A 113,999-nucleotide genomic window follows, 5' to 3' on the forward strand; every position below is an offset into this window, starting at 1 on the left:
CCGTGGGCGCGGGCGACTCGGGCAGGGTCCGCCCGAGGGCGCCGTGCAGCTCGTCGATCCCGGCGAGCTCCCGCCCCCGGGAGGCCGCGAGCTGCTTGCCCCAGCGGCGCAGCTGCCGGTCCAGGAACCCCTCGGGCCGCCCGAAGTCGCCCAGACCCACCGCCTCCGGGTCCACCGCGTGCAGGTCGACCAGGGTGTCCACCAGGCCCAGCACCGCGCGCCGGGTCCGCTCGGGGCCCAGCGCGGCGAGCTGCCCGGCCGTGCGGAACGGCACCCCGTCCACGTACTCCATCACGTAGAACGGCGCCCCCAGCACGGCCTCGTCCTCGCACAGCAGCAGCGGCTCGGGCACCGGCACCGCGGTGCCGTGCAGCGCCGCGATGACCCGGTGCTCGCGCCGCATGTCGTGCGCGGTGGCCAGTACGTGCCCCAGCGGCGGCCTGCGCACCACCCACCGGGAGCTCCCGTCGCCCACCTCGTACGTGAGGTTCGAGCGGCCGCCCTCGATCAGCCGGCCGGTCAGCGGCCCGGCCGCCAGGCCCGGCAGCGCCCGGTCGAGATGGCCGCGCAGCCGCTCCAGATCGAGCCCCCGCGGGCCGGGAGGGGCGCCGGAAGGGTCAGGGGAGGGAGCTGAGGTCATGGTGCGCGCCTCCGTGGAGTTGACGACGACGGAACGGACGCGCACCATCATGCCGACCAGTCGGTATGCCGTCCAGTGGGTGGAGGCGGCGAAGTGCGCGTCTTCGGTCGCTCCGCCCGTTCAGGCGTGGCAGAGGATCGGCGTCCCGCCGTTCATCACGGTCATGTCCCGCAGCACCGCCAGGATGTCCAGCGGTACCCCCTCGGGCTCCCCGGCCAGCTCCGCGTACGCCCGGTGCAGGTTGGCCACCAGCCGCTCGCTCTCCCGCCAGGCGGCGAACTCGCCGAGATCGGCCTGCCGGGCCGCCTCCAGCGGGGTCAGCCCCTTCGCGCGCCCCTCCCGGGCCAGCTCGGCCACGTACCGCAGGTAGCGCTCGGTGGCCTCGTACGCGCCGGGGTCCGTCAGCGGGCCGTGTCCCGGTACGACCGTCTCCGCGTCGAGCGAGCGCAGCAGCTCCAGCGCCCGCAGCGAACCGGCCAGCGAGCCCATCGCCAGGAACGGCGTGCCCTCCGCGAAGACCAGGTCGCCGGTGAAGACGATCCGCTGCCCGGGCAGCCACACGATGGAGTCGCCCGTGGTGTGCGCCACGCCCGGGTGGAGGACCCGTACCTCGGTCTCCCCGACGTGCAGCGTCATCCGGTCGGTGTACGTCAGATCGGGCGCGGTGATGTCCAGCGCGCCGAAGTCGGTCGCCGGCCAGATCAGTTCCAGCTGGCGCCCGGCGGCGAGCTGCTCCGAGCGCGCGTTCTCGTGCGCCAGGACCAGTGCCTCCGGGGCGAACACGCCGTTCCCGTAGGTGTGGTCGCCGTGGTGGTGGGTGTTGACCACCGTGCGGGGGAGCGGCGCCCCGGCGGCCAGTACCGCCGCGCGCAGGGCCAGCGCCCGCCGCTCGGTGGCCGCCGTGTCCACGAGCAGCGTCCGGCCGCCGCCGGTCACGAAGCCCGCGTTGTTCAGGCACCAGCCGCCGTCCGGCTGCACGTAGGCGTGGACCCCGGGCGCGGGCTGGACGAGGTACGGCTCTTCGGCGGGCATCCGGTCTCTCCCCGGGTCACGGTGACGGGCTTCCGGCATCCTGCCAGTCACCGGGCCGCGGGGGGAGGGCTCGGGAGCGCCGGTGGTCGCCGGCGCCCGTCAGTGGGGGGCGGCCGGGTCAGTGCTCGTCGACGTGGCCGTCGTGCTGGGCGTGCCGGTGCCCGTCGTGCAGGTAGTCGACGTGGTCGCCGTGCTGGACGGACTCGTGCCCGCAGTCCGGGCCGTGCGCGTGCGCGGCGTGCTCGGCGTGGCCGGCGGGCTCGCACTCGTCCCAGTGGCCGGAGTGCTCGCGGTGCAGATGGCCGTCGTGCGCGTAGTCGACGTGGTCGCCGTGCTGGACCGGGGTGTGACCGCAGTCGGCGCCGTGGGAGTGCTCGTGCGTGGGGTGTTCCTGGTGCATGGTCGTCATGACGGCCGAGGATAGTGGAGACGCGCCCCGAATCCACCGATGTGTCCGCCATTGGGGGCATATGGCGGGAGGGGCCGGTCCCACGGCCGGCGGCCGGGAGCCGGACGACCGCGGAGCGCGGGACCGCGGAGCGCGGGACCGCGGAGCGCGGGACCGCGGCCCCGGGAGCCGGGCCCCGGGGCCTTACACGATGAGCGCCATCGCGAACACCGCCAGGCCCACCGTGCACGCCGTCGCCGCCAGCGCGGCGCCCACCGACAGACCGGCCGGCCGCGCCGCCGCCAGCTCCCGCACCCGCCGGTGCGCCACCCCCATGAAGGCCAGCCAGAGCAGCGCGATCACCGCCACCCCGGTGACGGCCACCAGGGAGCCGGACCCGTGCAGGGCCTGGCGCAGCGCCAGTACGGCCACCACCGCGCAGGACAGGGTCGTACGCCGCCACGCGAGCCGGGTCCGCTCGGGCTGCAGGCCTGCGTCACGGCCGCCGGGGCCCTCGCGGTCGGCGGCGTCGGCCGAGGCGCTCATCACCCCTTCACCGGCCCTTCACCGCCCTTTCGTCCAGCCCAGGAGGACGACCACCACCATCGCCACCGCGACCAGCCCCACCCCCAGGCTCAGCACCACCGGGAACCGGGACATCGGCAGGTCCTCGCCGCGCCGCATGGCCCGCTCGCACCGCACCCAGTGGTTCACCGCGCGCAGCGAACAGGCCGCGCCCACCGCGAGCAGCGCGAAGGCCATCGCCACGCGCACCGCCCACCGCAGGTCGGGCAGGAACTGGTCCACGGCGAACCCGCCGCCGATCAGGGCCAGGGCGGTCCTGATCCAGGCCAGGAAGGTCCGCTCGTTGGCCAGGGAGAAGCGGTAGTCGGGGGTCTCGCCCTCGTCCCTCACCCGAGCCGGCGCGAACCACAGCCGCACGTCCTTGACGAAGTCGATCACCCGCCCAATCTACTGGCGCCCCGCCCGCCCGGCGCCCGGAGCCGATCCGCGGAACTCCAGCAGCCTCCGGTACGCCTCCAGCCCGTCCGGCACCCACGGCCACGAGCCGTCCGCGACCCGCCGCGCCACCTCCTCCTCCGGGAGCCACGCGTGCCAGGCCACCTCCGAGGCCTGCGGCCGGACCGGCAGCTCGCAGCGGACCTCGTGCACGTAGCTCCACCAGGCCCCGCCGGGCCCCTCGTAGAGGAATGTGAAGAGCGGCTCGGGCCGCTCCAGCCCCGTCACCCCCAGCTCCTCCTCCGCCTCCCGCAGGGCCGCCTGCGCGTAGCTCTCGCCCGCGCCGACCACCCCGCCCACGAACATGTCGTAGTGCGAGGGGAAGACCAGCTTCGAATCCGTCCGCCGGTGCGTGAAGATCCGTCCCTCCCCGTCCCGGGCCAGGACGAAAACGCAGCGGTGGATCAGCCCCCGCGCGTACACCTCGCCCCGCGGGGCGCGCCCCGTCACCCGGTCCTCCCGGTCCACCACGTCCAGTACCTCGTCGGCCGCGCTCATGCCGTGATCCTCCGCTCCCATTGACTGGTTACCGCTCCGTAGCAAAGGATCGCCCCACCACCGACGGAGGACGGGTTCCACATGACGTACGACGCAGACGTGATCGTGATCGGGGCCGGGCTCGCGGGCCTCGTGGCCACCGCCGAGCTCGTCGACGCCGGCCGCAAGGTCATCCTGCTCGACCAGGAGCCGGAGCGGTCCATGGGCGGCCAGGCCCACTGGTCCTTCGGCGGCCTGTTCTTCGTCGACTCGCCGGAACAGCGCCGCATGCGGATCAAGGACACCCGCGAGCTGGCCCTCCAGGACTGGGCCGGCACCGCCGGCTTCGACCGCGAGGAGGACGCCTGGCCGCGCCGCTGGGCCGAGGCCTACGTGGACTTCGCGGCCGGCGAGAAGCGCCCCTGGCTGCACGCCCAGGGCGTCCGCTTCTTCCCCATCGTCGGCTGGGCGGAGCGCGGCGGCTACGACGCGAACGGCCACGGCAACTCCGTACCCCGCTTCCACATCACCTGGGGCACCGGTCCCGGCCTCGTGGAGCCCTTCGCACGGCGCGTACGGGCCGGGGTGGCCCGCGGGCTGGTCCAGCTGAAGTTCCGCCACCGGGTCACCGGGCTCTCCCGTACCGCGGGCACCCTCGACACGGTGACCGGCCAGGTCCTGGCCCCCTCCGACGCCGTCCGCGGCACCGCGAGCGGCCGCGAGGCCACCGGGGAGTTCTCCCTGCGCGCCCAGGCCGTGATCGTGACCAGCGGCGGCATCGGCGGCAACCACGACCTCGTACGGGCCCAGTGGCCGGCCCGCCTCGGCACGCCGCCCGCGCGGCTGCTCTCCGGGGTCCCGGCCCACGTGGACGGCCTGATGCTCGGCATCGCGGAGGAGGCGGGCGCCAGCCACATCAACAAGGACCGGATGTGGCACTACACCGAGGGCATCGAGAACTGGAACCCGATCTGGTCCAAGCACGGCATCCGCATCCTGCCCGGCCCGTCCTCGCTCTGGCTGGACGCCACCGGCAAGCGGCTGCCCGTACCGCTCTTCCCGGGCTTCGACACCCTCGGCACGCTCGACCACATCATGAAGACCGGCCACGACCACACCTGGTTCGTCCTCAACCAGCGCATCATCGGCAAGGAATTCGGGCTCTCCGGCTCCGAGCAGAACCCGGACCTGACGGGCAAGTCGGTCCGCGGGGTCATCGAGCGGGCCCGCCAGGCGGTCCCCGGGCCGGTGCGAGCCTTCATGGACAACGGCGCCGACTTCGTCGTCGAGAAGGACCTCTCCGCGCTGGTGCGCGGCATGAACGCGATCACCAAGGACGGACTGCTCGACGAGGAGACCGTCCGCCGCGAGATCGTCGCCCGCGACCGGGAGATCGCCAACCCCTTCACCAAGGACCTCCAGGTCACGGCGATCCACGGCGCCCGCAAGTACCTCGGCGACAAACTGATCCGCACCGCCGCCCCGCACCGGATCCTGGACCCGGCGGCGGGCCCGCTGATCGCCGTCCGGCTCTCGATCCTGACCCGCAAGTCCCTGGGCGGTCTGGAGACCGACCTCTCCTCCCGCGTCCTGACCGCCGCGGGAGAACCCCTCCCCGGCCTCTACGCGGCGGGCGAGGCGGCGGGCTTCGGCGGCGGCGGCGTCCACGGCTACCGGGCCCTGGAGGGCACCTTCCTCGGCGGCTGCATCTTCTCGGGCCGCGCGGCCGGCCGCGCGGCGGCCGCGGCCGTCTCCTGACCGGCGCCGGGCCCGCCCCCCTCCGGCCGCTGCCGGCGCGGCCGCTGCCGGGGCGGCACAAGGGGTGGTCCGCGGGGCCGACGGGACGGGGTACCGTCTTTGTCATGACCGTCAGCAAGAACATCAACAACCCCGTGGGCCAGGGCGGCGGCCAGCGCAAGCGTCAGTCCCGCGCCGAACGCCAGAACAACGGCCCGCACCGCAACCTCGACCGCAGCGGCGCGGCCGACCGGAAGGCTGAGCTGCTGCGCAAGATGCGCGAGAAGGCGGGCGCGGCCGAGGGCGACGCCCAGAGCGACGCCCAGGCGGGCGACGCCACCGCACAGAGCTGAAGCACCGCCGCCGCCGGGCGGCGCAGCACCGGCCAGGGCCCGGACCGCGACGCGCGGTCCGGGCCCTGCCGTCGTCGTACCCGCCCCGCGCCCGGGCAGCGGCCCGCGCCCAGGGGCAGCGGGCCCGCGCTCAGGGCAGCCGGGTCACCAGGCGGAACCGCTCCGCCACGACCGGGGTGTCGTCGTCGACCGTGAAGTGCGGGTCGCCGAGGGCCTCCCGCATCTGCGGACCGTGCCAGAAATCCTCGTGCCCGGAGCGCCATTCGGCCACTGACGCGAATCCCTCGCCCTCGTCCAGCGCGTGCCGCAGGTCCACGTCCGCCAGCCGCAGGACCCGTACGTCCGTCACCTCCAGGACACCCACCGGACGCCCGGCGGAGTCCACGATCACCATCCGCTCGCCCGCCACGGGCAGCGGGTCCCCCGCCGCCTCGTAATCGGCCAGGACGGCCGTGGTCGTGGTCTTGGCGCCGCTCAGCACGGCCGCCACCAGCGCGTCCCGCAGCGGACCCGGGAAGGCGAACTCGATGGGCGGGAGATCCTCGTAGGCCGTCATGGCGGTCAGCCTACGACCCTGCGCGCGATCCGGCCCGAGGGCGCCCCCGGCCTGGCGACAACCCGCCGCGAACCGGAACAACCCCATCAACTCATCCGTGCGAAAGACCAGTTGAAACGAGCCACGCAGTGGACTGGACCTTGACTCGGAGCTGTGCGTACCGCTTTGCTGTGCGTGATCTTCCGGCCACACCGTCCAACCGCCCGCGTCCTGGAGGGAAACCCGCGGATGTCGCCCCCTCCGCCGCCCCTCGGCCGCGCCCGCAAGCGGGACGCCCAGCTCTTCGACCCCGCCCTCTGCGACCTGGAACTCGTCGACGTCCGCGCCCAGTTCACGCAGGGCCGCTGGGCCAAGGCCCGCTCCCTCCTCGTCGCCACGGGAGACGACTGGGACCGTCGAGGGCACCGCCTCGTGGTCCTCGCCGAAACCCCGGCCGCGACCGCGTGGGCGCGCGAGTGGCTCCTCGCCGAACCGGAGAGCGCCGACGCCGTCACCCTCCTCGCCTGTGCGTCCGTCTTCGGCGCCCTGCGCCGCAAGGGCACCCCCGAGGCCGCCGAGGAGGCCTGCCGCCGCGCCGCGGCCCTGTTCCCGGCCGACCCCACCCCCTGGCTCGGCCTGCTGCTCCTCACCCGCGCCTTCGGCACCGAAGAGGAGTTCAGCCGCCATTTCGACCAGGTCAGGGCCCGCCACCGCGAACACCACCACGCCCACCACCTGATGGTCTCCCGGCTGGCCGAGCGGGCCCCGGCCGCCGGCCGCGACCCGCTCCACGAGGTCTACGACTTCGCCGCCTGGGCCGCCGAGGAGTCCCCGGCCGACTCCCCGCTCGCCGTCCTCCCCGTCATCGCCCACGCCGAGCGCTACCGCGTCCTCGCCGCCGGGCAGGGCCACGGCCCGGACGCCGGAGCCGAGCACTGGTCCGGGCGCCGCGCCCGCCAGGTGCTGCGCTCCGCCTTCGACTGGTGGCTGGAGTGGGAGCGCGAGGACCACCCCCGCAACCGGGTGGACCTCAACTTCCTCGCCCACGCCAAGCTCTGCGAGGGCCGCCCCGCGGAGGCGGCCGCCCTCTTCCAGCGCATCGGCAGCCACGCCACCCAGGCCCCGTGGTCCTACCCGGACCGCGACCCGCACAAGGCCTTCCTCGCCGCACGCAGCGCCGCGCTCGGCACCGCCTGACCCACCCCGGCCCGGTCGGCACCGCGCACGTCCGGCTCAGCAGGTCCCGCTCGTCAGTACCGCTCAGCACACCCCGCTCCGCCAGTACCGCTCAGCAAGTGCCGCTCAGTCCCCGCCCCGAAAGGACACCCGCCATGCCGACGGGCAGATCCACCACGCTCACCGACCCGGCCGGCCAGGCCGAGATCCGTACGTACAAGGGCCAGGACCGCGCCCTGCGCGCCGACCGCCTCGGCACCGCGGGCCTGCTGCTCTCCGTGCTCGCCGCGAGTGCGCCCCTGATGGTCGTCGCGGGCGTCATGCCCACGACCTTCGGGGTCATGGGCATCGTCGGACAGCCCCTGCTGTTCGTGATCCTCGGCGCCGTCCTCGCCCTCTTCAGCGTCGGCTACGCCGAGATGAGCCGGCACGTCCACAACGCCGGCGCCTTCTACGCCTACATCGCGCGCGGCCTCGGCCCCACCGCGGGCGCCGGTGCCTCATTCGTCGCCCTCATCGCCTACAGCGCCATGCAGGTCGGCGTCTACGGCATCCTCGGCTTCGAGATCTCCGGCCTCTTCGCCACCTACCTCGACACCGAACTCGCCTGGTGGATACCGGCCCTGGCCGCCGTCGTCCTCACCGGCGCCCTCGGCTGGCTCAAGATCGACCTCAACGCCAAGGTCCTCGGCGTCCTCCTGCTCATCGAGGTCCTCCTCGTCGTCGTCTTCGACGTCGCCGCCATCGGCAAGCCCGGCCCCGAAGGCCTCTCCCTGCACGCCTTCAACCCCGAGACCCTCACCGGCGCGGGCCTCGGCACCGCCCTGTGCTTCTGCATCGCCGCCTTCGTCGGCTTCGAGCAGTCCCCGGTGTACGCGGAGGAGACCAGCAAGCCGCACATCGTCGTCTCCCGGGTGATGTTCCTCGCCGTCGGCTTCGTCGCGCTCTTCTTCGCCCTCAGCGCCTGGGCCCTGTCCGTCGCCACCGGCCCCGGCGAGGTGGTCAAGGCCTCCGCCGAGGCCGGCCCCGGCCTGCTCTTCCAGCTCGCCGAGAGCCGCCTGGGCACCACCTTCACGGACGTCCTGCACGTCCTCTTCGTGACCGGCATGTTCGCGGCGATGCTCAGCTTCCACAACGTCGTCGCCCGCTACGCCTTCGCCATGGGCCGCGAGGGCCTGCTCCCGGCCGCCTTCGGCCGCACCAACGCGGGCACCGGCGCCCCCGCCACCGGCTCGCTCCTGCAGACCGTGATCTCCGTCGTGGTCGTGCTGGCCTTCGCGTTCACCGACGACACACAGGCCGGGGACCCGACCGTGCCCGTCCTGCACCTGTTCACCTGGATGGGCAACGTCGGCGCCCTCGGCATCACCCTCCTCATGGCCACCGCCTCCTTCGCGGTCATCGCCTTCTTCGTCCGCCGCGGCACCGCCGGCGCCCAGGTCTGGCGGCTCGGCGCGGCGGGCCTCGCCGGCCTCGCCCTGCTCGCCATCGCCGTCTACACGGTCAAGGACTTCCGCGTCCTGGTCGGCGCCGCGGAGGGCTCCGCGCTGAACTGGGCCCTGCCCGGCATCATCGCCGCCGCCGCCCTGGTGGGCCTGGCGTACGGCCTCTTCCTGCGCTCCCGCCGCCCCGCGGCGCACGCCCGCATCGGCCTGGGCAACGAGGCCTTCCGCCTCGACCAGGCGGCGGAGTCCGCCGAGGCCGCCGTCCCGGCCCCGCGCGACTGACCCGTACCGCCGCGACGTACGCAGAGGGGCCCCGCCACGGCGGGGCCCCTCTGCGTACGTCGCGGCGGTACGGGTCAGGCCTTCTTGACCACGCTGGACTTCAGCTGCATGGCTCCGAAGCCGTCGATCTTGCAGTCGATGTCGTGCCCGTCGACCCCGTCGATGAGCCGGATGTTGCGCACCTTGGTGCCGGCCTTGATCCCGGAGGGGCTGCCCTTGACCTTGAGCGCCTTGACGACGGTCACGGTGTCGCCGTCGCTCAGCACGTTCCCGACGGCGTCCTTCACGACCTGCTCACCGCTGTCCCCGCCGCCCTCGGCGGCACTCTCGGCGGGCACCCACTCGTGCCCGCACTCGGGGCACACCACGAGCGCGTTCATCTCGTAGGTGTACGCGCAGGAACATTTCGGACAAGGGGGAAGGTTCTCGTTCACCAGGACAGAATATCCCGAACCACCCACCGGGACGCTCCGCGCCGAAGCTACCGTCAAACGCAAAAAACCCCACGTGAAGTGGGGTTTTCGCTTGGTGTCCGAGGGGGGACTTGAACCCCCACGCCCGATAAAGGGCACTAGCACCTCAAGCTAGCGCGTCTGCCATTCCGCCACCCGGACAAGGTGTCTGTCTCGCGTCCCTCGCGGGCCGTTCCGACGTGGAAAACATTACCAAACATTCCGGGGTCCTCGATCACACCCCCCTGCGGCCGGGGATCGCCCTTGGGGGAAGCGGCCCGGGGGGCGAGGATGGAGGCAGTTCGGAACTGATCAGTGGGAGGAAGCAGCGTGAGCGAATCGGGCGCGGGCAGGACCGTCTCCGGCGAGGACGAGGTCGTCGACCTCTGCCGGGACCTCATCCGGATCGACACCAGCAACTACGGGGACCACTCGGGACCCGGCGAGCGCAAGGCGGCCGAGTGGGTCGCCGAGCAGCTCGCCGAGGTCGGGCTGGAGCCGCAGATCTTCGAATCGCACAAGGGGCGCGCCTCGACCGTGGCGCGGATCGAGGGCGAGGACCCCTCGCGGCCGGCGCTGCTGATCCACGGGCACACCGACGTGGTCCCGGCCAACGCCGCCGACTGGACCTACGACCCCTTCGCGGGCGAGATCGCCGACGGCTGCGTCTGGGGCCGCGGCGCGGTCGACATGAAGGACATGGACGCGATGACGCTGGCCGTCGTGCGCGACCGCATGCGCAGCGGCCGCAAGCCCCCGCGCGACATCGTGCTGGCCTTCCTCGCCGACGAGGAGGCGGGCGGCACCTACGGAGCCCGGTACCTCGTCGACAAGCACCCCGGGCTCTTCGAGGGGGTGACGGAGGCGATCGGCGAGGTCGGCGGCTTCTCCTTCACCGTGAACGAGAACCTGCGGCTGTACCTGGTGGAGACCGCCCAGAAGGGCATGCACTGGATGCGCCTGACGGTGGAGGGCACCGCCGGCCACGGGTCGATGACCAACAACGACAACGCCATCACCGAGCTCTGCGAGGCCGTCGGGCGGCTGGGCCGCCACACCTGGCCGGTACGGGTCACCAAGACCGTCCGGCACTTCCTGGACGAGCTCTCGGACGCCCTGGGCACCCCGCTCGACCCGGACGACATGGACGCCACGCTCGTCAAGCTCGGCGGCATCGCCAAGATGGTCGGCGCGACCCTGCGCAACTCCGCCGCCCCGACGATGCTCGGCGCCGGTTACAAGGTCAACGTCATCCCCGGCCAGGCCACCGCCCACGTGGACGGCCGTTTCCTGCCGGGCTACGAGGAGGAGTTCTTCGCCGACCTCGACCGGATCCTCGGGCCGCGCGTGAAGCGCGAGGACGTCCACGCGGACAAGGCGCTGGAGACGGGCTTCGACGGCAAGCTCGTGGACGCCATGCAGACCGCCCTGAAGGCGCACGACCCGATCGCCCGCGCGGTCCCGTACATGCTCTCCGGCGGTACGGACGCCAAGTCCTTCGACGACCTCGGCATCCGCTGCTTCGGCTTCGCTCCGCTCCAGCTCCCGCCGGAGCTGGACTTCGCCGGGATGTTCCACGGCGTGGACGAGCGGGTGCCGGTGGAGGGTCTGAAGTTCGGCGTGCGGGTGCTCGACCGGTTCATCGACGAGTCCTGAGGCGGGCGCCGGACGGGTGCCGGCCGGGTGTCGGCCGGGGTTGGGCGTAGCTAACGCCCGGGAATCGGGAAGGTGTGCGGAAACCACTGAGAAGAGTGAATGCGCTCATACGCTCGTAGCCCCGGTGATCCCTCCTCGTTACAGGTGGTGCGGTCCGCGGCTGGGACCGCGCTTGCCTACTAGGAGGAACAATGTTCAAGAAGGTTGCCGCCGCTGCGGCTGTCACCGGTGGTCTGGTTCTCGCGGGTGCGGGTCTGGCTGTCGCCGACGCTGGTGCCCAGGGTGCGGCCATCGGTTCGCCCGGTGTCCTGTCCGGCAACGTCGTCCAGGTTCCGGTCCACGTTCCCGTGAACGTCTGCGGTAACACGATCTCCGTGATCGGCCTGCTGAACCCGGCTTTCGGCAACACCTGCGTCAACGCCTGACGCATCTGAAGTACGCGGCCCCGGAGTGCGTTCCAGCGCTCCGGGGCCGTCGGGTTTTCCGGCCCTTGTCACCAGGTCGCGCGGACCTGACGGATGATCCGGCGGCGCAGTCGCACGCGGCGACTGCCGTCCCGGAGCAGGGTCAGCCGGTCGAGCTCCCAGTGCCCGTACTCGGCGTGTTCGGTCAGCAGGCGGGTCGTTTCCTGACGTGGAACCCCACGGGGCACGTACAAGTCGACAAATTCGTATTCCGGCATCGCATCTATTGTGCCGTGAGAGCCCCTCTACGGATAGCGTCTGCACTATGTCTGATGCCGCTCTGCCCACTGTTGCCGAGGTACGCGCCGCCGCCGAGGCGGTCAAGGCCGCGCTCGACCGTCACCTCGCCGCGGTCGAGAGCAGGATCGGGGACGATGATCCGGACGTCTACGCCGCGTTCAACGAACTCGCCGCCGCCTCCGAGGAGTACGACGAACTCCTCTATGACCGCTACGACGAGGTCACGCCGTTCGAGATCCCCACTCCGGAGGACGGGCTCCCGTACACCGGCCCCGCCGAACCCGCCGCCTTCAGTGTGCTCATCCGCCGTGACTACGCCGTCGTCGAACCGGCGCGCCTGATCGCCCAGGCCGAACGCGTCGTCGCGCACGACCGCGAGGCCGAACTCGACCACGACGGCGGCACCGCCGACGCGCTGGGCGTCCTCTTCGGCGAGTACGAGCCCGACGAAATCGCCTCCCGCGCGAAGGACTTCGGACTGGAGGAGGGCGATTCCACCCTGTGGATCGCCGCTTCTGAGGAGGTCGCCGAACCGGGGGAGTGGCTCGGTTCGCCCTTCGGGCACATCGATCCGCAGGACGTCATGCACCGGTTCGACGTCAGCTCGGTCTTCGACGAGGAGGACGAGGGTGAGGGCGACGAGGAGGCCGGGGACGGCTCGCCGGCCGAGCGGGGTCTGACCCCGGCCTGATCCCGGTCCGGCCGCGGTCCGAATCCTCCCCGCGCTATGCCCCGTACGCAACGCACCGCGGCCCCCGTCCCACCCGGGACGGGGGCCGCGGTGCGTCCGTCACTCGGACCGCGCCGACTCCGGTGCCGCCTCCGAGGCCGAGGCGACGAGGCCCCGCAGCAGAGCCGTCAGCCGGGTCGTACGGGGCTTCGCCGGGACCTCCGCGACCGCGCGCGGCAGGGCCTGGTCCACCCCGTGCACCACCGAGAGGTGCCGCTCGGCCCGCCCGAAGGCCGTGTACACCCAGTCCCGGGACAGGGCCTGAGCCGCGTCCCCGGGCAGGACCACGACCGCCGCCGGCCAGCGCGAGCCGACGGCCTGGTGCGCCGTCACGGCCCAGCCGTGCCGCACCTGCGACTCCACCCGCTCCTTCGGTACGACGATCCGCGCGCCCGCGGCTTCGGCCAGGTGCAGCCCCTGCGCGTCGGCCGACACCACCCGGGCCGGCAAGGCCCGCCCGGCGGAGGGCACATGGACCACCCGGTCGCCGGGGTCGAAGCCGAGGAACCGGCCGGGGCCCGGGTTCAGCCGCTCCTTGAGGGCCGCGTTGAGCGCGCGGGTGCCCGCCGGGCCGCCGTGGCCCGGGGTGATCACCTGGACGGCCTCCGCCGGGATGCCGAAGGCGCGGGGAACCGACTCGGCGACCAGCTGCACGGTGCGGTGCACCGCCTCCCCGGCGTCGCGGACCGGGACGATGACGACCTCCTTGCCGGGCGCGTTGACCTGGTACAGCTCCCCGACGCCGATCCCCGAGACCAGCTCGCCGATCGGGCCCGGGTCCGGGATCCGGGAGACGAGCTGCGGGCAGGCACGGGCCGCGAGCACATCGGCGAAGACCCGGCCGGGGCCCGCGGAGCCGAGCACGGCCGGATCGCCGGACAGGACCAGGCGGGCCCCGTCGGGGACGGACTCCACCAGCGCGGCGGCCGTCTCCACGTCCAGCTGCGGGGCGTCCAGCACGATCAGCAGGTCCAGCGCGAACTGCCCGTCCGCGTCCCGGCCAGGGCCCTCGGCCCCGGCCAGCAGGCCCGCCACGGTGACGGCCCCCTCGGCGGGTGCGTGCGCGGCCAGGCAGACCCGCAGGCCGAACTCCCGGGCGGCCGCCAGCAGGGCGCGGGGCTCGGCGCGGGCGGCCTCGCCGCCGGTGTGGGTGACCAGGCCGTGCCCGGCGGCGGCGCGGACCAGTTCGGCGCCGGGGCCGGTGGCGGCCTTGTCCCAGTCGGCGGGGTCCGTGAAGGCGTTGGCGATCCGGGCCAGGCCCTCGGCGAGGCTCTCCTCGGCCATGGCGGAGCCCTCCAGGCCCACCAGAATGCGTACGGGCTGCTCTTCGTCCTCACCCACGGGCGGACCCACCGGCTCTTCGAAGGCCAGCGCGGCGCCTTCGCCGACGGCCGCCTCCAGGGCTTCCGCGGGGTCGGGTACGCCGTACTGGGCGAGGGCCGACTCCAGGGTGGGGGCCTCCAGCACCGTGTGGCCCTTGGCGGCGGCCTGCGCCAGCAGCCAGCCCACCAGGGCGGCGGCGCGCCGCTCGTCACCGGGGCCGGTCGCCTCGGCGCCGAGCAGGGCGCGGGCGAACCCGTCGGCCTGCGTCGGCCGGACCCCGGCGACGGCCAGCAGCCGCCAGGGCGACTCGGCGAGCTGCGCGGCGGCGTCCTCGCCGAGGGCGGCGGTGGTCTGCGGGGCCAGGGCCTCGGGGGCTCCGCCCCGGACCAGAACCTCGCGGACGGCCCGGAGGGCGTCGGGCGAGGCGGGTGCGGGCGCGGCGGCCGGGGTGGGCGGCGCGGCCGGCGTGGGCGAGGGGGCGGATGCCGGCGCCGGGGCCGTGGCCGGGGTGCGCTCCGGCGCGGGCGCCGGGACGGTCCGCTGCGGCGCCGGCGCGTCGAACCGGGCGGGGGGCTTGGCGCCGCTCTCCACGGCCCGTACGGCGGCCAGCAGGTCGGCGGCCGTGCCGCTGAGCTTGGCGCCGGCCTCCACGGGGGCCTCGCGCTCCGCCTTGCGACGGGCGATGCGCTCCCGCTCGATCTTCTGGGCGGCCAGTTCCGCGGCGGCTTCGCTGAGCTGGGGCTTGGCCTCGGCGGCCTCACCCGCAGGGCCGTCCCCGCCGGCCGCGCCGGCCGCGTCCGCCTCGGCGCCCGCTTCCGTCTCCGGCTCGGCGTCCGTCTCTGCTTCCGCGCCCGCCTCCGGCTCGGCGTCCGCGTCTGCTTCCGCGCCCGCCGCCGCGTCACCCGTGCCGGGCTCTGCGGGGCTTTCCCCCACCTCGGCCCTTCCCGCAGCGCCGATATGCGGTTCCGCCGTGTGGCGGGGCTCTGCCCCCGGCCCCCCGTCCGGAACCCCGGCTCCGCCGGAGCCGTCCGCCACGGCGGCATCCTCGGCGGAGCCGGCGGCGCCCCCGTCGCTCCCGGCTCCGCCGGCGCCGCCCTCCGGGGCCGCGGGCTCCGCCCCGGGCTCCCCGGGACCGGCTCCGTCGGGGTCGTCCGCCGTCGGATCGGGGGCGGCTTCGGCCCCGCGAGTCGCGCCCCCTTCGGCAGCCTCGGCCGCATCCCCGTCGGCGGTGGCAAGTGGAGCGTCGGCCGTACCACTGTCCTCGGCGGCAGCCGGCACGGCGGGCTCCCGGGGTGCGGGTTCCGCTTCCGGTTCGGCGGCGGCCGCCGGGGTGGCCGGTTCTTCCGCGGCAGCGGGGTGGCTCACAAGGTGCTCCAGTCCTGATCGGGGTAGCGGTGGACGGGCGCCGAGACGTCGTCCAGCGCTTGGCGGATCTCCTCCGGAAGACTAAGGGCCTCCACCGACAGGGCCGCCCCGAGCTGCGCCGACGTGCGCGCCCCGACGATCGGCGCGGCCACCCCGGGGCGGTCCCGTACCCACGCCAGGGACACCTGGAGCGGGGTCACCGCGAGGCCGTGCGCGGCCGTCGCCACCGCGTCCACGATCCGGCTCGCCGCCTCGTCCAGGTAGGGGTCCACGAACGCCGCCAGGGTCTCCGAGGCGCCCCGGGAGTCCGCCGGGGTGCCCGCCCGGTACTTGCCCGTCAGGACGCCCCGGCCGAGGGGGGAGGAGGGGAGCAGGGACAGGCCCAGGTCCAGCGCGGCCGGGACCACCTCCCGTTCCACGCCGCGCTGGAGCAGGGAGTACTCCATCTGCGTCGATGCCAGCCGGGTCCGTACGCCCGGCGCCGCGAGCTGCCAGGTCGCGGCCTTCGCGAGCTGCCAGCCGCTGAAGTTCGACACGCCCGCGTACCGGGCCCGGCCGCTGCTCACGGCGATGTCCAGCGCTTGGAGGGTCTCCTCCAGCGGGGTCCAGGGGTCGAAGGCGTGGACCTGCCAGAGGTCGACGTAGTCCGTGTCCAGACGGGCCAGGGAATCGTCCAGCGCGGCGAGCAGGTGGCCGCGCGAGGCGTCGAAGCGGCGGTCCGGATCCGCCACCCCGCCGGCCTTCGTCGCGATCACCAGATCCCGCCGCGGGACGACGGAACCGATCAACTGCCCGAGGAGGTACTCCGCCTCACCGCCCCCGTACACGTCCGCGGTGTCCACGAGCGTGCCGCCCGCGTTCCAGAACGTCTTCAACTGCGCGGCCGCTTCCGCCTCGTCCGGTCCGTCCGCCGACCGGCCCCAGGTCAGTGTGCCGAGACCGATCCGGGAGACGCGCAGTCCGGTGCGGCCGAGATGCCTCTGCTCCATGAGGGCTGAGACTACTGCCGCACTGACGCGGGACGGCCGGGCGCGCTACAGTCCCCGCAGACCTACGTTACTGATCGGTAAACCGGTAAGGGGACGACTTATGCGGCTCGGCATCAATCTCGGCTACTGGGGCGCTGGCATGGACGCCGACAACCTGGCCGTCGCGCAGGAGGCCGACCGCCTCGGCTACGACGTCTGCTGGGCCGCGGAGGCCTACGGCTCCGACGCTCCCACCGTGCTGGCCTGGGTCGCCGCCCAGACCGAGCGCATCGACGTCGGCTCGGCCATCCTGCAGATCCCGGCCCGCCAGCCCGCCATGACGGCCATGACGGCCGCCACCCTCGACTCCCTCACCAAGGGCCGCTTCCGCCTCGGCCTCGGCGTCTCCGGACCGCAGGTCTCCGAGGGCTGGTACGGGGTGAAGTTCGACAAGCCGCTCGCGCGGACCCGCGAGTACGTGGAGATCGTCCGCAAGGCGATGACGCGGGAGCGGCTGTCCTACGAGGGCGAGCACTGGACCCTGCCGCTGCCCGGCGGGCCCGGCAAGCCGCTCAAGCTGACCGTGCACCCCGAGCGCGAGCACATCCCGCTCTACATCGCCGCGATCGGCCCGAAGAACCTGGAGCAGACCGGCGAGATCGCCGACGGCGCCCTGCTGATCTTCCCGGCCGCCGAGCACCTGGAGGCCACGGCCCTCACCCACATCCGGGCGGGCCGCGAGAAGGCCGGGCTGACGATGGACGGCTTCGACGTCTGCCCGACCGTGCCGCTGGCGCTCGGTGACGACGTGGCCGGGCTCGCGGACATGTTCCGCCCGTACACCGCCCTGTACGTGGGCGGCATGGGCAGCCGCAAGCAGAACTTCTACAACCAGCTGGCCCAGCGCATGGGCTACGAGAAGGAAGCCGCCGAGATCCAGGACAAGTACCTGGCCGGCGACAAGCAGGGCGCGGCCGCCGCGATCCCGCACTCGCTGATCGACTCCACCACCCTGCTGGGCCCGGTCGAGCGGATCGCCGACGGGATGCGGGCCTACGCGGAGGCCGGGGTCACCACCCTGACGCTCGCCCCGGCCGGCTTCACCCTGGAGGAGCGGACCGCGGCGCTGCGGGCCGGCGTCGAGGCCATGGAACGTGCGGGACTCGCCTGATCCGGCCGCCAAGGCTTGACCGGCCGCCGGACGGAGTCCGGGGGATCGTGCGAGGGCGGCGTGAAGAAGGAGAAGGAAAGGTCTGCGGCCGTGGTGGGGGCTCGGGGGGTCTTCCCCGCCACGGCCGACACAGCCAACAACGCGCGGGGCGGCCGCGGGGTTACGCCCCCGGAGCCGCCGGTCGCAGTCGTTCATTCGGCCGAGCCGTACGCCGCACCCGGTTGCCCGGCCCGCGAATCGGCCCTTGACTCGACTCATGCTCTCTGCGCGCAGCCTGTTCCGGGAGATCGTCGACCACGACGACTCCTTCCAGCTGTTCTGCTCCATCGCCGCCGGCGGCGAGTCCCAGGGCGGCTGGGAGAACGCCCGGATCGCGGCCCTGGTGCCCGACTCCATGCGCGACCTCGCACCCAAGATCACCCGGCACGGCGCCGACGAGGACAAACACGGCCGGATCTTCAACGCGCTGCTGCGCAAGCGCGGCCTGCCCCCGGTGCCCGTCCCGCCGGAGACCGACTACACGATGCTGCTGGAGCGGCGCGGCATCGGTCTGAGCCACGAGAAGCTGCGCGGCGAGCGGGACCTGAGCGAGGAGGACATCGTCGTCTACCTCGCGCACAGCCGGGTCACCGAACAGCGCGCCGCCGACCAGATGATCATGCTCGTCCGGTACTTCGGGGACGATCCCGAACTCGGCAAGGCCATCCGCATGATCGGCGCGGACGAGGACAACCACCTGGCCTACTGCCACGAGGAACTGCTCCGCCTCGCCCGCGCCGGCCACGGCCGCACCATCCACCGGGTGCTGCGCGAGTGCGCGCTCGCCGAGATCACCGTCTACCGCGACGTGAGCCTCGCGGTCATGGGTCACATGGGGCGGCTGCTGGCCTGGCCCGCGCCGAAGGCGGCCGCGCTGGCCGCCGGGATCCGCGGGACGTACGCGTACGAGCGCTTCAGCGGCTGGCACCGGATGGTCGACCTGAGCCCGCCGGAGCGGACCGACCCCCTGGGCGGGAAGCCGACCTCGGCGCCCGAGTTCGCCTAGTAGTGCTTCGTTAGGTTCTGGATCTGCTGGCGGTCAGGGGGCGGCCGCAGGTGGTGCAGGTGCCGGTCCAGCACCTCAGCAGGTTCTGGAGCACGTCCAGGACCTGGTAGAGGGTCAGGCCGGCGTGGGTGCTTTTGGGTCGAGCCGCCTGAGGGTGAGGAAGGCCTGTGCGGCGGTGACGAGGGTGACGTGGTGGTGCCAACGGCGCCAGGTCCGGCCTTCGAAGTGGTCCAGGCCCAGGCCGTGCTTGAGTTCGCGGTAGTCGTGTTCGATCCGCCAGCGCATCTTCGCCCACCGCACCAGGTCGGCGATCGGGGTAGTGGCGGGCAGGTTGGTCATCCAGTAGCCGGTCGGCTCGTCCGCTCCTGCGGGCTGTTCGACCAGCAGGGTTCGCAGCGGCAGGACCCCGTTCCACTGGCTGCGTCCACCGGCCTGTTCCTGGGCGGTCCGGCAGGCTTCCTTGCCCGACGGACGCACTTCCAGGACAGCGAAACGCGAGGTCATCGCACTCTTGCTGCCCTGGCGCCAGGTGATGTCCTGGAAACAGGTGCCGGGATCGATGAAACTCTGCAGGGACTGGGCCGCATCGCGGTAGCGGGGCAGCGTGGGCGGCCCCAGCCCGCCGTAAGCCGGCCGGAACGGCTCGGCTGCGGCGGGCCGTGCGACCTCTTTGGGATCGACCGCCATCACGTAGGACCAGCCGCGTTCTTCCAGCGCGAGCCGGAATGTGACGCTGCGGCCGTAGCCGGCATCGGCCACGATCACCGGCACCCGCGGCAACCAGGTGGCGAGGCGGTCGAGCAGGCCCAGAGCCAGACGGGTCTTCGACACGTGCCCGATCTCGTCGGGCACCCCGGCCCTGCGCCGCCGGCCCTCGTCCGCCGCCCAGTCCTCCGGCAGGAACAACTCCCACTCCAACGGGCAGGACGCGAGGTCGGTTGCCGCGTGGACGCTGACCGCGACCTGGCAGTTGGCCGTCTTGCCCAACGCGCCGCAGTATGTCGGGCCACCCCCACGGATGCCGTCCCGCACTTGGGGAAGGACACGTCGTCGACCACCCACACCTCAGGCCGGACAGCCTCCGTCAGCCGTTCGGCGATCCGCTGCCGCACCGGCAGCGGATCCCACGGCGACTGATTCACGAACTGTTGCAGGGCCTGCATGTTCCCGTCCGGCAATCGCTCGGCCATCGGCTGGATCGACTTACGCCGCCCGTCCAGCATCAAACCCCGCAGATAACACCCGCCCCACCTGCGCTGATCCCGCCGCGGAAGCGAAGCGAACACATCGGCAACGAACTCCGCCAACTCACCTCGGAGTCGTTCCACCTCCCCAAGCCTCATAACCGGAAGATGCCCACCACCAGGCGAGATCACCCGACGTAACGAAGCACTACTAGGCCGTCTCTTTCGGATCTTGCCGGGCCCGCGACGCCTGGCACCGCGCCTGGCCGCACTGCCGAGGCGACCACGTACACCCAGCACGCGAGCGCCCCGACAGCACGCCCAGGCACGGCACCACACGCCACGAGCTCGGCCGACAAGATCCGAAAGAGACGGCCTAGGACAGCACCGGCCCGCGGCCCGCCTACAGCCAGCCGCGGCGCTTGAACATCCGGTGCAGGCCCAGACACATGGCCACCATCACCAGGACCACCAGCGGATAGCCCCAGCGGTGCTTGAGCTCCGGCATGTGCTCGAAGTTCATCCCGTAGATCCCCGCCACCATCGTCGGGACCGCCGCCATGGCCGCCCAGGCCGAGATCTTGCGCATGTCGTCGTTCTGCCGGACGCCCATCTGCGCCAGGTGCGCGGCCAGCGCGTCCGAGAGCAGCCGGTCCAGGCCCTCGACGTACTCGTTCGCCTTCGTCAGGTGGTCCGCGACGTCCCGGAAGAAGGGCTGGGCGTGCTCGTGCACGAAGGGCACGTCCCCGAAGGCGAGCCGGTCCATCGGCGCCAGCAGCGGGCTCGTGGCCCGGCGGAACTCCAGGACCTGCCGCTTGAACCCGTAGATCCGGGCGGCGGTGTTCTTGCTGTCCGCGGGATTCGGCGAGAAGACCTCCGCCTCCAGCTCCTCCAGATCAGCCTGGAGCTCGGCCGCGACCTCGATGTAGTGGTCGACCACCGCGTCCGAGACCGCGTACAGCACCGCCGTCGGCCCGTGCCCCAGCACCTCGGGATCCTGCTCCAGCCGACGCCGTACGGCGGCCAGCGCGGCCCCCTCGCCGTGCCGGACCGTGACCACGAAGGAGTCGCCGATGAACACCATCAGCTCGCCCGTGCTCACCGTGTCCGACGTGTCGTCGTACATCACCGGCTTCAGGACCACGAAGAGCGAATCGTCGTAGACCTCCATCTTCGGCCGCTGGTGCGCGGTCAGCGCGTCCTCCACCGCCAGCGGGTGCAGCCCGAACTCCTGGCTGACGTGCTCGAACTCCTTCTCCGTCGGCTCGTACATGCCCACCCAGAGGAAGGCGTCGCCGGTGGCCCGCGCCTCGTCGAGGGCGTCGGAGAAGTCGTCGGGCGCCTCGGAGCGGCGGCCCTCTCGGTACATGGCGCAGTCCACAATCACTCGCGCATTGTTCCCCGCCCGGGCCCCGACCGCACACCGGCGCCACCGCTTACCCTTCTGCCATGGCCACGCTGATCCTCGTACGACACGGGCGGTCCACCGCCAACACCGCAGGGCTGCTCGCCGGATGGACTCCGGGGGTGACCCTCGACGAGCACGGAGCCGCACAGGCCGCCGCGCTGCCCGGGCGGCTCGCCGCCGTGCCCCTCGCCGCCGCCGTCACCAGCCCGCTGGAGCGGTGCGCCGAGACCCTGGCCCCGCTGCTGGCGGCCCGGCCCGGTCTCCCGCTGCACACCGACGAGCGGATCGGCGAGTGCCACTACGGCGACTGGTCGGGCCGCAAACTCTCCGAACTGTCCGAAGAACCGCTGATGCGCATCGTCCAGCAGCACCCCTCGGCCGCCGCCTTCCCCGGCGGCGAGTCGATGCGCGCCATGCAGGCCCGCGCCGTGGACGCGGTCCGCGACTGGAACGCGCGGATCGAGGAGGAGCACGGCTCCGACGCCGTGTTCCTGATGTGCTCGCACGGCGACATCATCAAGTCCCTTGTCGCGGACGCCCTCGGCATGCACCTGGACCTCTTCCAGCGGATCCACGTCGACCCCTGCTCGGTCACCGCGATCCGCTACACGCCGACCCGGCCCTTCCTGCTCCGGCTCGGCGACACCGGCGACTTCGCCTCCTTCGCACCCCGCGAGACCCCCTCGCCGGACGCCGCGGCGGCCCCGGCCGACACGGAAGCGGGCGGCGAGGCGGTCGTAGGGGGTGGTGCGGGCGCGGTGTGATCGAACGGCGCAGTAGGGTGGACGGGCCAACCCATGGGCGCAGCCCTGCCCCTGCTTCCCCCGGACTCCGTCTGGGGGAACCCCCGGATGCTTGGAGACTGGACGTGCCCCGTCAGGTGTTCCTCTACGACCCACCGGACCGTTTCGTGGCCGGCACGGTCGGCCTGCCTGGACGCCGTACGTTCTTCCTGCAGGCCTCCACCGGCCCCCGCGTCACCTCCGTCTCCCTGGAGAAGACCCAGGTGGCGGCGCTCGCGGAGCGGATGGAAGAACTGCTGGACGAGGTCGTACGGCGCACCGGGGGCAACGCCCCCGTCCCCGCCGTGGCCCCCGCCGAGGCGACCGACACCGCGCCCCTCGACGTCCCCGTCGAGGAGGAGTTCCGCGTCGGCACCATGGCCCTGGCCTGGGACGGCGAGGACCAGCGCATGATCGTCGAGGCGCAGGCCCTGGTGGAACTCGACGCCGACTCGGAGGAGGATCTCGCCGAGGCGGAGGAGCGGCTCCTACAGGACGAGGAGAACGGGCCGCCGATGCTGCGCGTGCGCCTCACCGGCGCCCAGGCCCGGGCCTTCACCAAGCGGGCCCTGGACGTGGTCAACGCGGGCCGGCCGCCGTGCCCGCTGTGCAGCCTCCCGCTGGACCCCGAAGGGCACGTCTGCCCGCGCCAGAACGGCTACCGGCGCCAGGCGTGAACGCCACGGGGGAGGTGGAGGAGCTGCTGGCCCACGGGGAACTCACCGTCGTCGGCCAGATCCGGGAGGCGTCCAACGCCGTCCTGCTGTGCACCGTCACCCACGGGGGCGCGAGCACCGACTGCGTGTACAAACCGGTCAAGGGCGAGCGTCCGCTGTGGGACTTCCCCGACGGCAACCTCGCCCAGCGCGAGGTCGCCGCGTACCTGGTCTCCGAGGCCACCGGCTGGGGGCTGGTGCCCCCGACCGTGCTGCGCGACGGACCGTACGGCGAGGGCATGGTCCAGCAGTGGATCGAGACGGGGGAGTCCCCGGAGGCCGAGCTCCTCGCGCTCGTGGACGGCGAGGAGGCGGGGGAGGGCTGGAAGCCCGTCGCCTTCGCCGAGGTGGGCGAGGGCCGCACCGCGCTCCTCGTGCACGCCGACGACGAGCGGCTGCGCCGGATGTCCGTCCTCGACGCCGTGATCAACAACGGCGACCGCAAGGGCGGCCACCTGCTGCCCGCTCCCGACGGACGGCTCTACGGCATCGACCACGGAGTGACCTTCCACACCGAGGACAAACTGCGCACCCTGCTCTGGGGCTGGGCGGGGGACCCGCTGACGGAGGAAGCGGCATCCGTCCTGACCGACCTGGCGGCCGCACTGGCCGCCGGAGAGCCCCTCGCCACCCGACTGGCCGAACTGGTCACCGCCGCCGAGCTGGCCGCCGTACGGGCCCGCGTGGCCCTGCTGCTGCGCACCGGGAAGCATCCGCAGCCCTCGGGGCAGTGGCCCGCAATCCCCTGGCCGCCCGTCTGAGCGGCCCGCTGCCCGCTCTGAGCGGGCAGCGGCCCGTACGGGCCCGCACGCATAGAACCGGCCATGGCGCAAGAGCGCCGATCAAGACAACAGTGCAGGTCCGGTTAGTTTTCGGAACACCCGTCCGGTTAGTCTCGAGTCATGCATGCCTGGCCCGCTTCTGAGGTCCCCGCCCTTCCTGGCAAGGGCCGCGACCTCCAGATCCACGACACCGCGACCCAAGGGACGATCACCCTCGCCCCCGGTCCCGTCGCCCGTATCTACGTCTGCGGAATCACCCCGTACGACGCGACGCACATCGGTCACGCGGCGACCTACAACGCGTTCGACCTCGTGCAGCGCGTGTGGCTCGACACCAAGCGGCAGGTCGTCTACGTCCAGAACGTGACGGACGTCGACGATCCACTGCTGGAGCGGGCCCTGCGCGACAACCAGGACTGGACCGAGCTCGCCGAACGCGAGACCGCTCTCTTCCGCGAGGACATGACCGCCCTGCGGATGCTGCCCCCGCAGCACTACATCGGCGCCGTCGAGGCCATACCCGGCATCGTGCCGCTGGTCGAGCGGCTGCGGGACGCGGGCGCCGCCTACGAGCTGGACGGCGACGTCTACTTCTCGGTGGAGTCCGACCCGAACTTCGGCAAGGTGTCCAACCTGGACGCCGAGGCGATGCGGCTGCTCTCGGCCGAGCGCGGCGGCGACCCGGACCGGGCGGGCAAGAAGAACCCGCTCGACCCGATGCTGTGGATGGCGGCCCGCCCGGGCGAGCCGAGCTGGGACGGCGGCTCGCTGGGCCGCGGCCGGCCCGGCTGGCACATCGAGTGCGTGGCCATCGCCCTGGACCACCTGGGCATGACCTTCGACATCCAGGGCGGCGGCTCCGACCTCGCCTTCCCGCACCACGAGATGGGCGCCTCGCACGCCCAGGTGCTGACGGGCGAGTTCCCGATGGCCAAGGCGTACGTACACGCCGGGATGGTCGCGCTGCACGGCGAGAAGATGTCGAAGTCCAAGGGCAACCTGGTCTTCGTATCGGCCCTGCGCCGCGCCGGAGTGGACCCGGCGGCGATCCGCCTGGCCCTGCTCTCGCACCACTACCGCGCGGACTGGGAGTGGACCGACGAGGTCCTCGCCGAGGCGGTGGCCCGCCTGGAGCGCTGGCGCGCGGCCGTCTCCCGCCCCGACGGCATCCCGGCGGACGACCTGGTCGAGGAGGTCCGGGGCGCCCTCTCCGACGACCTGAACGCCCCTGCCGCCCTCGCGGTGGTGGACCGCTGGGTCGAGCGCCAGATCGCCACCGACGGCGACGACGAGTCGGCCCCCGGGCTGGTCTCGCGCACGGTCGACGCCCTGCTGGGCGTGGCCCTGTAAGCACCCTCTGGAGGGGCTGGAATTGCCGTCAGGCAATTCCAGCCCCTCCGGCGTTTGAGGAGCGGGGGCCGGGGCGGAGCCCCGGCTGGGGGTCCCCCCGGACGGAGTCTGGGGGATGGCGAAAGGGCGGGGCGGGGAGAAGAACCCCCTGCCCCGCCCTTTCGCACGGGCTACGCCTCCGGAGGCGCCTCGTCCTCGTCCGGCGCGACCGCCGGGGGGGCCGGGGGCTCGTCCCCGGACCCGGACGGCTCCGGCTTCCGCTTCGGCGGCCGCGGCAGACCACCCGAGGTGTCCCGCAGATACGACCCGTCACCCGACTCCGCACCCGCGGAAGGATCCCGCCGCCGCAGGTACCGCTCGAACTCCCGGGCAATGGCATCGCCCGAAGCCTCCGGCAGATCCGCGGTGTCCCGCGCCTCCTCCAGCGTCTGGACGTACTCCGCCACCTCGGAGTCCTCCGCCGCCAGTTGGTCCACGCCCAGCTGCCACGCCCGCGCGTCCTCGGGGAGTTCGCCCAGCGGGATCCGGATGTCGATCAGATCCTCCAGCCGGTTGAGCAGCGCGAGGGTCGCCTTCGGGTTCGGCGGCTGCGACACGTAGTGCGGCACCGCCGCCCACAGGGACACCGCCGGCACCCCGGCATGGGTGCAGGCCTCCTGGAGGATGCCCACGATCCCGGTCGGGCCCTCGTACTTGGTCTCCTCCAGGTCCATCGTCCGCGCCAGATCCGCGTCCGAGGTCACCCCGCTGACCGGCACCGGCCGGGTGTGCGGGGTGTCGCCCAGCAGCGCCCCCAGGATGACGACCATCTCCACGCCCAGCTCGTGGGCGAAGCCCAGGATCTCGTTGCAGAACGAACGCCACCGCATGGACGGCTCGATGCCCCGCACCAGCACGAGGTCGCGCGGCTTGGTCCCGCCGATGCGGACCACCGACAGCCGGGTCGTCGGCCAGGTGATCTTCCGCACCCCGTTGTCCAGCCACACCGTCGGCCGGTTGACCTGGAAGTCGTAGTAGTCCTCGGCGTCCAGAGCCGCGAAGACCTCGCCCTTCCACTCCCGGTCCAGGTGTGCGACCGCGCCGGAAGCCGCGTCACCCGCGTCGTTCCAGCCCTCGAACGCGGCCACCATGACCGGGTCGATCAGCTCGGGCACGCCCTCAAGCTCGATCACCCAGGTCTCCTTCCGAAGTTCCCTTGTGTACGTGGGTCAGCCTAAGCCTTGATGAGGCACCGGCCACAGCCCACGACAGAGGGGCGGTTCCCCCTGGAACCGCCCCTCTGCCCATTCACGCCACCGGCTATGCCTTGCGGGCCAGCATCTCCTCGACCCGGCCGCGCACTTCCGCGCTGTCCAGACCGCGGATCGTCACCGTCGTACGGCGGCGCAGCACGTCGTCCGCCGTCTCGGCCCACTCGTTGTCCCGGGCGTAGGCGACCTGCGCCCAGATCTCCGGCCCGTCCGGGTGGATCCGCTCGGCCAGCGCCGGGTCCTCGTTCGCGAGGCGCGCGATGTCGAAGGCGAGCGAGCCGTAGTGCGAGGCCAGGTGGCGTGCGGTCAGCGGGTCCATCCGGGAGCCCGGCTCGCGGTCCACGAGCAGCCGGTGCGCCACCGCGTTCGGGTTGGCGACACCGGGCAGCGCGATCCGTCGTACGAGGGACTTCACCGGCTCCATGTCCTCGGTCAGCGGGCTGCCCGGGAGCTTGGCCAGCTTGTCCATGACCACGCGGCCGATGTGCCGGTACGTGGTCCACTTGCCGCCGGCCACCGACAGCATGCCGCCCGCGCCCTCGGAGACGACCGTCTCGCGCTTGGCCTTCTCCACCCCGCCCGGGCCGCCGGGCAGCACGCGCAGGCCCGCGAAGGCGTACGTCATCAGCGAGCGGTCCAGATCGGCGTCCTTCACCGAGAAGGCCGCCTCGTCCAGGATCTGCTGGATGTCGCCCTCGGTGGCGCGCACGTCCGCCGGGTCGCCCTCGTACGCCTCGTCCGTGGTGCCCAGCAGCAGCTGGTCCTCCCACGGCAGGGCGAAGGTGATGCGGTACTTGTCGATCGGGGTGGCCATGGCGGCCTTCCACGGCGACTTGCGCTTCATCACGATGTGCGCGCCCTTGGAGAGGCGGATGGACGGCATGGAGTGCTTGTCCTCCATGCGCCGCAGGTGGTCCACCCACGGGCCGGTGGCGTTCAGCACGACGCGGGCGTCCACCCCGAACTCGGTGCCGTCCAGGCGGTCCTTGAGCTCGGCGCCCGAGACCCGGCCGCGCGTCATGCGCAGCCCGGTGACCTCGGCGTGGTTCAGGACCACCGCGCCCGACTCCACGGCCGCGCGGACCGTCATCACGGCGACGCGCGAGTCGTTCATCTGGTGGTCGTAGTAGACCGCGACGGCCTTGAGGTCGTCCGTCTTGAGACCGGGGTTGTCGGCGGCGGCACGGGCCGGAGAAATGATCTTGCCCATGCCGTCGCCGAACGCGGAGAGCGCCGAGTACGCGAACACGCCCGCGCCCAGCTTCGCCGCGCCCACCGGACCGCCCTTGTACACCGGGAGGTAGAAGGTGAGCGGGTTGACCAGGTGCGGGGCCACGTCCTTCGCCAGCACCCGGCGCTCGTGGTGGTTCTCCGCGACCAGCTTGACCGAACCGGTCTGCAGGTAGCGCAGGCCGCCGTGGACGAGCTTGGAAGAGGCCGAGGAGGTGGCGCCGGCGAAGTCGCCGGCGTCCACCATCGCGACCCGCAGACCCGACTGCGCGGCGTGCCAGGCCACCGAGGTGCCCAGGATCCCACCGCCGATGACCAGCAGGTCGTACGTGGCCTTCGCCAGCTGCTCACGGGTCTCGGCGCGGCTCGCGTTCGAACCGGCGGTCGGGTGCGTCCCCAGGGTGGGAACGCTCTGCAGGCTGCTCATATCCCTTGACTCCTACTTGCTCGTCGAATTGCGCCGGAGCTGTCTGCGGTCAGCTGGCGTCTTCGTCGTCGACCCAGCCCATGGACCGCTCCACGGCCTTGAGCCAGCTCTTGTACTCGCGCTCCCGCTGCTCGGCGGGCATCCGCGGGGTCCACTCCGCCGCGCGGCGCCAGTTGGCGCGCAGGGCGTCGGTGTCCGGCCAGAAGCCGACGGCCAGGCCGGCGGCGTAGGCGGCGCCGAGGCAGGTGGTCTCGGCGACCATCGGGCGCACCACGGGGGCGTCCACGAAGTCGGAGAGCGTCTGCATCAGCAGGTTGTTGGAGGTCATGCCGCCGTCGACCTTGAGGGCGGCGAGCTCGACGCCCGAGTCCTTGGTCATGGCGTCGGTGATCTCGCGGGTCTGCCAGGCGGTGGCCTCCAGGACGGCACGGGCGATGTGCGCCTTGGTGACGTACCGGGTGAGGCCGGCGATCACACCGCGGGCGTCGGAGCGCCAGTACGGGGCGAACAGGCCGGAGAAGGCGGGCACGAAGTACGCGCCGCCGTTGTCCTCGACGGAGGAGGCCAGGGTCTCGATCTCGGCCGCGGTCTTGATCATGCCCATCTGGTCGCGCATCCACTGGACGAGCGAGCCGGTGACGGCGATGGAGCCCTCCAGCGCGTAGACCGGCTTCTGGTCGCCGATCTGGTAGCCGACCGTGGTCAGCAGGCCGCTGTAGGAGTTGATGATCTTGTCGCCGGTGTTCATCAGCATGAACGTTCCGGTGCCGTACGTGGACTTCGCCTCGCCCTCGGCGAAACAGGTCTGGCCGAACAGCGCGGCCTGCTGGTCACCGAGCGCCGAGGCGACCGGGACGCCCGCGAGGACGCCCTCCTTGACGTGGCCGTAGACCTCGGCGGAGGACTTGATCTCCGGGAGGACGTTGAGCGGCACCTCCATGGACTCGGCGATGCGCTCGTCCCAGGCCATGGTGTGCAGGTTGAACAGCATGGTGCGCGAGGCGTTGGTGACGTCGGTGACGTGCACGCCGCCCTCGGTGCCGCCGGTCAGGTTCCAGATGACCCAGGAGTCCATGGTGCCGAAGAGGATGTCCCCGGCCTCGGCGCGCTCGCGCAGGCCCTCGACGTTGTCGAGCAGCCAGCGGATCTTCGGGCCGGCGAAGTAGCTCGCCAGCGGCAGGCCCGTCTCGCGGCGGAAGCGGTCCTGGCCGACGTTGCGGCCGAGCTCCTTGCACAGGGAGTCGGTGCGGGTGTCCTGCCAGACCAGCGCGTTGTGGACCGGCTCGCCGGTGTGGCGGTCCCACAGGACGGTGGTCTCGCGCTGGTTGGTGATGCCCACGGCCTTGACCTCGGCCGGGTCGATGTCGCCCTTGGACAGGGCTCCGGCGACGACCTCCTGGACGTTGGTCCAGATCTCGGCGGAGTCGTGCTCGACCCAGCCCGGCTGCGGGAGGATCTGCGCGTGCTCCTTCTGGTCGACCGAGACGATCCGTCCGTCACGGTCGAAGACGATGCAGCGGGAAGAGGTGGTGCCCTGGTCGATCGCGGCGATGAAGGGGCCGGTGCTGCTGGTCATGGTGGCTGCTCCTGGCAGGTGTCGAAGTAGGCGGAATCAGAATGGCGGTGCGGATGGTGCCGTGGTGCCGATTGCTGATCAGGCGAACGCGATGTTGTACAGACCGCCGGCGAGCGCGGCGCCCGCCAGGGGGCCGAGGACCGGGATCCAGGAGTAGCTCCAGTCCGAGCCGCCCTTGTGGGGCAGCGGCAGCAGGGAGTGGACGATGCGCGGACCGAGGTCGCGGACCGGGTTGATGGCGTAGCCGGTCGGGCCGCCGAGCGAGAGGCCGATGCCGACGACGACGAACGAGGTGATCAGGACGCCGATGACGCCGAGGCCCTTGCCGTCGTCCTGCAGGCCCTGGGTCAGGATGGCCAGGACCAGGACGGCGGTGCCGATGATCTCGGTCGTCAGGTTCTGCACGACGTTGCGGATCTCGGGGCCCGTGGCGAAGATCCCGAGCACCGGGCCGGCCACGTCGTGCGGGTGCGGGTCCTCGGGGCCGAGCTTGGCGTCACGGATGTGCTCCGGGTCGGCCAGGTGTGCGCGGAACTGGCCGTAGTAGGCGAGCCACATCAGCACCGCGCCGATCATGGCGCCGAGCAGCTGGCCGGCGAAGTAGACCGGAACGTCGCCCCAGGCGCCGTCCTTGATCGCGATGCCGACCGTGACCGCCGGGTTGAGGTGCGCACCGGAGAGCGGCGCGGAGACGTAGGCGGCGATCAGGACGGCGAAACCCCAGCCGAAGGTGATCGCGAGCCAGCCGGCGCCCCGGGCCTTGGAGCTCTTGAGCGTCAGTGCGGCGCACACGCCGCCACCGAGCAGGGTGAGCAGGGCGGTACCGATGGTCTCGCCGATGAAGATGTCGGAGCTGGACACCCGCGACTCCTTTGTCGTTCAGGGGTGGTGGCCGCCGGGTCCCTCCGGCGGTCCACGCACTCGGTGAGTGCTGCACCGGTCCTTGGCCTTGCCACACCCTAACGCTTATTGCCGGTAGGTGTTCGGCATTGCCGACCGATGAACGGCAGTTTTCCGCCCAGATGAAGCGGGCGTCAAGGGTTGACCAGGCCAATGAGCCGGATCGTTACCGGCCGGTGTGATCGAACAAAACGCGCCAATAAGTGATCATCAAACGCCAAAAACCACCCAAATGCCACTTTGGCGTGGCTCTTGGGTGGTCAAGGCGGGGCGATGGGGTCACGCCAAGGTCAGAACCGGCCCGCTCCGAGATCGCGCGAAACCGACCGTGCGCAGTCCCGTACGGACGCCACCAGGGACGCCCGCGGCTCCCCGGACTCCCCGCACACCCGCTCCACCGCGCCCGCGACGGCCACCGCGCCGACCGGCATCTTGCGGCGGTCGTGGATGGGGGCCGCCACCGAGGCGATCCCGTCCCAGGTCTCCTCGACGTCGCTGGCCCAGCCCCGGGCCCGGATCAGACCCAGCACCTCCTCGAAGCCGGCGCCGTCGGTGACCGTGCGGGGCGTGAACGCCTCCCGCTCCACCTCCGTGACCTGCGTGTGCGCCACCGGGTCGTACGCGGACAGCACCTTGCCCAGGGCCGTGGAGTGCAGCGGCTGCATGGCGCCCACCTCCAGCACCTGACGGCTGTCGTCGGGCCGGAACACGTGGTGCATGATCAGCACCCCGCTCTTGTGGAGCACCCCCACGTACACGCTCTCCCCGCTCGCACGGGCCAGATCGTCCGTCCAGACCAGGGCGCGCGCCCGCAGTTCGTGGACGTCCAGATAGCTGTTGCCCAGGCGCAGCAGCTCCGCGCCGAGCTGGTAGCGGCCCGAGGCCGGGTCCTGCTCCACGAAGCCCTCGGCCTGCAGCGTGCGCAGGATCCCGTGTGCCGTCCCCTTGGCCAGGCCGAGGGAAGAGGCAACGTCCGAGAGGCCCAGCCGGCGCTCGCCGCCCGCCAGGAGCCGCAGCATCGCAGCGGCTCGTTCGAGCGACTGGATGTTCCGTGCCATCGCGCAGCCTCCTGCTGACGTAGTTCGACAATGCTGAACACTATCGGTCGATGCCGACTTTGTGCATGATGAGGGCAGAGTCCACCGATACGAGTGGCCCAGGACACCCCGGCCGGAAGTCGCCATCCCCCGGGCACAGAATGCAGTCCGCCACGTGGGACGGCCTCACCGGGGCCGGGTCTCCCCCGTTACCCTGGCCGCGTGCACCCTTGACACAGAGGGGGTGCAAAGCCGACAGCCGTCGCATCCCAGGGAGCTCAACCATGGCCTCGTTGCCGAACCCGCCCGCTGACACCCAGACCCGGGCCGATGCCCTCCGCCAGGCACTGGCGACCCGCGTGGTCGTCGCCGACGGAGCCATGGGAACCATGCTCCAGGCCCAGGACCCCACCCTGGAAGACTTCGAACAGCTCGAAGGCTGCAACGAGGTCCTCAACGTCACCCGCCCCGACATCGTGGCCAACGTGCACCGCGAGTACTTCGAGGCCGGCGTCGACTGCGTCGAGACCAACACCTTCGGCACCAACTACGCCGCCCTCGCCGAATACGACATCGCCGACCGCAACCACGAGCTGTCGCTCGCCGGTGCCCGGATCGCCCGCGAGATCGCCGACGAGTTCACCGCCTCCACCGGACAGCAGCGCTGGGTCCTCGGCTCGATGGGCCCCGGCACCAAGCTGCCCACCCTCGGTCACATCGACTACGGCACCATCCGCGACGCCTACCAGATCAACGCCGAAGGCCTGATCACCGGCGGCGCCGACGCGCTCCTCGTGGAAACCACCCAGGACCTCCTGCAGACCAAGTCCTCCATCGTCGGCGCCCGCCGCGCCATGGAGACCCTCGGCGTCTCCGTCCCGCTGATCTGCTCCGTGACCGTGGAAACCACCGGCACGATGCTCCTCGGCTCGGAGATCGGCGCCGCGCTGACCGCGCTGGAGCCCCTGGGCATCGACATGATCGGCCTGAACTGCGCCACCGGCCCCGCCGAGATGAGCGAGCACCTGCGCTACCTCGCGCGCAACTCCCGCATCCCGCTCTCCTGCATGCCCAACGCGGGCCTGCCGGTCCTCGGCAAGAACGGCGCCCACTACCCGCTGTCCGCGAGCGAGCTCGCCGACGCCCAGGAGACCTTCGTCCGCGAGTACGGCCTCTCCCTGGTCGGCGGCTGCTGCGGCACCACCCCCGAACACCTGCGCCAGGTCGTCGAGCGGGTCCGCGGCCTGAACCCGGCCGTCCGCGACCCCCGCCCCGAGCCCGGCGCCTCCTCGCTCTACCAGACCGTCCCCTTCCGCCAGGACATCTCGTACATGGCGATCGGCGAGCGCACGAACGCCAACGGATCCAAGAAGTTCCGCGAGGCCATGCTCGAAGCCCGCTGGGACGACTGCGTGGAGATGGTCCGCGACCAGATCCGCGAAGGCGCGCACATGCTCGACCTGTGCGTGGACTACGTCGGCCGCGACGGCGTAGCCGACATGAAGGAGCTCGCCGGCCGCTTCGCGACCGCCTCCACCCTGCCCATCGTCCTGGACTCCACCGAGGTCCCCGTCCTGCGGGCCGGCCTGGAGAAGCTCGGCGGCCGCGCCGTCATCAACTCCGTCAACTACGAGGACGGCGACGGCCCCGAATCCCGCTTCGCGAAGGTCACCCGCCTCGCCCAGGAGCACGGCGCCGCACTGATCGCGCTGACCATCGACGAGGAGGGCCAGGCCCGCACCGTCGAACACAAGGTCGCCATCGCCCAGCGCCTCATCGAGGACCTCACCGGGAACTGGGGAATCCTCGAGTCGGACATCCTCATCGACACCCTGACCTTCACCATCTGCACCGGCCAGGAAGAGTCCCGCAAGGACGGCATCGCCACGATCGAGTCGATCCGCGAACTCAAGCGCCGCCACCCCGACGTCCAGACCACGCTCGGCCTCTCCAACATCTCCTTCGGCCTCAACCCGGCCGCCCGCGTCCTGCTGAACTCCGTCTTCCTCGACGAGTGCGTCAAGGCCGGCCTGGACTCCGCGATCGTGCACGCCTCCAAGATCCTGCCGATCGCCCGGTTCACCGAGGAGCAGGTCACCACCGCCCTCGACCTGATCTACGACCGGCGCGCGGAGGGCTACGACCCGCTGCAGAAGCTGATGGCCCTCTTCGAAGGCGTCAACACCAAGTCGATGAAGGCCGGCCGCGCCGAGGAACTCCTCGCCCTGCCGCTGGACGAGCGCCTGCAGCGCCGCATCATCGACGGCGAGAAGAACGGCCTGGGCGCCGACCTCGACGAGGCCCTCCAGACCCGCCCCGCCCTCGACATCGTCAACGACACCCTCCTGGAGGGCATGAAGGTCGTCGGCGAGCTGTTCGGCTCCGGCCAGATGCAGCTCCCCTTCGTCCTGCAGTCCGCCGAGGTCATGAAGACCGCGGTGGCCCACCTGGAACCGCACATGGAGAAGAGCGACGACGAGGGCAAGGGCACCATCGTCCTGGCCACCGTCCGCGGCGACGTCCACGACATCGGCAAGAACCTCGTCGACATCATCCTGACCAACAACGGCTACAACGTCGTCAACATCGGCATCAAGCAGCCGGTCTCCGCGATCCTGGAAGCCGCCGCCGAGCACAAGGCCGACGTCATCGGCATGTCCGGCCTGCTGGTCAAGTCCACGGTGATCATGAAGGAGAACCTGGAGGAGCTCAACCAGCGCAAGCTGGCGGCCGACTACCCGGTCATCCTCGGCGGCGCCGCCCTCACCCGCGCCTACGTCGAACAGGACCTCCACGAGATCTACGAGGGCGAAGTCCGCTACGCCCGCGACGCCTTCGAGGGCCTGCGCCTGATGGACGCCCTCATCGCCGTCAAGCGCGGAGTCCCGGGGGCCAGCCTCCCCGAGCTCAAGCAGCGCCGCGTCGCCAAGCGCGACACCCCCCAGGCGGTGGAGGAGACCGAAGAGCCCGGCGGCCGCTCCGACACCTCCACCGACAACCCCGTCCCCACCCCGCCGTTCTGGGGCACCCGCGTCGTCAAGGGCATCCCGCTCAAGGACTACGCCTCCTGGCTCGACGAAGGCGCCCTCTTCAAGGGCCAGTGGGGCCTCAAGCAGGCCCGCGCCGGCGGCGCCACCTACGAGGAACTCGTCGAGAGCGAGGGCCGCCCGCGCCTGCGCGGCCTCCTCGACAAGCTGCACACCGAGAACCTCCTCGAAGCCGCGGTCGTCTACGGCTACTTCCCCTGCGTCTCCAAGGGCGAGGACCTGATCATCCTCGACGACGCCGGCAACGAGCGGACCCGCTTCACCTTCCCCCGCCAGCGCCGCGGCCGCCGCCTGTGCCTCGCCGACTTCTTCCGCCCCGAGGAATCCGGCGAGATCGACGTCGTCGGCCTCCAGGTCGTCACCGTCGGCTCCAAGATCGGCGAAGCCACGGCCAAGCTGTTCGAGTCCGACTCCTACCGCGACTACCTGGAGCTCCACGGCCTCTCCGTCCAGCTCGCCGAGGCCATGGCCGAGTACTGGCACGCCCGCGTCCGCGCCGAGCTCGGCTTCGGCGGCGAGGACCCCTCCAAGGTCGAGGACATGTTCGACCTGAAGTACCGCGGCGCCCGCTTCTCCCTCGGCTACGGCGCCTGCCCCGACCTGGAGGACCGCGCCAAGATCGCCGACCTCCTCCAGCCGGAGCGCATCGGCGTCCACCTCTCCGAGGAGTTCCAGCTCCACCCCGAGCAGTCCACCGACGCCATCGTCATCCACCACCCCGAAGCGAAGTACTTCAACGCCCGCTGAGACGCACCCCGGCGCCCGCGGAAAGCGCCCCCGCGCAGGCGGCGGCGTAATACAACGCACATCGAGACGGACCGGCGTACACTAGTCGGTCCCATACAGGCCGGTCACCTGTTCCCCCGGGCACACCCCCGGAGGCGAGGTGACCGGCCTTCTCGTCCCCAACGGACCCCCGGAAAGGTGCGCGCATGACGAGCACAGTCCCCGCCCCCGTCGCCCGTACGGCCGACGGACACGCCCTGCAGGCGGTGCTGCTCGACATGGACGGCACCCTCGTCGACACCGAGGGATTCTGGTGGGAGATCGAAGTCGGCGTCTTCGGCGAACTCGGCCACCGCCTCGACGAATCCTGGCGCGACATCGTCGTCGGCGGCCCCATGACCCGCAGCGGCGCCTTCCTCATCGAAGCCACCGGCGCCGACATCGGCCTCGCCGAACTCAGCGTCCTGCTCAACGAGCGCTTCGAAGCCCGCATCGCCGACCGCGTCCCCCTCATGCCCGGCGCCGAACGCCTCCTGAGCGAACTCGCCCGGCACAACGTCCCCACCGCCCTGGTCTCCGCCTCCCACCGGCGCGTCATCGACCAGGTCCTGCTCACCCTCGGCCGCGACCGCTTCACCATGACCGTCGCCGGAGACGAGGTCGCGCGCACCAAGCCGCACCCCGACCCCTACCTCCTCGCCGCCGGCGCCCTCGGCGCCCACCCCTCCCGCTGCGCCGTCATCGAGGACACCGCCACCGGCGTCGCCGCCGCCGAAGCCGCCGGATGCAGGGTCGTCGCCATCCCCTCCGTGGGCCTCATCGCACCCGCCCCCGGCCGCACCATCGTCCGCTCCCTCGAAGACGTCGACCTGCCCTTCCTGCGCTCCCTCATCACTCCGCTGAACTGACCGCGCACGCTCCGTACCGGACGATCCGCCCCAGGACCAAGGTCCCGCGGGCGGATCTCCCGCGCACTTCCCCGGAGGCCGAAATTCCATCCCTACCGGGGGAGTTGTCCCGGGTGACCTTTGTCACCCGCAAAGACCCCTTCGCACCACTGCGCGCCCTCCCGCACCACCCCTTGTGTCCCCATTGATCAGCACCTGACCGAATCTGCGCACGCCCCCGCGCACACCCCCCGTCAGCTCCCGCGACAGAGCGACAACACCCCCGCGCCACACGGTTCAAGCCACCCCTCCGCAGGCCACTAATGTCGATCCGGGCACTGCGCCGCACCTCAGCCGTCCCGGACACACACCCCTGTATCCGGAACCGCGTGGACCGATCGTCACACCACCGGCCCGATCGTTCCGCCCAGAACGGGCGACCGTCGCGATGCCCTCCACGCCAGCTTTGAACAAGTGCCGGGTCGAGGGAGTACTACCAGCATGAACCGCAAGACCATGGCGCTGACGGCAGCCGCCGGACTGCTCACCCCCGCGCTGACCGCCTGCGGCAGCACCAGCGGCGCAGGAGCGGGATCCGGAACGATCGTCGTCGGCACCACCGACCGGTTCGAGGCAGCCGAATACGCCCCCGCCCCGCTCGACCCCGCCTACGCCTACGACGCCGGCGCCTGGAACATCCTCCGCCAGACCGTCCAGACGCTGATGCACACCCCGCGCGGCGGCGGCAGCCCCGTCCCCGAAGCGGCCAACGACTGCCGCTTCACCGACACCGGCAACGAGAGCTACCGCTGCGTCCTGCGCACCGGCCTCACCTTCGCCGACGGCAGCCCCCTCACCGCCAAGGACGTCAAGTTCTCCATCGAACGCGTCCTCGCGATCAAGGACGAGAACGGCCCCTCCTCGCTGCTCTCCACCATCGACACCGTCGAGACCAAGGGCACCGACACCGTCGTCTTCCACCTCAAGACCGCCGACGCCACCTTCCCGCAGAAGCTCTCCACCCCCGCCGCGGGCATCGTCAGCGCCAAGAAGTACGACGCCAAAAAGCTCCGCACCGGCTTCAACGTCGACGGCTCCGGCCCCTACACGATGAAGGCCGAAGTCAAGGACAACCGCCTCGTCCGCGCCGTCTTCACCAAGAACCCGCACTACCGGGGCGACCTCAAACTCCAGAACGACAAGGCCGAACTGCGCACCTTCGAGGACTCCGAAGCCGTCGGCAAGGCACTCGAGGACGGGACCATCCACATGGTCTCCCGCACCCTGTCGCCCGCGCAGATCACCGAACTCTCCGCCAAGCCCCCCAAGGGCATCAAGCTCGTCCCCATGCCCGGCCTGGAGATCCGCTACCTCGGCTTCAACACCGACGCCCCCACCGTCAAGGACAAGGCCGTACGCCAGGCCCTCGCCGCGGCCGTCGACCGGAACGCCCTCATCACCAAGGTCTACGGCAAGTCCGCGCAGCCCCTGTACTCACTGGTCCCCACCACCGTGACCGGCCACGTCAACTCCTTCTTCAACAAGTACGGCGAAGCCAACACCGCCAAGGCCGCCGACCTGCTGAAGGCCGCCGGGATCAAAACCCCGGTCAAGCTCACCCTCCACTACACCAACGACCACTACGGCGACGGCACCGCGGCCGAGTTCGAAGCCCTCAAGGCCCAGCTGAACTCCACCCGGCTCTTCGACATCACCGTCCAGGGCACCGACTGGGCCGACTTCCGGCCCGCCCAGAAGAAGGGCGAATACGCCGCCTACGGGCTCGGCTGGTTCCCCGACTACCCCGACGCCGACAACTTCCTCGCCCCCTTCCTGGAGCAGGACAACTTCCTGGGCACGCCGTACGCCAACACCACGGTGCGCACCAAGCTCATCCCCGAATCGCGCCGCGCCGTCGACCGGGGCGTCGCCGGCCCCGCGATCGCGGAGATGCAGGACATCGTCGCCGAGGACGTACCCGTCCTGCCCCTGTGGCAGGGCAAGCAGTACGTCGCCGCACGCGACGGGATCACCGGAGTGGAATGGTCGGTCAACGCCATCTCCGACCTCCAGCTGTGGGAACTCGGCCGCGGCGTCAGCGGCTGACGCCCCGGCACCAAGCCCTCGGCACCAGGTCCTGGTGCCGGCCCTCCCCGGCACCAGAACCAGACGAGCCAGTAAGACTGAGAAGGATGTTCGCGTGAAGACACGGAACCAGTGGTTGGTCGCCCCCCTCGGAGCGGCCACCGCCGCCGCGCTGCTGACCGGATGCGGTGCGACCGACGGCTCCAACGCCGCCGGCGGCGGCAAGGGCGTCGTCATGGGCATATCCGACAAGGTGAAGGCCACCGACCCCGCCTCGGGCTACGACCCCGGCTCCTGGCTGCTCTTCAACAACGTCTTCCAGTCACTGCTCGGCTTCCCCAAGGGCGGCACCAACCCCGAACCCGACGCGGCGCAGTCCTGCGGCTTCGAGGGCAACGAGAGCAAGACCTACGTCTGCACCCTGCGCGGCGGCCTGAAGTTCAGCAACGGCAACAGCCTCACCGCCAAGGACGTCAAGTACTCCTTCGAGCGCACCCTCAAGATCAACGACGAGAACGGCCCCGCCGTCATGCTCGCGTCGATCGGCACCATCGACACCCCCGACGACAAGACCATCGTCTTCCACCTCAAGGCCCCCGACGCGACCTTCCCCAGCAAGATCGCGTCCGGCGCCGGCTCCATCGTCGACCACACCGAGTACCCGGCCGACAAACTCCGCACCGACGGCAAGGCCATCGGCTCCGGCGTCTACAAGCTGGACTCCATCGACGACAAGAGCGCCTCCTTCTCCGTCAACGACAGCTACACCGGCAAGGCCAAGCCGAAGAACAGCGGCGTCACCATGAAGTTCTTCAACGAGGACCAGGCCGCCCTCAAGAAGGTCCTCGAAAGCGGAGACGTCGACTTCGCCTTCCGCGGCCTCGCCGCCAAGGACATCGCCGGCCTCGCCTCCCAGACCGGCGACCAGAAGGTCGAAGTCGTCCAGGGCGCCGGCGCCGAAGTCGAACACCTCGTCTTCAACACGGCCGACCCCGTCGCCGGGAAGCTCCCCGTCCGCAAGGCCATCGCCTACCTCGTCGACCGCGAAGCGCTCGTCCGCGAGGTCTACGACGGCACCGCCACCCCGCTCTACTCCATCGTCCCGGCCGGCATCGCCTCCCACACCACCGCCTTCTTCGACCGCTACGGCGGCGCCCCCCAGCCCGAGAAGGCCAAGGCCACCCTCCGCGCGGCCGGCATCAAGGACAAGGTCAAGATCACCCTGTACTCGACGCCCAGCCGCTACGGCCCCTCGACGGACCAGGAATTCCAGCTCATCGCCAAGCAGCTCAACGCCAGCGGCCTCTTCCAGGCCGACGTCAAGTCCGTCGAGTTCGAGCAGTACGAGAAGGACATCCAGGCGGGCAAGTACGGCGTCTACGTCAAGGGCTGGGTCCCCGACTACCCCGACGCCGACAACTTCACGCAGCCCTTCTTCGGCCCCGACAACGTGCTGCACAACAACTACGACAACAAGGAGATCACCGGGAGCATCATCCCGTCGACCTCCGCCAAGGCCGACCGCTCCTCCGCCAGCGGCGACTACGCCCGCCTCCAGGACATCGTCGCCGACGAGATCCCCCTGCTCCCGCTCTGGCAGAGCAAGCAGTACGCCGTCACCCGCCAGAACGTGACCGGCCTGCAGTGGTCCCTGGACGCCTCCACCGTCTTCCGCTTCTGGGAGATCAGCAAGGGCTGAGCCACCCGCCCGGGGCAAACGCGACGGGTACGGGCCCGCCTCCGCACGAAGCGGAAGCGGGCCCGTACCCGTACCTGCGAAACGGCGAACAGAGCCGCCGGCCGAGCGGTCCGGTGGCCTGCCTACTGGCCGGCCCCCGGACGCACCAGACCGCTCTCGTACGCGTACACCGCCGCCTGCACCCGGTCACGCAGACCCAGCTTCGTCAGCACATGACCCACATGCGTCTTCACCGTCGTCTCGCTCACGAACAGATCCGCCGCGATCTCCGCGTTCGACAATCCCCGGGCCACCAGCTTCAGCACCTCGACCTCACGCTCCGTCAACGAAGCGATCATGTCCGGGACGGTGTCCTCACCCGACGGCAGATGCCCCGCGTACTTGTCCAGCAGCCGCCGCGTGATGCTCGGCGCCAGCATCGCCTCGCCACCCGCCACCACCCGGATCGCCTGCACCAGCTCCGTCGCCGGCGCGTCCTTCAGCAAGAACCCGCTGGCCCCGGCCCGCAGCGCCTCCACCACGTACTCGTCCAGATCGAACGTCGTCAGCACCAGCACCTTCGCCGGACCGTCCCGGCCCGGACCCGTGATCTGCCGCGTCGCCTCCACCCCGTCCATCCGCGGCATCCGGATGTCCATCAGCACCACATCGGGCTGCAACGCCCGCACCTGGTCCAGCGCCTGCAGACCGTCCCCGGCCTCCCCGACCACCGCCAAGTCCTGCTCGGCCTCCAGGATCATCCGGAAACCGGTACGCAGCAGGGGCTGATCGTCGACCAGCAGTACGCGGATCGCCACGGGGTCCACCTCGTATTCGTAGGGCTCATCGGATCATCGGGCCATCGGGTCTTCGGGTTCATCCGGACACCACCAGGTAACCCGGCCCATTCTGCCCTGACGCCGAGATCAGGATTCGCCCCGCCCGGCGGACGGCAGCGCCAGCGGATAGACCGGGGGAGTACCACCGAACTCCGGACACACCGCCTGATGATCACACCAGCCACACAGCTTCGACTGCCGCGGCCGCCAGTCACCCGTCACCGTCGCCTCCCGGATCGCCTCCCACAGCGCCAGCAGCTTGCGCTCCATCCGCTCCAGGTCCTCGATCACCGGGTCGTACGTGATCACGTCCCCACTGCCCAGATACACCAGCTGCAGCCGCCGCGGCACCACCCGCTTCAGCCGCCACACCACCAGCGCGTAGAACTTCATCTGGAACAGCGCACCCTCGGCGTACTCCGGCCGCGGCGCCTTCCCCGTCTTGTAATCGACGATCCGCACCTCACCCGTCGGCGCCACGTCCACCCGGTCGATGATCCCGCGCAGCCGCAGCCCCGACTCCAGCTCCGTCTCCACGAAGAACTCCCGCTCCACCGGCTCCAGCCGCGTCGGGTCCTCCAACGTGAACCACCGGTCCACCAACGCCTCGGCCTCCGTCAGCCAGCGCGCCAGCCCCGCCCCCTCGTCGCCCCCCGGGAACAGCTCCGACAACTCCGGCTTCGACTCCAGCAGCCGGTCCCACTGCCCCGGAATCAACGCCTTCGCCCGCGGCGCCGTCCGCTCCGGCGCCGGATGATCGAAGAGCCGCTCCAGCACCGCGTGCACCAGCGTCCCGCGCGTCGCCGCCGCACTCGGCTTCTCCGGCAACTTGTCGATCACCCGGAACCGGTACAGCAGCGGACACCGCATGAAATCGCTGGCCCGCGAAGGCGACAGCGAAGAAGGCGCCACGGCCACCGCCTGCGCGGGCACCGCACCGGAACCGGGCGCCACACCGGGCTCGGAACCGGGCACCTGTCCGGGCACGGAACCACTCACTGCATCGTCCGGACCGCTGCCGGGGCTCGTCGTCATGGACAAAACCCTACGACCCGCCACCGACAGCACGCGCATACCATCGACGCCGACCCCCCTCGCACTGCATGATCGGAGCATCACACCGCGCGACGCCGCACCCCGACACCACGGGAAAAAGACACCCGAACCACCGGCGCACCACCGCACCGGACAGCAGCGAACGAAGGACAACCGTGGCAGACACCGACGAAACCGGCGAGCGCGCGGGCCGGCGCTCAGGACCGGGCGGCGGACTCCTCATGGGCCGCCCCTTCGGCGTGCCCGTCTACGTCTCGCCCAGCTGGTTCCTCGTCGCCGCCCTCATCACCTGGGTCTTCGGCGACCAGCTCGACCGGATCCTGCCCGACCTCGGCACCCTGCGCTACCTCGTGGCCCTCTTCTTCGCCGTCGCCTTCTACGCCTCGGTCCTCGTCCACGAACTCGCCCACACCATCGCCGCCCTCCGCTTCAAACTCCCCGTCCGCCGCATCCAGCTCCAGTTCTTCGGCGGCGTCTCCGAAATCGAGAAGGAATCCGAAACCCCCGGCCGCGAATTCGTCCTCGCCTTCGTCGGCCCCCTCCTCTCCCTCCTCCTCGCCGGCGCCTTCTACCTCGGCATGAAAACCGTCGAACCCGCCAGCGTCCCCGGCGTCCTCCTCGCCGGCCTCATGATCTCCAACCTCCTCGTCGCCGCCTTCAACCTCCTCCCCGGCCTCCCCCTCGACGGCGGCCGCATGCTCCGCGCCGTCATCTGGGGCATCACCGGCAAACCCATGACCGGCACCATCGCCGCCGCCTGGGCCGGCCGCGCCCTCGCCGTCGCCGTCCTCCTCGGCCTGCCCCTCCTGAACAACACCGGGACCCTCGGCAACCCCACCGACGACATCGGCGGCATGGACACCGTCATGGACGCCCTCCTCGCCGCGATCCTCGCCGGCATCATCTGGACCGGAGCCGGCAACAGCCTCCGCGTCGCCCGCCTGCGCGAACACCTCCCGGAACTCCACGCCCGCAAACTCACCCGCCGCGCCATCCCCGTCGAGAACGCCACCCCCCTCTCCGAAGCCCTCCGCCGCGCCAACGAAGCCGGCGCCCGCGCCCTCGTCATCGTCGACGGACTCGGAGACCCCACCGGCATCGTCCGCGAAAGCGCCATCGCCTCCGTCCCCGAACACCGCCGCCCCTGGGTCGCCGCCGGCACCCTCGCCCAAGACCTCACCGACGGCATGAAGGTTTCAGCGGACCTCGGCGGCGAAGAACTCCTCGACCACCTGCGCGCCACCCCCGCCACCGAATACCTCGTCCTGCAACCCGACGGCGCCATCTACGGCGTCCTGTCCACCCTCGACGTGGAAAAGGCCTTCGTGAAGGCCATGGCGCGGCCCCAGTCCTGAAGCCAATACACTGGTCACATGTCCGAACCGACCGGTGCCGCCCGCCGACGCGGGCCCTTCGAGGTCGGGGACCAGGTACAGCTCACCGACCCCAAGGGCCGCCACTACACGTTCACGCTCGAAGCCGGGAAGAATTTCCACACCCACAAGGGTTCCTTCCCGCACGACGAGCTGATCGGCTCCCCCGAGGGAAGCGTTGTCCGTACCACGGGCAACGTCGCCTACCTCGCGCTGCGACCCCTGCTCCCCGACTATGTCCTGTCCATGCCCCGCGGTGCCGCCGTGGTCTACCCCAAGGACGCAGGCCAGATCCTGGCCTTCGCCGACATCTTCCCCGGCGCCCGCGTCGTCGAAGCGGGCGTCGGCTCCGGCTCCCTGAGCAGCTTCCTGCTGCGCGCCATCGGCGACCAGGGCATGCTCCACAGCTACGAGCGCCGCCCCGACTTCGCCGAGATCGCCACGGCCAACGTCGAGCGCTACTTCGGCGGCCCGCACCCCGCGTGGCAGCTCACCGTGGGCGACCTCCAGGACAACCTGTCCGACACGGACGTCGACCGCGTGATCCTCGACATGCTCGCCCCCTGGGAGTGCCTGGAGGCCGTCTCCAAGGCGCTGGTCCCCGGCGGCATCCTCTGCTGCTACGTGGCCACCACCACCCAGCTCTCCCGGACCGTCGAATCCATCCGCGAGTTCGGCTGCTACGCCGAACCGCAGCCCTGGGAATCGATGATCCGCAACTGGCACGTCGAAGGCCTGGCCGTCCGCCCGGACCACCGCATGATCGGCCACACCGGCTTCCTCGTCACCGCCCGCCGCCTCGCGGACGGCGTCGAGCCGCCCATGCGCCGCCGCCGCCCCTCCAAGGGCGCCTACGGCGAGGACTACGACGGTCCTGGCAGCCAGTCCGCCGCCAAGACCGCGGAGACCGCCGCCACGGCCGCAGCCGAGATCACCGCCGACACCGGCGACGGCGCCTGAGCGGCCGACGCCCCCAGGAGCGCCCCGCCACCCGGCGGGGCGCCCCGCGCCACCAACACGAAGACGCTGTGCCGCAGTTCCCCCGAAACATCCGGGAACTGCGGCACAGCGTCTTTTCGTTGCCCTACGGGCCGGCCCCGCGCCGGCGGCCCGACCGGTCCGGACCCACCCGTTCCACCCCGATGTGAGGTGTGGCACGATGCTGGCTCCCCGTCACCCTTCGCACAGGAGACACCCCGCGTGCCGCACAGCCCCGCCGAGCCGGCGCCGAGCAACCACGCCCCGGCGCACCACCGGACCCGGCCCGTCCACTGGCTGGCCACCGCCTCGGCCCTGGCCGCCGTCATAGCCGGCGCCGGACTCCTACAGCCCGACCGGGCCACCGGAGCCTCCGCGGACCCGGTGCACACCACCGGTGGAACCACACCCAAGAGCCCCGCGAACGGCCCCCAGACGGCCGCTCCCGACGCGCACGCGGTCACGTACCCCCTGGACTGCAAAGGCCTCCCACAAGCCGTCACGGCCACCGCCGAAGGCGACCTCGACGGCGACGGCCGCCCCGAAACCGTCGCGGCCGTCCGCTGCGACGCCGGCTCGGGCACCCCGCCGCACGCCATCTACGTCCTCGCCCAAGACCGCGCGAAGACCGCGACCCCCCGCGTCGTCGCCACACTCCTCGAAGCCGGCCGCAAGCAGACCGCCACCGACCTCACCATCCGCGACGGCCTCGTCACCGCGAGCCTCCTCGGGTACTCCTCGCCCGAAGTGCCCCGCTACAGCCCCGACACCAAGCAGCTCGCCAAGTGGCGCTGGACCGGCGGAAAATTCCGCCAGGAGCTTACGGACTCGACCCCCTCAGGTGTTTGAACCCTCACCGGGACCTTTACTGGGCGTCCGGACCGAAGACTTCCACCCTGTCCGAAACCCGCCTTACATGGATGCAATCCCCGGGACATTCCTTCGCGGAATCCACCACGTCCTGGAGCAGCACCAGCGGAACCGGAGTGGTCGCCCCCGCCTCCACGAGCAACTCGTCGGCAGGGCTCTTCACGTACGCCAGACCATCGATGTCCAGCTCGAACACCTCCGGTGCGTACTGCACGCAGATGCCGTCGCCCGTACAGAGGTCCTGGTCGATCCAGACCTCCAGCGGCTCTCCGGCCACGCCCGCGGCGCCCGTGTTCTCCTCGGTCGCCGCCTCCTGCTGCACGGTCATATCCCCTGCCGTTCCCTGCTCTGAGTGATCCATCCCGGTCACAACGCGAGGCAAGTCGCACGAGCTCTGACGGGTGTTGAACAGTTCGACCTTACAACCGGCTGCTTTCCGATGTTGATGGGTGGGTATTTCCTTGACGGGAGGGAGTACGCAAGGGTGAAGATCGGACACACCCCTACCGTCTTTGTGATCTAGGGGTTTCAATCACCACCAGCCCAGGTAGGGTCAGAAAGCGTCCAGCTCCCCTTGGAGGAGGTGAGGACCGTGGCAGCCCACGACGACGACATCAACCGCGGCATCCGGCCCGGGCGAGGGTCTGAGGACCCCGCCGGCCAGGTTGCCTATCTCGAGCAGGAAATCGCCGTCCTGCGACGTAAGCTCGCCGACTCTCCGCGACACACGAGGATTCTCGAAGAGCGGATCGTCGAGCTCCAGACAAACCTGGCAGGCGTCTCCGCACAGAACGAGCGGCTGGCGAACACCCTGCGCGAGGCCCGCGACCAGATCGTGGCCCTCAAAGAAGAAGTCGACCGGCTCGCACAGCCGCCGGCCGGCTTCGGAGTCTTCCTGCAGTCGAACGAAGACGGAACCGTCGACATCTTCACCGGCGGCCGAAAGCTCCGCGTGAACGTGAGCCCCAGCGTCGAACCGGAAGACCTCCGGCGAGGCCAGGAGGTCATGCTCAACGAGGCCCTCAACGTGGTCGAGGCCATGGAGTTCGAACGGGCCGGGGACATCGTCACCCTCAAGGAAATCCTGGAGGACGGCGAGCGCGCCCTGGTGGTCGGGCACACCGACGAGGAAAGGGTGGTGAGGCTCGCCGAGCCGCTCCTGGACGTCACCATCCGCCCCGGCGACTCCCTGCTGCTCGAACCCCGCTCCGGCTACGTCTACGAGATCGTCCCCAAGAGCGAGGTCGAAGACCTCGTCCTCGAAGAGGTCCCGGACATCGACTACGACAAGATCGGCGGCCTGGGCGACCAGATCGAACTGATCCGCGACGCCGTCGAGCTCCCCTACCTCTACCCCGACCTCTTCAAGGAACACGAACTGCGGCCCCCGAAGGGCATCCTGCTCTACGGCCCTCCCGGCTGTGGCAAGACGCTCATCGCCAAGGCCGTGGCCAACTCCCTTGCCAAGAAGGTCGCCGAAGTCACCGGCCAGCCCACCGGGAAGTCCTACTTCCTGAACATCAAGGGCCCCGAACTCCTCAACAAGTACGTCGGCGAGACCGAGCGGCACATCCGCCTCGTCTTCCAGCGTGCGAGGGAGAAGGCGAGCGAAGGCACCCCCGTCATCGTCTTCTTCGACGAGATGGAATCCCTCTTCCGCACCCGTGGATCCGGAGTCAGCTCGGACGTGGAGAACACCATCGTCCCCCAGCTGCTCGCCGAGATCGACGGCGTGGAAGGCCTGGAGAACGTCATCGTCATCGGCGCCTCCAACCGCGAGGACATGATCGACCCGGCCATCCTGCGCCCCGGCCGGCTCGACGTGAAGATCAAGATCGAGCGCCCCGGCGCCGAGGCCGCCAAGGACATCTTCGCGAAGTACCTCAAGGCCACCCTGCCCCTGCACACCGACGACCTCGGCGAGCACCAGGGCTCCACGGCGGAAACCGTCCACAGCATGATCCAGACCGTCGTCGAGCAGATGTACGCCGAAACCGAGGAGAACCGCTTCCTCGAGGTCACGTACGCCAACGGCGACAAGGAAGTCCTCTACTTCAAGGACTTCAACTCGGGCGCGATGATCCAGAACATCGTGGACCGTGCGAAGAAGATGGCCATCAAGGCCTTCCTCGAGCACAACCAGAAGGGCCTTCGCGTCGCCCACCTCCTCCAGGCTTGCGTGGACGAGTTCAAGGAGAACGAAGACCTGCCCAACACCACCAACCCCGACGACTGGGCCCGAATCTCCGGAAAGAAGGGAGAGCGGATCGTATTCATCCGCACCCTCGTCACCGGAAAGCAAGGCGCGGACACCGGACGCTCCATCGACACGGTGGCCAATACCGGTCAGTACCTCTGACCAAGCGGGCCGGCTGCGGGCGCCCGGCAAGGGCACCCGCAGCCGACTGCTTTACCAAACGCTCTTTTCAGCCGGTGACAGGGCAAAGTCAATGACTGAAATGATCTCCCCACCAGCGCGGAGTGGTTCTAGGCTCTTCCATACCGCAGGTCGCGCAGTGCGGGGACGGGCACCGCACACGACGCACCGGAGCACCAGCGGTACTTGAGCGCCGCTCCCGAACGGGAGCGCCGCCGGGCAAGGAGGGCCGCATGACCGTACGGCGAGTAATGGGGATCGAGACGGAGTACGGGATCTCCGTTCCGGGACACCCGAACGCCAATGCCATGCTCACCTCGTCCCAGATCGTCAACGCCTACGCGGCGGCGATGCACCGGGCGCGACGCGCCCGCTGGGACTTCGAGGAAGAGAACCCGCTGCGGGACGCCCGCGGCTTCGACCTCGCCCGCGAGGCCGCCGACCACAGCCAGCTCACCGACGAGGACATCGGCCTCGCCAACGTGATCCTCACCAACGGCGCACGCCTCTACGTGGACCACGCACACCCCGAATACAGCTCCCCGGAGATCACCAACCCGCTCGACGCCGTCCTCTGGGACAAGGCCGGCGAGCGGATCATGGCCGAGGCGGCCGTCAGGGCCGCCCAGCTCCCCGGGGCCCAGCCCATCCACCTCTACAAGAACAACACCGACAACAAGGGCGCCTCCTACGGCACGCACGAGAACTACCTGATGAAGCGGGAAACCCCCTTCTCGGACATCGTGCGCCACCTCACCCCCTTCTTCGTCTCCCGCCTCGTCTTCACCGGCGCCGGCCGCGTCGGCATCGGCCAGGACGGCCGCGAACACGGCTTCCAGATCAGCCAGCGCGCCGACTACTTCGAAGTCGAGGTCGGCCTGGAGACCACCCTCAAGCGCCCCATCATCAACACCCGGGACGAACCGCACTCGGACGCGGAGAAGTACCGCCGCCTCCACGTGATCATCGGCGACGCCAACCTCTCCGAGATCTCCACCTACCTCAAGCTCGGCACCACCGCACTGGTCCTGTCCATGATCGAAGACGGCTACATCAACGTCGACCTCGCCGTGGACCAGCCCGTACGCACCCTCCACCAGGTCTCCCACGACCCCGACCTCCAGCACCTGATCACGCTGCGCAGCGGGCGGACGCTGACCGCCGTACAGCTCCAGATGGAGTACTACGAGCTGGCCAGGAAGTACGTGGAGGAGCGTTTCGGCTCCGACGCGGACGAGCAGACCAAGGATGTGCTGGCCCGCTGGGAGGACGTACTGGGCCGGCTGGAAACCGACCCGATGAGCCTGTCGGGGGAGCTCGACTGGATCGCGAAGCGGGAGATCCTGGAGGGCTACCGGCGCCGGGACGGCCTCGAATGGGACGCGGCCCGCCTGCACCTGGTGGACCTCCAGTACGCGGACGTACGGCCCGAGAAGGGGCTGTACAACCGCCTGGTGGCCCGCGGCAAGATGAAGCGGCTGCTGGACGAGACGGCGGTGGAACGGGCGCAGAGCAAGCCGCCGGAGGACACCCGGGCGTACTTCCGGGGGCGGTGCCTCGAGCAGTACGCGGACGATGTGGCGGCGGCCTCGTGGGACTCGGTGATCTTCGATCTGCCGGGCCACGACTCCCTCCAGCGGGTCCCGACCCTGGAACCCCTGCGGGGCACCCGTGCCCACGTGAAGGAGCTCCTGGACCGCTGCCGCACGGCGGAGGACCTGGTGCGGGTGCTGTCGGGCCGCTGAGGCCTTTCCGGTACCCGGCGCGGGGGCTGAAAGGCCCCCGGCCCGGGAATCATGAACACATCCGGACGTTATGAAAGTACCGGGACGGATGTCGGGCCCTCCTTGTAGGGTCCGACGTAGAGTCTGATCTTGAGGGATCCCGAATTCGCGGGGTCTTTCACGTGAGCGTGCGAACCGAGCGGGGTGAGCTAGACATGGCGACCAAGGACACCGGCGGCGGACAGCAGAAGGCGCAGCGCTCGACCGAGGAGGTCGAGGAGGCCGCGGTCGAAGAATCGACCGACCTCAAGGAGCGACAGGAAAAGCTCTCCGACGACGTCGACTCGGTACTTGACGAGATTGACGATGTCTTGGAGGAGAATGCCGAGGACTTCGTGCGCTCCTTCGTTCAAAAAGGTGGGCAGTAGGGCCGTTTTATCTTCGAATCGAAGGTGAAGGGTGGGGTGGGTGCTCGAAGGGTCAGATGCGAAGCGTTGTACGCGGTGCGGCGAGGAACGGCCGCGTACAGCCTTCGCGATCAAGCGGTCGAACCTGGATGGCCTGCAACGTGAATGCCGCGATTGCATGGCCGACTATCACCGTGACCGCCAGATTTCCCAAGGCCGGAAGGTTCGGCCCCGGGTAGAAGTGCCGGAAGGGCATAAGGTTTGCCTTCGCTGCGGCGAGGTCAAGCCCCATTCGGAATGGCATCGGAATGCGACTGCTCCGGACGGCCTGTCGACGCGATGCAAGGTGTGTCGCGCGGCTGAGGGTCGAGCGGGTCATCTGAAGCGCGCGTACGGCATGACTGAAGCCGATCGAGACGAGATGATCGCGGCGCAAGGTGGCGTCTGCTGTATCTGCCTAAAGGCCCCGGCCGTACATGTGGATCACTGCCACGCGACGGGTAGGGTCCGAGGCGTACTGTGCTTCAACTGCAATACGGCCATCGGCAAGTTGGGTGACGATCCCGACGCTGCTCGTCGGGTCGTCTCATACTTGGAGGGACACGCGTGGAAGCCAACAACTTTGGCACAGGGCGTCTGCCGGCAGCCTTCCTGACGCCGGGGTCGTCGTCCTTCATGGACTTCTTGGGCGCGCACCAGCCCGAGATGCTCCCGGGCAACCGGAAGCTGCCCGACGGGGTCATCGAGGCGCCGCACGGGACGACCATCGTGGCCGCCACCTTCCCCGGCGGGGTCGTCCTCGCCGGTGACCGGCGGGCGACCATGGGGAACATGATCGCCCAGCGGGACATCGAGAAGGTGTTCCCGGCGGACGAGTTCTCCGCCGTCGGCATCGCCGGCACCGCCGGTCTGGCCGTGGAGATGGTGAAGCTGTTCCAGCTGGAGCTGGAGCACTTCGAGAAGGTCGAAGGGGCGACCCTGAGCCTTGAAGGCAAGGCGAACCGGCTGTCGACCATGATCCGGAGCAATCTGGGGATGGCGATGCAGGGTCTGGCCGTCGTACCGCTCTTCGCGGGGTACGACGAGGCCAAGGAGCGGGGCCGGATCTTCTCGTACGACGTGACCGGCGGCCGCTCCGAGGAGCACGGCTACGCCGCGACCGGTTCGGGCTCGATCTTCGCCCGCGGCTCGATGAAGAAGCTGTACCACTCCAAGCTGACGGAGGAGGAGGCCACGACGCTCGTCGTGCAGGCGCTGTACGACGCCGCCGACGACGACTCGGCGACCGGTGGCCCGGACCTCTACCGCCACATCTACCCCATCGTCACCGTCATGACGGACGAGGGATTCCGCAGGCTGACCGACGAGGAGTCCTCGGAGCTGGCCCGCAAGATCACGAACCGCCGGCTGGAGCAGCCCGACGGTCCGCGCGCCGCTCTGCTCTGACCCTCTGACCTCCTCGTCGTCCAGAAGAAAGGGACGGAAAGCCGGTGTCGACTCCGTTCTATGTGTCACCCCAGCAGGCCATGGCCGACCGGGCGGAATACGCCCGCAAGGGCATCGCCCGCGGTCGGAGCCTCGTTGTCATCCAGTACGCCGACGGCATCGTGTTCGTCGGTGAGAACCCGTCCCGCGCGCTGCACAAGTTCAGCGAGATCTACGACCGGATCGGCTTCGCGGCCGCCGGCAAGTACAACGAGTACGAGAACCTGCGGATCGGCGGTGTGCGGTACGCGGATCTGCGCGGATACACCTACGACCGCGACGATGTGACGGCCCGTGGGCTGGCGAACGTCTACGCGCAGACGCTCGGCACGATCTTCTCGAGTGCGGGGGAGAAGCCGTACGAGGTGGAGCTGGTCGTCGCCGAGGTCGGCGCGACGGCTGCCGGGGACCAGATCTACCGGCTGCCGCACGACGGGTCGATCGTCGACGAGCACGGGTCCGTCGCGGTCGGTGGTAATGCCGAGCAGATCAGTACCTACCTCGATCAGCGGCACCAGGACGGGATGACCCTGTCCGAGGCGCTGAAGCTGGCGGTGCAGGCGCTGTCGAGCCAGGCGAACGGTACGGACAAGTCGATTCCGGCGGAGCGGCTGGAGGTGGCGGTGCTGGACCGTACGCGGGCCCAGCAGCGCAAGTTCAAGCGGATCCGCGGCCGGCAGCTGTCGCGGCTGCTGGAGGCGGACGTTCCGGCGGCCGCCCAGGCGGATGCCGTGTCGAACGACGAGGCTCCCGAAGAGGAAGCCGAGTAGTCGCAAAAGAGTGCTGAGTGAGCGCCCCTGGCCTTCGGGTCGGGGGCGCTTTCGCGTTCCCGGGGGTTGGTCAGAGGGTCGGCGCGGGCCCCGTGGAGTCGCGGACGACGAGGTGGACCGGGATGTCGACCGGGGGACGGAGGCTGCCCGGGCTGCCTTCGAGGACGGCGAGGAGGGCGGTCATGCCCTGTTCGCCGACGCGTTCGGCGGGGAGGTGGACGGTGGTGAGTTCGGGTTCGACGGCGGTGGCGAGGGCGAGGTCGTCGAAGCCGGTGACGGAGAGGTCCTCGGGGATGCGCAGGCCGAGGCGGCGGGCGGCTTTGCAGGCGCCGGCGGCCAGGATGTCGTCGTCGCAGACGACGGCGGTGGGGCGGCGGTCCGCGGGGGTGTCCAGGGCGCTCTCCATGGCCGTACGGGCGGCTTCCACGCTGAGGTGGGCCCGTACGGTGCGCAGCTCGGCGGGGGGCGGCAGGAGGGCGGCGAGGGCGTCGGCGCGGACGGTGAAGGTCCAGGAGTCGATGGCGGAGGCGAGGTGGAGGAAGCGGTGGTGGCCGTGGGTGAGGAGGTGTTCGGCGGTTTGGCGCATGCCGTCGGCGATGGCGAGGTTGACGTGGGCGTGGGCGGTGTCGGCGGTGGGGTCGCTGTCGAGCATGACGAGGGGGAGTCCGTCGCCGCCGAGGGCGTGGAGGGCGTCGGCGGCCATGGAGGAGGCGATGACTCCGTCGAGGGCGGCGCGGGCGGAGGCGAAGGGGTCGCGGGCGGGGCCGGTGCCGTCGGGGGAGGGGTAGAGGACGACGCCGAAGCCGTGTTCGGCGGCGATGCGGGCGGCGCCGGTGTAGACGCGGGCGAAGAACTCGTTGGTGAGGGCGGGGACGACGAGGAGGGCGGTGCGGGTGGAGCCGAGGCGGAGGTTGCGGGCGGCGAGGTTGGGGCGGTAGCCGAGGGTCGTGGCGGTTTCGCGGACCAGGTCGGCGGTGCGTTCGGAGACGCGGCCGCGCCATTTGTCGCCGAGGACGAGGGAGACGGTGGCCTGGGAGACCCCGGCGGCGGTGGCCACGTCGCGGCTGGTGGGTCTCGTCACACGGTGCTCCTGTAGTGCGAGGTCACGGGGGGTGTGGGGGTCGGGTGGGTGGACCGTCCGACTGTGGTCATGGTACGTATGACCGGTCACGTTATACGTATTACTTGGGTGGTTCCCGGCTGGGTCCGGGCGGAAGAGGGGGCGGACATGGCCGCGGGTTACGCGGAGCTGCTCAGGACCCGGCATGCCGCGAGGCTGCTGGTGGGCACGCTCATAGGCCGGCTGCCGAACGGGGTGGGGCCGATCGCGATCGTGCTGTTCATCCGGGCGGAGGGTGGCAGCTACAGCCTGGCGGGGGCGCTCGCGGCCGCGTACGGGGTGTCGAACGCGGTGGGGCAGCCGTTGCTGGGGCGGGCGGTGGACCTGTTCGGGCAGCCGCGGGTGCAGTTGCCGGCCGCGGTGGTGTCGGCGCTGGGCATGGTGTGGCTGGCGCTGTCCGGTACGGGGTCGGTGGTGGTGGCGTACGCGGCGGTGGTGGTGGCGGGGCTGTTCACGCCGCCGCTGGAGGGCGGGCTGCGGGCGCTGTGGCCGAGCGTGCTGGGCGGCAAGGAGGAGCGGGTGCACGCGGCGTACGCGATGGACGCGGTGGCCCAGGAGGTCATGTTCACCGTGGGGCCGCTGCTGGTGACGCTGTGCGTGGCGCTGTGGGATCCGGCGGTGGCGCTGCTGGTGCTGAACGGGATCGGGGTGCTGGGGGCGCTGTCGGTGGTGGTGTCGGAGCCTTCGCGCACGTGGCGTTCGGAGCCGCGTGAGGCGCACTGGCTGGGGGCGCTCCGTTCGAAGGGGCTGCTGGCGTTGCTGGGGGCGTTCTTCTTCGTGGGGACGGCGCTGGGGTCGATCACGGTGGCGGGTGTGGCGTACGCGGACGAGCACGGTGGTCAGGCGGTGTACGGCTGGCTGATGGCGGCGCTGGGTCTGGGCGCGCTGTTCGGTGGTGTGCTGTACGGGGCGCGGCAGTGGGCGGGGGCGCCGGAGCGGCGGCTTCGGTTGCTGGTGGCGTTGCTGGCGGTGTGTTACCTGCCGTTGATGCTGGTGCCGGGTGTGGTGGCGATGACGGGGTTCGCGGCGCTGGCGGGGGTGTTCCTGGCTCCGGCTCTGGCGTGCGCGTTCATCGTGGTGGACCGGCATGCTCCGGTGGGCACGGTGACGGAGGCGTTCTCGTGGCTGGTGACGTTCTTCGGGGTGGGTGCGGCGATGGGTACGGCGGCTGCGGGTCCTTCGGTGGAGTGGGGCGGTACGGCGGCGGGGTTCGCGGTGGCGAGCGTGGCGGGGGCGGCGGCGCTGTTGGTGCTGACGCTGACTCAGCGGGTGCTGGCGCGTCCGGGTGCGAGCCGTGCGGTGGCGGGTTCCGTGTCGGGGCGGCCGGCGGGGGAGTCGGGGGCCGGGTCGGCGGGGCCGTTGGAGGGTTCCGCTGAGGCTTCGGTGACGGGGTCTTAGGCGGGCCGGCGGGCGTGTGGCGGGCGCGCGGGGGGCGCGTTTCGGGTGGGTGTCGGGCGGTCGCCGGGGTGGCCTGTCGGGAAAATGATCGAAACGGCGGCTGCGAACTCGGTTTCAGAACAGAGCAGAAGGCGTAATGTTCAGTCATGGACCGCCGCATTTTCGGGCTGGAGAACGAGTACGGCGTCACGTGCACGTTCAGGGGACAGCGCCGACTGTCTCCTGACGAAGTGGCGCGCTACCTCTTCCGCCGTGTTGTGTCATGGGGCCGCAGCAGCAATGTCTTCCTGCGGAACGGCGCCCGCCTCTACCTCGACGTGGGTTCGCATCCGGAGTACGCAACTCCCGAATGCGACAACCTGATCGAACTGGTCACCCACGACAAGGCCGGCGAGCGCATTCTCGAAGGCCTTCTCGTCGACGCCGAACGCCGCTTGCACGAGGAGGGAATCGCGGGCGACGTCTATCTGTTCAAGAACAACACCGACTCGGCGGGAAACTCGTACGGCTGCCATGAGAACTACCTGGTGGCCCGGCACGGGGAATTCTCCCGGCTCGCGGACATTCTGATCCCGTTCCTCGTCACGCGGCAGCTGATCTGTGGTGCGGGCAAGGTGCTGCAGACGCCCCGGGGCGCGGTCTACTGCGTGAGCCAGCGGGCCGAGCACATCTGGGAGGGTGTCAGTTCGGCCACGACGCGTTCGCGGCCGATCATCAACACGCGGGACGAGCCGCACGCGGACGCGGAGCGTTACCGGCGTCTGCACGTGATCGTGGGCGACTCGAACATGTCCGAGACGACCATGCTGCTGAAGGTCGGGGCGACCGATCTGGTGCTGCGCATGATCGAGGCGGGCACGGTGATGCGGGACCTGACGCTGGAGAACCCGATCCGGGCGATCCGGGAGGTCAGCCACGACATCACGGGTCAGCGCAAGGTGCGTCTGGCGAGCGGCCGGGAGGCCTCGGCGCTGGAGATCCAGCGGGAGTACTACGACAAGGCGGTGGACTTCGCGGAGCGCCGGGGCATCCGTACGGGTGTCGTGGACCAGGTGCTGGAGCTGTGGGGCCGGACGCTGGACGCGATCGACGCGGAGGACCTGGACCGGATCGGTACCGAGATCGACTGGGTGATGAAGTACCAGCTGATCGAGCGGTACCGGGCGAAGCACAACATGACGATGTCGAATCCGCGGGTGGCTCAGATAGACCTCGCGTATCACGACATCCATCGCAGGCGCGGGCTGTACTACCTGCTGGAGCGCAAGGGGCAGGCGGCGCGGATCTGCAACGACCTCAAGATCTTCGAGGGCAAGTCGGTGCCTCCGCAGACGACGCGCGCGAGGTTGCGCGGTGACTTCATCCGTCGGGCGCAGGAGCAGCGGCGGGACTTCACGGTCGACTGGGTGCATCTGAAGCTGAACGACCAGGCGCAGCGCACGGTGCTGTGCAAGGACCCGTTCCGGTCGGTGGACGACCGGGTGGAGAAGCTGATCGCGGGAATGTAGGGGGATGTGAGGAGTCGCAGGGCGCCGGTTGGGCCGCGCGCATCGCACTGATCTTGGCCAGGGCCTCGTACGGATCTCGTACGGGGCCCTGTCCACGCCTTAGAGTGGCGACGACCTATGTGCCGTCTGAGATCTGAGGAACACGTGCGCCGACTTGCCGGCCTGCTTGTCGTACCCCTTCTGCTGCTGTCGACAGCGGCTTGTGGCGACAGCGGCTCCGACTCCGCCCAGATGAAGAACGGGGCGCCCGCGATCACGAAGGGTGCCAAGTTCGGGGAGACTCCCACCCTGTCGAAGGGGGAGGGGAAGCCGCCGAAGGAACTGAAGGTGGTGACCATCAGCGAGGGTGACGGCCCGGCGCTGAAGAAGGGCGACATCGCCCAGGTCAACTACCTCGGCCAGGTCTGGGACGGCACGGAGCCGTTCGACCAGAGCTTCGGCAAGGGCAAGCCGTTCGACGTGACCGTCGGCGAGGGCCAGGTCATCAAGGGCTGGGACCAGGGCCTGCTGGGCAAGAAGGTCGGCAGCCGGCTGGAGCTCGTGATCCCGCCGGACCTCGGTTACGGCGAGCAGGGCTCGGGCGACAAGATCAAGCCGAACGCCACGCTGGTCTTCGTCGTGGACATCGTCAAGGGCACCTCGATCCCGGTTTCGGCCACGGGCAAGGCGGTCCCGCAGACGGACGCCGCCCTGCCGAAGGTCGGTACGAACACGGACGGCAAGGAAGTCTCCGTGGCCGTTCCGAAGGACGTCGCGGCGCCGACGAAGCTCGTGTCGAACTACGTCCTGGAGGGCGACGGCGCGGTCGTGAAGGACACCGACAGCGTGGTGGTCAAGTTCCACGGCAAGACGTGGAAGGACGACAAGACCTTCGAGAGCACGTACGCCACCGGGGCGTCCGTGACGTGGCCGCTGGCGGAGCTCCAGGTCAAGGGCCTGAAGGACGGGATCGTCGGCAAGAAGACCGGCAGCCGCATCCTGCTGGTCATCCCGCCGGACCAGGGTTTCGCCGACAAGGAGCAGGGCACCATCCCGGCCAATTCGACGCTGGTCTTCAGCCTCGACATCCTGGCCGTGGTGTAAGACTGTCCAGGTTGTCCCCCTGTTCGTAAGTTTTTGAGGAGCAGTTCCGTGAGCGACAAGCTCGAGAAGCCCGAGATCGACTTCCCTGATTTCCCGATCCCGGCGGACCTCGTGATCGAGGAGATCTGGGAGGGCGAGGGCGCCGAGGCCAAGGCCGGTTCCCGGGTCTCCGTCCACTACGTGGGCGTGGCCTACTCGACCGGCGAGGAGTTCGACGCCTCCTGGGGCCGCGGCGCGCCGCTGCAGTTCCAGCTCGGTATCGGCCAGGTCATCTCCGGCTGGGACCAGGGCATCCAGGGCATGAAGGTCGGCGGCCGCCGCAAGCTGGTCATCCCGGCCCACCTCGCCTACGGCGACCGTGGCGCCGGCGCTGCCATCAAGCCGGGCGAGACGCTGATCTTCGTGTGCGACCTGATGGGCGCCTGATCGATCCGCTGTGAAAGCGTGTGGGGCCCCTGCCTTCAAGGCAGGGGCCCTCGCTTTTGCCCTGGACCGCCGGGGCGGTACGGTCAGCGGTCACGAGGGTGTACCGGGGACACGACTCGAAGGTCTGGAAGGGCGGATGGGCGTCGATGGCGATTGCCAAGGCCGAGCGGCTGATGAATCTGGCGCTGTGTCTGCTGGGGACGCGCCGGCCGCTCAGCAAGCGGGAACTGCGCGGCTCCATCGAGGCCTACATGGAAGCCGGGAACGACGAGTCCTTCAACCGCATGTTCGAGCGGGACAAGGACGATCTGCGGGAACTCGGGCTGGTCATCGAGACCGTGGAGAACCTGGAGGGCGACACGGGCTACCTGGCCCGTCGTGACTCCAACCGGCTGCCGCCCGTGGCGCTGGACGCCGAGGAGGCCGCGGCCCTGGGGCTCGCCGCCAAGGTGTGGCAGCAGGCCCGGCTCGCCGGTGCGGCCAGTGGCGCGCTGCAGAAGCTGCGGGCCGGCGGCATGCCGGAGGCCTCGGACCCGTACGAGGGCCAGCACAGTGCGATCGAACCGCGGATCCCGGTGCACGAGGCGGCCTTCGAGCCGCTGATGCTGGCCTGCCGCGACCGCCGGCCGGTGGTCTTCGACTACCGCAAGTCCACGGCGGCGCGTCCCGAGACGCGGCAGGTGGAGCCGTGGGCGCTGGAGTGCTGGCGCGGCCACTGGTACCTGGCGGGCTTCGACCGGGACCGCGGGGCGGAGCGCGTGTTCCGGCTCTCCCGGATCACGGGCAAGGTCCGTTCGCGGGCCGCCAAGTACACCGCCGAGGTCCCGGACGTGGTGACCGTGCGGGAGACCGTGGCGAGCTGGGCCGGGGAGAGCGCGGAGCGCTCCGCGCTGATCCGGCTGCGGGCGGGGGCGGGTTATCCGCTGCGGTCCAGGGCCACGGCGGTGCGCGAGGGGGCCGGTGGCGAGGGCTGGGACGAGCTGGAGATCCCGTACGGGCACGGGCTGGACGCCTGGCTGGTGGAGTTCGGCCCCGATGTCGTGGTGCTGGAGCCGGCGGACCTGCGGGCGGGTGTCGTGGACCGGCTGCGGGCCGTGGCCAAGGGCTAGGGCCGGCCTGGCGGACGGCGCGGACGGCGCGGACGGCGCGGACGGCGTGGACGGCGCGATGGCGCGGACCGCGCGGAGCCGTGCGGGAGCGGGTAGACCGGGTGGACCGGGTGGACCGGGTGGACCCGGGCAAGATCAGTGAGCAACGCCCTGAGGGGGAGACGTACCAGCATGGCTGCCAACGCCATCGACCAGACGCGCCGGATGCTGTCCCTGGTGACGTACCTGCGCGAGCGCCCGGGTGCGCACGTCGCGGACGTGGCCCGGGCCTTCGGGATCACCGAGGACGAGCTGATCTCGGACCTCGACGTGCTGCCCATGTGCGGGACCAGCTTCCGGGGCGGTGACCTGCTCGACATCGACACCGACGGGGAGCGCATCTGGTGGCGCAACCCCGACGCCTCGGGGGAGTCCACCGCGGAGCCGCTGCGGCTGGCCGCCGACGAGGCGACGGCGCTGCTGGTGGCCGCCCGGGCCGTGGCCACGCTGCCGGGGCTGCGCGAGGGGGACCGCCAGGCACTGCTGCGGGCCACCGCGAAGCTGGAGGCGGCCGCGGGCGAGGTCGCCGGGGCCAGTTCCCGGCTGTCGGTGACCTTCGAGTCCGAGGGCGGGGTCTTCGCCGACGTGGACCGGGCCATCGCCGAGCGGCGCCGCCTGTGGCTGCGCTACTACTCGCCGGCGCGCGACGAGCTCACCGAGCGCAAGGTCGACCCGATCAGGCTGTTCGCCGTCGGGCACACCTACATGGAGGGGTGGTGCCACCTCTCCGAGGCGCGGCGGACCTTCCGGCTGGACCGGGTGGCGGAGATCCGGCTGCTCGACGAGCGGGCCGAGCCGCCGGCCATCGAGCCCCGCGATCTGTCCGAGGGGCTGGTGCAGCCGGCCGCCGAGGATCCGGAGGTCGTGGTCGAGGTGGGTCCCGGCGGGCGCTGGGTGGCGGAGTACTACCCGCACGACAGTGCGGAGGAGCTGCCCGAGGGGGGTCTGCGGATCACCTTGCGCACCCCCGATCCGGGTTCGCTGCGGCGCCTGGCGCTGCGGCTGGGCCGGGAGGGGCGGATCGTGGCCCCCGTGGAGCTGGCGGACAGCGCCCGCCGGGCGGCCCGGGAGGCACTCGCCGCCTATGAGGGCGGGGCCGTGGAGAGCGACGACGGGGACCGGGGCTGAGGGGCCGAGGGGGGATCCGCGCGATGTCGGTCGCGTTCAAGGCCTCCTGTCCCGACTGCCGGGCCCGCTTCGAGCTGGACGCGGGCGCCCTGCGCCTCGCCATCGGCGGCAGCCGGCGTACGACCTTCTACTCCTTCACCTGTCCCGAGTGCGCGGCCGCGGTCCGCAAGCCCGCCGGGGAGCGGATCGTGGAACTTCTGACGGGCGGCGGCGTGAGCACCCTGCGCAGCGTGTGAGGCGCGCGGTGGCCTAGGCTCGTCGCATGCTGTGGCCGATGTTCGCAATCGCTCTGGGCTTCCTCGGGCTCGCCGTGCTCGCCGTGCTCGCCGTGCGGGTCTTCGTGGAGGTGCGCAGGCTCTCCGTCCAGGTCGCGGACGCCGGGCGCCGGATCGCGGAGGCCTCCGCGGAGCTGGAGCAGGCCGCTACGGGCCTGGCCAGGGCCGGGCGCTCCGTGCGGCCATAGCCATCGCCGGGTAACCGTCGTACTGTCTGACCACGTAGGCGGTGATACCCCAGGGCATTGCCAGGCGTTAACCCCCGGGGGTTACGATCCATGTCAGAACGGCTCACCGATCTCGGTCAGAGCCGTCTCGACTACCACAACCAGCCGTTTCGGTGAGAAGGAAGACACACATGATCGGCAACCTGAAGCCCCTCGAGATCCTCCTGATCGTCGCCGTGATCTTCCTGCTGTTCGGTGCCAAGAAGCTTCCCGACATGGCCCGCTCGCTCGGCAAGTCCGCCCGCATCCTCAAGAGCGAGGCGAAGGCGATGAAGAAGGAGGGGGAGGCGGAGGACGCCGCCACCGCCGCTTCCGTCGCCGACCCGGCGCCCCAGCAGCAGGCCACGGCCCCGCGCACGATCCAGGCCTCGCCCGGTGACGTGACCAGCGCCCGCCCCGTGAACGAGCCCAACCACACCACGCAGGGCTGACGGCGGCCGGTCTTCCGGTCGCGCCCGCATCAGTCAACTGCAACGAGACAAGGGACGTGGGTTGCTCAAGTCTGCCCGCAAGCAGGAGAAGCTGGACAAGAAGGCGAAGGACGCCGAAGGGCGGATGCCCCTTGTCGAGCACCTGCGTGAGCTGAGAAACCGGCTGATGAAGGCGGTTCTTGGGATCCTCGTGATCACGATCGTGGCCGCGTTCTTCTACAAGGACCTCATCGACTTCATGATGAAGCCGATCCTGGACTCCGTCGGCTGCGCCAACGGCGTGGTCGCGCAGCGCAACGGGAAGCCCTGCGCCGCCATGACGGTCAACGGCCTCATCGCGCCGTTCTCCATCGCCCTGAAGGTCTCCCTGACCGCCGGTGTTGTGCTCTCCGCGCCGGTGTGGCTGTACCAGCTGTGGGCCTTCGTGGCCCCGGGGCTGCACAACCACGAGCGCAAGTACGCCGTGGGCTTCGTGGCGGTCGGTGCTCCGCTGTTCGGCGCGGGCGCGGTCCTCGCGTACAAGGTGCTGCCGCAGACCGCGGTGATCCTGCTGGAGTTCACCCCCGAGAACGCGAGCAACCTGCTGCCGGTCGACGACTACCTCGACCTGATCACGCGCATGATCGTGGTCTTCGGCCTGGCCTTCGAGCTGCCGCTGCTGCTGATCCTGCTCAACGTCACCGGGGTGCTGACCGCCAAGCGGCTGGCGAGCTGGTGGCGGGCGATGGTGCTGGGCATCACGATCTTCGCGGCGTTCGCGACGCCCACCGGTGACCCGCTGACGATGCTTGCGCTGGCCGCGCCGATCGTCGCCCTGTACTTCATCGCGCTGCTGGTCTGTTACCTCAACGACCGCAGGCGGGCCCGCAACAACCCCGACGCCGGCCTGGACGACGACGAGGCCTCCGAGGTGGACCTGACCCCCGCGACCGTGGGCGCGGTCGAGCCCGTGGCGGCCCCGGGCGCCCTGCCCGAGCAGGCCGACGGCGGACGCCAGCGGATCAACGGCTACGACGACGCCACCTGATCGACGAGGGTCCGCCCCGACGGGTACATTCCCGCGGGTGAGTGCTGAGATCACCCTCTTCGTCAATCCGACCGCCGGAAGCGGCCGGGCCGCGCACGCCGCGCAGCCGGCCGCTTCCGCGCTTCGTGAGGCCGGTTTCTCGGTGCGCAGCGTCGTCGGCGGCGATGCCCCCGACGCCCTGGCCCGGCTGCGGACCGCCGTGCGCGAGGGCACCGGGGCGGTGATCGCGGTCGGCGGCGACGGGATGGTCTCCCTCGCCCTGCAGGCGCTCGCGGGCACGGAGGTGCCGCTCGGGGTGGTGGCGGTGGGCACCGGGAACGATTTCGCGCGCGCGATGGGACTGCCCGTACGGGAACCCGCGCGGGCGGGCCGGCTGGCCGCCGAGGCGCTCAAGGAGGGCCGGGTCCGCGAGATCGACCTCGGCCGGGTGGGCGGGGTAGCTGCGGGGGACGGGGTTCGGGGCGGTTCCGGCGGTACCTGGTACGGGACCGTGCTGTGCTCCGGCTTCGACTCGCGGGTCAACGACCGGGGCAACCGGATGCGGCTGCCGGCCGGCCGGTTCAGGTACGACCTGGCGATGGCGCTGGAACTGGCCGCCTTCCGGCCCTTCCCGTACCGGATCACCCTGGACGGCGGCCCGGTCCTGGAGACCGAGGCCACGCTGGTGGCCGTCGGCAACGGCTCCTCCTACGGCGGCGGCATGCGGATATGCGCGGACGCCGTGCCCGACGACGGGCTCTTCGACGTCACCGTCGTCGGCGACTGCAGCCGCACCACCCTGCTGAAGGTGTTCCCCCGGGTCTACAAGGGCACCCACCTCGACCATCCGAAGGTGACCGTGCACCGGGCTTCGAAGGTGACGCTGGAGGCGGCCGGCATCACGGCCTACGCGGACGGCGAGCCGCTGGGTCCGCTCCCGGTGAGCGCCGAGTGCGTCCCGGCGGCCCTGCGGCTCCTGGCGTAGGCGGTCCGGGCCCGCGCAAAAGATCGCGACTGTTGTCAGGGGCGGCGGGTAGGCTCGAAGACAAGATGACCGAAGAACTTTCTCCCGCCGAGCGGTACGCCGCTGCCCGGATCCGCGCCGCCGAAGAGGCCTCCGCCCTGGCGCCCTTCCGTGAGATGTACGAATTCGACCTGGATCCCTACCAGATCGAGGCCTGCAAGGCACTGGAGGCCGGCAAGGGCGTCCTGGTCGCCGCGCCGACCGGCTCGGGCAAGACCATCGTCGGCGAGTTCGCCGTGCACCTGGCGCTCCAACAGGGCCGCAAGTGCTTCTACACCACGCCCATCAAGGCCCTGTCGAACCAGAAGTACGCCGACCTCGCCAAGCGCTACGGCGCCGACAAGGTCGGCCTGCTCACCGGTGACAACAGCGTCAACGCCAATGCCCCGGTGGTCGTCATGACCACCGAGGTGCTCCGCAACATGCTGTACGCGGGCTCGCAGGCGCTGAACGGTCTGGGCTACGTGGTGATGGACGAGGTGCACTACCTCTCCGACCGGTTCCGCGGAGCCGTCTGGGAGGAAGTGATCATCCACCTCCCCGAGTCGGTGACCCTGGTCTCGCTCTCCGCCACCGTCTCCAACGCCGAGGAGTTCGGCGACTGGCTCGACACCGTGCGCGGCGACACCCAGGTGATCGTCTCCGAGGAGCGGCCCGTACCGCTGTGGCAGCACGTCATGGCCGGCCGACGGATCTACGACCTGTTCGAGGAGGGGTCCGACCACGGCGGCCGCGGTTCCGCGCGCCGCGAGGTCAACCCCGACCTGCTGCGGATGGCGCGGGAGGAGAACAGCAGCCGGTACAGCCCGAAGGACCGGCGGCGCGGAAAGATGGTCCGCGAGGCCGACCGCGAGCGCGAGCGGCGCTCCCGGGGCCGGATCTGGACCCCTTCGCGTCCCGAGGTCATCGCCCGGCTTGACGGCGACGGGCTGCTGCCCGCCATCAACTTCATCTTCAGCCGGGCCGGCTGCGAGGCCGCCGTCCAGCAGTGCCTGTACGCGGGGCTGCGGCTCAACGACGACACCGCGCGCCTGAAGGTGCGCGAGGTCGTGGAGGAGCGGACCGCGTCCATCCCCACCGAGGACCTGCACGTCCTGGGCTACTACGAATGGCTCGAAGGCCTGGAGCGGGGCATCGCCGCGCACCACGCGGGCATGCTGCCCACCTTCAAGGAGGTCGTCGAGGAGCTGTTCGTACGGGGTCTGGTGAAGGCCGTCTTCGCGACCGAGACCCTGGCGCTGGGCATCAACATGCCGGCGCGCACGGTCATCCTGGAGAAGCTCGTCAAGTGGAACGGCGAGCAGCACGCCGACATCACCCCCGGTGAGTACACGCAGCTGACGGGGCGGGCCGGGCGGCGCGGCATCGATGTCGAGGGCCACGCGGTGGTGTTGTGGCAGCGGGGCATGGACCCGGCGGGCCTGGCCGGGCTCGCGGGTACCCGTACGTATCCGCTGCGCTCCAGCTTCAAGCCCTCGTACAACATGGCCGTCAACCTGGTCCAGCAGTTCGGGCGGCACCGTTCGCGCGAGCTGCTGGAGACCTCCTTCGCGCAGTTCCAGGCCGACCGCTCGGTCGTCGGGATCTCCCGGCAGGTGCAGCGCAACGAGGAGGGCCTGGACGGCTACCGGGAGGGCATGACCTGCCACCTGGGGGACTTCGAGGAGTACGCGCGGCTGCGCCGCGACCTCAAGGACCGTGAGAACGACCTGGCCAAGCAGGGCGCCGCCCAGCGGCGGGCGCAGGCGGCGACCTCGCTGGAGAAGCTGAAGCCGGGCGACATCATCCACGTGCCGACGGGCAAGTTCGCCGGGCTGGCCCTGGTGCTGGACCCGGGCGTGCCGGCCGGGCGGTCCAACGGGCACCGCGGGTACGAGTACACCGAGGGCCCGCGCCCGCTGGTGCTCACCGTGGAGCGGCAGGTCAAGCGGCTCGCCGGGATCGACTTCCCGGTGCCGGTCGAGGCCATCGAGCGGATGCGGATCCCCAAGACGTTCAACGCCCGTTCCCCGCAGTCCCGTCGGGACCTGGCGTCCCAGTTGCGGAGCAAGGCCGGGCACATCACGGTGGAGCGGCACCGGGGCGGCCGGGCGGCCGCGGCCGACGACCGGGAGATCACGCGGCTGCGCACCGCCCTGCGGGCGCACCCGTGCCACGGCTGCGACGAGCGCGAGGACCACGCGCGCTGGGCGGAGCGCTACCACCGGCTGCAGCGGGACACGCGGCAGCTGGAGCAGCGCATCGAGGGTCGGACGAACACCATCGCCCGCACCTTCGACCGGATCCACGCGCTGCTGACGGATCTGGACTACCTGCGCGAGGACGAGGTGACCCCGCACGGGCGGCGCCTCGCGCGGCTCTACGGAGAGCTCGACCTGCTGGCGTCGGAGTGCCTGCGGGCCGGTGTCTGGGAGGGGCTGAGCCCGGCCGAACTGGCGGCCTGCATCTCGGCGCTGGTCTTCGAGGCCCGGCAGTCCGACGACGCGGTCGCGCCGAAGGTGCCGGGCGGCGCGGCGAAGGCCGCGCTCGGCGAGATGGTCCACATCTGGGGCCGGCTCGACGCGCTGGAGGAGGAGCACGGCATCAACCAGGCGGAGGGCGTGGGCCAGCGCGAGCCGGACCTCGGCTTCGCGTGGGCGGTGTACCAGTGGGCCTCCGACAAGAGCCTGGACGAGGTGCTGCGCGAGGCGGAGATGCCGGCCGGTGACTTCGTGCGCTGGTGCAAGCAGGTCATCGACGTGCTGGGGCAGGTGGCCGCCGCGGCGCCTTCCTCTTCGGCGCCGCCGTCTTCGGAGGGCGGGAGCACCGTGGCCCGCAACGCCCGCAAGGCCGTGGACGCGCTGCTGCGCGGTGTGGTGGCCTACAGCTCGGTAGGGTAGCCGGACTTGTAGGTTCCTCTAGAGGCGGTCATGGCCGGATCTCATCTCTTGCCATGATCGCTTCGGCGTGTCCCGTGGGAAAATCGGGCCATGACTGGTGGAACGGATGACGGGCCGAGACGGGTCGGTCGGCCGCGCGCCGATCAGCTGAGACCGGCGAGCGGGCGGCCGCCGCGCGAGGAACTCCTCTACGCGGCGGCCGAGTTGTTCACGGTGAAGGGGTACGCGGCGACGACCACGCGGGCCGTGGCCGAACGGGCCGGAATGCGCCAGGCCACGATGTACCACTACTTCGCCGGCAAGGAGGAACTCCTCGCCGAACTCCTGGAGTCCACGGTCGCGCCCTCCCTGGAACTGGCCCGCCGGCTGGCCGGGGAAGCGGACCGGCCCGCCGGCCGCCGGCTCTGGGAGCTGTGCCGCTCGGACGTGATGCTGCTGTGCGGCGGTCCGTACAACCTGGGCGCGCTCTACCTGTTGCCCGAGGTCGCCGGTGCGCGCTTCGCCCGCTTTCGCCGGATGCGACAGGAACTCAAGGACATCTACCGGGAGTTGCTCGACGGGACCCGCGTCGGAGTCGAACTCGCCGGTGACAAGGCTGGATTGGTGCTCCGCAACGACCTGGTCTTCGGGCTCATCGAAGGCGTGATGCTGATCCACCGCTCCGATCCGGGGCGCCCGGTGGCCGCCTTCGCGGAGGCCACCGCCGACGCGGCGCTGCGGATCGCGGACGTCCCCCGCTAGGGAGTCCTCGGTTCCTCGCATCCCTCTTCCCATCCGGGCCGGTCGTCCCAGGCCCGCAGGGTGCGGCCGCTCTCGATGCGGTGTGCGATCCCGGTGACGGGGTCGGTGAACTCCAGGGTGCGGGCCAGGAGCTGGAGCGGGCGCCGGTAGTCGTCGGGCGCCGGGTCGCGGACCACCGGATAGACCGGGTCGCCCAGGATCGGCAGGCCCAGGCTGTTCATGTGGACCCGCAGCTGGTGGGTGCGCCCGGTGTGCGGGGTCAGCCGGTAGCGCCCGGTGTCCCCCTTGACCGCGATGAGTTCGGCCAGGGTCTCGGCATTGGGCTCGGCGCCCGCGACCTCCGTGGCCGCCATCACCCCGCGGACCTTCTCGATGTGGCTGCGCAGGGTCCGGGGGAACTCCACCGCCGGGTCGTGGGGCGCGAGCGCCTCGTACTCCTTGCGGATCCGCCGCTCCTGGAACATCAGCTGGTAGGCGCCCCGGTCCTCGGGGCGGATGCTGAACAGCACCAGTCCGGCGGTCATCCGGTCCAGCCGGTGCGCGGGGCTCAGCGCGGGCAGGCCGAGCTCCACCCGGAGCCGGGCCAGGGCCGTCTGGAAGACGTGGCTGCCGCGCGGGGTGGTGGCCAGGAAGTGCGGCTTGTCGGCCACCAGCAGGTGCTCGTCGCGGTAGACGACCCCGATGGGGAAGGGCACCACGGGCTCGGGCGGCATGTCCCGGTGGAACCACAGGAAGGCGCCGGGCTCGTACGGGTCCTGCGGCCGCAGCACCCGGCCGCCGGGGCCCAGCACCCGGCCGTCCTGGAGCAGGCGGGCCATGGACTGGGCGCCGCGCGTGCCCTCGTAGCGTGCCGTGAGGTAGGAGCCGAGGTCCGGCCAGGTCCCGTCCGGGTCGGGGGGCAGCCGCATGCGGACCGGGTCGATGCCGGAGACCTGGGGCAGGGGCGCGTCGGGGATGTGGGATCTGCGCTTCACCGGGTACAGGCTATGCGGCTGGGTCGGCACCGGCGGCCCGGGTCGTCACCCGCGGCCCGGGTCGTCACCCGCGGCCTAGCCCCGGGTGAAGGTGCCGAGGTGGTCGGCGTCCAGGTGCTCGATGCGGACCGTGCGGTCGGCGGGGGAGAAGAACACCCCGGTGCGGCCGACCGCGTTCTCGCCGGTGGTCTCGTAGCTGAAGGTGTCCCCGTCGTAGTGGGTGAGGGGGAAGACCATCGGCTCCGGGCCGAGGGACAGGGTCAGCTTGCCCTCGCTCGTGGCCGCCACGGTCGCCTTGCCGTAGTAGGGGTTGTCGTAGGTGCCGGCGTAGGTGGAGTCCTTCCCGGCCGGCTTCGCCCCGGTGGGCGGGTGGGCGTAGTCGGTGGGGGAGCGGCCCTCCGCGTTGATCCGCGCGTAGAGGGCGCCCGTCAGGGCCAGCCAGTCGGTGGTGGCCCTGCCGTGTTCGGCGGTGTCGAAGAAGTCGGCGGCGATGGCGTCGGGGAGGCCGACGGGGGCGCCGTTGGTGAGGACGACGATGCCGAGCTCCTCCAGCGGGAGCATGCCGACGCTGGTGTTGGCGCCGAGTTCGAAGGCGCCGGAGTGGCTCAGGCGCAGGCGGCCCGCGTCGTCGTAGTTGACGTTCCAGCCCAGCCCGTAGAACCCGGTGCGGCCGGTGGGGGAGGCGGGCGGCTGCGACACGATCTCGGGGAGGTGGGTGCGGGCGAGGGTGTCGGCGGGGATGATCCGCTTGCCGTCGAGGGTGCCGCCGGAGAGCTGGAGCCGCAGCCAGCGGGACATGTCGCGGGCGGTGCTGCTCACTCCGCCGGCGGGGGCCTGGGCGTCGGGGTCGCGGACGTAGCGGGGGCTCCAGGTGCCGTCCGCGTTCCTGACGTGGGTGGCGGCATGGTCGGGGGCGTCGACGAAGGCCTGGAACCCGGTGCTGGTGTGCGTCATGCCGGCGGGCTTGAAGAGGGTGTCGGCGCTGAGCTTCTGCCAGGTGGTGCCGCGGGAGCGGGCGAGCGCCTCGGCGGCGGCCGTGAACCCGAAGTTGGTGTAGGCGTAGCCCGCGCGGAAGGGGCTCAGGGGCGCCAGGCGCAGGTGGTCGAGGATGTACGCCTGGTCGTAGCCGAGGTCTTCGAGGAGGTCGCCGGCGTGGTCGGGCAGGCCGCTGCGGTGGGAGAGCAGGTCGGCGGTGGTGACGTGGGAGGTCACCCACGGGTCCTTGAGGGCGAAGCCGGGCAGCTCCGCGTGCCGGTCGAAGTCGGCCGGGTCCTTGAGGACCCCGGCGGCGACGGTGGAGGAGACCGGCTTGGAGAGCGAGGCGATCTGGAAGACGGTGTCGGGGCCCACCGCGGCCGGGTCCCCTACGCGGCGCAGGCCGAAGCCCTTGAGGTAGACCACCTCGTCGTCGTGGACGACGGCGACGGAGACGCCGGGAACCCCGGTGCGGCGCATCATCTCGGCGACGGTGGCGTCGAGGCTCCGCACGGCCGTGTCGACCTGGGCGTCCGTGAGCTGGGCGGTGGGCGCGGGCGGCGGGCTCGGGGCGGCGGTCGCGGTCCCGGCCGAGGCCAGGAGGGCGGCTGCTCCGGCTGCCGTGAATGCGCGGAGCGTACGCATGGGCCCATTGTGCCGCCGAACGGGTGATCCCGCGCTGCGGCTCGTCCCTCGCCGCCGGATACGGGGGCCGGCCCGGGCCCATGCAGTTGCCTTAGAGCTGCGGGGATCGTTGCCTGCGTGTGACGGGGTGGGGCGCGGCCGGCGGGTGCGGATCGGGATTCTGACGAAGGTGTTCACGGCCGAGCTGGTCGACGCGGCGATAGCCAAGCACGACCGTGCCGAGCGGCGCCGCCGACTCCTGCCGGCGAGGCTGGTCGTGTACTTCGTCCTGGCCCTGTGTCTGTTCGCCCGGGAGTCGTACGAGGAGGTGCTGCGGGTACTGACCAGCGGCATCCCGGGCAGCCACGCTCTCGCACGGGTGAACCGGTCATCGTTGTGCCGGGCCCGCGCCCGCCTCGGCGAGGACGTGTTGGAGACCGTGTTCCGCCAGGTGGCCGGCCCGCTCGCCGCCCCGGCCGCGCCCGGCGCATGGTGGCGAGGACTGCGGCTCCTCGCCCTGGACGGCACCCAGTTCGATCTTCCGGATTCGACGAGTAACGGCGACACCTTCGACGGCCCCTCCACCACCGGCGGCGTCCCCTTCGGCTTCCCCCAGGTCAGGGCGGTGGTCCTCGCCGAGATCGGGACGCACGGAGTCCTCGACGCTCGCCTCGGCGGCTACCGCGACGGAGAACGCAGCCTCGCCTACCCGCTGGCGGGCTCCACCGGCCCCGGCGACCTGGTCATCGCCGACCGCGGCTTCTGGTCGGTCGAGTTCGCGCACGTCTTCACCGTGGCGGGCGCGGATCTGCTGGTCAGGCTCCAGTCCAACCATCTCGGCACCGCTCAGGAAGAACTACCGGACAGCTCGTATCTGTCGATGGCGCGACCAGGCAAGGAGGTCCGACTCCGAGCCGCGCGAGAGGGCCGGACTCTGCCCCGGCACGTGATCTACCGCGTCATCACCTTCACCAAGGACGGCAAGGTCGCCTATCTGGGCACGACACCCGCTCGTTCACCGAGGCCAGGCGGGAGGCCCGCGCACGCCTCCTTCCGGCCCGGCGTAATCGCGACTGCCCACGCGCAATCAAGAAGCCGAACCGCTGGCCCGTGCTGAGGACACGCGCTAGACGCGGCGCTGTGCAACCAGGCCGCCGGTCCCACAACCCGACCTCGAAGCCGAAGAGCACCCGCCGGACCGGAAGACCGGTACTCAGGGGAACCCGAGCCTCGTCACCGCCTACGGATTAGGTGACGAGGGACCGGCTGCGGGCTCAGGTCAGCCAATCCAGTCTCGGAATCGGGCGTGTGATGGTCCGCACGCGCCGGCGGCCAAGGCATCCTCGTAAGCCTGCCCGGCTACGGCTTCCATCTCCTCCGCCGAGGTGACAGCGGACACGAGGCCCCCCGAGCCGACCGCTGAGTGGATCGTGCATCGCGGATAGACCGGCTGAACGGCGTACCACCCGAAGGCGACAACGGCAGCCAGCATGGCCAGGGTGATGAAGCGGCGTCTGGGTGTGTGGAAGAACGGGTTGATCACCTATGGATGGTACGGAGCGTGCCTGACCCGCTGGCCCGCGCCCCACTCCGTCACAGACGGGGCAACGATCCGCGCCGCCGGGTCAGGACGTGGCGGCTGCCAGGGGGCGTTCCTGTTCGGCTTCGACTTCCGCGTTCCAGTCGCGCTTGATCGCGCGCCAGCCCTCGTCCGTCTCGCCCAGGCGCCAGTAGCCGGAGATGGACAGGCGCTCGCGGGGGATGCCGCGCTCGACGCGCAGGTGGTGGCGCAGCGATCTGACGAAGCCGGCCTCGCCGTGCACGAACGCGTGTACGTCGGAGGAGGGGAAGGCCAGGGCCTGGACGGCCTCGGCCAGCGCCTCCCCGATCGGGCGGGAGCCGCGGTGGATCCAGACCGGGGCGATGCCGTCGGGGGTGGTGATCTCGAGCTCGTCGAGCGGGCCCTCGACCTCCACGAGCGCGTGCACCCGCGCCCCGGCGGGCATCCGCTCCATCGCCGCGCCGATCGCCGGCAGCGCGCTCTCGTCGCCGACCAGCAGGTGCCAGCCGGCCACCGGGTCCGGGGCGTAGGCCCCGCCCGGGCCGAGGAAGCGTACGAGTTCACCCGGCTGGACGCGGGCGGCCCAGGGGCCGGCCAGGCCCTCGTCGCCGTGGACCACGAAGTCGAGGGTCAGTTCCAGGAGGATCGGGTCCCAGGCGCGCACCGTGTACGCGCGCTGGCGCGGCCATTCCTCGCGGGGGTGGACGGCCTTGATCCGGTCCAGGTCCCAGGGGGTGGTGTAGGTGACTCCCTCCGGTGCGAAGAGCAGTTTCACGTAGTGGTCGGTGAACCTGCCCGCGCCGAATCCGGCCAGACCCGCACCGCCCAGCACGATCCGCACCATGTGCGGACTCAACCGCTCGGTCCGCACGACCACCGCGGTGCCGACCTTGCGGGCTCGTCCTTCTGCCACGACGTCTCCCTGACTCTCCGACCCTGACTCCGTGAAGCTTAGGATTACCTAAGTTAGCACCTCAAAGGCGAAGTGCGCTGCCCAGACGTTCCACTGCCCCACTCAGGCCCCACCTGTGCGCGAGCGCCGCGACCAGATCCGGCTGTGCCGGAGCGGCCGGGAGCGCCGGGTCGAACGGCGGAAGCGGAACGTCCGAGGCGACCTGGACCACCTTCGGGGCAACCGCCAGATACGGCCTCGATTCGTCCAGCCGCTTGCGCTGGGTGGGGGTCAGCTTCGACTTGGGGTCCTCGATCGCCGCGATGATTCCGGCCAGATCCCCGTAGGCGTCCAGCAGCTTCGCCGCCGTCTTCTCGCCGATGCCGGGGACGCCCGGCAGGCCGTCGCTCGGGTCCCCGCGCAGCAGCGCCAGATCGGCGTAGCCGGGGCCGTCCACCCCGTACTTCTCGCGGAGCCAGGCCTCGTCGGTCACCTGGAGGGTGCCCACGCCCTTCAGCGGGTACAGGACCCGGCGCCGCTTCGCGTCGTCGACCAGCTGGTACAGGTCGCGGTCGCCCGTGACGATGTCCACCGGGCCGGTGGCGCGGCCGGTCAGGGTGCCGATCACGTCGTCGGCCTCGTACCCGGCGACACCCACCCGGGCGATGCCGAAGGCGTCCAGGGCCGCCTCGATGATCGGGACCTGCGGGGCCAGGGTGTCCGGGGTCTCCTCGACGTCGGGGCCGCTCTCCGTCTCCTGCGCGACCCGGTGGGCCTTGTAGGAGGGGATCAGTTCCACCCGCCAGTGGGGACGCCAGTCGGCGTCCATGCAGGCCACCAGGTCGTCGGGGCGGTGGTCCTGCACGAGGCGGCCGATGAAGTCGAGCAGGCCGCGGACGGCGTTGACCGGAGTGCCGTCGGGGGCCTTCACGGAATCGGGCACGCCGAAGTACGCGCGGTAGTAGAGGGAAGCGGTGTCCAGGAGCATCAGGCGTCGTGTCGTCGTCACGGTCACGATGATGCACCGAGGGCAAACGGAAAGTGGCGCGGGTGCGGCCTGCTCTGCTCGTGAACGCGAAACCGGGGCCGGTTGCTGCGTAAGGTGCTTACAGCACACCGATGTGCGATGTGCGACGCGCGATGTGCGACGGACCGACCGGGACAAGGGGAGGGCAGCCCCGCCATGGACGACAGGGACGGCACCGACGGCAAGAACGGACGCGGAGCGACGATCGGCGCGGACGACAAGGAGCGGGATCGGGACAAGGAGTCCAAGGAACCGCTGCGGGTGGGCGTGGCCGTGCGCAAGAGACGCCGGGCCCTGCAGCTGACCCTCGCGGCGGTGTCCGCGCGCAGCGGGCTGTCGGTCCCCTTCCTGAGCCAGATAGAGAACGAGCGGGCCCGGCCCAGCATGCGGTCCCTGGAGCGGGTCGCCGACGCCCTGGAGACCACGGCCGTCGATCTGCTGGCCGCTTCCGACACCGCCCGTACGGTGGACCTCGTACGGGCCGGCGACGAGTCCGCGCTGACCCCCGTTCCCGGCGTACGGCCCCTCGTGCGCGGGCACCACCAGCTGCACGCGCTGGAGTTCACCGGGGACCAGGACGCGGGCCGCGAGTACCAGCACCGCAACGACGAGCTGATGTACGTGGTCTCGGGCGCCTGCCAGGTGGAGGCCGAGGGGCGGGCGTACCGGCTGGAGAACGGCGACGCGCTGTTCCTGTCCGGCGGGGTGCGCCACCGCTGGCGGGCCGTCACCGAGGACACCCGGATCCTGATCGTCGCGGTCGGCGAGCACATCCACGCGACCTCCGAGCCGCCCTCGCCCGGACAGTGACCGGGACGGTGACCGGGGCGGTGACCGTGCGCGTCGTTTCGCTGGTGCCGTCCCTGACCGAGGCGGTGGCCGTGAGCGCGCCCGGGGCGCTGGTCGGGGTGACCGACTGGTGCACGCATCCGGCCGCCGCTCTGGAGGGCGTGGCGCGCGTCGGGGGGACGAAGAACCCCGACGTACGGGCGATAGCGGAGCTGCGCCCGGATCTGGTCCTCGCCAACGAGGAGGAGAACCGGGCTCCGGACCTGGCCGCGCTGCGGGAGGCGGGGCTGGAGGTGCTGGTCACCGAGGTACGGGACCTCCCGCAGGCCCTCACCGAACTGGACCGGGTGCTCGTGGGCGCCATGGGGCTGAAGCGGCCCGGGTGGCTGGCGGACGCGGAGGCTGCGTGGGCCCGCGTGGAGCCCGCCGGACCGCCGCGGACGGCCTTCGTGCCCATCTGGCGCCGGCCCTGGATGGTGCTGGGGCGCGACACCTTCGCCGGGGACCTGCTGGCCCGCCTCGGCGTGCGCAACGCCTATGCCGGGCACGCGGAGCGCTACCCCGGGATCCCGGCGGCCGAGCTGGCCGCCGCCGGCTGCGAACTGGTGGTGTTCCCGGACGAGCCGTACCGCTTCACGCCCGGGGACGGGCCCGAGGCCTTCCCCGGTATCCCCGCCGCCTTCGTCGACGGCCGCCACCTGACCTGGTATGGCCCGTCCCTGGTGGAGGCGCCGACGGCTTTGGCCGCTGCCCTGCGGGCCCCGGTCTAGGCCGTAGCTTTCGGATCTTGCCGGCGCCGCCGGCCCGGCAAGATCCGACAGCGACGGCCTAGCGGGGCGCTGCCAGCAGGCGGCCGGTCGCGAGGCCGCGCAGGGTGTTCGCGGCGGCCAGGAGCCAGGCGGTCAGCAGGGCCAGGAAGAGGGCCGCGGCCAGCCAGGAGAAGGCGGCGAGACCGGTGTGCCGGGCCAGTCCGGCGGCTCCGGTGACGCAGGTGCCGACGGGGAAGGTCAGCGCCCACCAGGTCATGGCGAACCCCATGCCGCCCCGGGCGGCCCGCAGCAGCATCGCCGCGGCCAGCGCCAGCCACAGCAGCGCGAATCCCATCACGGGGACCCCGTAGACGACCGCGAAGGCGGAGAGGGCGCCCGAGTACTGGCCCGCCATCGACCGGGGCGCCATGTCCGCGAGGGAGTTGACCGCGGTGGTGGACTGGCCGAGGGGGCCCAGGACCAGGAACAGGGTCGGGGTGAGGAGCAGGGGGAGGGGGCCGTGGAAGATCAGCCGGCCGAAGATCAGGGGGAGCAGCAGCAGGGTGGCGAGCAGGCTGAGGCCGAACATCGCGTAGCAGCCGAGCAGCATGGCCTCGCGGGCCTGGCCGGCGGGGAGGTGGGGGATGAGCAGGGGGCCGAGCGCCGCGGAGACCATGGGGGCGACCACCGGGAGCAGCCAGACGGGGGTGGCCTGGTGGGCCTCGACCTTGTGGCGGACCACCATCAGGTAGGGGACGGCGACGGCCGCGAGGAGGCCTATCGCGGTGCCGGCGGTGAACAGGAACGTGTCCACGGCCACGGCGGCGGGGACCCCGATGAGGTCCTTGCCGACGATGAGCGCGCCTCCGCCGACGGCCAGCAGGGCCATCGAGAGGCAGCCGTAGAAGGGGGCCACGGCGGGGTCCAGCAGGTGGGCGCGGGCCTGGTCGCGGTGGTGGAGCCAGTGGCCGGCGCGGGCGGTCAGCAGGACCGCGAGGGCGGTGGCGGCCAGCACCCAGAAGATCTGGCAGACCACGCGCTGGCCGGGCAGCTGGTACGGGAGGGTCGCGCCGGCATTGGCGATGATCGCCGTGCCCATGACGGAGGCGTACCAGTTCGGGCCGAGGTGCCGCAGGGAGGGAGCCTTGTGGGCTGTGGTCTGGAGGGCTCCGCTGGTCCCGGAGGTGGTGGGAGCGGGGCGTACGAGGGTGGTGGCCATGGATCCAGCGTCCCGCCGGGCGGGGCCGGACGGCAGAGGGTGTCTTCCTATGAGGGCATAAACTGAAGTTATGGGTAATGGGCGCGGTCATGAGGAGTGGGTCGAGGGGCAGCTTCCGCTGGCGCACCGGGTCCCGGACCTGGGAGCCATGGAACTGCTGCTCGCGGTCGCGCGCATGGGCAGCCTGAGCGCCGCCGCGCGGCGGCTCGGGATCACCCAGCCCGCCGCCAGCAGCCGGATCCGGGCGATGGAGACCCGGCTCGGGGTCGCGCTGGTGGACCGCTCCCCGCGCGGGTCGACGCTGACCGCGGAGGGCGCGCTGGTCACGGACTGGGCCCGGCGGGTGGTGGAGGCGGCCGAGGCCTTCGACGCGGGCGCGCAGGCGCTACGGGGCCGCCGCGACTCCCGGCTGCGGGTCGCCGCCAGCATGACCATCGCGGAGTACCTGTTGCCCGGCTGGCTGATCGCGCTGCGCGGGCAGCGGCCCGACACGGCGGTGTCGCTGCACGCGGGGAACTCGGCGGTGGTGGCGGAACGGGTGCTCGCGCACGAGGCGGACCTCGGCTTCGTGGAGGGGCTGAGCGTGCCGGAGGGACTGGACTCGGTGGTCATCGCGCAGGACCGCCTCGTGGTGGCGGTGGCCCCCGGGCACCCCTGGGCCCGGCGCACGCGCGGGGTGGAGCCGGCGGAGCTGGCGGCGACCCCGCTGATCCTGCGGGAGCGGGGGTCGGGGACCCGGCAGGTCCTGGACGCGGCGCTGGCCGGGTGCGGGGGGCTGGCGGAGCCGCTGCTGGAACTGGCCTCCACCACCGCGGTGAAGGCGGCGGCGGTGAGCGGGGCCGGGCCGTGCGTGCTGTCGGAACTGGCGGTCGGGGACGAGATGGCGGGGCGGCGGCTGGTGTCCGTGCCGGTGCTCGGAGCGGGGCTGGAGCGGGAGCTCCGCGCGGTGTGGCCCGCGGGGGCCCGGCCGGCGGGGCCCGCGCGGGATCTGCTGGCGCTGACCCGGCGCTGACCCCGGCGCGGGGCAACCCTGCGGCGCCCCTTGCCGCTGCGCGGGCGGAGTTCCCCTACCCGCTCTTCGCCCGTTCCCCGGGCTCTGCCCGGACCCCGGTCCTCAAGCGCCGGACGGGCTGGAGGGGTGCCGGGCTGCGCCCGGACCTCCTGGGGCTCCGCCCCGGACCCCGGTCCTCAAGCGCCGGACGGGCTGGCCTCCTGGGGCTCCGCCCCGGACCCCGGTCCTCAAACGCCGGACGGCTGAAGTGCCGCTGTGATCAGGGCTGACATGACGCGGGTGTCCTTGTCGAGTTCCGGGTGCCATTGGACGCCCAGGGTCCAGGGGGCGCCGGGGAGTTCGATGGATTCCACCGTGCCGTCCGCGGCGTGGGAGGAGGCGATCAGGCCGCGGCCCAGGCGGTCCACGGCCTGGTGGTGGTAGGTGGGGACCTCTGACACCTCCGGGACCAGGGCCGCGTACAGGGTCCCGGGGACCGGGGTGACCGGGTGCCAGGAGACCACCCCGGGGCTCCGTACGTGGCCGTCGATGTGCTGGATCAGGGTGCCGCCCAGGGCCACGTTCAGCGCCTGCATGCCCCGGCAGATGCCGAGCAGCGGCGTGCCCGAGGCCAGGGCCGCGGAGATCAGGGAGAGTTCCCACGTGTCGCGCTGGGTCGCGGCCGGTCCGGTGCGGGGATCGCGCGCGGCCCCGTACCGGACCGGGTCCACGTCGGGGCCGCCCGCGATGACCAGGCCGTCCAGTCGGCTCAGCACCTCCGCCGCCGCCTCCGGTTCGTCCGGCGGGAGCAGGACGGCGGTGCCGCCCGAGGCCTGGATGAGCTCGTAGTACCCGGTGGGGATGAGGGCGGTCGGGACGTCCCACACCCCGTAGCGGGTGGATTGCTCGACGTAGGTGGTGATGCCGATGAGCGGCCTGGGCACGGGAGTACCTCCGGGAGGGGAAGGGTGGATCAGTCGCGGGAGAGCTCGGCCTCGGCTTCCGCCAGTGCCGCGAACTCCTCCTCCGGAGCGGAGGCCACCAGGTGGTGGCGACTGTAGAACGCGAAGTAGGCGAGGGCGACGGCGTACACGGCCAGGGCGATGAATGCCGCGTCCTTGTCCACCAGGAAGGTGGCGACCAGGGCCGAGAGGGCCAGGACGAAGGCCACGGTGGAGGTCACGATGCCGCCCGGCGTGCGGTACGGGCGCTCCAGGCCGGGCTCGCGGCGCCGCAGCACGATGTGGGAGAGGGCCATCAGGGCGTACGAGATGGTCGCGCCGAACACCGCCATGTTCAGCATGCGCGGGCCGTTGCCGGTGGCGGCGGCCAGGGCGAAGCCGATGGCGCCGGGGATGAGCAGGCCCAGGTACGGGGCCTTGCGCTTCGAGGTCAGGGACAGGAAGCGCGGGAGGTAGCCCGCCCGGGACAGGGCGAACAGCTGGCGGGAGCCGGCGTAGATGAGGGAGAAGAAGGAGGCCACCAGCCCGGCCAGGCCCGCGTAGTTGACGAAGGTCTTCAGCCAGGACAGGCCCGGGTCGCCCTCCAGGGCGACGACCAGCGGGTTGCCCGCGTCCTTGATGGCGTCGGCTCCGCGGGCGCCGGTCGAGGCGAGGAAGGTGACCAGGGCCAGGAGGACCAGGATGCCCATCGAGATCGACAGGGCGCGCGGTACCGAGCGGACCGGGTCCTTGGCCTCCTCGGCGGCCAGCGGCACGCCCTCGACGCCGAGGAAGAACCACATGCCGAAGGGGAAGGCGGCCCAGATGCCGAGGATGCCCAGCGGGAGCCAGGAGCTCGCGCCGGCGGCGGTGGTGTCGACGGCGATGTCGTCGAGGTTGGCGGGGTCGAACTGGGTGAAGGCGCCGACGGCGAAGACGACCAGCGCGATCACGGCGATGGCGGTGACGATCAGGGAGAAGCTGAGGGCTTCGCCCACGCCCCACAGGTGGATGCCTATGAAGACGACGAAGCAGGCGAGGTAGACGGGCCAGCCCGAGGTGAGGCCGAAGAGGTTGAGGGACTCCACGTAGTCGCCGATGAAGATGGCGATGGCGGCCGGGGCGAGGATGTACTCGATGAGGATCGCGGTGCCGGTGAGGAAGCCGCCCCAGGTGCCGAGCGCCCGGCGGGCGAATCCGTAGCCGCCGCCCGCGGTGGGCAGGATCGCCGACAGCTCGGCGAGGGAGTAGACCAGGCACGCGTACATCGCGCCCATCAGGACGGTGGCGATGGCGAGGCCGCCGAAACCGCCCTGCGCGAGGCCGATGTTCCAGCCGGAGAAGTCGCCGGAGACCACGTACGCGACGCCGAGACCGGTCAGCAGCAGCCAGCCGGCGCTGCCGCGGCGCAGGGTGCGGCGCTCCAGGTAGCCGTCGGTGCCGTTCTCGGGGGACGGGGTCTGTTCGGGCACGGCTGCCAGCCGTGCGCCGGTGTCGTCGGCCATGTGCGCTCCTGCCTAGGGCAATGGTTGTGGGGCGTACCTTTGCCGCTCGGGCGTGGCGGGCGCAAGACCCCTGCGTTAAACGGGGGTTACGAATGCCTCTCGGCCGGGGTGGACGGGTGGGTTCGGTGGGTTCGGCGGGTCCGGTGGGTCCGGCGGGTCCGATGGGTTCGATGGGTTCGGTGGGGCCGGATCAGGTCAGGAACCCCCGCAGCAGCGCCGCCGTGCCGCAGCAGTGCTCGCGCATCACCTCGCGGGCCGCCGCCGGGTCGCGGTCCAGGACCGCCTCCACCAGGGTGCTGTGCTGCTGCTGCGAGTGCTCCAGGTTGCGCACCAGCAGCGGAATGCAGTCCAGCAGGTCGTTCACGGTGGCCCGGACGGCCGCGTACTGGGCCGTCAGGGTGGCGGATCCGGCGAGTTCGCACAGGGTGAGGTGGAAGAGCGTGTCCTGGCGGCGGTAGTCGGGCAGCGGGGCGTCGTGGGTGGCGGTCAGGGCGGCGAGCAGCCGGTCGGTGTCCCGCTCGGACAGCCCCTGGGAGGCGCACAGGCCGGCCGCGCCCACCTCCAGGACCTCGCGGAAGCGCAGGACGTCCTCGATGTCCACGCCCGCGACCCGGCGCCGCAGCTCCTCCTCGGTGCCCCCGGCCGGCGTGTCGGGGCGCGGCAGGACAAACGTTCCGCCGTACCGTCCGCGTCGGGCCTCCACCAGGCCCTGGTCCTGGAGCACCTTCAGCACCTCGCGGAGCGTCACCCGGCTGATCCCCATCCGCTCGGCCAACTCGCGCTCCGGCGGGAGCCGTTCCCCGCCCGGTACCAGCCCGAGCCGGACCACCTGGAGGATCTGCTCCAGCGCCTCCTCGAATCCGTTGCCCGCCCGCACCTGTCGCAGTACCGGATTGAGCCGTCGCGCGGCCTCGTCCTCGCTCGCCGTATCGGTCATCTCGCCTCCTCCCCTTCCCAAGCAATGGTTCTATTCAATACCTTAGGCCTCCTCGGCTCACCGAAGGAGAGAATCCCGTGGTAGACCGCAAGCCGCCGCTTTCGACCGAGGAACTCCGCGTCCTCGTCGCCAGCGGTGAAATCGACACAGTGGTCCTGGCCTTCCCCGACATGCAGGGGCGCCTCCAGGGCAAGCGGTTCGCCGCACAGTTCTTCCTCGACGAGGTCCTCCAGCACGGCACCGAGGGCTGCAACTACCTCCTCGCCGTCGACACGGACATGAACACCGTCGACGGATACGAGATGTCCTCCTGGGACCGGGGCTACGGCGACTTCGCCATGCACCCCGACCTCGCCACCCTGCGCCGGATCCCCTGGAACCCGGGCAGCGCCTTCCTCCTCGCCGACCTCGCCTGGAACGACGGCTCGCCCGTGGTCGCCGCGCCCCGGCAGATCCTGCGCCGCCAGATGGAGCGTCTCGGCGAACTCGGGTACACCGCGATGGTGGGCACCGAGCTGGAGTTCATGGTCTTCCAGGACACCTACGAGCAGGCCTGGAACTCCAACTATCGCGGCCTGACCCCCGCCAACCAGTACAACATCGACTACTCCGTCCTCGGGACCGGCAGGATCGAGCCCCTGCTGCGCCGCATCCGCAACGAGATGCAGGCCGCCGGCCTGGTCGTGGAGTCGGCCAAGGGCGAGTGCAACCTCGGCCAGCACGAGATCGCCTTCCGCTACGACGAGGCGCTGACCACCTGTGACCAGCACTCCGTCTACAAGACGGGGGCCAAGGAGATCGCCGCCCAGGAGGGCGTCTCGCTCACGTTCATGGCCAAGTACGACGAGCGCGAGGGGAACTCCTGTCACATCCACCTCTCCCTCTCCGACGCCGACGGACGCAACGCGATGGCCGGTGAGGGGCCGGACGCGCACGACCACGGCGGTATGTCACCCGTGATGCGCCACTTCCTGGCCGGCCAGCTCGCCGCGCTGCGCGACTTCTCCCTTCTCTACGCCCCCAACATCAACTCCTACAAGCGTTTCCGGCCGGGATCCTTCGCGCCGACCGCCGTCGCCTGGGGCGTGGACAACCGGACCTGCGCGCTCCGAGTGGTCGGCCACGGCCGCTCCATGCGCTTCGAGAACCGCCTGCCCGGCGGCGACGTCAACCCCTACCTCGCCGTCTCCGGCCTGATCGCGGCCGGGCTCTACGGCATCGAGAACCGCCTGGAGCTGCCCGAGGCCTGCGCCGGAAACGCCTACACGGCCGACTTCGCGCACGTCCCGACCACCTTGCGCGAGGCCGCCGAGCTCTGGGAGAACAGCGAGATCGCCAAGGCCGCCTTCGGCCCGGAGGTCGTCGCCCACTACCGGAACATGGCCCGCGTCGAGCTGGACGCCTACGACTCCGCCGTGACCGACTGGGAACTGCGCCGCTCCTTCGAACGCCTCTAAGGCGTGTCGGCAAAGTCCCGCCTGCTCGCGACGCCCGGCACGCCCTAGGACCGCGGCCGTCCCCGGTCCCCGCACACCGCATTACCGGATCCACCGCACGCCCCGCACCCGAACGTCTGAAAGGCCACCACGTGTCCGATGCGCTGGAAGTCTTGAATCCGGCCACCGAGGAACTCGTCGCCGTCGTCCCGGCCGCCACACGGGACGACGTCGACGCCGCCGTCGTACGGGCCACCGCGGCCCAGCGGGCCTGGGCGGCGGCCGCGCCCGCCGACCGGGCCAGGCTGCTGCGCCGCTTCGCCGCGGTCGTCGACGGGCACGTCGAGGAACTGGCGCTGCTGGAGGTCCGGGAGGCGGGCCACACCATCGGAAACGCCCGCTGGGAAGCCGGCAACGTCCGCGACGTGCTCGACTTCGCCGCCGGGGGAGTGGAACGGCTCTCCGGCCGCCAGATCCCCGTCGCCGGCGGCATCGACGTCACCTTCCTCGAACCCCTCGGCGTCATCGGCGTGATCGCGCCGTGGAACTTCCCCATGCCGATCGCCGCCTGGGGCCTGGCCCCGGCGCTGGCCGCGGGCAACGCGGTCATCCTCAAGCCCGCCGAGACCACCCCGCTCACCGCGCTGCGCCTCGCCGAACTCGCCCTGGAGGCCGGACTCCCCGAGCACCTGTTCCAGGTGCTGCCCGGCCGGGGCGAGGTGGCGGGCGACGCCCTCGTCGAGCATCCGGGGGTGGCCAAGATCGTGTTCACCGGCTCCACCCGGATCGGCAAGCGGATCATGGCCAAGTGCGCCGACCGGGTGAAGCGCCTCACCCTCGAACTCGGCGGCAAGAACCCCAACATCGTCTTCGCCGACGCCGACCTGGAAGCGGCGGCGGCCTCGGCCCCGATGTCCTTCCTGGACAACACCGGGCAGGACTGCTGCGCCCGCACGCGGATCCTCGTACAGCGCTCCGCGTACGACCGGTTCATGGAGCTGCTCGCCCCCGCCGTCGAGAAAGTCGTCGTCGGGGACCCGTACGACGAGAACACGCAGATCGGGCCGCTGATCTCGCGGGTGCAGCTGGAGCGCGTACGGTCCTACGTCACCGATGACCTCACCGCCGTCCGCGGCACCGCCCCCGAGGGCCCGGGCTTCTGGTACCCCCCGACCCTCGTCACCGGCGTCGACCCCACCGCCGCCATCGCCACCGAGGAGGTCTTCGGACCGGTCGCCGTCGTCCTGCCCTTCGAGGACGAGGAGGACGCCGTACGGCTGGCCAACGCCACCGACTACGGCCTCGCCGGCTCCCTGTGGACCCGCGACGTGGGCCGCGCGCTGCGCGTCTCGCGCGCCGTCGCCGCGGGCAACCTGTCGGTCAACTCCCACAGCAGCGTCCGCTACTGGACCCCCTTCGGCGGCTACAAGCAGTCGGGACTCGGGCGCGAGCTCGGACCCGACTCCCTCACCGCTTTCACCGAGACCAAGAACGTCTTCATCAGCACGGAGGCCTGAACAGCATGAGCACTGAGTCCACCGAAGAGATCGTCTGCCGCCGACTGGTCGGGCGCACCGCCGTCATCACCGGAGCCGGCAGCGGCATCGGCCTCGCCACCGCCCGCCGGCTGGCCTCCGAAGGCGCCAACGTGGTCTGCGGGGACATCGACGAGACCGCGGGCAAGGCCGCCGCCGAGGAGGTCGGCGGCACCTTCGTCAAGGTTGACGTCACCAGCCCGGAGGAGGTCGAGGCCCTGTTCAAGACCGCCTTCGACACCTACGGCTCCGTGGACATCGCCTTCAACAACGCCGGCATCTCGCCCCCGGACGACGACTCGATCCTCACCACCGGCCTGGAGGCCTGGAAGCGGGTCCAGGACGTCAACCTCACCTCCGTCTACCTCTGCTGCAAGGCGGCCCTGCCCTACATGCGGCGCCAGGGCCGGGGCTCCATCATCAACACCGCCTCCTTCGTGGCCCGGATGGGCGCCGCCACCTCGCAGATCTCCTACACCGCCTCCAAGGGCGGCGTGCTGGCGATGTCCCGCGAGCTCGGCGTGCAGTTCGCCCGCGAGGGCATCCGCGTCAACGCGCTCTGCCCGGGTCCCGTCAACACCCCGCTCCTGCAGGAGCTGTTCGCCAAGGACCCGGAGCGCGCGGCCCGCCGGATCGTGCACATTCCGCTGGGCCGGTTCGCCGAGCCCACCGAGATCGCCGCCGCCGTCGCCTTCCTCGCGAGCGACGACTCCTCCTTCATCAACGCCACCGACTTCCTGGTCGACGGCGGGATCTCCGGCGCGTACGTCACCCCCCTTTAACCGACTTCGCCGGCGGGCCCTCCAAACGGTCGCCTCCCCACCACCCACCCGACAGCCGGGCGTCGCACGACGCCCGGCTGTCGTGCTCCACCGTCCGCGACGATCTTTCTGTGAACCAGGAGAACCCACCTCAGTGACCCGACCCAGTTCCGTGCGACGGCTCCCGGCCGTCGGCGCCGCCGTCGCGATAGCCGCCGGCACCCTGGTGGCCGCCGCACCCGCCGCCCAGGCGGACCGCCCCGGCGCCCTCCACTGCACCGCTCCTCAGCTCAAGGCCGAGTGGTATGCGGGCAACCAGGCCCGGCTGCAGCAGCTCATCGACGACTACGGCACCTGCAACCCGTACCGGCCCAGCCGGAACAAGCCCGTCGCGGTCTTCGACTGGGACAACACCGTCGTCAAGAACGACGTGGGCGACGCGCAGATGTTCTGGCTGCTGCGCAACGGCAAGATCCGCCAGCCCGCCGGGGGCGACTGGACGAGCACCAGCCGCTTCCTGACCCCGGCCGCCGCCCAGGCCCTGGCCGATGCCTGCGGCGCCCTGGCGAAGCCCGGAGCCCCGCTGCCCACCGGCACCCCCGAGGGCGTCGGCTGCGCCGACGAGATCAACGCCGTCTACGGCACCGCCGCCACCCGCGCGGCCGCCCCCGCCTTCGCCGGCTGGGACCGCCGTACGACCGAGCCCGCCTACGCCTGGCTGCCGCAGCTCATGCGGGGCTGGACCGCGCGCGAGATCCGCGGGTTCACGGCCGCCGCGCGGGCCGAGAACCTGGCGGCCCCGGTCGACGCCAAGCAGCAGGTCGGCTCCACCACCGCCACCGGCTGGGTGCGCTACTACGACCAGCAGAAGGAACTCATCGGCGCCCTGCGGAAGGCCGGCTTCGACGTCTGGATCAGCTCGGCCTCGCCGCAGCCGGTCGTCGAGGTGTGGGCCGAGGGCGTGGGCATCGACGCCCGGCACGTCATCGGCATCCGCAACACCACCACGTACGGCGGGAAGTTCACCTCCCACCTGCAGGGCTGCGGGTCCGTCGCGGACGGCGCCGACACGATGATCACGTACATCGACGGCAAGCGCTGCTGGATCAACAAGGAGATCTTCGGGGTCCGCGGCGCCGCGGCCGAGGAGGTCCAGCCGGCCTCCCGCCGCCAGGTGTTCGCGGCGGGCGACTCCGACACCGACATCTCGTTCCTGCGGGACGCGACCGCGCTGCGCCTGGTCGTGAACCGCAACAAGAACGAGCTGATGTGCCGCGCCTACGACAACAGTGACGGCAAGTGGATCGTGAACCCGATGTTCATCCAGCCCAAGAAGCAGAAGGCCACGCCGTACCCGTGCGCGACCACCGGCTTCACCGGCCGCGACGGCACCCCGGGGCCCGTGCTCCGGGGTGACACCAGCGTCATCCCGGACCAGACGGACTCCGTCTTCTAGAGGAAGGCGCGACTAAAGGCGCGGCTAGAGGAAGGTGCGGCCCTCGCCCCGGTAGGTCGGGGCGGTGGCCGTCACCCGGTCGCCCTCGACCAGGTGCAGGGTGTCGAAGCGCTCGCACAGCTCACCGGCCTTCGCGTGCCGGAACCAGACCCGGTCGCCGATCAGGAGATCGTCGGCCGGGCTGCCGAGCAGCGGGCTCTGCACCTCGCCGGCCCCCTCCTGCGGGTCGTAGCGCAGCCCTTCGGGGAGGTACGGGACCGGCAGCCGGTCCGGGCCGGGCGCGCCGGAGGCCGGGTACCCGCCGCCGAGCACCGTGACCACCCCGACCCCGGGCCGCCGGACCACGGGCTGGGCGAAGAGCGCCGCCGGGCGGCCGCTGAACGAGGTGTAGTTGTCGAAGAGCCGCGGTACGTAGAGCCCCGACCCGGCGGCGATCTCCGTGACGGCGTCCTCGGCGGCGGTCTGCTGCACGCTGCCGGTCCCGCCGCCGTTGACGAACTCCAGGTCGGGCACCACCGCGCGCACGGCCCGTACGGCCTCGGCCCGGCGGGCGGCCAGCTCCTTGCGGGCGGCGCCCTGCATCAGCCGGATGGCGCGCGACCTCAGCGGGCGCCCCGCGAGCGCGTCGCCGACCCCGGCCACATGGCCCTCGTAGCCCATCACCCCGACCACCCGGAAGCCGGGCCGGGCGCTCACCGCGCGGGCCAGCTCCGCGAGCTGGGCGGGCTCGCGCAGCGGGGAGCGGCGGGCGCCGACGCGGACCCTGCCGCCGAAGAGCTGCAGGGCGGTGTCCAGTTCCAGGCAGACCCGGATCTCCTGGGTGCCCCCGTCGCGGGCCCGGTCCACGAGCTCCAGCTGCGCGAGGTCGTCGACCATCACGGTGACCGCGCCGGCCAGCTTCGGATCGGCGGCGAGCTCGGCGAAGCCGGCCCGGTCGGCGGACGGGTAGGCGAGCAGGACGTCCTCGAAGCCCGAACGCGCCAGCCAGATCGATTCGGCGAGGGTGTAGGACATGATTCCGGCGAATCCGGGCCGCGCGAGGACCCGTTCGAGCAGCGCACGGCACCGTACGGACTTGCTCGCCACCCGGACCGGCTTCCCGCCCGCGCGACGCACGAGGTCGTCGGCGTTCGCGTCGAACGCCTCCAGATCCACGAGGGCGAGCGGAGCGTCGAGATGGGCGGTGGCCCGGTCGTAACGGGCCCGGTCGGCGGCGGGGGAGTTCATGGGCGGCAGCCTGCCAGACGGTTGTACCCGTGGGTAGGGGGTTCGGGGAGACCGCGGGACGCCGGGGCAGGTCAGGAGCCCGGGAAGGCCCTGCGGTCACATCTCGGTCTCGACATCCGGACGCCCCTTCCGGATCTGCAGGCGGTTGTTCGCATTTGCGTACCACCGCTCCTCCCCGGTCGGCGTTCCGGCACTCGCGGACGCGTAAAGTGAGGGCAGGCAGCCGACGGAATCGGGGGGCTGAGCCGCCGGATGAGCACGTCCACACCGCACGGCGGGGTCCAGACCGCGCCCGACCACGCCTCGGTGCCGCCACGGCGGCGCCCCGGGAAGGTCTTCGCCGCCGCCCTGTGCGGCCTCCTCGGCCTCGGTCTCACCGGTGCGGCCGGCTACAAGGCCGTTTCCGATTACCGGGACGCGCACCGGCCGGTCGACCCCGCGGCCGCGTACCGCAAAGCCGCGTCCCTCTGGCACAGCGCACCCGCCGACAGCCTGTTCCCGCCCCTCCTCGACGGCCAGGACGCCGGGCCGGGCGGCGCCGACCGCACGTGGACCCGTATCACCGCCCCCGCCGACGCGGGCTGTTCCGACGCGCTCGCCGCCGACTGGCAGGCCCTGTTCGCCGGGACCGGGTGCACCCGCGTGCTCCGCGCCACCTACACCGACGCCACCCGCAGCTCCCTCGTCACCGTCGGCATGGTCTTCACCCCCGCCGACGCCACCGCCATGGACGCCCTGCGCGACCGCCTGACCGTCGCCCCGGCCGGCTACGGATTCCCCGACAACCGCCGCGCGGCCTGGGCGGCCTCCGTCGTCCCCGGGGCCCCGGTCGTCGTCTACTCCGTCTCCGCCTTCGCCGACGGCCGCCGCCTCGGCGCCCCGAGCCCGGCCGAGGACAAGATGGCCGAGGACGCCAAGGGCCGGGTGGCCGAGGCCGGACTCGGCCACGAGGCCCAGGCCCTCGCCGACCTGATGGAAGGCACCGTGCGCACCCTCGCGGCCTCCGCGTCGGGCCTGCCGGCCCCGCGGACCTCGCCGGAGCCGGGGACGCCGCGGACACAGCAAACGCCGCAGACGCCGTCGGCGGCCCCGGAGGCCTCCCGATGACCCCTCGCACCCCGCTCCCGGCCGCCCTCGCCCTCGGGGCCCTGTTCGCCGTCACCGCGGCGCCGCCGGCCGCCGCGGACTCCGTCCGCGACAGCCAGTGGCCGCTGTTGGCCCTGCGCACCGAGGAGGCCTGGGGCACGACCAAGGGCGAGGGGGTCACCGTGGCCGTCCTCGACACCGGGGTCGACCCGAGCCACCCCGACCTGGCGGGCCAGGTCCTGGACGGCATAGACCTCGTCGGCATGGGGGCGGTGCGCGGGGACCAGACCTGGGCCAGGCACGGCACCGCGATGGCGGGGATCATCGCCGGGAAGGGCCACGGCTCCCAGTGGCGCGGCGGCGTCATCGGCATCGCCCCGCAGGCCAAGATCCTTCCGGTTCGGGTGATCCTGGAGGAGACGGACCCGGGCCGGGAGAAGGCCCGCGCGAGCAAGGGCGGCGCCCTCGCCGAGGGCATCCGCTGGGCCGCCGACCACGGCGCGGACGTGATCAACCTCTCGCTCGGCGACGACAGCAGGGACGCCCACCACGACGCCACCGAGGACGAGGCCGTCCAGTACGCCCTCGCCAAGGGCGTGGTGGTGGTCGCCTCGGCCGGCAACGGCGGCAACAAGGGGGACCGCATCTCCTACCCGGCCGCCTACCCCGGGGTCATCGCCGTCACGGCCGTCAACCGCGAGAACAAGAAGGCGAAGTTCTCCACCCGCAACTGGTACGCCACCGTCAGCGCCCCGGGCATCAAAGTGGCCGTCGCCGACCCGGTCCTCGGATACGGCGAGGCCTGGGGTACCAGTGCCGCCGCGGCCTTCGTCTCCGGCTCCGTCGCCCTCGTCAAGGCGGCCCACCCCGACCTGTCCCCGGCACAGATCAAGAACCTGCTGGAGGACACCGCCTCCGACCCCCCGCCCGGCGGCCGCGACGACTCCCGCGGCTTCGGCCTGGTGGACCCGGCCGCCGCGCTCCAGGCCGCCGACGGGATCGCCGCCGAACCGGTGCTCCCCGCACCCGTCGCGGCAGTGAAGCCCTACTTCGGCGCCGGCCCCGATCCGGTGCCCGATCCCGGGCCCTGGGCCCGCTTCGGAGTCCCGGTGGGCGGGGTCGCGGGACTGGCCCTGCTCGTGGCGGCCGGCGTACTGGCCCGGCGGCCCGGGGCCGGACGGCGGGACCCGGACGCGGGATAGGCGCGGGGAGAGGCGGGATAGGCTCGGGGAACTGTGGCGAACAAAAACATCCCTGACCCCGGTTTCTCCGACGACGACGGCTCGGCCGACCCCCGGCTGGGCGCGGCCCTGGCCGCCTGGGCCGAGGACAGAGCCAAGGAGCCGGAGGTGCTGGCGGCCCTGAAGGACGCCCGCCTGCTGGTTCCCGTCGTCGCGGTCCTCGGTGAGGTCGAGACCGACCCCGAGACCGGGCTCAAGCGCGAGAAGACCAGCGACATGGCCGTCCCGACCCTGCGCGCGGGGGACCGGCGGGCCCTGCCCGCCTTCACCTCCATCGCCTCGCTGGCGCTGTGGGACCCGGCCGCCCGCCCGGTGGCGGTGCCGCTGCACCAGGCGCTGGCCGCCGCCGCGCACGAGAAGGCCGACACCATCGTGCTGGACCTCTCCGGACCCGTCCCGTACCAGCTCGCGGGCCCCGCGCTGCTCGCGCTCGCCGAGGGCCGCACGGACGCCGGCCCGCTCGCCGACCCCGCCGTGCGCGAGGCCGTACGGGCCGTCGTGACCGCCGAGCCGGCCGTGCTCGGCGCCCACCTGGGCCCGGGCGGCGCGGACGCCGACGGAACCCTGGCGATCGTGCTGGCGGCCGGTCCGCAGGCAGCGGCGGCGGCCCGCCGGGTGGCCGAGGCCCTGGCGGCCGACGAGACCCTGCGCGCACGCCTCGTAGGCGGACTGGATCTCGCACTGCTCCCGGAAGGGGCCCCGGTCCCGCCGGGCGAGCCGCTCTTCACGCGCTGAGAAGTCCGGAAGTCCGGAAGTCCGGAAGCCGGAAAGGGGCCCCGGCAGCTTGCGGCTGCCGGGGCCCCTTTCCTTCGGAACTCCGTGACTACGCGTACACGGGACCCGTGAACTTCTCGCCCGGGCCCTGACCCGGCTCGTCCTGCACCAGCGAGGCCTCGCGGAAGGCCAGTTGGAGGGACTTCAGTCCGTCGCGCAGCGGGGCCGCGTGGAAGGAGCTGATCTCGGTGGCACTCGCGGTGACCAGGCCGGCGAGGGCGGTGATCAGCTTGCGGGCCTCGTCGAGGTCCTTGTACTCGGAGTCCGGCTTGTCCAGGCCCAGGTTGACCGCCGCCGCGCTGAGCAGGTGGACGGCCACCGTGGTGATGACCTCGACGGCCGGCACGTCCGCGATGTCGCGGGTGAGGTCGTCGTAGTCGGGAGCGGCCGGGGATTCGGGGGATCCGGAGGGGGAACCGGAGGGCGTCGCGTCAGTCATGTGCCCCACGATATGCCGTGCGGCGGGCTTGCAACGCGGGTGCTAGTATGTACTTCGACCGGCCGGACACTTATGTGCCCGGCCCACAAGTGGAGGCTCCGATTCTCCCACCCAGCCGCCCTCACGGGAGGCGGGTCACCGGTCAGGTGGTATCCATCGTTCCGTACGGACGATGGAAAGCTGCCCGATTTTGCGCCCCGCGGTTCGCACGCGACGGTGCTCCGGTTGTATTGGAGCCCTCGTCTGTGCCCGGCGGGGCTTTTTGCTTTGTCCCGCCGCGGTCGGTCTGACGGAAAAACGTCAGCGGCTGTCCTCCAGGCAGCCGTGTGGTGCTACCGAGGAGGATCCATCAGCACCGAGCCCCGCATCAACGACCGGATTCGCGTTCCCGAGGTACGACTCGTCGGCCCGAGTGGCGAGCAGGTCGGCATCGTGCCGCTTGCCAAGGCGCTCGAGCTCGCGCAGGAGTACGACCTCGACCTGGTCGAGGTCGCGGCGTCCGCACGCCCGCCGGTCTGCAAGCTCATGGACTACGGCAAGTTCAAGTACGAGTCGGCCATGAAGGCCCGTGAGGCGCGCAAGAATCAGGCGCACACGGTCATCAAGGAAATGAAGCTCCGGCCGAAGATCGACCCGCACGACTATGACACCAAGAAGGGTCACGTCGTTCGGTTCCTCAAGCAGGGCGACAAGGTCAAGATCACGATCATGTTCCGTGGTCGCGAGCAGTCCAGGCCGGAACTCGGCTACCGACTGCTGCAGCGTCTGGCTTCGGACGTCGAGGACCTCGGGTTCATCGAGTCGAACCCGAAGCAGGACGGCCGAAACATGATCATGGTTCTCGGTCCGCACAAGAAGAAGACCGAGGCGATGGCCGAAGCCCGCGAGGCGCAGGCCGCCCGCAAGGCAGAGCGCCAGGGTGTCGCGCACGGCGACGAGAGTGGTGACGAGGCCCTGGCCGCCGACGCCGCGCTCGAGGCCGAGAACGCCGCACTCGAAGCCGAGGACGTGGACGCCGAGGACGCTTCCGACGAAGCGGCCGAGGCTGACGACGCGGCCGAGGCCGGCACCGACGAGGCAGCCGCCTCGGACGAGGCCTCTGCCCAGGCCTGATTCCGAGGCAGCCCGTCTCGGATCACCGATACAACATGACGCTCCCGTGAGCCGGCCCCCACCAGGGCCGGTGGGGGCGCCACCGACGAGGAGATAACGGCGCCATGCCGAAGAACAAGACGCACTCCGGGACCAAGAAGCGCTTCAAGATCACCGGCTCCGGCAAGGTGCTCCGCGAGCGCGCCGGCAAGCGCCACCTGCTCGAGCACAAGTCGTCCCGTGTCACCCGCCGCCTGACCGGCACCGCGGAGATGGCCCCCGGCGACGCCAAGAAGATCAAGAAGCTTCTCGGCAAGTGACGTCCTCCGCTCCCCTTCCGGGAGCGGGAGCACGTCAAGACCGGGACCCCATCGAATTCGGGCCGTGTGAACACTTCCACGGCCCCGCTACAAGGAGTACACAGTGGCACGCGTCAAGCGGGCAGTAAACGCGCACAAGAAGCGTCGGGCAATCCTCGAGGCGGCGAAGGGTTACCGCGGTCAGCGTTCGCGCCTGTACCGCAAGGCCAAGGAGCAGGTCACCCACTCCCTGGTCTACAACTTCAACGACCGCAAGAAGCGCAAGGGCGACTTCCGTCGCCTCTGGATCCAGCGCATCAACGCGGCTGCCCGCCAGAACGGCATGACGTACAACCGCCTCATCCAGGGTCTGAACGCCGCCAACATCGAGGTGGACCGCAAGATCCTCGCCGAGCTGGCCGTCAACGACGCCAACGCGTTCGCCGCGCTGGTCGAGGTCGCGCAGAAGGCCCTCCCGGCCGACGTCAACGCCCCGAAGGTCGCTGCCTAAGCAGCACGCCCTCAAGGCCGCAGTAACTTGCCCGGACCCGCAGGCCTCGCGCCTGCGGGTCCGGTGCGTTGACCCACCCTTTCCGTTGACCCACCAGTTGCGTCGACCCACCAGTGCCACCCGCTGTACGTACGGAAGCGAGCCGACCGCCATGGGCACCCCCGCCGAGCTGATCTCCCCCCGGTCCACCCGGGTGGCCGCCGCCAGGCGACTGGCGCGACGCAATTTCCGTACCAAGGAGCGCCGCTTCATCGCCGAGGGCCCGCAGGCCGTGCGCGAGGCCGTGGAACACCGCGGCGCCGGGGGCGAGTCCACGCTGATCGAGCTGTTCGCGACCGTGGAGGCCGCCGAGCGCTACGCCGACATCGTCGACGCCGCGTACGCCGCCGGGGCCCGCGTGCACTACGCCTCCGACGAGGTGCTCGCGGAGGTCTCGCAGACCGTCACCCCGCAGGGCCTGGTCGGCGTCTGCCACTTCCTCGACTCCCCGTTCGAGGAGATCCTGAAGGCCCGGCCCAAGCTCGTCGCCGTCCTCGCGCACGTCCGCGACCCCGGCAACGCCGGTACGGTGCTGCGCTGCGCGGACGCCGCCGGAGCCGACGCGGTCGTGCTGACCGACGCCTCCGTGGACCTGTACAACCCCAAGTCGGTGCGCGCCTCCGTGGGCTCCCTCTTCCACCTCCCGGTGGCCGTCGGCGTGCCCGTGGAGCAGGCCGTGGCGGGGCTGCGCGCGGCCGGCGTACGGATCCTCGCCGCCGACGGGGCGGGCACGGACGACCTCGACGCCGAGCTCGACGCGGGCACCATGGGCACCCCGTCGGCCTGGATCTTCGGCAACGAGGCCTGGGGCCTGCCCGAGGAGACCAGGGCGCTCGCCGACGCCGTCGTGCGGGTCCCGATCCACGGAAAGGCCGAGAGCCTGAACCTCGCGACGGCCGCCGCGGTGTGCCTGTACGCCTCCGCGCGTGCACAGCGGGCGCCCGGAGGGTGCCGCTCCGTGACCCCCAGCTAGTAATGTGGCGGCCCGGGGGGCCCACTGTGGTACTCGGAGATGTGGGGTACGGGGACATGACCGTCGGTACGAACAGCTCGCCAGGCGCCGCCAAGGCGGCCGGCGCACCGGTCCTGGCGACCGTGTCCCAGCTGGCCGCGCCCGCCGCCCGGGTGCCCGTACAGCAGCCCCAGGGAGCCCCCGCCGCGCCCCCGCGGGCCGCCCGGCCGGCGCCCGCGCCGTCGAGCCAGGGCGGGGACACGGACGGGCTCGGTGAGTACGCCGCGCTCGGGATCGATCCCGACGACCTGCCCGACGGGCTCGTGATCGCCGACGCCACCGGCCGGGTCATCTGCTTCAACTCCGCCGCCGCCCGGATCACCGCCCTCGTGGCGGACGAGGCCCTGGGACACGGGATCGAGCGCGCCCTCCCGCTGGAGGACCTCGAAGGCCGCCGCTGGTGGGCGCTGACCGACCCCTACGGAGGCCTCGTCACCCGGCGCGGACAGCCCGAGCGGAACCTGCTGCTGCCCGGCGGCCGTGAGGTCCTCGTCTCCGCCCGGTACGTGCGCACCCACCCCAAGGGCCCGGTGCGCCGGCTGGTGGTCACCCTGCGCGGCACCGAGGCCCGGCGGCGCACCGAGCGCAGCCACGCCGAGCTGATCGCCACCGTCGCGCACGAGCTGCGCTCCCCGCTCACCTCCGTGAAGGGGTTCACGGCGACGCTGCTCGCCAAGTGGGAGCGGTTCACCGACGACCAGAAGCGCTTGATGCTGGAGACCGTGGACGCCGACGCGAACCGCGTCACCCGGCTCATCACCGAGCTCCTGGACATCTCCCGCATCGACTCGGGCCGCCTCGAGGTGCGCCGCCAGCCGGTGGACATCTCCACCGCCGTGGGACGCCACGTCCAGGCGCTCACCGCGAACGGACAGGCCCCGGAGCGGTTCCTCGTCAGTGTGAGCCGACCGCTGCCCGACCTGTGGGCGGACCCGGACAAGATCGACCAGATCCTCGGCAACCTGCTCGAAAATGCGGTGCGCCACGGCGAGGGAACCGTCACCATCGACGTGACGCCGACCAGCTTCGCGAACGCCGCGGGGAAGACCGAGAAGGGAACCGCCGTCACCGTGACCGACGAGGGCCCCGGAATCCCCGAAGAGTCGATGAAACGCGTCTTCACCCGTTTCTGGCGGGGCAGCAAGCGCGGCGGCACCGGCCTGGGCCTGTACATCGTCAAGGGCATCGTGGAAGCCCACGGCGGCACCATCACGGTCGGCCGCGGACCCGGCGGCGGCGCCGAGTTCCGATTTATCCTGCCCGTCGGCGCCCCGGCATACCTCACGCAGTAGCCCTGCGGAGCGTCTCGCCGGGCGGCCCACGGGCCCCTTCACCCCCAGCGACCTTTAGACTCGACCTTTGGCACCTTTGTGTCCTAGTGCCGAGCGCGTCCTGCGCGTCGCGCGGGGGACCACCAGCCAGCCATCGGAAGTACGGGAAGAGATGTCGGCACCGAACAAGTCGTACGACCCTGTTGAGGTCGAGGCACTGAAACCGGATGAGATCGAGCGCATGCGGGACGAGGCGCTCGCCGCCTTCGCCGCCGCCGGCGACCTCGACGAGCTTCGCGAGGCGAAGACCGCGCACATGGGCGACCGCTCGCCCCTGGCGCTCGCCAACCGCGAGATCGGCGCGCTGCCCCCGCAGGCCAAGGCCACCGCGGGCAAGCTCGTGGGCCAGGCCCGCGGCGCCGTGAACAAGGCGTTCGGGGCCCGCACCGTCGCGCTCGAAGCCGAGCGCGACGAGCGGGTGCTGGTCGAGGAGGCGGTGGACGTCACGCTGCCCTACGACCGTGTGCCCGCCGGCGCCCGGCACCCCCTGACCACGCTGATGGACCGCATCGCGGACATCTTCGTGGCCATGGGGTACGAGGTCGCGGAGGGCCCCGAGGTCGAGGCGGAGTGGTTCAACTTCGACGCCCTCAACTTCACGCCCGACCACCCCGCGCGCCAGATGCAGGACACCTTCTTCGTCCGGGGGCCGGAAGGCACCGAGGGCGACGAGTCCGGCGTCGTGCTGCGCACCCACACCTCCCCGGTGCAGGCGCGCTCGCTGCTGGAGCGCAAGCCCCCCGTCTACATCGTGTGCCCGGGGCGGGTGTACCGCACCGACGAGCTCGACGCGACGCACACCCCGGTCTTCCACCAGGTCGAGCTGCTCGCCGTGGACGAGGGCCTGACCATGGCGGACCTCAAGGGCACCATGGACCACATGGTCCAGGAGCTGTTCGGCGAGGGCACCACCACGCGCCTGCGCCCGCACTTCTTCCCCTTCACCGAGCCGTCCGCCGAGATGGACATGCAGTGCTACGTGTGCCGCGGCGAATCGGTGGGCAACCCCGACCGCCCGTGCCGCACCTGCTCCAGCGAGGGCTGGATCGAGCTCGGCGGCTGCGGCATGGTCAACCCGAAGGTGCTCACCGCCTGCGGCGTGGACCCGGAGAAGTACAGCGGGTTCGCCTTCGGCTTCGGCATCGAGCGGATGCTGATGTTCCGCCACAACGTAGAAGACATGCGAGACATGGTCGAGGGTGACGTTCGTTTCACCCGGCCGTTCGGGAGTGAGATCTGATGCGCGTCCCGCTTTCTTGGCTGCGGGAGTACGTCGACCTCCCCGCGGGTGAAACCGGTCGCGACGTGGCCCACAAGCTCGTCGACGCCGGCCTCGAGGTCGAAACCGTCGAGCAGCTCGGCGGCGGGCTCAAGGGCCCGCTCGTCGTCGGCCAGGTCCTGACCATCGAGGAGCTCGAAGGCTTCCGCAAGCCGATCCGCTTCTGCACGGTCGACGTCGGCGCCGCAAACGGCACCGGCCTGCCGCAGGAGATCGTCTGCGGCGCCCGGAACTTCTCCGTCGGCGACAAGGTCGTCGTGGTGCTGCCCGGCGCGGTGCTGCCCGGCGACTTCGCGATCGCCGCGCGCGAGACGTACGGCCGCACCTCGCACGGCATGATCTGCTCCGGCGACGAGCTGGGCATGGGCGACGACGGCACGCACGGCATCATCGTGCTGCCGCACGAGCACGAGGTCGGCTCCGACGCGATCAAGCTCCTGGAGCTGGTCGACGAGGTCCTCGACATCGACATCACCCCGGACCGCGGCTACTGCATGTCGATGCGCGGTGTGGCCCGCGAGGCCGCCACCGCGTACGGTCTGCCGCTGCGCGACCCGGCGCTGCTCGACGTGCCCCAGCCGAACTCGTACGGCTACGCCGTCAAGATCGACGACCCGCAGGGCTGCGACCGCTTCACCGCGCGCACGGTGACCGGCCTCGACCCCGAGGCGCGCTCCCCGATCTGGCTCACGCGCCGCCTCCAGAAGGCGGGCATGCGCCCGATCTCGCTCGCCGTGGACATCACCAACTACGTGATGCTCGAGCTCGGCCAGCCGCTGCACGCCTACGACCGCTCGCGGATCGACGGCGCCATCGGCGTCCGCCGGGCCGAGCAGGGCGAGAAGTTCACCACCCTGGACGGGGTCAAGCGCACGCTCGACTCCGAGGACCTGGTGATCACCGACAACAGCGGCCCGATCGGGCTCGCCGGTGTCATGGGCGGAGCCAACACCGAGATCGCCGACTCCGTGACCGACCCCGAGACCGGCCAGGTCACGGGCACCACGGACGTCGTCGTCGAGGCCGCGCACTTCGACTCCGTGTCGATCTCGCGCACCGCCCGCCGGCTCAAGCTGTCCTCCGAGGCGTCCAAGCGCTTCGAGCGCGGCGTGGACCCGCAGGCCGCCGCCGCCGCCGCGCAGCGCACCGTCGACCTGCTCGTGCTGCTCGCGGGCGGCACCGCCGAGGCCGGCGTCACCGAACTCACCGCCCCGGGCGCCCCGCGCACCATCGCAATGAGCGCGGACCACCCCGACAAGGTCGCGGGCATGGACTACGGACGGGAGACCGTCGTACGCCGCCTGCAGGAGGTCGGCTGCGACGTCTACGGCCAGGACGAGCTCGTCGTCACCACGCCCTCGTGGCGGCCCGACCTCGCCGAGCCCAACGACCTCGCCGAGGAGGTCATCCGGCTGGAGGGCTACGGGAACCTTCCCTCCACCCTCCCGCAGGTGCCCTCCGGCCGCGGTCTGACCGCCCGGCAGCAGCTGCACCGCCGGGTCGGCCGCGCGCTGGCCGGCGCGGGCTACGTCGAGGCGCTCAGCTACCCCTTCATCGGGGAGGGCGTCTTCGACCAGCTCCAGCTGTCCGCGCACGACGCCTCCCGCCAGGTCGTCAAGCTGGTCAACCCGATCTCCGACGAGGAGCCGGCGCTGCGCACCACGCTGCTGCCGGGTCTGCTCGGCGCGCTGCGCCGCAACGACAGCCGGGGCAGCCACGACCTCGCGCTCTTCGAGACCGGCTCGGTCTTCCGGGCCGCCGCTCAGCCGGGCGTCGCCGTACGCCTCGGCGTCGACCGGCGTCCCACCGACGAGGAGATCGCCACCCTGAACGCGGCCCTGCCCGCGCAGCCGCGCTACGCCGCGGTCGTGCTGGCCGGGGCCCGCGAGCAGGCCGGCTGGTGGGGCAAGGGCCGTCCGGCCGACTGGGCCGACGCGGTCCAGGCGGCGCGCTCGCTGGCCGTCGAGGCCGGTGCGGAGCTCGTCGTGCGCCAGGGCCAGTACGGCCCCTGGCACCCGGGCCGCTGCGCCGAGCTGCTCGTCACCCTGGACGGGGTGGAGACGGTCATCGGCCACGCCGGTGAGCTGCACCCGCGCGTGGTCAAGGCGATGGGCCTGCCGGCCCGCACCAGCGCCATGGAGCTCGACCTGGACCGCCTCGCGGCGGCCGGCGGCGAGGCCCTCCAGGCGCCCCGGATCTCCTCCTTCCCGGTGGCGACCCAGGACGTCGCGCTGATCGTGGACGCGTCCGTGCCGGCTTCGGCCGTCGAGGACGCGCTGCACAAGGGCGCGGGCGAACTCCTCGAATCGCTGCGGCTGTTCGACGTGTTCGAGGGTGAGCAGGTCGGCGAGGGCAAGAAGTCCCTCGCGTACGCGCTGCGCTTCCGCGCGGCCGACCGCACGCTGACCGCCGAGGAGTCCACGGCGGCCCGCGACGCGGCGGTCGCCCTCGCGGGCGAGCGCACGGGGGCGGTACTGCGCGGCGCATAGCCGCTGCCGCTGTGTCGTCGAGGGGGTGCATCCCGGATCCGTCCGGGGTGCACCCCCTCAACCGTTCCCCGGGCTGCGCGGGGCGGCGGGCCGGCCCTGCGGGGAGGTCCCCTACCCACCCTTCGCCCGTTCCCCGGGGCTGCGCCCCGGGCCCGCTTGGGGCTGCGCCCCGGGCCCGCTTGGGGCTGCGCCCCGGGCCCGCTTGGGGCTGCGCCCCGGGCCCGCTTGGGGCTGCGCCCCGGGCCCGCTTGGGGCTGCGCCCCGGGTCCCCTCCGGGGGAAAGGGCGTGCGGGGCGTGGGGGCTCTCCGTTAGTTTGGTCGGCATGTCTGCGCCCCGAGTTTCCTAGCTCAAGGACCCACTCCCACGTCACCCGTGTGTCCTTCCGCTGTCTCGGAGCGTTATCCCATGATCACTGTTCGTGGTGTAGACGTGCGCGCAGGCGCCCGTCTGCTGCTGTCCGACATCTCCTTCACCGTCTCTCCCGGTGACCGCATCGGCCTGGTGGGCCGCAACGGTGCCGGCAAGACCAGCCTGCTGAACGTCCTGGCCGGGGCGGCGAAGCCCGCTGCCGGGACCGTCACCCGTACCGCACCCGTCGGGTACCTGGCGCAGGACTCCCGCGCCGCCGATTCCTCGGTCACCGTCACCGACCGGATCCTGTCCGCCCGGGGTCTGGACCGCTCCGTACGCGCACTGCGTGCGGCCGAGGCCGCCATGGCCGCGGGCGGCGGCCCGGGGTCTTTGCGAGCGGCGATGGACGCGTACGCGCGCGCCGAGGCGGAGTTCCAGGCCCGCGGTGGGTACGCGGTGGAGGCGGAGGCGGCCCGGGTGGCCGCCGGGCTCGGCCTGCCGGGCCGGGTCATGGACCGGCCCGTGGGGGAGCTGTCCGGCGGGCAGCGGCGGCGGGCGGAACTGGCCCGCATCCTCTTCGGCGGACACCGGGGCACCCTGCTGCTCGATGAGCCGACCAACCACCTCGACGCCGACTCCGTCGCCTGGCTGCGCGCCTTCCTGACCGGTCACCGCAGTGGCCTGGTGCTGATCAGCCACGACACCTCCCTGCTCGCCGACACCGTCAACCGGGTCCTGCGCCTCGACGCGCTCCGCACCACGGTCGAGGTGTACAACACCGGCTGGCAGGCCCATCTCGCACAGCGGGAGGCCGACGAGCGCCGGCGCGCCCGGGAGCGGGCGAACGCCGAACGCAAGGCGGCCGCCCTGCACGCCCAGGCCGACCGGATGACGGCCCGGGTGGCCACGGCCGTCGTGGCCAGGAGCATGGCCCGGCGGGCCGACCGCCTGCTGGCCGGGCTGGAGCCGGTCCGCCGGACGGAGAAGGCCGCCAGGATCCGGCTGCCCGAGCCCGCGCCGTGCGGACGCACGCCGCTGGGTGCGGTCGGGCTGGCCAAGTCGTACGACGGTCACCCGGTCCTGGCCGGGGTGGACCTCGCCGTCGACCGGGGCGGCCGGTTGGTGGTCCTCGGACTCAACGGCGCGGGGAAGACCACGCTGCTGAGGCTGCTCGCCGGACAGGAGGCGCCCGACGGCGGCCGGGTCGTACACGGGCCCGGGCTACGGATCGGGTACTTCGCCCAGGAGCACGACACCCTGAGCCCGGACCGCACGGTGCTGGAGAACCTCGCCGCCGCGGCGCCCCACCTCGGCGAGGGCGAAGTGCGCCGGGTGCTCGGTGCGTTCCTCTTCACCGGCGACGACGCCGACAAGCGGGCCGGTGTGCTCTCGGGAGGGGAAAAGACCCGGCTGGCCCTGGCCGGACTCGTGCACAGCGGCGCCAACGTACTGCTGCTGGACGAGCCGACGAACAACCTCGACCCCGCTTCCCGGGGCGAGGTGCTGGCCGCCGTGGACACCTATCCGGGCGCGATCGTCATGGTCACCCACGACGAGGGCGTACTCGACGCGCTGCGTCCCGATCGGGTCCTGCTGCTGCCGGATGCCGAGGAGGACCTCTGGAGCGAGGAGTACCGGGACCTGCTCGCCCTGGCCTGAGCGCCGCGGGCGGGGCCGGGGGAGCGGGGCGCGGACGTCCGTGCGGCTGGGGCGCGGACGTCCGGGCCGGTATCGGGGACCACGCGGGCCGGGCCCGGTGGGTGGGCCCGGCGCGCGTTCGGTCCGGCTCGGCCGGGGCCCGGCGACCAACCAGGACCCGGCGGAGCCGAAGCGCGCCGCCCGCCTGCCGTGGAGTGTCGGGCAGACAACAGGACGGGCGGCGCGGTTGACGGGTCGTCGCACTGTACGAGGGGGAGCCGACGACCCGAGCCACCTCTTGGCGAGGCCCCTAAGTGAAGCGCTCGGACGGAGCCCCGCGCGAGGGTGCGTATCGCATTTATGCGCGTACTGGCTTCACACCCTGTGTGAATTGGACGCAGTACACCCCGTGTGAAGCGCGCACCCACTAGCCTGGATTCGACGAGCCCTTGGAGCGGCCATGCAGCCCAATGCACTGCTCGACGCCCTCCTCGCCGAGGCGGGCATGTCCCATGCCGGACTCGCCGCGTACGTGAACCAGGCGGGCCGATCCCGCGGACTGGCCCTGCGCTACGAACACACCGCCGTGGCGCGGTGGTTGAAGGGGCAGCGCCCGCGCGGACAGGTCCCGGACCTGATCTGCGAGGTCATCGGGGGCCGGCTGCGGCGGCCGCTCTCCCTCGATGATGTGGGGTTCGGTCTGCCCTGGCAGGCCGCCGATCCCAACGGGTCCCCGCTCAGCGGCTTCGTCGACCGCGCCGCCGCCCTGTGGCGCTCCGACGGCAACGGCCGCCAGCCCCTCGACGCCGGGGCGCTGACGGGTACCCCCGCGGTGATGCCCGTGTGGGAGTGGGAGAACCCGCCGGAGGACTCCGACGTGTCGAGGCAGGGCCCGAACCGCGTCGGGCCCGAGCACGTGGAGATCCTGAAGGCCGCCCGCGCGCACTACGAGCTGATGTACCGCAGGGCCGGCGGCGTGGCCACCCGCGACCGGGTCGTCCGCTTCCTCGGTACCGAGACCGCCCCCATGCTGCGCGGCAGTTACTCCGACGGGCTCGGTCGCAGCCTGCACCGGGCCGGGGGTTCCCTGGTGGCCGTGGCGGGGATCTGCGCCTACGACTCGGACGCGCACGGGCTGGCCCAGCGGTACTTCCACCAGGCGCTGAGGCTGGCCAAGGCGAGCGGGGACCGGGGACTCGGGGCCTATGTGATCGCGCTGATCGTCAACCAGAGCCTGCACCTACGGGAGTTCCGCCAGGCCGTGGCCTTCGCCGAGGCCGCCCTGCGCGCGGCCGGCCGGCACACCACCCCGGCCCTGGCCGCGGACCTGTACGCCATGCAGGCCAAGGCCTACGCCCAACTCGGCGACACCGCCGCCGCGTTGGCCTGCATCCGCAAGGCCGAGGCGGCGGCGGAGCGGATCCGGCCCGGCACGGAGCCGGACGAGACGGGGTACGTGCAGCCCGGGCTGGTCAACGTACAGGTGGCGGAGGCGCTGCTCGGGCTGGGTGATCTGCGGGGGGCCCGGGAGCAGGCTTCGGCCGCCGTCGGCACGCCCGCGCACGACCGGGGCCGGGTGCACCGGCTCGCGATGCTGTGCGAGATCCAGCTGCGCCAGGGCGAGGCCGATCAGGCGGTGGCCTCGGCGGCCGAAATGGCCGAGCGGGCCAAGGGGATGGAGTCGTTGCGCCTGCGCGACCGGCTGCGCGCGGTCCGGGAGCAACTGCTGACCAGCGGTTGTTCGGGGGCCGAGGACACGGCCGAGCTCATCGACGGGGCGCTGCGCGTTCCGCTGTGACATCCCCCGCGGCGTTCTCTGCGCCGCCCTGTGCGCGTTCCCCCGGGCGGGGGTGAACTGCTGCCATGTTGCCACCTACTCGATCGGAAGGTGGCAGAACCGTGCAGTGGACGAACCTGAGTGAGCAAACCGTGTACACGAACCGCTGGTTCGATGTGAATCTCGCCGATGTGGAGCTCCCCGACGGCCGGCACCTGGACCACTTCGTCATCCGGCTGCGCCCGGTCGCCGTCGCCACGGCCGTCAACGCGGCCAACGAGGTGCTGCTGCTGTGGCGCCACCGCTTCATCACCGACAGCTGGGGCTGGGAACTGCCCGCCGGGGTCGTCGAGGACGGGGAGCCGGTGGAGCGGGCGGCCGCCCGCGAGATGGAGGAGGAGTCGGGCTGGCGGCCCGGCCCCCTGCACCACCTGATGACCGTGGAGCCGTCCAACGGGCTGACCGACGCCCGCCACCACCTCTACTGGGCGGACGGGGCCACGTACGTGGGCCACCCCGAGGACGACTTCGAGTCCTCGCGCCGTGAATGGGTACCGCTCAAGCTGGTCCCCGACATGATCGCGCGCGGCGAGGTCCCGGCCGCCAACATGGCGGCCGGGCTGTTGCTGCTGCACCACCTGCGGCTCGGCTGAGCCGCGGGTGGCGGGCCGTGCGGGCAGCCGTACAGGCTCAGCCGTACGGGTAGAAGCCCGAGCCGGTCTTGCGGCCGAGGCGGCCGGCGTCGACCATGCGCTGGAGCAGCGGGGGAGCCGCGTACAGGGGCTCCTTGAACTCCGCGTACATCGAGTCGGCCACCGAGGCCACCGTGTCCAGGCCGATGAGGTCCGCGAGCTTCAGCGGACCCATCGGGTGGGCGCAGCCCAGCTCCATGCCGTTGTCGATGTCCTCACGGCTCGCGATGCCCGACTCGAACATCCGGATCGCGGACAGCAGGTACGGGATGAGGAGCGCGTTGACGACGAAGCCGGAACGGTCCTGGGCGCGGATCGCGTGCTTGCCCAGGGCCTGACCGACCAGCGCCTCGGCGCGCTTGATGGTCTCGTCGCTGGTGGTCAGCGCCGGGATCAGCTCGACGAGCTGCTGCACCGGGGCCGGGTTGAAGAAGTGGATGCCGATGACCTGGTCGGGACGCGAGGTCGCGACGGCCAGCTTGACCAGCGGAATCGAGGAGGTGTTGGAGGCGAGGATCGCGTCCGGGCGGGTGACCACCTGGTCGAGGACCTGGAAGATCTCCGTCTTGACCTGCTCGTTCTCGACGACCGCCTCGATGACGAGGTCACGGTCGGCGAACTCGCCGAGATCGGTGGTGAACGACAGGCGGGCCAGCGTCGCGTCCCGCTCCTCCTCGCTGATCTTGCCGCGTTCGGCGGCCCTGGTCAGAGAGGTGTGCAGCCGGGTCCGACCGAGTTCGAGCGCCTCGCCGGTGGTTTCGGCGACCATCACCTCGAGCCCGCTCCGGGCGAACACCTCCGCGATGCCCGCGCCCATCTGGCCACAGCCCACTACGCCGACGCGTGCGATGTCGTCTGGGAGGTCCGTCACTTCGTGCCTTTCGCTGCTCTCCATCGCGGGTCCCCCGTACTCGTGCAGTGGTAACTGCGTTCCGGCGCCCGCCACGCCCCCCGACGTTACCCCCGTCCTTGCCCGGCGTGTCGGGCCGGGGCGGGCATGCTGGGCGGACGTAACCAATGTCACGCAGCGGAACGGAGTCGTCACATGACGCCCATCGGGAGGCGGGCCATCGGGAGGCGGCCCATCGGGAGGCGGGAAGTGCTGGCCGCGGCGGCGGGGGTGCTGGCCGCGGTGGCGGCCGCCCCCGCGCGAGCGGTCGGGCCGGCGGAGGCGGGCGGGGCGGGGCGGGCGGGCGCGGCGGGCGAGCCCGCGTTCCGCGGGATGTGGGTGGCCTCCGTGCAGAACGTCGACTGGCCCTCGCGGAGCGGGCTTTCGGCGCGCGAGCAGCGTACCGAGCTGCTGGACCTCCTCGACACCGCCGTCGCCCGCCGCCTCAACGCGGTGATCCTCCAGGTCCGGCCCACCGCCGACGCGATGTGGCCCTCGGCGCGCGAGCCCTGGTCGCAGTGGCTCAGCGGGGAGCAGGGCGTCGACCCCGGCTGGGACCCGCTCGGCACGGCGGTGGCCGAGGCGCACGCCCGGGGGCTGGAACTGCACGCCTGGTTCAACCCGTACCGGGTGGCCAACCACACCGACCGGAGCCTGCTCGTCCCCGAGCACCCGGCCCGGCGCAACCGGGACTGGACCGTGCCCTACGGCGGCAAGCTGTACTACAACCCCGGGCTGCCGGAAGTCCGCCGCTTCGTACAGGACGCCATGCTCGACGCCGTCGCCCGCTACCCCCTGGACGGGGTGCACTGGGACGACTACTTCTACCCGTACCCCGTCGAGGGCCGCGATTTCGACGACGACGCCGCCTACGAGCAGTACGGCCGGGCCTTCGCGACCCGCGCCGACTGGCGCCGCCACAACACCGACACCCTGGTCCGCGAGATGTCCGAGCGGCTGCGGGCGCTGCGCCCCGCGACGCGCTTCGGCGTCAGCCCCTTCGCCATCTGGCGCAACTCCGACCGCGATCCGCTCGGTTCGCCGACGCAGGCGGGCGTCGCCACGTACGACGACCTGTACGCGGACACCCGCAAGTGGGTGCGCGAGGGCTGGATCGACTACATCGTGCCGCAGGCGTACTGGCAGATCGGCCACCCGGCCGCCGACTACGCCGCCATCGTCCCCTGGTGGGCGCGGACCGTCGCGGGCACCCGCGTCCAGCTCTACGTGGGGGAGGCGCTGTACCGCTGCGACGCGGAGAGCTCCACCGCCGCCTGGCGCGATCCGCGCGAGCTGTCCCGGCACCTGCGGTTCGCCGCCGGATACCCGGAGGTCCGCGGCCACGCCTACTTCTCCGCGAAGCAGGTGGTCGCGGACCCCAACGGGGCGATGGCCCGGGTGGTCGCCGATCACTACCCGACGCCGGTGGCGGTGCCGCCGCGCTGATCCGGTGTTCCTCGGCAGCCCTCACCGGCCGTACGTCCGGCAGCCGGCCCTCGCCGGAGGGGCGGCCGCCGTTCCTCAGTGGTCGTGGTCGGCCGGGTGCTTCACGACGCAGTCGGGTCCGGGGGACATGACGGCCTCGTGTCCGTCCGTGAAGCGGACGCGGTAGGGAGGGGTGCCGTTCTCTCCCAGGACCTGGGTGATCTCACCGACCTTGTCGTGCTGGCCCACGATCCTGCCGTGCTGAACCAGCTGGTCGCCCTCGGTCGCGCGCATGCTGACCTCCTCGGTGGCGGTCCGATCCGGTGCTAGCAGTTTAGGTCGTCCCGCCCCTTTTTGACCCGTCGGGCCGCTGCGTCACGGCGATGCAGACGAGCACCGCGCAGGCGGCCACGGGCGCGGCCGGGGACAGGTGCTCGCCGAGCAGCAGCACCGACCACAGCAGGGTCAGCAGCGGCTGCGCGAGCTGGAGCTGACTCGCGCGGGCCGCGCCGATCTCGGCCATGCCCCGGTACCAGACGAAGAGGCCGAGGAAGGAGGAGCCGACCGCCACCCAGACCAGCCCGGCCACGCCGCGGCCGGTCAGCTCGACCGGTTCGTACGCGAGCCCGAGCGCGGAGCCGATCAGGCCGATGGGCAGGCACAGCACCAGTGCCCAGGCGATCACCTGCCAGCCGGGCAGCAGCCGGGCCAGGCGCCCGCCCTCGGTGTAGCCCGCCGCGCACACCAGGAGCGCGGCGAACAGGAAGGCGTCGCCGGCCGACAGGGCGCCGCCGCTCTGGGCGACGGTGAAGCCGAGGACGACGACCGCGCCGGCGACGGCGGCGGCCCAGAACCTCCGCGAGGGCCGGGCTCCGGTGCGCAGCGAGGAGACGACCGCCGTGGTGAGCGGGAGCAGTCCGACGACCACGGCGGCGTGCGAGGTGGTGGAGGTCTGCAGGGCGAGGGTGGTCAGCAGCGGGAAGCCGACGACCACGCCGCCGGCGACGACCACCAGCCCGGCCCAGTGAGCGCGGGCGGGCACCGGGACGCGCAGGGCCAGCAGGAAGGCGCCGGCCGTCAGGCCCGCGAGCAGACAGCGCAGACCGAAGAGGGACCACGGGCCGAAGCTCTCCAGGCCCCAGGCGGTGCCCGGGAAGGTCAGCGAGAAGGTGACGACTCCGGCCGCGGCGAGCGTGGTGCCCCCGAGAGCGGGCCGGCGGGCTTCGGTGCCTCCAACTGCTATCGCGTTGGGGAGAGTAGCGCTATTCTTTGCTGTCATGTATGAGCGTAGCAGTGTGGTGGAACTGGCGGAATCCCTTCGAGGCGAGCTGAACCGCTACTCGGTGGGTGGAAAGCTCCCGTCGAGCAGGGCTCTGGTCGAGCAGTACCGGGTCAGCCCCGTCACGGTCTCCCGGGCCCTCGCCCAGCTCGCCGCCGAAGGCCTGGTGGTCACCCGCCCCGGAGCCGGCGTCTACCGCGCGCAGCCCCGTACCCAGGCGCCCGCGCCCGGCGACACCTCCTGGCAGGCCGTCGCCCTGAGCGCCGAGGACTCCGGCGAGGTGGTCCCGCGCTCCGTGGACGCCTCCGGGGTGCTCGTCACCCTGGCCGCCCCGCCGGCCGGGGTCATCCCCCTGCACAGCGGCTATCTGCACTCGGCGCTCCAGCCCGAGCGGGCCATGGCGGCGGCCCTCGCCCGGGCCGGCCGGCGGCCCGGGGTGTGGGGGAGGCCGCCCGTGGAGGGCCTGCCGGAGCTGCGGGACTGGTTCGCGCGGGAGATCGGCGGGAGCGTCGCGGCCGGGGGCGTACTGGTGACCGCCGGCGGCCAGAGCGCGCTCGCCACCGCACTGCGGGCGCTGGCCCCGCCCGGGGCGCCGATCCTCGTCGAATCCCCGACCTACCCGGGTCTGCTGGCCCTCGCGCGGGCCGCCGGCTGCCGCCCGGTGCCGGTCCCGGTGGACGCGGACGGGGTCCGGCCGGAGCTGCTGGCCGCCGCCTTCGAAGCGACCGGGGCGCGGGTGTTCGTATGCCAGCCGCTGTTCCAGAACCCGACCGGGGCCGTGTTGTCCGGCGAGCGGCGGGGGGAGGTGCTGCGGATCGCGCGGGCCGCCGGGGCGTTCGTCCTGGAGGACGACTACGCGCGGCACCTGGGCCACGAGGACTCGGGTCCGCTGCCGGCGCCGCTCGCCGCCCAGGACCCCGACGGGGTGGTCGTCCACGTGCGGTCCCTGACCAAGGTCACCTCGCCCAGCCTGCGGGTGGGCGCGCTGGCGGCCCGCGGCCCGGTCTTCGACCGGCTGCGCGCCATCCAGGTCGTGGACAGCTTCTTCGTGCCCCGGCCGCTCCAGGAGGCCGCCCTGGAACTGGTGGGCGCACCCGCCTGGCCGCGCCACCTCAAATCCGTGGCCGCCGAACTGCGCCACCGCCGCGACGTCCTCACCGGAGCGCTGCGGCGGGAGCTGCCGGAGCTGGAAGTGCCCCATCCGCCGCGCGGCGGCTACCAGTTGTGGGCGCGTCCCGGCGGGGGCGGCGACGACGCGGCCTTCGTCGCCGCCGCCCTGCGGGCCGGGGTCGCGGTCGCGCCGGGACGGCCGTACTTCTGCGCGGAACCGCCCGGCCCGTTCGTCCGGCTGAGCTTCGCCGGGGTGTCCGGCGCGGGCGAACTGACCGAGGCCGTACGGAGGTTGCGGGCCGGCCAAGATCCGGAGGCGACGGCCCCATGGGGCTGAGGCGGCCAAATTCGGTTGAGGCGCCGGTGGGGCGTGCCTAGCCTGCGGGCATGGACGACAGCACAGACACCAGCGGCTCGGGCATCCGGATCACCACGATCGCGGAGCGGCCCGAACTGGCTTCCCGGCTCTGGGACATGAAGGACTCGTGGCCCGAGTTCGCGCAGCACGACGCGCTGGCCTGGCTGCTGTATCCGCGGATGGTGGCCGAGTTCCCGGAGTACGTCCTGATCGCCACGGACGGGGACGCGGTGGTCGCCCGGGGCTTCAGCCTGCCCTTCGCGCAGCACGCGCCGGGCCGCGCCGGGGCGCTGCCCGCGCAGGGCTGGGACCAGATCCTGATGTGGGCCTTCTCCGACCGGCGGCGCGGGGGCGAGACCGACACCGTGAGCGCGATCGAGATCAGCGTCGCGGTCGGCCGGCAGGGCGAGGGGCTCTCGGCCCTGATGCTCACCGCGATGCGCGAGAACGCCCGCGCCCGCGGCTTCGCCGAGGTGGTGGCCCCGGTGCGGCCCAGCGGGAAGCCGGCCGAGCCGGACGCCTCGATCCACGCATACGCGTACCGCACCCGCGAGGACGGCCTCCCGCACGACCCGTGGCTACGGGTCCACGTGCGGGCGGGCGGTGTCATCGACTCGGTGGCCCCGCTGTCGATGACGATCACCGGCTCGCTCGCGCAGTGGCGGGAGTGGACCGGCCTGCCCTTCGACACGGCCGGCCCCGTCCGCGTCCCGGGCGCCCTGTCCCCGGTCCACTGCGAACCGGAGCAGGGCTTCGCGGTCTACGTGGAGCCGAACGTCTGGGTCCGGCACGCGCTTTCCCGGAGCTAGAGGAGCCAGGGGAGCTAGAGGAGCGCGATGGGGGCGGTGGCGGAGGAGGAGAGGTAGATCCCGCCGATGCCCGCGTAGGTGGCCCGGTAGCCGCGCAAGAGTTCGTCCAGCGGGATCGTCAGCCGGGCCGGGGTATCGCAGCGGGCGGCTCCGAACTGGTCGGTGACGGCGGTGCACAGCGTCCGGCCGCCGACGGTGGTGAAGGTGACCGGTACGCCGTCCAGCCCGGCCGGGGCGTCCGCGATCCGCACGGTGGTGCTGAGGTTCTTGACCCCGAAGAGCAGCCCGTTCAGCTTCGCCGGACCAGCCGTGGTGGCCGTGGCCACAGCGGGCCGGACCAGCTCGGGCGCCTCGCAGAGCTGGGTGCCGGGAGCGTAGACCTGCCCGGTGGGGCAGGCCACGACGGTGGCGATCCCGCCCCCGCACTGCACGTAGAACCGCTGGTCCTGCGGCCGCGGCAGCCGCCCGGTGACGCCGCCGGCGCACGAGCCCTCGGCGGCGCTCGCGGGCACGGCCCCCGTTCCCAGCGCGAGGAGCGCCCCGGCGGCCAGCGCGGCGAGCGCGGCCCGTCCCCCGCGGGTCCGTTCCCCGCGGGTCCGTTCCCGGCCGGCCGGTCCCTTGCCGATACGTAACACCCTTGCCCCCAGCTCACTCACTGTGACGATATGAATACGAAGTGACTATAGGGACGGGCGCGCCAAGGAAGCAACGCCCTCAGGGCATCGCCAGGAAGTGCGAATATCCGCCGAAAGGAGCGGCCTAGCGGCCCCGCGGCTTTCCGCGCTTGCCGGTGGACTTCGCCGTGGCCTTGCCGCCCTTGGGAGCGCCGGAACGCGGGTTCCTGGCGGCCGGCTTGCCGCCCGACTTGGGGGCGGGCTTGCGGGCCGGCTTGGCCTTCTTCTGCTCGGGCTCGGGCTGCGTACGGCCGCGTCCGCGCGAGCTGTTGACCGTTCGCCCGCGCACGATCCCGATGAACTCCTCGACCAGCTCGGGAGTCTCGTCCGCCTCGGGCCACGACAGCGCGACGCGCGATTCGGGGGCGTCCAGCAGGGTCCGGTACGTGAGGTCCTTGCGGTGGTGCAGCCGCGCGAGCGACTGGGGCACGATCAGGACCCCGATGCCCGCGGCCACCAGCTCGATCGCGTCGGCCGTGGTCTCCGGGCGCTGGAGCGCGGCCTTGCCCGGCAGCTGCTCCCATTCGAGGGTGTCGTCCAGCGGGTGGAGCACGATGTCGTCGGCCAGCTCCGCCATCGACAGCTCCTCGGCCGCGGCCATGAGGTGGTCCTTGGGGATCACGACGACCGTGGTCTCGGTGTAGAGGGGGATCGCGCTGAGGTCCGTACGGTCGATCGGCAGCCGGACGAAACCGGCGTCGGCGCCGCCGCCGCGCAGCAGGGCGGGAGCCTCGGCGGGACTGACCTGCACGAGGGTGAGCGGAACGTCGGGCAGCCGCTCCTTCCAGATCCGGACCCACTTCGTGGGAGTCACCCCGGGGACGTATGCGAGCTGGAACGACGGGGGTGTCCGGGAGTCTGTCACCCGGCCAGATTACCGGCCGTGGTCGGAGGTGGCGCACATGCTCGATACCCTGGACCCCATGACGTCGCACCAGACCACCCAGACCATGAAGCCCGCCACTGCGGCGAAGAAGCTGGGTGTGTACCTCGAGGCCACCCCCGCAGAGTTCCAGGAGGGTGTCGTCTCGCGCACCGAGCTCGCCGCCCTCCAGGCCGAGCCGCCCCAGTGGCTGCAGGACCTCCGGAACAACGGCCCGCACCCCCGTCCGGTGGTCGCGGGGAAGCTCGGCGTCTCCATCGCCGGTCTGGCGCGCGGCGGTGTCACCGAGGCGCTCACCACGGAGCAGATCGAGGCCCTGAAGCAGGAGATGCCGGAGTGGCTCGCGAAGGAGCGCGCCATCCAGGCCGACGTCCGCAAGGAGACCGTCCGCATCAAGCAGATGCAGGCGGAAAAGGCCGAGAAGGCCGACAAGGCCAAGAAGTAGCGGCCCCTGCCGGGCCCCTCCCGCGCCGCTGCCGGACCCCGGTCGGCCCGCACCGCGCGTGAGATGCTGGTGCGCGTGACGATCGAGGACCTGGTGCGGCTGCGGCGGGCCCGGGACCTGATGGACCGCGACTACGCCGAGCCGCTGGACGTGCCGGCGCTGGCGTCCGTCGCCCTCATGTCGCCCGGGCACTTCTCCCGCAGCTTCCGGGCGGCCTTCGGGGAGAGCCCGTACAGCTATCTGATGACCCGCCGCGTCGAGCGGGCGAAGGCGCTGCTGCGCCGGGGCGACCTGAGCGTGACCGAGGTCTGCTTCGCGGTCGGATGCACCTCGCTGGGATCGTTCAGCTCGCGCTTCACGGAGCTGGTCGGCGAGACCCCCAGCGCCTACCGGGCCCGGCCGCACGAGGCGGGCGCCGCCATCCCCGCGTGTGTAGCCAAGGTCCTCACCCGGCCCGTCCGCCGGCCCGCGGGCCGCGGGGGAGCGGGATCCGCGGCCGCGTCGTAGCGTCGGGGCATGACCATCAAGCTCGCGCAGTGCTTCATCGCCGTCGACGACCACGACAAGGCGCTGGCCTTCTACCGTGACGCCCTCGGCATGGAAGTGCGCAATGACGTCGCCTTCGAGGGGATGCGCTGGGTGACCGTCGGCTCGCCCGAGCAGCCCGACGTGGAGATCGTCCTCGAACCGCCGCTCGCCGACCCCGGGGCATCTCCGGCCGACCGGCAGGCGATGGCGGAACTGCTGGCCAAGGGCGTGCTCCGCGGGGTGATCTTCGCGACGGACGACGTGGACGCCACCTTCGAGCGCATCCGGGCCAGCGGCGCGGAGGTGCTCCAGGAACCCGCCGACCAGCCGTACGGGGTCCGCGACTGCGCCTTCCGTGATCCGGCCGGCAACATGCTCCGCTTCAACCAGCCCCGGAACCGCTGACCCGGAGCCGCCGGCCCGGAACCGCTGACCCGGAGCCGCCGGCCCTGTGGCGGCACCGTGGCGGCCCTCACCCGGCCGCGGCGAACCCCGGGATCGTCGGCAGCACCCGTTCGGCCACGCGCAGGACGACCGCGTCGTCGGGCACCGCGCCGTCGGAGCGCCACAGGTTCAGCTCGTAGGAGCCGCCGCCGTCCTGCGGGTCCATGGCCACCACGAGGGCTCGGGTCGGAACGCCGGGGACGCTGCTCGTATCGCTGCCGTCCAGGCGGAAGCTGATGCTGATCGTGCGGTCCGAGTAGAAGGTGGCCGGGCGGCCCAGCACCGTCCGCGGCGGCGCACCGCCCCCGAGGAGCTCGGCCACGGTGGCGACCGAGAGCCGGCCGTAGGAGGCCCTCAGATGCACCGTGTAGGTCTCGAACTCGATCTCGGCCGTCGGGGTGTGGATCTCCTCGCCGGTGCCGGCGGGCTTGGAGGTGCTGCCACCGCCGTTCGCGTTCTTCACGACCTCCCCCGGGGTGCCCAGCAGATCGGCGAGATCGGGACGGTGCAGCGCCTCGCACAGCTGGACCCCGGAAACCTGCCCCGGCCCGTGCGCAGGCGTCTTCTCCGGCTTCTTCCCGGGGTACTCGTGCGAGCAGGTGACGGGCTGCGGCCGGGCGCTCGCGTCCATCGACTGCCCCACCGCCCAGAGGCCGATTCCCATGCCCCCGATCAGGACCACGGCCGTGATGCCCTGCCCTATCGCCGCGCGTGCCGTGATCGTCCCGACGTCTTCGGTCATGTCCCCCACCTGCTGTGATCCCCCGATATGTGCCCGGGGAACGTAACCCGTGATCATCCGGCGGACAAGGGAGTGACACTGGGGGAGCGGGGCCAGATGACTGCTTTGCATAAACGTGCGGTCGTACGTATAGTCATGCCATCGAGGAGGAGGGTCCGATGGTGGTACGTGTAGCGGTGGCCGGTGCGAGCGGATACGCGGGCGGTGAAGTGCTGCGCCTGCTGCTGGCACACCCCGAGGTGGAGATCGGCGCGCTGACCGCGAACTCCAACGCCGGGCAGCCGCTCGGTGCGCTCCAGCCGCACCTGGTGCCGCTGGCCGGACGCGTTCTGGAGGCGACCACGCCCGAGGTGCTCTCCGGTCATGATGTCGTCTTCCTGGCGCTGCCGCACGGCCAGTCCGCCGCCGTGGCCGCCCAGCTGGGCGAGGAGGTCCTCGTCGTCGACATGGGCGCCGACCACCGGCTCCAGGACTCCGCCGACTGGGACACGTTCTACGGCGCCCCGCACGCCGGGACCTGGCCCTACGGCCTCCCCGAGCTGCCCGGCGCCCGGGCCGCGCTGGCCGGCTCCAAGCGCATCGCCGTCCCCGGCTGCTACCCGACCGCCGTCTCGCTCGCGCTGTTCCCGGCCTACGCCGCGCAGCTCGCCGAGCCCGAGGCCGTGATCGTCGCCGCCACCGGCACCTCCGGCGCCGGCAAGGCCCTCAAGCCGCACCTGCTCGGCTCCGAGGTCATGGGCTCCATGAGCCCGTACGGGGTGGGCGGCGGCCACCGCCACACCCCCGAGATGGTGCAGAACCTCAGCCCCGTCGCCGGGCAGCGGGTCTCCGTCTCCTTCACGCCCACGCTGGCGCCGATGCCCCGCGGCATCCTGGCCACCTGCAGCGCCAAGGCGCTGCCGGGCACCACGGCCGACGCGGTCCGCGCCGCGTACGAGAAGGCCTACGCGGACGAGCCCTTCGTACACCTGCTGCCCGAGGGGCAGTGGCCGGCGACGGCGTCCGTCTACGGTTCCAACGCCGTTCAGATCCAGGTCGCGTACGACGAGGCCGCGCAGCGGATCATCGCGATCAGCGCCATCGACAACCTGACCAAGGGCACCGCCGGCGGCGCGGTCCAGAGCATGAACATCGCCCTCGGCCTCCCCGAGGCGCTGGGTCTTTCCACGATCGGAGTCGCACCGTGAGCAGGGGGCACCTCCCAGCGGTAGCTGGGGGAGCACGGGCAGCCACCGGGCTGCAGATGACGACGATGGCCGCAGGGGCGCGCTGCTCGGGCGGAGAAGCGAACGAGGAGATGCAGTGAGCGTCACGGCAGCACAGGGGTTCACGGCGGCGGGCATCGCCGCCGGGATCAAGGCGAACGGCAATCCCGACCTGGCCCTCGTGGTCAACACCGGGCCGCGCCTGGCCGCGGCGGGCGTCTTCACCTCCAACCGGGTCAAGGCCGCGCCCGTCCACTGGTCCGAGCAGGTCCTGCGCGGCGCGACCGTCAGCGCGGTGGTCCTCAACTCCGGCGGCGCCAACGCGTGCACCGGCCCCAAGGGCTTCCAGGACACCCACGCCACCGCCGAGAAGGTCGCGGCCGTCCTGAACCAGCAGGGTCTCGGGAACGGGGTCAACGCCGGCGAGGTCGCCGTCGCGTCCACCGGCCTGATCGGCGTCCTGCTCCCGATGGACAAGCTCCTCCCCGGCATCGAGACCGCGGCCGCCGCGCTCTCCGCCGACGGCGGCGAGGCCGCCGCCATCGCCATCAAGACCACCGACACCGTGCACAAGACGGCCACCGTCACCCAGGACGGCTGGACCGTCGGCGGCATGGCCAAGGGCGCGGGCATGCTCGCCCCGGGCCTGGCCACCATGCTCGTCGTCCTCACCACCGACGCGGAGCTGGACAGCGCCACCCTCGACAAGGCGCTGCGCGCCGCGACCCGCACCACCTTCGACCGGGTCGACTCCGACGGCTGCATGTCCACCAACGACACGGTGCTGCTGCTCGCCTCCGGGGCGTCCGGCCGGGTGCCGGCGTACGGGGCGTTCGCGGAGGCCGTACGCACGGTCTGCGACGACCTGGCCCGCCAGCTGATCGGCGACGCCGAGGGCGCCAGCAAGGACATCCACATCGAGGTCATCGGCGCGGCCACCGAGGAGGACGCGGTCGAGGTCGGCCGGTCCATCGCCCGCAACAACCTGCTCAAGTGCGCCATCCACGGCGAGGACCCGAACTGGGGCCGCGTCCTGTCCGCCATCGGGACCACGAAGGCCGCCTTCGACCCGGACCGGCTGAACGTCGCCATCAACGACGTCTGGGTCTGCAAGAACGGCTCGGTCGGCGAGGACCGCGACCTGGTGAGCATGAAGGGCCGCGAGGTGCGCATCACCGCCGACCTGTCCACCGGTTCCGAGTCCGCGGTCATCTGGGCCAACGACCTGACCGCCGAGTACGTCCACGAGAACAGCGCGTACTCCTCATGAGCACGGCAGGCAAGAGCACCGCACGCAGGCACACCGCGCTGCCCAAGGCCGAGATCCTCATCGAGGCCCTGCCCTGGCTGACCCGGCACAACGGCAAGGTCGTCGTCATCAAGTTCGGCGGCAACGCCATGATCGACGAGGACCTCAAGGCGGCCTTCGCCCAGGACGTCGTCTTCCTGCGCCAGGCCGGCCTGAAGCCGGTCGTCGTGCACGGCGGCGGCCCGCAGATCAACGCCCAGCTCGACAAGCAGGGCCTGGTCAGCGAGTTCAAGGCGGGTCTGCGCGTCACCACGCCCGAGGCGATGGACGTCGTACGGATGGTCCTGGCCGGGCAGGTCCAGCGCGAGCTGGTCGGGCTGCTCAACCAGCACGGGCCGCTGGCCGTCGGCATGACCGGCGAGGACGCGCACACCATCACCGCCACCAAGCACCTGCCCGAGATCGACGGCGA

Annotated in this window: 107 protein-coding genes, 1 tRNA gene and 1 pseudogene (2 of these 109 running past the window's edge); 69 read left to right on the forward strand and 40 right to left on the reverse strand. The window is 71.7% G+C overall.

Translation table 11 applies throughout. The features are described from left to right. The 6 genes from OG730_RS32310 to OG730_RS32335 form a co-directional block, all read right to left on the reverse strand. A protein-coding gene (locus OG730_RS32310; protein ID WP_327309519.1) for a phosphotransferase family protein crosses the window boundary here: on the reverse strand, positions 1-640 show its 5' portion. The gene continues 425 nt to the left of window position 1, outside the view; only the first 640 of its 1,065 coding nucleotides appear in the window; its start codon is at positions 638-640; its stop codon lies beyond the left edge, outside the window. Positions 641-760: 120 nt separating this feature from the next. Next, complete coding sequence (locus OG730_RS32315; RefSeq protein WP_327307540.1) at positions 761-1,672, reverse strand: MBL fold metallo-hydrolase; 912 nt, start codon at positions 1,670-1,672, stop codon at positions 761-763. Between the two features lie 118 nt (positions 1,673-1,790). Then, complete coding sequence (locus OG730_RS32320) at positions 1,791-2,081, reverse strand: hypothetical protein (protein ID WP_327307541.1); 291 nt, start codon at positions 2,079-2,081, stop codon at positions 1,791-1,793. Positions 2,082-2,264: 183 nt separating this feature from the next. Then, complete coding sequence (locus OG730_RS32325; RefSeq protein WP_327307542.1) at positions 2,265-2,606, reverse strand: DUF202 domain-containing protein; 342 nt, start codon at positions 2,604-2,606, stop codon at positions 2,265-2,267. Positions 2,607-2,624: 18 nt separating this feature from the next. Further along, positions 2,625-3,023: a YidH family protein gene (locus OG730_RS32330; RefSeq protein ID WP_266959025.1), complete on the reverse strand. Its 399-nt coding sequence runs from the start codon at positions 3,021-3,023 to the stop codon at positions 2,625-2,627. Positions 3,024-3,032: 9 nt separating this feature from the next. Then, positions 3,033-3,578 carry an NUDIX hydrolase gene (locus OG730_RS32335; protein WP_327307543.1) on the reverse strand — a complete coding sequence of 182 codons (546 nt, stop codon included), beginning with the start codon at positions 3,576-3,578 and terminating at the stop codon, positions 3,033-3,035. Between the two features lie 81 nt (positions 3,579-3,659). Here OG730_RS32335 and OG730_RS32340 point away from each other — a divergent pair, with 81 nt between their 5' ends. Together OG730_RS32340 and OG730_RS32345 are read left to right on the forward strand one after the other, a co-directional pair. Continuing rightward, positions 3,660-5,315 (forward strand): FAD-binding dehydrogenase, encoded by a 1,656-nt coding sequence (locus tag OG730_RS32340; RefSeq protein WP_327307544.1) that lies wholly within the window; start codon positions 3,660-3,662, stop codon positions 5,313-5,315. A 104-nt stretch (positions 5,316-5,419) separates the two neighbouring features. Continuing rightward, a complete protein-coding gene (locus OG730_RS32345) occupies positions 5,420-5,647 on the forward strand; it encodes a DUF6243 family protein (protein ID WP_327307545.1) in 228 nt (75 codons plus the stop codon). 130 nt (positions 5,648-5,777) lie between these two features. Here OG730_RS32345 and OG730_RS32350 read toward each other — a convergent pair whose 3' ends face one another. Continuing rightward, a complete protein-coding gene (locus OG730_RS32350; RefSeq protein ID WP_327307546.1) occupies positions 5,778-6,203 on the reverse strand; it encodes an ASCH domain-containing protein in 426 nt (141 codons plus the stop codon). Positions 6,204-6,431: 228 nt separating this feature from the next. On the opposite strand from OG730_RS32350, the gene OG730_RS32355 reads away from it, so the two are divergent. Both OG730_RS32355 and OG730_RS32360 read left to right on the forward strand, forming a co-directional pair. Further along, a complete protein-coding gene (locus OG730_RS32355) occupies positions 6,432-7,379 on the forward strand; it encodes a hypothetical protein (RefSeq protein WP_327307547.1) in 948 nt (315 codons plus the stop codon). 134 nt (positions 7,380-7,513) lie between these two features. Next, a complete protein-coding gene (locus tag OG730_RS32360; RefSeq protein ID WP_327307548.1) occupies positions 7,514-9,085 on the forward strand; it encodes an APC family permease in 1,572 nt (523 codons plus the stop codon). A 74-nt stretch (positions 9,086-9,159) separates the two neighbouring features. Here OG730_RS32360 and OG730_RS32365 read toward each other — a convergent pair whose 3' ends face one another. Both OG730_RS32365 and OG730_RS32370 read right to left on the reverse strand, forming a co-directional pair. Beyond that, positions 9,160-9,519 carry a zinc ribbon domain-containing protein YjdM gene (locus tag OG730_RS32365; protein WP_327307549.1) on the reverse strand — a complete coding sequence of 120 codons (360 nt, stop codon included), beginning with the start codon at positions 9,517-9,519 and terminating at the stop codon, positions 9,160-9,162. 92 nt (positions 9,520-9,611) lie between these two features. Beyond that, positions 9,612-9,699 (reverse strand) — tRNA-Leu (locus tag OG730_RS32370). A gap of 168 nt (positions 9,700-9,867) precedes the next feature. Between OG730_RS32370 and OG730_RS32375 the strand changes: the two genes are divergently transcribed. Both OG730_RS32375 and chpH read left to right on the forward strand, forming a co-directional pair. Next, on the forward strand, positions 9,868-11,193 hold the full coding sequence (locus OG730_RS32375; protein WP_327307550.1) for a M20/M25/M40 family metallo-hydrolase: 1,326 nt from the start codon (positions 9,868-9,870) through the stop codon (positions 11,191-11,193). 191 nt (positions 11,194-11,384) lie between these two features. After that, a complete protein-coding gene (gene chpH / locus OG730_RS32380; protein ID WP_243333973.1) occupies positions 11,385-11,618 on the forward strand; it encodes a chaplin ChpH in 234 nt (77 codons plus the stop codon). Positions 11,619-11,686: 68 nt separating this feature from the next. Here the strand turns inward: chpH and OG730_RS32385 are convergent, their stop codons facing one another. After that, positions 11,687-11,875 (reverse strand): DUF5703 family protein, encoded by a 189-nt coding sequence (locus OG730_RS32385; protein ID WP_243333977.1) that lies wholly within the window; start codon positions 11,873-11,875, stop codon positions 11,687-11,689. Between the two features lie 47 nt (positions 11,876-11,922). Here OG730_RS32385 and OG730_RS32390 point away from each other — a divergent pair, with 47 nt between their 5' ends. Then, positions 11,923-12,588, forward strand: coding sequence for a hypothetical protein (locus tag OG730_RS32390; RefSeq protein ID WP_327307551.1), 666 nt, complete (start codon positions 11,923-11,925; stop codon positions 12,586-12,588). 99 nt (positions 12,589-12,687) lie between these two features. Here the strand turns inward: OG730_RS32390 and OG730_RS32395 are convergent, their stop codons facing one another. Continuing rightward, positions 12,688-14,883, reverse strand: coding sequence for a helix-hairpin-helix domain-containing protein (locus OG730_RS32395; protein ID WP_442815225.1), 2,196 nt, complete (start codon positions 14,881-14,883; stop codon positions 12,688-12,690). 428 nt (positions 14,884-15,311) lie between these two features. After that, entirely contained in the window at positions 15,312-16,304 is a 993-nt protein-coding gene (locus OG730_RS32400; protein ID WP_266876676.1) for an aldo/keto reductase, read from the reverse strand. A gap of 100 nt (positions 16,305-16,404) precedes the next feature. On the opposite strand from OG730_RS32400, the gene OG730_RS32405 reads away from it, so the two are divergent. Both OG730_RS32405 and OG730_RS32410 read left to right on the forward strand, forming a co-directional pair. Continuing rightward, positions 16,405-17,454: an LLM class F420-dependent oxidoreductase gene (locus OG730_RS32405; RefSeq protein ID WP_327307553.1), complete on the forward strand. Its 1,050-nt coding sequence runs from the start codon at positions 16,405-16,407 to the stop codon at positions 17,452-17,454. Between the two features lie 256 nt (positions 17,455-17,710). Beyond that, positions 17,711-18,499: a ferritin-like domain-containing protein gene (locus OG730_RS32410; RefSeq protein ID WP_327307554.1), complete on the forward strand. Its 789-nt coding sequence runs from the start codon at positions 17,711-17,713 to the stop codon at positions 18,497-18,499. A 114-nt stretch (positions 18,500-18,613) separates the two neighbouring features. On the opposite strand, the pseudogene OG730_RS32415 reads toward OG730_RS32410, so the two are convergent. Beyond that, positions 18,614-19,842 (reverse strand): annotated as a pseudogene (locus OG730_RS32415) (IS701 family transposase). A 244-nt stretch (positions 19,843-20,086) separates the two neighbouring features. Next, positions 20,087-21,070 (reverse strand): magnesium/cobalt transporter CorA, encoded by a 984-nt coding sequence (corA, locus tag OG730_RS32420; protein ID WP_327307555.1) that lies wholly within the window; start codon positions 21,068-21,070, stop codon positions 20,087-20,089. A 62-nt stretch (positions 21,071-21,132) separates the two neighbouring features. On the opposite strand from corA, the gene OG730_RS32425 reads away from it, so the two are divergent. The 4 genes from OG730_RS32425 (at position 21,133) to mshC (ending at position 24,721) form a co-directional block, all read left to right on the forward strand. Then, positions 21,133-21,855 (forward strand): histidine phosphatase family protein, encoded by a 723-nt coding sequence (locus OG730_RS32425; protein WP_327307556.1) that lies wholly within the window; start codon positions 21,133-21,135, stop codon positions 21,853-21,855. A gap of 104 nt (positions 21,856-21,959) precedes the next feature. Next, entirely contained in the window at positions 21,960-22,550 is a 591-nt protein-coding gene (locus OG730_RS32430; RefSeq protein ID WP_243333987.1) for a DUF3090 domain-containing protein, read from the forward strand. Beyond that, a complete protein-coding gene (locus tag OG730_RS32435; RefSeq protein WP_327309520.1) occupies positions 22,514-23,350 on the forward strand; it encodes an SCO1664 family protein in 837 nt (278 codons plus the stop codon). The genes OG730_RS32430 and OG730_RS32435 overlap by 37 nt, the downstream gene beginning before the upstream one ends. A gap of 141 nt (positions 23,351-23,491) precedes the next feature. After that, positions 23,492-24,721: a cysteine--1-D-myo-inosityl 2-amino-2-deoxy-alpha-D-glucopyranoside ligase gene (gene mshC / locus OG730_RS32440; RefSeq protein ID WP_327307557.1), complete on the forward strand. Its 1,230-nt coding sequence runs from the start codon at positions 23,492-23,494 to the stop codon at positions 24,719-24,721. 170 nt (positions 24,722-24,891) lie between these two features. Here mshC and OG730_RS32445 read toward each other — a convergent pair whose 3' ends face one another. The 5 genes from OG730_RS32445 to OG730_RS32465 form a co-directional block, all read right to left on the reverse strand. After that, positions 24,892-25,893 carry a PAC2 family protein gene (locus OG730_RS32445; protein WP_327307558.1) on the reverse strand — a complete coding sequence of 334 codons (1,002 nt, stop codon included), beginning with the start codon at positions 25,891-25,893 and terminating at the stop codon, positions 24,892-24,894. A 127-nt stretch (positions 25,894-26,020) separates the two neighbouring features. Next, a complete protein-coding gene (locus OG730_RS32450) occupies positions 26,021-27,628 on the reverse strand; it encodes a glycerol-3-phosphate dehydrogenase/oxidase (protein WP_327307559.1) in 1,608 nt (535 codons plus the stop codon). 49 nt (positions 27,629-27,677) lie between these two features. Beyond that, positions 27,678-29,204 carry a glycerol kinase GlpK gene (glpK, locus tag OG730_RS32455; protein ID WP_327307560.1) on the reverse strand — a complete coding sequence of 509 codons (1,527 nt, stop codon included), beginning with the start codon at positions 29,202-29,204 and terminating at the stop codon, positions 27,678-27,680. Positions 29,205-29,282: 78 nt separating this feature from the next. Beyond that, positions 29,283-30,065: an MIP/aquaporin family protein gene (locus OG730_RS32460; RefSeq protein WP_327307561.1), complete on the reverse strand. Its 783-nt coding sequence runs from the start codon at positions 30,063-30,065 to the stop codon at positions 29,283-29,285. A gap of 329 nt (positions 30,066-30,394) precedes the next feature. Further along, positions 30,395-31,162: an IclR family transcriptional regulator gene (locus OG730_RS32465; RefSeq protein WP_327307562.1), complete on the reverse strand. Its 768-nt coding sequence runs from the start codon at positions 31,160-31,162 to the stop codon at positions 30,395-30,397. Between the two features lie 263 nt (positions 31,163-31,425). Here OG730_RS32465 and metH point away from each other — a divergent pair, with 263 nt between their 5' ends. From metH to OG730_RS32485, 4 genes are all read left to right on the forward strand, one after another. Continuing rightward, positions 31,426-34,935: a methionine synthase gene (gene metH, locus OG730_RS32470; protein WP_327307563.1), complete on the forward strand. Its 3,510-nt coding sequence runs from the start codon at positions 31,426-31,428 to the stop codon at positions 34,933-34,935. 185 nt (positions 34,936-35,120) lie between these two features. Further along, positions 35,121-35,822: an HAD family hydrolase gene (locus tag OG730_RS32475; protein ID WP_327307564.1), complete on the forward strand. Its 702-nt coding sequence runs from the start codon at positions 35,121-35,123 to the stop codon at positions 35,820-35,822. Between the two features lie 480 nt (positions 35,823-36,302). Then, entirely contained in the window at positions 36,303-37,907 is a 1,605-nt protein-coding gene (locus OG730_RS32480) for an ABC transporter substrate-binding protein (protein WP_327307565.1), read from the forward strand. A 94-nt stretch (positions 37,908-38,001) separates the two neighbouring features. Then, positions 38,002-39,585 (forward strand): ABC transporter substrate-binding protein, encoded by a 1,584-nt coding sequence (locus OG730_RS32485; RefSeq protein WP_327307566.1) that lies wholly within the window; start codon positions 38,002-38,004, stop codon positions 39,583-39,585. A gap of 122 nt (positions 39,586-39,707) precedes the next feature. Here OG730_RS32485 and OG730_RS32490 read toward each other — a convergent pair whose 3' ends face one another. Further along, entirely contained in the window at positions 39,708-40,382 is a 675-nt protein-coding gene (locus OG730_RS32490) for a response regulator (protein ID WP_327307567.1), read from the reverse strand. 108 nt (positions 40,383-40,490) lie between these two features. Next, entirely contained in the window at positions 40,491-41,438 is a 948-nt protein-coding gene (locus tag OG730_RS32495) for a RecB family exonuclease (RefSeq protein WP_442815085.1), read from the reverse strand. 68 nt (positions 41,439-41,506) lie between these two features. Here OG730_RS32495 and OG730_RS32500 point away from each other — a divergent pair, with 68 nt between their 5' ends. The 3 genes from OG730_RS32500 to OG730_RS32510 all read left to right on the forward strand — a co-directional run bounded on the left by OG730_RS32500 (position 41,507) and on the right by OG730_RS32510 (position 44,659). Then, positions 41,507-42,814: a site-2 protease family protein gene (locus OG730_RS32500; protein WP_327307568.1), complete on the forward strand. Its 1,308-nt coding sequence runs from the start codon at positions 41,507-41,509 to the stop codon at positions 42,812-42,814. A gap of 18 nt (positions 42,815-42,832) precedes the next feature. Then, entirely contained in the window at positions 42,833-43,792 is a 960-nt protein-coding gene (locus OG730_RS32505; protein ID WP_327307569.1) for a tRNA (adenine-N1)-methyltransferase, read from the forward strand. Positions 43,793-44,032: 240 nt separating this feature from the next. After that, positions 44,033-44,659, forward strand: a complete 627-nt coding sequence (locus OG730_RS32510) for a hypothetical protein (protein WP_327307570.1) — start codon at positions 44,033-44,035, stop codon at positions 44,657-44,659. A gap of 16 nt (positions 44,660-44,675) precedes the next feature. On the opposite strand, the gene OG730_RS32515 is transcribed toward OG730_RS32510, so the two are convergent. Beyond that, the gene (locus tag OG730_RS32515) at positions 44,676-45,008 is read right to left on the reverse strand and encodes a ferredoxin (protein ID WP_327307572.1); all 333 of its coding nucleotides are present in this window, start codon (positions 45,006-45,008) and stop codon (positions 44,676-44,678) included. A 264-nt stretch (positions 45,009-45,272) separates the two neighbouring features. On the opposite strand from OG730_RS32515, the gene arc reads away from it, so the two are divergent. The 6 genes from arc (at position 45,273) to prcA (ending at position 51,443) form a co-directional block, all read left to right on the forward strand. Next, positions 45,273-47,039, forward strand: a complete 1,767-nt coding sequence (arc, locus tag OG730_RS32520) for a proteasome ATPase (RefSeq protein WP_250740357.1) — start codon at positions 45,273-45,275, stop codon at positions 47,037-47,039. A 251-nt stretch (positions 47,040-47,290) separates the two neighbouring features. Beyond that, entirely contained in the window at positions 47,291-48,802 is a 1,512-nt protein-coding gene (dop, locus tag OG730_RS32525) for a depupylase/deamidase Dop (RefSeq protein ID WP_266910138.1), read from the forward strand. Between the two features lie 194 nt (positions 48,803-48,996). After that, complete coding sequence (locus tag OG730_RS32530; protein ID WP_133898495.1) at positions 48,997-49,209, forward strand: ubiquitin-like protein Pup; 213 nt, start codon at positions 48,997-48,999, stop codon at positions 49,207-49,209. Between the two features lie 157 nt (positions 49,210-49,366). Continuing rightward, positions 49,367-49,843, forward strand: a complete 477-nt coding sequence (locus OG730_RS32535; RefSeq protein WP_327307573.1) for an endonuclease VII domain-containing protein — start codon at positions 49,367-49,369, stop codon at positions 49,841-49,843. Then, entirely contained in the window at positions 49,795-50,634 is an 840-nt protein-coding gene (gene prcB / locus OG730_RS32540) for a proteasome subunit beta (protein WP_327307574.1), read from the forward strand. Before OG730_RS32535 ends, prcB begins: the two co-directional genes overlap by 49 nt. 44 nt (positions 50,635-50,678) lie before the next feature. After that, positions 50,679-51,443: a proteasome subunit alpha gene (gene prcA / locus OG730_RS32545; protein ID WP_254384775.1), complete on the forward strand. Its 765-nt coding sequence runs from the start codon at positions 50,679-50,681 to the stop codon at positions 51,441-51,443. A gap of 70 nt (positions 51,444-51,513) precedes the next feature. Here prcA and OG730_RS32550 read toward each other — a convergent pair whose 3' ends face one another. Next, positions 51,514-52,524, reverse strand: coding sequence for a LacI family DNA-binding transcriptional regulator (locus OG730_RS32550; RefSeq protein WP_327307575.1), 1,011 nt, complete (start codon positions 52,522-52,524; stop codon positions 51,514-51,516). A gap of 147 nt (positions 52,525-52,671) precedes the next feature. On the opposite strand from OG730_RS32550, the gene OG730_RS32555 reads away from it, so the two are divergent. From OG730_RS32555 to OG730_RS32615, 13 genes are all read left to right on the forward strand, one after another. Continuing rightward, a complete protein-coding gene (locus OG730_RS32555) occupies positions 52,672-53,961 on the forward strand; it encodes an MFS transporter (protein WP_327307576.1) in 1,290 nt (429 codons plus the stop codon). Positions 53,962-54,107: 146 nt separating this feature from the next. Then, complete coding sequence (gene pafA / locus OG730_RS32560; protein ID WP_053678744.1) at positions 54,108-55,469, forward strand: Pup--protein ligase; 1,362 nt, start codon at positions 54,108-54,110, stop codon at positions 55,467-55,469. Positions 55,470-55,613: 144 nt separating this feature from the next. Next, positions 55,614-56,552: an FKBP-type peptidyl-prolyl cis-trans isomerase gene (locus tag OG730_RS32565; RefSeq protein WP_327307577.1), complete on the forward strand. Its 939-nt coding sequence runs from the start codon at positions 55,614-55,616 to the stop codon at positions 56,550-56,552. Positions 56,553-56,600: 48 nt separating this feature from the next. Further along, positions 56,601-56,978 carry an FKBP-type peptidyl-prolyl cis-trans isomerase gene (locus OG730_RS32570; protein WP_327307578.1) on the forward strand — a complete coding sequence of 126 codons (378 nt, stop codon included), beginning with the start codon at positions 56,601-56,603 and terminating at the stop codon, positions 56,976-56,978. 146 nt (positions 56,979-57,124) lie between these two features. Further along, positions 57,125-58,087, forward strand: coding sequence for a helix-turn-helix transcriptional regulator (locus tag OG730_RS32575; RefSeq protein WP_327307579.1), 963 nt, complete (start codon positions 57,125-57,127; stop codon positions 58,085-58,087). A gap of 171 nt (positions 58,088-58,258) precedes the next feature. Next, on the forward strand, positions 58,259-59,254 hold the full coding sequence (locus OG730_RS32580; protein ID WP_327307580.1) for a helix-turn-helix transcriptional regulator: 996 nt from the start codon (positions 58,259-58,261) through the stop codon (positions 59,252-59,254). 23 nt (positions 59,255-59,277) lie between these two features. Further along, positions 59,278-59,490: a CpXC domain-containing protein gene (locus tag OG730_RS32585; RefSeq protein WP_327307581.1), complete on the forward strand. Its 213-nt coding sequence runs from the start codon at positions 59,278-59,280 to the stop codon at positions 59,488-59,490. A 26-nt stretch (positions 59,491-59,516) separates the two neighbouring features. Next, positions 59,517-59,717, forward strand: a complete 201-nt coding sequence (locus OG730_RS32590) for a hypothetical protein (protein WP_243334039.1) — start codon at positions 59,517-59,519, stop codon at positions 59,715-59,717. Positions 59,718-59,887: 170 nt separating this feature from the next. Then, on the forward strand, positions 59,888-60,187 hold the full coding sequence (tatA, locus tag OG730_RS32595; RefSeq protein ID WP_243334040.1) for a Sec-independent protein translocase subunit TatA: 300 nt from the start codon (positions 59,888-59,890) through the stop codon (positions 60,185-60,187). Positions 60,188-60,248: 61 nt separating this feature from the next. Continuing rightward, entirely contained in the window at positions 60,249-61,214 is a 966-nt protein-coding gene (tatC, locus tag OG730_RS32600) for a twin-arginine translocase subunit TatC (RefSeq protein WP_327307583.1), read from the forward strand. Positions 61,215-61,251: 37 nt separating this feature from the next. Next, entirely contained in the window at positions 61,252-62,178 is a 927-nt protein-coding gene (locus tag OG730_RS32605) for a diacylglycerol kinase (protein ID WP_327307584.1), read from the forward strand. Positions 62,179-62,243: 65 nt separating this feature from the next. Continuing rightward, on the forward strand, positions 62,244-65,096 hold the full coding sequence (locus OG730_RS32610) for a DEAD/DEAH box helicase (protein WP_327307585.1): 2,853 nt from the start codon (positions 62,244-62,246) through the stop codon (positions 65,094-65,096). 90 nt (positions 65,097-65,186) lie between these two features. Next, positions 65,187-65,837, forward strand: coding sequence for a helix-turn-helix domain-containing protein (locus tag OG730_RS32615; RefSeq protein ID WP_327307586.1), 651 nt, complete (start codon positions 65,187-65,189; stop codon positions 65,835-65,837). Here OG730_RS32615 and OG730_RS32620 read toward each other — a convergent pair. Both OG730_RS32620 and OG730_RS32625 read right to left on the reverse strand, forming a co-directional pair. Then, positions 65,834-66,811: an RluA family pseudouridine synthase gene (locus OG730_RS32620; RefSeq protein WP_327307587.1), complete on the reverse strand. Its 978-nt coding sequence runs from the start codon at positions 66,809-66,811 to the stop codon at positions 65,834-65,836. The genes OG730_RS32615 and OG730_RS32620 overlap by 4 nt on opposite strands. A gap of 75 nt (positions 66,812-66,886) precedes the next feature. After that, positions 66,887-68,431 (reverse strand): serine hydrolase, encoded by a 1,545-nt coding sequence (locus OG730_RS32625; RefSeq protein WP_327307588.1) that lies wholly within the window; start codon positions 68,429-68,431, stop codon positions 66,887-66,889. Between OG730_RS32625 and OG730_RS32630 the strand changes: the two genes are divergently transcribed. Next, positions 68,430-69,527: an IS4 family transposase gene (locus OG730_RS32630; RefSeq protein ID WP_327307589.1), complete on the forward strand. Its 1,098-nt coding sequence runs from the start codon at positions 68,430-68,432 to the stop codon at positions 69,525-69,527. The two genes, OG730_RS32625 and OG730_RS32630, sit on opposite strands and share 2 nt — an antisense overlap. 162 nt (positions 69,528-69,689) lie before the next feature. Here the strand turns inward: OG730_RS32630 and OG730_RS32635 are convergent, their stop codons facing one another. From OG730_RS32635 to OG730_RS32645, 3 genes are all read right to left on the reverse strand, one after another. Further along, positions 69,690-69,953 (reverse strand): hypothetical protein, encoded by a 264-nt coding sequence (locus OG730_RS32635; RefSeq protein WP_327307590.1) that lies wholly within the window; start codon positions 69,951-69,953, stop codon positions 69,690-69,692. Between the two features lie 82 nt (positions 69,954-70,035). Beyond that, positions 70,036-70,884, reverse strand: a complete 849-nt coding sequence (locus OG730_RS32640) for a siderophore-interacting protein (protein ID WP_327307591.1) — start codon at positions 70,882-70,884, stop codon at positions 70,036-70,038. A 61-nt stretch (positions 70,885-70,945) separates the two neighbouring features. Beyond that, complete coding sequence (locus OG730_RS32645) at positions 70,946-71,851, reverse strand: 5'-3' exonuclease (protein WP_327309522.1); 906 nt, start codon at positions 71,849-71,851, stop codon at positions 70,946-70,948. A gap of 195 nt (positions 71,852-72,046) precedes the next feature. Here OG730_RS32645 and OG730_RS32650 point away from each other — a divergent pair, with 195 nt between their 5' ends. Both OG730_RS32650 and OG730_RS32655 read left to right on the forward strand, forming a co-directional pair. Then, entirely contained in the window at positions 72,047-72,700 is a 654-nt protein-coding gene (locus OG730_RS32650) for a helix-turn-helix domain-containing protein (protein ID WP_389437506.1), read from the forward strand. A 26-nt stretch (positions 72,701-72,726) separates the two neighbouring features. Then, positions 72,727-73,449 (forward strand): helical backbone metal receptor, encoded by a 723-nt coding sequence (locus OG730_RS32655; RefSeq protein ID WP_327309524.1) that lies wholly within the window; start codon positions 72,727-72,729, stop codon positions 73,447-73,449. Positions 73,450-73,507: 58 nt separating this feature from the next. On the opposite strand, the gene OG730_RS32660 is transcribed toward OG730_RS32655, so the two are convergent. Next, on the reverse strand, positions 73,508-74,647 hold the full coding sequence (locus OG730_RS32660; protein WP_327307592.1) for a TDT family transporter: 1,140 nt from the start codon (positions 74,645-74,647) through the stop codon (positions 73,508-73,510). A 70-nt stretch (positions 74,648-74,717) separates the two neighbouring features. Between OG730_RS32660 and OG730_RS32665 the strand changes: the two genes are divergently transcribed. Next, positions 74,718-75,659 (forward strand): LysR family transcriptional regulator, encoded by a 942-nt coding sequence (locus tag OG730_RS32665; RefSeq protein ID WP_327307593.1) that lies wholly within the window; start codon positions 74,718-74,720, stop codon positions 75,657-75,659. A 227-nt stretch (positions 75,660-75,886) separates the two neighbouring features. Here the strand turns inward: OG730_RS32665 and OG730_RS32670 are convergent, their stop codons facing one another. The 3 genes from OG730_RS32670 to OG730_RS32680 all read right to left on the reverse strand — a co-directional run bounded on the left by OG730_RS32670 (position 75,887) and on the right by OG730_RS32680 (position 79,021). After that, complete coding sequence (locus tag OG730_RS32670) at positions 75,887-76,582, reverse strand: gamma-glutamyl-gamma-aminobutyrate hydrolase family protein (RefSeq protein WP_327307594.1); 696 nt, start codon at positions 76,580-76,582, stop codon at positions 75,887-75,889. 29 nt (positions 76,583-76,611) lie between these two features. Next, positions 76,612-78,084, reverse strand: a complete 1,473-nt coding sequence (gene eat / locus OG730_RS32675; protein WP_327307595.1) for an ethanolamine permease — start codon at positions 78,082-78,084, stop codon at positions 76,612-76,614. 190 nt (positions 78,085-78,274) lie between these two features. Further along, positions 78,275-79,021 carry a FadR/GntR family transcriptional regulator gene (locus OG730_RS32680; protein WP_327307596.1) on the reverse strand — a complete coding sequence of 249 codons (747 nt, stop codon included), beginning with the start codon at positions 79,019-79,021 and terminating at the stop codon, positions 78,275-78,277. A gap of 77 nt (positions 79,022-79,098) precedes the next feature. Between OG730_RS32680 and OG730_RS32685 the strand changes: the two genes are divergently transcribed. The 4 genes from OG730_RS32685 (at position 79,099) to OG730_RS32700 (ending at position 84,209) form a co-directional block, all read left to right on the forward strand. After that, positions 79,099-80,478 carry a glutamine synthetase family protein gene (locus OG730_RS32685; protein WP_327307597.1) on the forward strand — a complete coding sequence of 460 codons (1,380 nt, stop codon included), beginning with the start codon at positions 79,099-79,101 and terminating at the stop codon, positions 80,476-80,478. A gap of 131 nt (positions 80,479-80,609) precedes the next feature. After that, on the forward strand, positions 80,610-81,974 hold the full coding sequence (locus tag OG730_RS32690; protein WP_327307598.1) for an aldehyde dehydrogenase family protein: 1,365 nt from the start codon (positions 80,610-80,612) through the stop codon (positions 81,972-81,974). 5 nt (positions 81,975-81,979) lie between these two features. Continuing rightward, positions 81,980-82,774 (forward strand): 3-oxoacyl-ACP reductase, encoded by a 795-nt coding sequence (locus OG730_RS32695; RefSeq protein WP_327307599.1) that lies wholly within the window; start codon positions 81,980-81,982, stop codon positions 82,772-82,774. A gap of 133 nt (positions 82,775-82,907) precedes the next feature. Beyond that, the gene (locus OG730_RS32700; RefSeq protein ID WP_327307600.1) at positions 82,908-84,209 is read left to right on the forward strand and encodes a haloacid dehalogenase-like hydrolase; all 1,302 of its coding nucleotides are present in this window, start codon (positions 82,908-82,910) and stop codon (positions 84,207-84,209) included. 24 nt (positions 84,210-84,233) lie between these two features. Here OG730_RS32700 and OG730_RS32705 read toward each other — a convergent pair whose 3' ends face one another. Then, positions 84,234-85,436, reverse strand: coding sequence for an amino acid deaminase/aldolase (locus OG730_RS32705; protein WP_327307601.1), 1,203 nt, complete (start codon positions 85,434-85,436; stop codon positions 84,234-84,236). Between the two features lie 252 nt (positions 85,437-85,688). Here OG730_RS32705 and OG730_RS32710 point away from each other — a divergent pair, with 252 nt between their 5' ends. From OG730_RS32710 to OG730_RS32720, 3 genes are read left to right on the forward strand one after another with little or no spacing between them, the layout of a single operon-like run. Further along, on the forward strand, positions 85,689-86,543 hold the full coding sequence (locus OG730_RS32710) for a hypothetical protein (protein ID WP_327307602.1): 855 nt from the start codon (positions 85,689-85,691) through the stop codon (positions 86,541-86,543). Next, a complete protein-coding gene (mycP, locus tag OG730_RS32715; protein ID WP_327307603.1) occupies positions 86,540-87,724 on the forward strand; it encodes a type VII secretion-associated serine protease mycosin in 1,185 nt (394 codons plus the stop codon). The genes OG730_RS32710 and mycP overlap by 4 nt, the downstream gene beginning before the upstream one ends. Positions 87,725-87,757: 33 nt before the next feature. Beyond that, complete coding sequence (locus OG730_RS32720; RefSeq protein ID WP_327307604.1) at positions 87,758-88,498, forward strand: SseB family protein; 741 nt, start codon at positions 87,758-87,760, stop codon at positions 88,496-88,498. 88 nt (positions 88,499-88,586) lie between these two features. On the opposite strand, the gene OG730_RS32725 is transcribed toward OG730_RS32720, so the two are convergent. Then, entirely contained in the window at positions 88,587-88,976 is a 390-nt protein-coding gene (locus tag OG730_RS32725; RefSeq protein ID WP_327307605.1) for a DUF1844 domain-containing protein, read from the reverse strand. 324 nt (positions 88,977-89,300) lie between these two features. Between OG730_RS32725 and infC the strand changes: the two genes are divergently transcribed. The 10 genes from infC to OG730_RS32775 all read left to right on the forward strand — a co-directional run bounded on the left by infC (position 89,301) and on the right by OG730_RS32775 (position 101,448). Continuing rightward, positions 89,301-90,089, forward strand: a complete 789-nt coding sequence (gene infC / locus OG730_RS32730; protein ID WP_327309525.1) for a translation initiation factor IF-3 — start codon at positions 89,301-89,303, stop codon at positions 90,087-90,089. Between the two features lie 104 nt (positions 90,090-90,193). Beyond that, positions 90,194-90,388 (forward strand): 50S ribosomal protein L35, encoded by a 195-nt coding sequence (rpmI, locus tag OG730_RS32735; RefSeq protein WP_215021864.1) that lies wholly within the window; start codon positions 90,194-90,196, stop codon positions 90,386-90,388. A gap of 103 nt (positions 90,389-90,491) precedes the next feature. Then, positions 90,492-90,878, forward strand: coding sequence for a 50S ribosomal protein L20 (gene rplT / locus OG730_RS32740; RefSeq protein ID WP_214948116.1), 387 nt, complete (start codon positions 90,492-90,494; stop codon positions 90,876-90,878). A gap of 151 nt (positions 90,879-91,029) precedes the next feature. Further along, a complete protein-coding gene (locus tag OG730_RS32745; RefSeq protein WP_327307606.1) occupies positions 91,030-91,890 on the forward strand; it encodes a TrmH family RNA methyltransferase in 861 nt (286 codons plus the stop codon). Positions 91,891-91,946: 56 nt separating this feature from the next. Beyond that, positions 91,947-93,221 (forward strand): sensor histidine kinase, encoded by a 1,275-nt coding sequence (locus tag OG730_RS32750; protein WP_327307607.1) that lies wholly within the window; start codon positions 91,947-91,949, stop codon positions 93,219-93,221. 151 nt (positions 93,222-93,372) lie between these two features. Then, positions 93,373-94,500 (forward strand): phenylalanine--tRNA ligase subunit alpha, encoded by a 1,128-nt coding sequence (gene pheS / locus OG730_RS32755; RefSeq protein WP_327307608.1) that lies wholly within the window; start codon positions 93,373-93,375, stop codon positions 94,498-94,500. Further along, the gene (pheT, locus tag OG730_RS32760) at positions 94,500-97,028 is read left to right on the forward strand and encodes a phenylalanine--tRNA ligase subunit beta (protein ID WP_327307609.1); all 2,529 of its coding nucleotides are present in this window, start codon (positions 94,500-94,502) and stop codon (positions 97,026-97,028) included. Before pheS ends, pheT begins: the two co-directional genes overlap by 1 nt. Positions 97,029-97,434: 406 nt before the next feature. Then, positions 97,435-99,039 carry an ABC-F family ATP-binding cassette domain-containing protein gene (locus tag OG730_RS32765; RefSeq protein WP_327307610.1) on the forward strand — a complete coding sequence of 535 codons (1,605 nt, stop codon included), beginning with the start codon at positions 97,435-97,437 and terminating at the stop codon, positions 99,037-99,039. Positions 99,040-99,478: 439 nt separating this feature from the next. Continuing rightward, positions 99,479-100,816, forward strand: a complete 1,338-nt coding sequence (locus OG730_RS32770) for an NsdA family TPR-like regulatory protein (RefSeq protein WP_327307611.1) — start codon at positions 99,479-99,481, stop codon at positions 100,814-100,816. Positions 100,817-100,917: 101 nt separating this feature from the next. Continuing rightward, positions 100,918-101,448, forward strand: coding sequence for an NUDIX hydrolase (locus tag OG730_RS32775; protein WP_327307613.1), 531 nt, complete (start codon positions 100,918-100,920; stop codon positions 101,446-101,448). Between the two features lie 37 nt (positions 101,449-101,485). On the opposite strand, the gene OG730_RS32780 is transcribed toward OG730_RS32775, so the two are convergent. After that, positions 101,486-102,382 carry a 3-hydroxybutyryl-CoA dehydrogenase gene (locus OG730_RS32780; protein WP_327307614.1) on the reverse strand — a complete coding sequence of 299 codons (897 nt, stop codon included), beginning with the start codon at positions 102,380-102,382 and terminating at the stop codon, positions 101,486-101,488. A 150-nt stretch (positions 102,383-102,532) separates the two neighbouring features. On the opposite strand from OG730_RS32780, the gene OG730_RS32785 reads away from it, so the two are divergent. Further along, positions 102,533-103,822, forward strand: a complete 1,290-nt coding sequence (locus OG730_RS32785; RefSeq protein WP_327307615.1) for a glycoside hydrolase family 10-like protein — start codon at positions 102,533-102,535, stop codon at positions 103,820-103,822. A 75-nt stretch (positions 103,823-103,897) separates the two neighbouring features. On the opposite strand, the gene OG730_RS32790 is transcribed toward OG730_RS32785, so the two are convergent. Next, positions 103,898-104,095, reverse strand: coding sequence for a DUF1918 domain-containing protein (locus OG730_RS32790; protein ID WP_250744647.1), 198 nt, complete (start codon positions 104,093-104,095; stop codon positions 103,898-103,900). Between the two features lie 40 nt (positions 104,096-104,135). After that, entirely contained in the window at positions 104,136-105,080 is a 945-nt protein-coding gene (locus OG730_RS32795) for a DMT family transporter (protein ID WP_327307616.1), read from the reverse strand. Between OG730_RS32795 and OG730_RS32800 the strand changes: the two genes are divergently transcribed. Continuing rightward, a complete protein-coding gene (locus tag OG730_RS32800; protein ID WP_327307618.1) occupies positions 105,079-106,527 on the forward strand; it encodes an aminotransferase-like domain-containing protein in 1,449 nt (482 codons plus the stop codon). The two genes, OG730_RS32795 and OG730_RS32800, sit on opposite strands and share 2 nt — an antisense overlap. A 50-nt stretch (positions 106,528-106,577) precedes the next feature. Continuing rightward, positions 106,578-107,357, forward strand: a complete 780-nt coding sequence (locus tag OG730_RS32805; protein ID WP_327307619.1) for an N-acetyltransferase — start codon at positions 106,578-106,580, stop codon at positions 107,355-107,357. Between the two features lie 14 nt (positions 107,358-107,371). Here OG730_RS32805 and OG730_RS32810 read toward each other — a convergent pair whose 3' ends face one another. Then, a complete protein-coding gene (locus OG730_RS32810; RefSeq protein ID WP_327307620.1) occupies positions 107,372-108,013 on the reverse strand; it encodes a chitin binding peritrophin-A domain-containing protein in 642 nt (213 codons plus the stop codon). Positions 108,014-108,116: 103 nt separating this feature from the next. Further along, positions 108,117-108,896 (reverse strand): LysR family substrate-binding domain-containing protein, encoded by a 780-nt coding sequence (locus OG730_RS32815; protein WP_327307621.1) that lies wholly within the window; start codon positions 108,894-108,896, stop codon positions 108,117-108,119. 37 nt (positions 108,897-108,933) lie between these two features. Here OG730_RS32815 and OG730_RS32820 point away from each other — a divergent pair, with 37 nt between their 5' ends. The 3 genes from OG730_RS32820 (at position 108,934) to OG730_RS32830 (ending at position 110,292) form a co-directional block, all read left to right on the forward strand. Further along, complete coding sequence (locus tag OG730_RS32820; protein ID WP_327307622.1) at positions 108,934-109,359, forward strand: DUF5997 family protein; 426 nt, start codon at positions 108,934-108,936, stop codon at positions 109,357-109,359. Between the two features lie 75 nt (positions 109,360-109,434). Continuing rightward, positions 109,435-109,866 carry a helix-turn-helix domain-containing protein gene (locus OG730_RS32825; RefSeq protein ID WP_327307623.1) on the forward strand — a complete coding sequence of 144 codons (432 nt, stop codon included), beginning with the start codon at positions 109,435-109,437 and terminating at the stop codon, positions 109,864-109,866. Positions 109,867-109,875: 9 nt separating this feature from the next. Then, positions 109,876-110,292, forward strand: a complete 417-nt coding sequence (locus OG730_RS32830; RefSeq protein WP_327307624.1) for a VOC family protein — start codon at positions 109,876-109,878, stop codon at positions 110,290-110,292. A gap of 67 nt (positions 110,293-110,359) precedes the next feature. On the opposite strand, the gene OG730_RS32835 is transcribed toward OG730_RS32830, so the two are convergent. Next, positions 110,360-111,073 (reverse strand): DUF6215 domain-containing protein, encoded by a 714-nt coding sequence (locus tag OG730_RS32835; protein ID WP_327307625.1) that lies wholly within the window; start codon positions 111,071-111,073, stop codon positions 110,360-110,362. Positions 111,074-111,231: 158 nt separating this feature from the next. On the opposite strand from OG730_RS32835, the gene argC reads away from it, so the two are divergent. From argC to argB, 3 genes are all read left to right on the forward strand, one after another. Further along, a complete protein-coding gene (gene argC / locus OG730_RS32840) occupies positions 111,232-112,260 on the forward strand; it encodes an N-acetyl-gamma-glutamyl-phosphate reductase (protein ID WP_327307627.1) in 1,029 nt (342 codons plus the stop codon). 115 nt (positions 112,261-112,375) lie between these two features. Next, complete coding sequence (gene argJ, locus OG730_RS32845; RefSeq protein WP_327307628.1) at positions 112,376-113,548, forward strand: bifunctional glutamate N-acetyltransferase/amino-acid acetyltransferase ArgJ; 1,173 nt, start codon at positions 112,376-112,378, stop codon at positions 113,546-113,548. Further along, on the forward strand, positions 113,545-113,999 hold the beginning of the coding sequence (gene argB / locus OG730_RS32850) for an acetylglutamate kinase (protein WP_327307629.1). Its footprint extends 484 nt past the window's final position; 455 of the gene's 939 nt are visible here — the first part of the coding sequence; its start codon is at positions 113,545-113,547; its stop codon lies beyond the right edge, outside the window. Before argJ ends, argB begins: the two co-directional genes overlap by 4 nt.

The organism is Streptomyces sp. NBC_01298 (assembly GCF_035978755.1).
Classification (GTDB): domain Bacteria; phylum Actinomycetota; class Actinomycetes; order Streptomycetales; family Streptomycetaceae; genus Streptomyces.

Bases quoted from the DNA above. Each gene is read 5' to 3' on its own strand.
- OG730_RS32315 (WP_327307540.1), bottom strand. From the start codon at position 1,672: ATGCCCGCCGAAGAGCCGTACCTCGTCCAGCCCGCGCCCGGGGTCCAC.
- OG730_RS32320 (WP_327307541.1), bottom strand. From the start codon at position 2,081: ATGACGACCATGCACCAGGAACACCCCACGCACGAGCACTCCCACGGC.
- OG730_RS32325 (WP_327307542.1), bottom strand. From the start codon at position 2,606: ATGAGCGCCTCGGCCGACGCCGCCGACCGCGAGGGCCCCGGCGGCCGT.
- OG730_RS32335 (WP_327307543.1), bottom strand. From the start codon at position 3,578: ATGAGCGCGGCCGACGAGGTACTGGACGTGGTGGACCGGGAGGACCGG.
- OG730_RS32340 (WP_327307544.1), top strand. From the start codon at position 3,660: ATGACGTACGACGCAGACGTGATCGTGATCGGGGCCGGGCTCGCGGGC.
- OG730_RS32345 (WP_327307545.1), top strand. From the start codon at position 5,420: ATGACCGTCAGCAAGAACATCAACAACCCCGTGGGCCAGGGCGGCGGC.
- OG730_RS32350 (WP_327307546.1), bottom strand. From the start codon at position 6,203: ATGACGGCCTACGAGGATCTCCCGCCCATCGAGTTCGCCTTCCCGGGT.
- OG730_RS32355 (WP_327307547.1), top strand. From the start codon at position 6,432: ATGTCGCCCCCTCCGCCGCCCCTCGGCCGCGCCCGCAAGCGGGACGCC.
- OG730_RS32360 (WP_327307548.1), top strand. From the start codon at position 7,514: ATGCCGACGGGCAGATCCACCACGCTCACCGACCCGGCCGGCCAGGCC.
- chpH (WP_243333973.1), top strand. From the start codon at position 11,385: ATGTTCAAGAAGGTTGCCGCCGCTGCGGCTGTCACCGGTGGTCTGGTT.
- OG730_RS32385 (WP_243333977.1), bottom strand. From the start codon at position 11,875: ATGCCGGAATACGAATTTGTCGACTTGTACGTGCCCCGTGGGGTTCCA.
- OG730_RS32390 (WP_327307551.1), top strand. From the start codon at position 11,923: ATGTCTGATGCCGCTCTGCCCACTGTTGCCGAGGTACGCGCCGCCGCC.
- OG730_RS32400 (WP_266876676.1), bottom strand. From the start codon at position 16,304: ATGGAGCAGAGGCATCTCGGCCGCACCGGACTGCGCGTCTCCCGGATC.
- OG730_RS32405 (WP_327307553.1), top strand. From the start codon at position 16,405: ATGCGGCTCGGCATCAATCTCGGCTACTGGGGCGCTGGCATGGACGCC.
- OG730_RS32410 (WP_327307554.1), top strand. From the start codon at position 17,711: ATGCTCTCTGCGCGCAGCCTGTTCCGGGAGATCGTCGACCACGACGAC.
- OG730_RS32425 (WP_327307556.1), top strand. From the start codon at position 21,133: ATGGCCACGCTGATCCTCGTACGACACGGGCGGTCCACCGCCAACACC.
- mshC (WP_327307557.1), top strand. From the start codon at position 23,492: ATGCATGCCTGGCCCGCTTCTGAGGTCCCCGCCCTTCCTGGCAAGGGC.
- OG730_RS32450 (WP_327307559.1), bottom strand. From the start codon at position 27,628: ATGAGCAGCCTGCAGAGCGTTCCCACCCTGGGGACGCACCCGACCGCC.
- glpK (WP_327307560.1), bottom strand. From the start codon at position 29,204: ATGACCAGCAGCACCGGCCCCTTCATCGCCGCGATCGACCAGGGCACC.
- OG730_RS32465 (WP_327307562.1), bottom strand. From the start codon at position 31,162: ATGGCACGGAACATCCAGTCGCTCGAACGAGCCGCTGCGATGCTGCGG.
- metH (WP_327307563.1), top strand. From the start codon at position 31,426: ATGGCCTCGTTGCCGAACCCGCCCGCTGACACCCAGACCCGGGCCGAT.
- OG730_RS32475 (WP_327307564.1), top strand. From the start codon at position 35,121: ATGACGAGCACAGTCCCCGCCCCCGTCGCCCGTACGGCCGACGGACAC.
- OG730_RS32480 (WP_327307565.1), top strand. From the start codon at position 36,303: ATGAACCGCAAGACCATGGCGCTGACGGCAGCCGCCGGACTGCTCACC.
- OG730_RS32495 (WP_442815085.1), bottom strand. From the start codon at position 41,438: ATGACGACGAGCCCCGGCAGCGGTCCGGACGATGCAGTGAGTGGTTCC.
- OG730_RS32500 (WP_327307568.1), top strand. From the start codon at position 41,507: ATGATCGGAGCATCACACCGCGCGACGCCGCACCCCGACACCACGGGA.
- OG730_RS32505 (WP_327307569.1), top strand. From the start codon at position 42,833: ATGTCCGAACCGACCGGTGCCGCCCGCCGACGCGGGCCCTTCGAGGTC.
- OG730_RS32515 (WP_327307572.1), bottom strand. From the start codon at position 45,008: ATGACCGTGCAGCAGGAGGCGGCGACCGAGGAGAACACGGGCGCCGCG.
- dop (WP_266910138.1), top strand. From the start codon at position 47,291: ATGACCGTACGGCGAGTAATGGGGATCGAGACGGAGTACGGGATCTCC.
- OG730_RS32530 (WP_133898495.1), top strand. From the start codon at position 48,997: ATGGCGACCAAGGACACCGGCGGCGGACAGCAGAAGGCGCAGCGCTCG.
- OG730_RS32535 (WP_327307573.1), top strand. From the start codon at position 49,367: ATGGCCGACTATCACCGTGACCGCCAGATTTCCCAAGGCCGGAAGGTT.
- OG730_RS32555 (WP_327307576.1), top strand. From the start codon at position 52,672: ATGGCCGCGGGTTACGCGGAGCTGCTCAGGACCCGGCATGCCGCGAGG.
- pafA (WP_053678744.1), top strand. From the start codon at position 54,108: ATGGACCGCCGCATTTTCGGGCTGGAGAACGAGTACGGCGTCACGTGC.
- OG730_RS32575 (WP_327307579.1), top strand. From the start codon at position 57,125: ATGGCGATTGCCAAGGCCGAGCGGCTGATGAATCTGGCGCTGTGTCTG.
- OG730_RS32580 (WP_327307580.1), top strand. From the start codon at position 58,259: ATGGCTGCCAACGCCATCGACCAGACGCGCCGGATGCTGTCCCTGGTG.
- OG730_RS32585 (WP_327307581.1), top strand. From the start codon at position 59,278: ATGTCGGTCGCGTTCAAGGCCTCCTGTCCCGACTGCCGGGCCCGCTTC.
- OG730_RS32590 (WP_243334039.1), top strand. From the start codon at position 59,517: ATGCTGTGGCCGATGTTCGCAATCGCTCTGGGCTTCCTCGGGCTCGCC.
- tatA (WP_243334040.1), top strand. From the start codon at position 59,888: ATGATCGGCAACCTGAAGCCCCTCGAGATCCTCCTGATCGTCGCCGTG.
- OG730_RS32610 (WP_327307585.1), top strand. From the start codon at position 62,244: ATGACCGAAGAACTTTCTCCCGCCGAGCGGTACGCCGCTGCCCGGATC.
- OG730_RS32615 (WP_327307586.1), top strand. From the start codon at position 65,187: ATGACTGGTGGAACGGATGACGGGCCGAGACGGGTCGGTCGGCCGCGC.
- OG730_RS32630 (WP_327307589.1), top strand. From the start codon at position 68,430: ATGGGCCCATTGTGCCGCCGAACGGGTGATCCCGCGCTGCGGCTCGTC.
- OG730_RS32625 (WP_327307588.1), bottom strand. From the start codon at position 68,431: ATGCGTACGCTCCGCGCATTCACGGCAGCCGGAGCAGCCGCCCTCCTG.
- OG730_RS32645 (WP_327309522.1), bottom strand. From the start codon at position 71,851: ATGCTCCTGGACACCGCTTCCCTCTACTACCGCGCGTACTTCGGCGTG.
- OG730_RS32650 (WP_389437506.1), top strand. From the start codon at position 72,047: ATGGACGACAGGGACGGCACCGACGGCAAGAACGGACGCGGAGCGACG.
- OG730_RS32660 (WP_327307592.1), bottom strand. From the start codon at position 74,647: ATGGCCACCACCCTCGTACGCCCCGCTCCCACCACCTCCGGGACCAGC.
- OG730_RS32665 (WP_327307593.1), top strand. From the start codon at position 74,718: ATGGGTAATGGGCGCGGTCATGAGGAGTGGGTCGAGGGGCAGCTTCCG.
- eat (WP_327307595.1), bottom strand. From the start codon at position 78,084: ATGGCCGACGACACCGGCGCACGGCTGGCAGCCGTGCCCGAACAGACC.
- OG730_RS32680 (WP_327307596.1), bottom strand. From the start codon at position 79,021: ATGACCGATACGGCGAGCGAGGACGAGGCCGCGCGACGGCTCAATCCG.
- OG730_RS32695 (WP_327307599.1), top strand. From the start codon at position 81,980: ATGAGCACTGAGTCCACCGAAGAGATCGTCTGCCGCCGACTGGTCGGG.
- OG730_RS32705 (WP_327307601.1), bottom strand. From the start codon at position 85,436: ATGAACTCCCCCGCCGCCGACCGGGCCCGTTACGACCGGGCCACCGCC.
- OG730_RS32710 (WP_327307602.1), top strand. From the start codon at position 85,689: ATGAGCACGTCCACACCGCACGGCGGGGTCCAGACCGCGCCCGACCAC.
- mycP (WP_327307603.1), top strand. From the start codon at position 86,540: ATGACCCCTCGCACCCCGCTCCCGGCCGCCCTCGCCCTCGGGGCCCTG.
- OG730_RS32725 (WP_327307605.1), bottom strand. From the start codon at position 88,976: ATGACTGACGCGACGCCCTCCGGTTCCCCCTCCGGATCCCCCGAATCC.
- rpmI (WP_215021864.1), top strand. From the start codon at position 90,194: ATGCCGAAGAACAAGACGCACTCCGGGACCAAGAAGCGCTTCAAGATC.
- OG730_RS32745 (WP_327307606.1), top strand. From the start codon at position 91,030: ATGGGCACCCCCGCCGAGCTGATCTCCCCCCGGTCCACCCGGGTGGCC.
- OG730_RS32750 (WP_327307607.1), top strand. From the start codon at position 91,947: ATGACCGTCGGTACGAACAGCTCGCCAGGCGCCGCCAAGGCGGCCGGC.
- pheS (WP_327307608.1), top strand. From the start codon at position 93,373: ATGTCGGCACCGAACAAGTCGTACGACCCTGTTGAGGTCGAGGCACTG.
- pheT (WP_327307609.1), top strand. From the start codon at position 94,500: ATGCGCGTCCCGCTTTCTTGGCTGCGGGAGTACGTCGACCTCCCCGCG.
- OG730_RS32765 (WP_327307610.1), top strand. From the start codon at position 97,435: ATGATCACTGTTCGTGGTGTAGACGTGCGCGCAGGCGCCCGTCTGCTG.
- OG730_RS32770 (WP_327307611.1), top strand. From the start codon at position 99,479: ATGCAGCCCAATGCACTGCTCGACGCCCTCCTCGCCGAGGCGGGCATG.
- OG730_RS32780 (WP_327307614.1), bottom strand. From the start codon at position 102,382: ATGGAGAGCAGCGAAAGGCACGAAGTGACGGACCTCCCAGACGACATC.
- OG730_RS32785 (WP_327307615.1), top strand. From the start codon at position 102,533: ATGACGCCCATCGGGAGGCGGGCCATCGGGAGGCGGCCCATCGGGAGG.
- OG730_RS32790 (WP_250744647.1), bottom strand. From the start codon at position 104,095: ATGCGCGCGACCGAGGGCGACCAGCTGGTTCAGCACGGCAGGATCGTG.
- OG730_RS32800 (WP_327307618.1), top strand. From the start codon at position 105,079: ATGTATGAGCGTAGCAGTGTGGTGGAACTGGCGGAATCCCTTCGAGGC.
- OG730_RS32795 (WP_327307616.1), bottom strand. From the start codon at position 105,080: ATGACAGCAAAGAATAGCGCTACTCTCCCCAACGCGATAGCAGTTGGA.
- OG730_RS32805 (WP_327307619.1), top strand. From the start codon at position 106,578: ATGGACGACAGCACAGACACCAGCGGCTCGGGCATCCGGATCACCACG.
- OG730_RS32820 (WP_327307622.1), top strand. From the start codon at position 108,934: ATGCTCGATACCCTGGACCCCATGACGTCGCACCAGACCACCCAGACC.
- OG730_RS32830 (WP_327307624.1), top strand. From the start codon at position 109,876: ATGACCATCAAGCTCGCGCAGTGCTTCATCGCCGTCGACGACCACGAC.
- OG730_RS32835 (WP_327307625.1), bottom strand. From the start codon at position 111,073: ATGACCGAAGACGTCGGGACGATCACGGCACGCGCGGCGATAGGGCAG.
- argC (WP_327307627.1), top strand. From the start codon at position 111,232: ATGGTGGTACGTGTAGCGGTGGCCGGTGCGAGCGGATACGCGGGCGGT.